The sequence below is a fragment of the Bariatricus sp. SGI.161 genome (assembly GCF_050313695.1).
Classification (GTDB): Bacteria; Bacillota; Clostridia; order Lachnospirales; family Lachnospiraceae; genus JAFBIX01.
Genome location: NZ_JBNPLX010000002.1, coordinates 57,672 through 172,547, shown reverse-complemented (window position 1 = coordinate 172,547; position 114,876 = coordinate 57,672). Strand labels below are relative to the sequence as shown.

Here is a 114,876-nt window from a genome sequence, read left to right as displayed (position 1 = left end):
CTGTTTGATTATTTTTCTACTGGATATACTTCTTTCACAACTTTGATAAATCTTTCTGCCGACCGGGATAACTGATAATTCTTGTTGTATACAAGATTAATATCCCTTCCCTTATCGGCCTTTGGAATCGGAAATGCAAGCACATATCCTGCTTCCGCCTCATCAGCTGTTGCCAGTTTGGATAATATAGAGATTCCCATTCCCTGACGGACAGATTTCTTAATCGTCTCCTGATTCTCGATACTTGCAATAATATCCAGATCCGACAAATCAACTCCTGCCTGTTTCAATTGCTTTTCCGCTTCTTTTCGGGTCCCGGAACCTTCTTCTCTTAAAATCACATGTTCTTCTAAAAGCCAGCTGATATCATCCGTCATGTGGTCCTTCAATTTCTGGTATTTCTCTGTATTCGGTGTAATAATAACCAGTTCATCTTTATAGAATGGCATGTATTTACAATGCTTCTTCTCCAACACAGTTCCTGTAAATCCCACATCAGCCATATGCTCTACAATCTGTGTTACAACCTTCGCGCTGTCCGTCTCCATAATCTTCAGCTGCTCTTCCGGATATTTTTCATTGAATCGCATCAGCACTTTCGGAAGAAGATACTGTGCCGGTATGGTAGAAGCTGCAATCGTTATACAATGCTTTCCGCCTTCTTCTCTGGTTCCAAATCGTTCATCAATCTTCTTTTCAAGATCTACCATTTGTCTTGCATATTTATACAGATCTTTTCCGTCTTCAGACAAACTGACTTCTTTTGTATTTCTAACGAACAGCCTTACATTGAGTTCCTTCTCTAAAGATGCAACGTGTGCACTGATCGTCGGCTGTGTCAGATATAACTTTTTTGCCGCTTTCGAAAAACTTCCTCCTTCTGCCACCTGGACAAAGGCTTCTAATTGCTTCAAATTCATTAGTACGCTACCCTTTCACTCTCTGCTCCTGTTTTCTTGGTTACCTTGATTCCATCCATATATTCAAGTATAGGTTTCGCACTTTTTCTACTAGTCTCAAAAATATCTCTTACCTGCGCAATCGTGATCACAGGATTCTCCTGAAGTTTCTCTTGAATCAGCTCCTTCGCATGCTGCATATATTCACTTAAAGTATACATATCGTCTGTAACCTTAACAATCTTCTGTTCTTCCAGGAGAATATTCAAAATATCATCTGCTATATCTCTGGATATTCCTTTGAGATCAATCTCAGAATAACGCACGAAATCATACTTTGCTTTTGCAAATGTATCTATCAAAATCTTAGATACTTTGCCATATATCTCATCTTTTCTTACTTCATATTCCGGTGTACACAAAAATTCTTCCACTCGTTTCAAATGTCCCTCATCAATGAGTTTTTCAATGATCTTGTCAAACACATTCGGTTTGATCTTTGGGAAATGTGTAACCTGAACTTCCGCTTTTTTCATGCCATAACGATACGGATACTTATCTTCATAATTCTTTAATGCCTGATTCAAGAGCTGGCCAGCCGCTCTTTTGCTGTCGGTATGCCATACATAGGTGTCCTTACGCATCGGAAATACGCAGACTAACCCTTGTTCCTCCAGTTCTTTGACATCTTCCTGTACTTCTTCAACAGAGAGCGCGGTTAATTTTGCCAGTTCTGTCATTGTGATCAATGTATCTTTGTGTTCTTTTACATGAAGTTCAATGACATCTGCTGTAGAACCAGATTCCTTGCGTTTCAATTCTTCGATGACCTCCTCACGGAATCGTCGCTTCACTCCTGGATTCGGTTCCAGAATCACGCCTCCGCCAATCGTTTCCATCGGTGAATAAAAACGGACAACGAACTTATCACCTCGTCTTACCGCAATCTCTTCCTCCAGCCGCAGCTGCACATAGCCACTCTCGCCCGGTCCAATCTCTTCCTTATCAAGCAAGACTGCACGACATAATATCTCACTGGTTCCAGTGAAGAAATGTAGCCTTGTATGGTTCGTCAGTATTCTCATAGATGACTCCAGGATCTGAAGTTTTACATCCAGAAGATCCGTATTCTTCATACTGTTTGGCGGCGCCAACACACAACCTCGTTTAATCTCCTTTTTCTTTACATTAGACAGATTGATTGCCACGCGCTGTCCGGCATAGCATTCATTCTTATCTTGTCCATGTACCTGAATACTGCGAATCTTACATTCCTTTCCAATCGGATACATCTCCAATGTATCTTCTTTCGTTATGGTCCCCGATACCAACGTACCGGTAATAATCGTTCCAAATCCTGACAATGTAAATGCACGGTCAATCGGAAGTCTTGGAATTGTCTGCACGTCTTTTGATACTACTTCGTCACTGGTCATATGCACAATCGTATCTATCAGCGAATCCAATCCTTCTCCTGTCGCTGCTGATACTTTTACCACCGGTGCATGTTCCAGAAACGTTCCGTGCAGCTCTTCTTTTACTTCTTCTTCTACTAATTCCAGCCATTCTTCATCTACCAGATCACATTTATTCAGTACGATAATGCTCTTTTCGATCCCCAGAAGATTCAGAATATCCATATGTTCTCTGGTCTGCGGCATAATCCCTTCGTCTGCGGCAATTACCAACAGAACAAGATCCATACCTACCACACCGGCAACCATGTTGTTAATAAATCTTTCATGTCCGGGAACATCAATAATTCCGGCACGATCTCCGCTTGGAAGATCAAAATACGTAAAACCAAGGTCAATCGTAATTCCTCTCCTTTGTTCTTCTTCCCAACGGTCTGTATTTCTTCCTGTCAATGCCTTGATCAATGTTGTCTTCCCATGGTCGATGTGACCTGCAGTACCAATAATTATATTCTTCATAACAGGCTGGTCTCCTCCAATATATCCAGTTCTTTTAACTGGCTGATGATTAATTTAAATGTCGTCTTATCCAAAGTACGGACATCCAAAAGAATGGTGTCATTGACCGTCCTTGGGATAATCGGAACCGGAAGATGTCTCATCCGTTCTTCCAACTCCGGTACACTGATCTTGTCTGGATGAATCGTCACTGCCATACTCGGAATCCGTTCCAGTGGAAGTGATCCTCCACCAATCTGTGATTCACATGGCTGCATATCTATTCTGGCCGGAAGTCCCGCACGTTTTAACATGCGGCTGAAACTTCTGGCATCATCCCTGATCTCTTCCAATGATCTGGTAATCATACGAAGTACCGGTATATTCTGAATTGCTTTCTCTTCAGACAGATACTCCTGCAGCACCAATTCCAATGTTGCCGCTGTAAATTTATCAATTCGAAGAGCACGGGTCAGCTGGTTCTTTTTCATCATATCGATATATTTTTTCTTTCCGATGATGATTCCGGCCTGTGGTCCACCCAACAACTTATCTCCGCTGAAACATACTACATCAGCACCTTTGGCGATTGACTCCTGTACCGTCGGTTCGTAAGTAATCCCATACTTGCTAAGGTCAATCAGCACACCACTTCCCAAGTCTTCAACAACCGGAAGATCATGCTCTTTGGCAAGCGGTATCAATTCATCAATACCTACGGTATCTGTAAATCCCACGATACGGTAATTACTCGTATGCACCTTCAAGAGTGCTTTTGTCTCTTCAGTGATTGCATTTTCATAATCATCATAATGTGTCTTATTCGTAGTACCAACTTCTACAAGTGTGGCACCACTCTGCTCCATTACATCCGGAATACGGAACTTACCACCAATCTCTACCAGCTCACCACGGGATACAACTACTTCTCCGCCTTTTGCCAGTGAACTTAGGATCAGCATCACCGCTGCCGCATTATTATTTACTGCCATGGCAGCTTCTGCTCCGGTAATTTTACATAATAATTTTTCAAAATGAGAATAGCGCTCTCCTCTGCGACCTTCTTCCAGATTATATTCCAGATTGGAATATCCGGTTGCAATTGCTGCAACTCGTTTCATATGCTCCTGGCTGATAGGAGCTCGTCCCAGATTCGTGTGGAGAATCGTCCCAGTCCCATTAATGACCATACGCATATTCGGAGTATGCATAGCTGCTACTGTTCTCTCAATATGCTCTTTCAAAAGATCAATCTGAGTCTTGGCTTTATCTTCCTCATCGCATTGACCGATATATTTTCGAAGCTTATCCATCTCTACATGGATCGCTTCCATGACCGTATCTCTGCTGTAATGAGCAATTAACTCCTGAATCGCTTCATCCTCCAGCAGAACATCTACCTTTGGAATACTGCGATATAATTCCTTCTTGTTCATCGTCTTTTCCTCTACATTCTATTCGTTTTAAAACAGACGGATTAATTTGTCACTTTTTTCTGCTACTTTTCCGATAATCGAAACCGTCGTATCCATAGCTGCATTGTCAAAATCACGCAGCATGTCCTGAAGATATTCAGGAGATACACTGATCAGCAGACCACCGGAAGTCTGCGGGTCATAAAGAAGATCAAGATAATGCTCTTCCACCGAGCCTGCTTCTACCTTACCGATAGAATATCCGCGGTTCTTATATGCACCTGCCGGAACAAGTCCCATCTTGGCATAATCGATCGCATCTGCAAAGTAAGCAATATCTTTTACATTTATTTCAAATGTTACATCACTGGCAGAAGCCATCTCCACACAATGTCCAAGAAGGCCAAAACCAGTAATATCTGTACACGCAGAAACATCGTATTTCTCCACAACCTGCTTTCCTTTCTTATTCAGAGACGCCATAACTGTCTGCGCTTCTTTGATGGCGGATGCCGAAGCCATCTCTGCCTTAATGGCAGTATTCACCACACCACTTCCAATCTGTTTGGTAAGCACGAGAATGTCTCCAGGTCTGCAGCCATAATTTTTAAATATCTTATCAGGATGTACAAAGCCGGACACACATAATCCATACTTAGGTTCATCATCTTGTACAGAGTGTCCTCCTACCAGTACCGCACCTGCTTCTTTCACTTTTTCCGCGCCACCCGCCAGGATGTCGCCCAAGATCGCCGGATCCAGACAATTCGGAAATCCGACTATATTAAGTGCCACTGCCGGTTCTCCTCCCATGGCCCATACATCACTCAGGGAGTTGGCAGCCGCAATCTGTCCAAACATATAAGGATCATCTACAATCGGAGTAAAGAAATCTACTGTCTGAATCATTGCAATCTCATCTGTCACTTTGTAAATAGCTGCGTCATCGGACGTTTCAATACCTACTATTAAATTATCATCATGGAACTGGGGCAGCTTACTCAGAACCTGAGCAAGGGTCTCCGGACCTATCTTGGCCGCTCACCCAGCCGTTTTTGATAATTGCGTTAATCTGACATCAGACTTCATACTTTTGTTCCTCCTAAAAATATTTTTGCCCTGCATAGCTTACTATGCAATGAAAAAAGCCAGCTCCTGCTGTCACAGGAGTCTGGCCGTCTTACTATACACCTTACATTATGGTTTAATAATCTTTCCTGCTTTTGCCATCGTTTCAACAATGCTGTACATATTGGTCACAGAACCAACAGCCAGTTTTTCTTTTAATCCATAATAATCCAGGCAAGTTCCGCAAGTCATAATCTCGACGCCTTGTGCCTCAAGAGATTTCAGATCTGCCAAAGAGTCAGATCCTTCTGTTGTCAAAGTAGCTCCTCCATTATAGAACAGCATGGTCTTTGGCAATGTATCAAGCTGAGTTACTGCAAAGATAAATCCTTTAATCAGGACTTTCCCCAGCTCATCATTACCACTTCCCATACGGTCAGAAGAAATGACTACAACAGTGTTGCTTCTTGCGTCTGGCATACAGGTCTCTTCTTCCTGTCCCTCTGCCTTTGGAGCACCTTCCATCTGAATCGTAACTTTAAATTCGGCATCCCCTACTTTTTCAGAAGAAACTTGTCCTCCGGCACTTGCTGCCATCTTTGTTACATTCTGCACAGCAATCTCATTGTCTACCAGGACTTCAATTGTCTCTGGACCTGTAAGTGCCTGCATTGCCTTTTTGGTCTTAATAACCGGGATCGGGCAATTATCTCCCATTGCGTTGACTGTAATCATGACGCTTCCACCTTTCTTTGCAGTCTTTTTACCCTCAACACTTATAGACATATTCTATCATCGTTCGCATAAAAGGTAAATGACTTTTTTGTAATAATATGTAAAAGTTTCCGAAAAAGGCTAGAATCCACAGGTACTATAGCCCCGCCCTCTTTCGTATTCTTTTATATCAATCACATGATATGCTCCATCGGCATAATACGCGGGCTTCATCTGCCCTTTCTTAAATACCGCAAGAAATTCTTGTAATGTATGAACTTCTTCTGGGAAATAGGTCGCACACACTCCAACCTTCTCAGGTACGTGGCAGTCACTGGATCCCAATGTAAAATACCCCAGTTCCATCGCGTATCTTGCCGCTTTCTGGCAGGCCTCTACCGAAGTACTCCCATTCAGAACCTCCAGTCCATCCAACCCCCTTACCGCGCGAAGGTTCTCTTCCAGGCCCCGGTTATTATTCCGAAACGGATGTGCCGCAAAACACACTCCACCTTGTGCTTTCACCAGATCAATGAAATCCTGCGCCGGGATTCTCTCTCTGGGATAATCCTCTATTCCAAACGCTACAATATCTCCTTGCAATGAAAAGAATTCAATTCCTACAAATATCGGGAATCCTGTTCTTGCCGAATATTCTGCCGCATAATCCTTCAGTCCCATATCATCATGGTCTGTAATACAGATGGCTCCCAGGCCTTTTTCTTTCGCAATCTGCACCATTTGATCTAATGTTAGAAAACTATCTTTTGAATATGTCATTTCATGCATATGTGTGTCTATAAACATACCCTATTCTCCTTCGCCACCTTAGTATCCCTTCTCACTATATATTATATAAATCCTTGGCCTCAGCTTCAAATAGAGTTTTTTTATATTTGATGGCTATATATAGATATTATCAATATTATTCCAAAAGAAATAGGTCTGAGATCAACTCAGACCCTGTAGCTCTTGCTGATTAGGCTTCCCTATTTCTTTCCTGTTCGTACTTGCTTTTAACTCTTCCTGCTTTTCTATATATTCCTGAATTGCTTCATTTAATGACAACATCTTTTCATCCAGTGTAGATACCATCTCGGCACACTCTCTCAGATCCCGACTGATATACTCTGGCGCATTCCCTTCAAATTTATAATAAATCTTATGTTCCAGGCTTGCCCAAAAATCCATGGCGATGGTCCGGATCTGTATCTCTACTTTGGTATCGACTACACTGTCCGACAAAAATATCGGCACAGATACCAGCATATGATAACTCTTATATCCACTTTCCTTGGGATTCTTAATGTAATCCTTAATGGAAAGTACTTTCAGGTCGCTCTGATTTCCAATCATCTCTGCAAGTCTGTAAATATCAGATGTGAAGGAACAGATCAGCCTGACCCCAGCGATATCGTTAACATACTTTACCATGTTTTCAATTGATATCTCGTATCCATTTCTTCTTAATTTTTTTACAATACTTTCCGGTGACTTTACCCTTGTCTTGATATGTTCGATCGGATTGTATTGATGTACATGCTGAAATTCGTCATTCAATATATCCAGCTTGGTTCCTACTTCTTTTATCGCGGCGCTATAAAGAAACATAATCGTCTTCCAGCTGTCTACATCTTCATAATTCTTGATTGCATTCTCCATGTAGCATCTCTCCTCTCATCGGGAAGAGCTAATTCTGTACTATGTTAAGTATAACATATGAACCATGGGATGTCATGGATTTCACAATTATTTAAGAAAGAGATTATATTTACACTTCTATGCAAAATTCTAATACTCAATTCCTTCTCTCGCCATCTTTCCCAGATCATAAGGATGCTTTACCTTGACCATCTTTGTGACATAATCTGCGATTTCTAAAAAGTCATTGGACACCTCATGTCCCGTCAATATAATCTCCAATCCGCGAGGCTTATGCTGAAGGAAACTGATAAGCTTTTCTTCACTGAGAACTTGCAGCTGCACTGCACACAGAGCTTCATCCAATAACAGCACATCAAACGGTGGACAGAACTTCACGATCTCGTCCAGTGCTTTATTATTATAATGACGCAGTTCTGCCTTCTCATCTCCATTCATTCTGCTTACGAACTTCACAGGTTCTCTTCCAGGAAGGCAGGTAATATTCGAGATAGACTCCAGAATCTTACGTTCATTCGAGGAATTATCTTTCAGAAATTGAAAAACAAGCACCTGAAGCCCACACCCGGCAGCCCTTACTGCCTGTCCCATAGCAGCGGTCGTCTTGCCTTTACCATCTCCATAGTATATGTGTATTCTTCCTGTGCCTGTCATAATCGTATCCCCGCTTTCATCCATTTTGAAATCATCAACGTTACTCTCATTATAGTATTCTATTGCAAAATTGTATAGCAGAGATTTTATTTTGTTGTCTTTCTACTACATATCCAGCTTCATATCTCCAAACTGAATCCAGCCTTTTTTCCGCATGAATTCAGAGATACCCAGAGTCACGATTGCCGGCAGAATAATCTGGATGACCAGAATCTTTATCAGAACTACTGATGCTGATTCTGTCGTGATCATCGTCTGCCACGTCATGATCTGTCCCACGAGACCCGCCGTTCCCATACCAGAACCTGTCGCATTGCTGGTCATATGCAATACCACCGTTCCTACTGGACCTAAAATCGCACTGGATAAGATGACCGGCAGCCAGATCACTGGTTTCTTCACAATATTCGGAACCTGAAGCATAGACGTTCCAATTCCCTGGGCTAATAGACCTCCGATCTTATTCTCCCGATAGCTTGCCACTGCAAACCCTACCATATTACAGCAACATCCTACCGTTGCAGCACCTGCCGCAAGACCGGACAAATTCAGAATAATCCCCAATGCTGCCGAACTGATCGGAAGTGTCAGAATCATTCCCATCAATACGGATACCACGATACCCATCAAAAATGGCTGTTGCTCTGTTCCCCAGTTAATCAGCGAACCAAGCCATGCCATAAATCCAGAGATCGGCGGCCCAAGAATCAATCCCACAGTCGCACCCGTTCCAATCGAAACGATTGGCGTTACCAAGATATCTACTTTCGTCTTTCCAGCCACCATATGTCCAAAGAAAATACCTACATATGCTGCAATAAATGCTCCCAGAGGTTCTCCTGGTCCGGCGTAAACCATTGCTCCATCAACCAGAACCGTTCCAGCCAACAGCTTGCTCGCGAATGCACCGATCATTCCAGCCGTTGCTGCCGAAACCACTACCAATGGGGATTCCTTGAATCTATAAGCCACTGCCACACCGATACCCGCACCGGTCAGTGAAGCTGCTACCTTACCAATTACAAAAATCATATCACCGACTGTACCACCCATCAGTGTGCCGACCTGTTGAATGATTGTACCGATAATCAACGTGGCGAACAAGCCTTGCGCCATCGCACTCAATCCATCAATAAAAATCTTATCTAATGCCTTTTTAAACCTTTCCATACCCTTCTCCTCATAGTCTATGTACTTTTACAACTGTCTTGTCACTTGACAAGTCTAGCATAGTATAAGGTGGAAATCAAGCCATCCCCTTTACAGTTTTTTCAAAAAAATATATACTTTTATGTATTCATAGGGAAAAGCGAGGTATACTTTTATGTTTCGATTATGGGGAAAAGAATTTAAGGACAATAGAATGATCCGGGATACCGTCATCTGTGATGATTCGGACGATACCCGGACCCATAAGATTTTTCACGCGCTTGATGCCATATGTTATGAATTTGATCTGAGCAAACCTATCTGGCTGGATTCTACGATTGCGGAATTCAAACGTCATGACAAAGCGCGGTTTACACAGGATAATTTTGTGGATTCCATTGATTTTGACTACCTGGAAATCCATGTGATAGAAGAATAATACAATCCTCTATTCATTTCGTATTGCAGCCAATGGGCTTAAGTTCATGGCACGAAGTGCCGGGAAGTATCCGGCAGCTACTCCGACCAGCATGGCAAATCCCATGGACAATAATACCAGCCACCATGGTATATAGGATATGTTTCCATCGATTCCCATGGCTGCTCCATGACCAGTCAGGAAGTTGATCACGCCCGACATCAAGAAGCTTAGGATATTGCCAGCAATACCGCCAATCAAGCCAATGAATGCTGCTTCCAGCAAAAACATCTGCTTTATATTTTTAAGACTGCATCCCAACACTTTGATGACACCAATTTCTTTGGTACGTTCATATATGGACATCATCATGGTGTTGGCAATTCCTATGGCGGCTACCAGAAGTGATACCGCTCCGATTCCTCCCAGAACCGCCTGTACAATGGCGAACTGACTCTTCATGCTATCCAGATATTCTGCATTGGTCTCCACATTATAGCCCATTTCACGGATAACGGAAGCCACCGCATCCACATTCTCAATATCATCTACCTTGATCTGTGCATAAGAATAACAAAAGTCTTTGTATGGTTTTCCTGACTTTGTAGTAGGCTGCCCAGGGATGACTCTTCCTGAGAATTCTTTTTTCAGTATCTGTTTTAACGTATCCAGATCACAGTATATATTGTAGTAATTGGCATTATATTCTTCCGGACTTCCTTCTACAATTCCACAAGCTTTTACGACATGCTTTTGTACCGATTGTACAACCACCTGCTGCCCGTCGATTCCATCCACTGTTTCAGCAGTTGCTCCATTGCTTCCAGATTCATTATTCTGACTGTTATAATAAGCATCCTGATCTAGAATCATGAATAAAGAGTCTTTTGCGAAATCAATATCCGGTAATTCACCAGTCTCATAATACCCCTGATCTGTCCCTTTTTCATAGAACATCGTCGGAATTCCATTTCCATATACCAGCTCCAAGTGTCCACTATTCACATTCGGGAGTGTACCTTCAGCCAGTGGTATGTTCTTTGCTTTCAGAGCTCCAGGAGTCATAGCGACCAACTGCCCCCAGCCTTCATATTTTCCCTTTAATAAGATAACTGAAAGTTCATATACTGGAGATGCCATAGCCACATGCTCCAGATCCGCCAACTGAGCAACCGATTTGTCATTGATATATTTTGTAGATTCTTCTTCATCAGACGAATGATACATCATAGATTCCCCGGCCTGCGCTCCTGTTACTTTTATAGTAGTAAGGCCGCCAGACTGTTCTACTTCCCGATAGAGAGACTGCTGCATGCCAAGCCCCAGCGAGATCATAACAACAATGGATGCCGTACCGATCAATACCCCTAGAACTGTCAGAAATGTTCTTAATTTACGCCGTTTTAAATTACTGCTGCTCATCCTCAGAAGGTCCATCCAGTTCATCCAGCAACGCCTCCTCTTCTACTAATGTCTGTTTTTTCTTCTTTTTTCGAATGATGATCACTGCTGCCGCGATGACTGCTAATGCAGCAACAAGAATCAAGATTGGAATGACCGGGATTCCTCCCTTATCTTCCGTCTCCATATCCATGGCTGCCAGATCCGACTCACTGGCTTCTGTAACTTCCAACTGAAAGTCCTTCGTCATCGTCTTGACCTCACCGGCTTCATCCTCATAGCTCAATGTCATCGTAATCTTGGCAGGTCCTTTTGTCGCTTTCTTTCCTTCTACCATTGCATCTATAGAAGCGCTTGCGCCAGATTCTACATTGCCTACAAATACCTCTTCTTTGTCAATACAGCTTCCTTCAAAAGTAGCCTTTACATTATACAATTTAATCTTTCCAAGATTGTATAGATTACACATCACGTTGGCTTCCTCGCCCACTGCAATGCTCTCCGGGCTAATCTCAAATTCACTGAATTCGAATCTCGCATCCTGCTTGACCGGAATCGATATACTGGACGTTGCTTCAATCTGAGTCGCACTGGAATCCTCATACTTCATGCTCATATCGATACTGTAAGGCTTCTGAAGAAGGTCAGCTTTTGCATTGAGCTGAATGGAAATATCTGCTGTTCCATTAGCTGCGATTCCTTCCAGATAGATAGAACTTGATCCTGACGCCGGAAGAAATGCAGGTGCTGCTGTCTGTTCATCACTTCCTTCTGTCGGTGCACTCAGGTCAAATAACATATTGCTGACTCTTGTAGACTTTGAAGTATTTTTCAAATGAATCGTTAATGTAAAGTTGCTGCCTGCCCGTACTTCTGCTGGATCCGTGGTAAATCCTGTAACGATCACTCTCGGAACCGAACCCGAGCCCGCAGATCCGCCGCCGCTGTATGACACACCACCATTACTGAATCCGCCTGCATCTGCTTCCATTCCATAGCTTCCGCTTTGCAGGGAGGCATCCGCAGGAGCTGCTGCCTGCTGTCCTTCCTTCTGACTTGGCTTCGTATCTTCCGGTTTTGCCGTTGTATACACCTTAAACTCGTGAGATGCTTTCACCTCATTCTCTGCCGTTAATACAAACTGAAGCGTATATTCTGTAGATGGCACATCTTCTCTTTGCACAAATTCAAAGGTAAAGTCACAGGATTTCCCTGCCGGAATGACATCCACAGACTGCTTATAATCCTGATATTCTGTTTTAAATGGCCAGGACTTGCCGCTATCTCCTAATTCTGGTGCCAGAGCGACCTGACTTAGTGACTGTGATGTACTGTTTGTCACGGTAATCGTCCATTTCTGCGACAGTCCAGCCTGAAATACTGGTTCCTTTCCATCTTTTGCTTCGATAGTGATGATTTCCGGCGAAGCTGCCTGTATCTCAGCTGGTTTCACCATCGTCACCACCAATGCTGCCATGCAGAATCCTGCCAATACTTTCTTTAATCGTTTCATGTTCAATCCTCCCTCTCTTGATTGCTGCGGTTATCCTCTATCTTTAATATCTTTCCATCTCGTATATGAAAAACCCGATCCGCATAAGTTGCCAGATGTGCATCATGGGTTACCATAACAAGCGTCTTCTTCTGTTCTTGCACCACCCGCTGCATCAATTCCATTACTTCCTCGGATGTGTGAGAGTCCAGATTACCAGTCGGCTCATCAGCAAATATGATCTTCGGATTCACCACCAACGCTCTTGCCACACCGACTCTTTGCTGCTGTCCGCCAGACATCTGATTCGGCAGATGGTTTTTATGTTTCTTCAGATTTACCAGTTCCAGCATCTTATCTGCTTCTTTCATACGAACTTCTCTTGGCACCCCGCGAAAGCTCAAAGGCAATGCGACATTCTCCAGCGCATTCATGGTACCAAGAAGATGAAACGACTGAAAGATGAACCCGACATTCTCCCGGCGGAACCGCACCAGTTGCTCTTCATTCAATTTCTCTATATGATGATGGCTGATGATCACTTCCCCTTTGGTAGGCTTTTCCAGTCCTGCTAACATGTTCAGAAGCGTAGATTTACCTGACCCGGAAGTACCCACGATCGCGCAAAATTCCCCTTCGTAGATCTCAAAGTCCACACCATCCAGAGCCCGAACAAATTCGTCACCTACCCGATACAATTTATAAAGGTTTTTTACTTCGATTACTTTATCCATAGGCTCCTCCTCTCTTGATTCTGCCTACAGTATACGGTATAAAAACAAATTCTTTCGATAGAAATTCTGAAAGATTTCTTAATATTGCAATTTATGGAGGAAAGTAATATAATAGACGTGTTGACAGAAATGTCACTCATAGATATTCATTGATACAAGCAGATATGGTTCATCGGTAGAACGCTAGCTTCCCAAGCTGGAAAGGCGGGTTCGACTCCCGTTATCTGCTTTAAATTATTTATCTGCTTTTATGTATATACCATTCGATTCTATTGATTTTATTTAAAATTCTATTTTCTTAAAAATCCCAATTTAAAATAATATATTTGCCCAGGGAGCCGTTGAGGCGCTATGTCAGCCGCCGAACACAAGAAAGGAGGTTGATGCTATGGTTACATACAATGATTTATTTACATTTGTAATTATGCTTTGTACCGTTATGACTCTTGTCATAACTATTTTCAGGCGAAAAAAATAGCGCCCCTGTCCTGGTAAGATAAGGCGCTATTCTAAATAACACTTATTTTCCGGCGGTCATTCTTCATCTGACCAACGGCTCTCTCGTTAAATATATTATACGCATTCTCCAAAAACGTGTCAACACTTTCTAAATCTATCTCTCCATTCTCTCCATTCTATAATATAAAGGCAAACAGGATTGCGCTTACAAGTGGAATAGTAACCACTGATGCAAGGGTACTGGTGAAGACACAGGCGGATGCCAATGCCTGATCGCCATGATATTTTGCGGCAAACATGGTCGTACTGGCCGCTGCCGGCATAGCAACAATAATTGCCACAATCCCAATCATAAGTTGATTGGAAATAAAAAGCCTCATAATCAGCGCGATGAATATCGGTGCTGCCATCATCCGCAAAACTACTGCCAGATACACCCGCCACATCCGGGTCATGTAGCGCCCAGATGTGAATGACAGCGCACAGCCAATGGAAACCATACTTAGAGGACTTGTTACCTGATCTACAAATCCCAGAAAATCTTTTAAAAAATCCGGAATCTGGATATTTACCATATAAAAGGCACAGGCGGCAACGGAACTGATTACCATTGGCGTCAGGAACACTTTTACATCCAGCGGATGATTTTCATCTTTTTTTACGAATAATGTGACACCATACGTATAGGAAAGTGTTGTAAATACCATATTGACCACAGCCGCATAAAAGATCGCATTTTCATCAAATATAATCCGAATGACCGGATAACCGATAAAAGCAGAATTACTGAACAATATCATGAATTCACAGATTCCTTTCTGGATATCAGGAATCTGGAACAGGCAGGTCAGAATTTTCGACAGAAAAATCATTATCAACGCAGCAAAACCTGCCTTGATAAGGAGAAGGATAACCTGCCCATTACTCAAGACCCTACTGCTCTTAAAAACGGAATACAAGATTGAACATGGCATCGTCAGATTCAATACGATTTTCGAAAGAAGTCCATTGGAATCTTCATTCATGCATCCTGTCTTTGCACCGATGAAACCAAGTCCTACCGTTAAAAACAGGATTGCCATTTGAGAGATGATCGGTATCATATTCATAACAATATACCTTATCCCTTCCGATATCCCACATCAATATCCACGATATTTTCATAATCTTTCCCCTGCATGTACTTCTCATAATTCTGAACAACAAAATCCAGGATTCTACAGATACTTGGGCTGTCTTGCTCATGTACATTGCCGGATACATGCGGCGTAATCATGACCCTCGGCTGCTTCCACAGCGAATGATATTGCGGCAACGGTTCCGGATCTGTGACATCCAACCCAACTCCCCACAGCATTCCTTCTTTCAGCACTTCCAGAAGATCTTCCGTAACAATCAGATTGCCGCGCCCTACATTGATCAAGATTGCATCCTTTTTCATCAGATGGAGGCGTCTTTTATCCAACAGATGTCGTGTCTCCAAAGTATCCGGAAGACTGCAGGAAACAACATCAGCCAACGGAAGATATTGGTCTAGATCATTCAGCGTAATCATCTCATCAAAATAATCGGGATACTCCCGCTCTCTTCTGCGGATGCCTATGATTTTCTTGACAAAAGGACGCAAACGTTTGGCAAGCTCGCATCCAATATCTCCCGCACCAAGGATCAAAACTGTGCTTTCTTCCAGTGTCTTATCAAAACCAGCCATTTTCCACACCCCCCTGGACTGGTGGTTCTGATATTGAGGCAACCTTTTACACAACGCCAGAATCATCGCCATCTCATGCTCTGCAATGGCAGGTCCATAAGCGCCCGTCATATTGCACAGTACGGCCCCTTGCCGGAACACTTCACACGTCACATACTGTCGAACCCCAGACCACGTGGTCTGCATCCATCTAAGGTTCTGACAAGCATTCAAGTCTTCCGGCTCAGGGTCACCGAGCAATACATCCGCACACTGCAGAGCAGAAATATATTCATCGCGCGTCCAGGAGGAATCATAAAAGACTACATCGCTTTTTCCCTGCGATGCTGCCATAATTCTCTTTCGATACTCTTCATCAAGTGGCAAAAGGACTAATGTATTCTGCATCTTTTTCCTCCTTTTCGTTTCATATTATGAGGCCAGATTATTTTGAAACAGCATCCATATTCTTGGTAACGATCACATCACTGTCGAGTCCACAGACATTGGAGATAACGACCTGATTGATCCGTACCGGTGCTGTCAAACGTACTTTTTGGATTTCCTTCATAACATTAAAAATCTCTTTTTTCGGTATTGCTTTCGTCAGGCGCACACTACACAGCGGCAGCTCAGCCCCTGAAATAGAAACAGTTGTGGCGATTGTTCTTCTCGGATCTTTCAATTCCTGATTAACGTACTCTTCTCCTCGCTTACATAGATTACCGGAGACAATAATCTCTTCTCCTTTTTTCTGAGTCTCAATCACACAGCCATTTGGACATATAATACATGTAAAGGTTCTTTTCTCATCTTTCATATACAGACACCTCTATTTTCTCGTCAGCCTTTATTTTTTCTGCCGGAACTACAAACTGAATCATTTCCGCAGGATTTGCCTTTGGAAGTTTTACTGTCTTTAATTCCACATCTCCCTGCTTCACTGTCACACAACATTTTTTCAATGGTTTGCGCACACGCATAGACAAGCCAAAGTCTTGCTGTCCACTGACTTTCTGTGGAATCACATGACCAATGGCAGCATCTGGTTCTACCGTAATATCGCATTTCGGCAATTCCCCATCTTTCAGATATGCAGCAACACCATCTGCCAGACGTTCTGCTTCCTGAGAAACGAAATCTACCAGATCATGAACATGAAGAACATTTCCTGCCGCAAAGATTCCCGGTACACCTGTCTGATAATTTTCATCGACAACTGCACCTTTGGTCCTGTTATCCAGAAGAACTCCGGCTTCTATAGACAATTCATTTTCCGGAATCAGTCCTACCGACAATACCAGCGTATCACAGGAGAAGTCTTTCTCCGTTCCTGGGATTGGGCGCATGTTCTCATCCACCTGTACAACGGTCACTCCCTCAATACGTGTATCGCCTTTAATATTGACTACGGAATGACTCAGATATAACGGAATATCATAATCATTCAGGCACTGCTCAATATTACGCGGAAGACCGCTTGGATATGGCAGTACTTCAAACACAGCTTTTACGTGCGCTCCTTCCAGAGTCATACGTCTTGCCATGATCATTCCGATATCACCGGAACCCATAATAATGACCTCTTTACCAACCATTGTGTTAAACAGATTAATGTAACTCTGGGCAACACCTGCATTATAGATCCCAGATGGACGTGAGCCTGGAATTGCCAGCGCACCTCTTGTACGTTCCCGGCATCCCATCGTTAAGATTACTGCTTTAGCCTGGACTTGAAGCAGACCATCCTGAGTAGCTGCCGTCACGATCTTATCTCCTGACAGATCTATAACTGTAGCATTAGTAATATAAGGGATCTCCAATTCCTCTACCATATCAATAAAACGCTGTGAATATTCCGGTCCGCTCAATGTCTCACCAAAACGTGTCAGACCAAAGCCATCATGAATACACTGACGCAGAATTCCACCTAATTGCTTTTCTCTTTCAATGATCAGGATATCATCAATTCCCTGCTGTTTTAATTTCACCGCTGCTGCAAGTCCTGCAGGACCACCTCCGATAATTACAACATCATGCTTCTTCATCTGGTCTCACCTCCCCTACGAACATATAGGCATTCTTCTTATTTAAAAGTATCTCTGTCTTGTCTTTATTCAATTCCTGCTGAATCTGTGCTGTGATTCTGGTTTCACAATATCCGCCCTGACAGCGTCCCATGGTTGCACGAGTACGATACTTAATTCCACTGACTGTGCTGACTCCAAGAATATTGTGAATTGCCTGCTTGATCTCGGCTTTTGTAACGCATTCACACCGACAGAAGATCTCACCATAATCCGGATTCTTTTTAATCAGTTGATCCTGAACCTCTTTACTCTGTTCTGCAAAACGAACAATTCCTTTTCGAACAGGATTAAAATCAGGATTTGATGTAAGTTTTTCTGAATTCTTAATCTTTTCCACGACACGTCTTGCAAGCGGAAGAGCACTTGTAAGACCAGGTGACGTAATACCAACAACATTGACTGTACAAGGAACTTCTTCCTTCGTCTGAATCTGGAAATCCAGTTCTTCATCAGAATCCGGATTCTCAAGTGTCGGGAATACACCTGCATAGTTTCGGATGTAATATTCTTTCCTTACATATGGGAACAATTCCGCGCCCATCTTGCCAAGATGCTGGATCATTCCCTGTGTTGCATCGTAGTTCACATTTTTTCCAATCATCTCAATGGTAGGTCCTACCAGAATATTTCCATCAATCGTTGGTGTTACATGAACATCAAATGCACCTGCTTCATTCGGTGTCGGATAGATTGGACGGGACAGTTTATCACCAACACGTTTGTCCAGAATAATATATTCTCCTTTTACTCTGTTCGGTTTATAAGAATCATATCCCAGCATCTCTGCAATCTTATAAGAATAAAGTCCTGCACAGTTTACGATCCAACGTGCCGAAACTGTTTCTTGTGTTGTTGCAATTTCGTAACCATCTGCACTCTTTGTGATACCTGTCACCTCATGATCAAAGAAATGTTTTACTCCGTTCATTGCTGCATTTTCTGCTAATGCAATCGTATAGGAGAACGGACAGAGAATTCCGGCAGAAGGTACAAAAATAGCAAATTCTCCCTGCGCATTTGGTTCCATCTCTTTCAATTCGGATTCATCCAACATACGAATTCCCGGAATTCCATTGTCTAATCCACGCTCATACAAAGCTGTCAGACGCTTCCGTTCCTCTTCTCCAGAACCAACAATGAATTTCCCGCATCGTTTGAACGGTACATCCAACTCTTTTGCTACCTGTTCAAATTCTGCATTTCCTTCCATACAGCATTCCGTACGTAAGGTTCCTCGTTTATGCAGAATTCCTGAATGCAGCAGACCAGTATTGTGTCCGCTGACACCGTTGCAAACATCTAATTCTTTCTCCAACACACAAATCTTAAGCTGATATCGTGAAAGTTCTCTGGCAACGGCATTTCCTACTACTCCACCGCCGATAATGGCGACATCAAATCTTCCATCCATAATCAAACCTCTTTTTCTTCATCCAGATAACCGATCTGTATCGCTCCCATTGGATAGATTGCGACAACCGGATCTTTACCTTTGTACTTTTCCATTAGCTGCTCTAAAATTGTGTCCCAGTCTGGATAGACTTCCGGCACTTTTCCTTTATAAAATTGGCGGATATCTATCTGAGAGACTCCGTCTGAATAGATCATTGTCTGAATTCCTCTTAACTCTTGCGGAGGAATATTATCATCATGCGGAGAGAACAATCTCATTCCCGGGCCAAACAAAGAGTGAAATCCCGGACCTTCGCTGGCTGCTGTCATTGCAACGATCGTTCCATCCTTGCGCACACACGCTTCTTTATGATGCCCCAATACTGCAAAACATGTTCCAATCTGTGAATACTCCGTATCTTTCGGGAACGCCGAAAGCACTGAAATATCTGCATCTGGAACCAATTCTGTTTTCAGTAATTTTGCTGCACTTGCACAGGCTTCTCTGTGTGCTTTGATAAAATGCCCTGCATATGCATCTGCAACTTCCATCTTATTATTCAGGACTACATTCAGTATGAAATCCAATCCTACTTCTCCAACAATATGTTCCATGTTCTTACGCATTGGATTATCAGGATTACAAGTGCTTGTCATAAATGACATACTCTTACTTTTATCTGAAAAGACAAGAGTATGATTGCTTTCTAAAGTTTCAATTCCACCGATTCCCGGAATGACTGCTTTTGCTCCGCCAGAATAACCAGCTAACGTATGAGGAACAATACACCCAACAGCGATTCGAAGTTCTGCATCCATGAAATTCTTATTAATTTTAATGACTTGATTTTCATCTGGTACTGTAACAAGATCATCCGCAAATGGAGAATGGTTCAGTACTGCGACATGATCCATCACCCATTTTCCCACTTTGATCGTCATCTCCTGTTTCGTCATCGGACGATGTCCACCTAACGCCATCAGCACCTTAATCTGCGAATATTCCATACCAGCTGCCACTAATCTTTCAATGACAATTGGTAATAAGAGTGCTCCCGGTGTCGGCCTGGATATGTCATCTATGATAATACAGGCGCTCTTTTTGCCGGCTGCCAGCTCCTGCAAAGTCGAAGTTCCTATTGGATGATCTAGCCTGTCTTCAATCTGCTGCCTGGACATCGACTCTTTTTCCTGCATCTCGCACAGATGAACTTTCCAATTATCCGGAAATAATAATGTTCTTGTCGATTGCTCATACCATTGTCCCCACGGTATCTGAATTTTCTGCATAGCTTACCTCCTATATATTCACATGATCTTTTATTAAAAATATATCGGTTTTCCTTGTTCTGCCGAGCGGTAGATTCCTTCCACGATTTGTGCTGTTACATATGCCTCTTCTACTGTCGGGTCATAGATCTTTCCATCCATCAACTGCTTCATAAATTCTTCATGCTCCCGCTCTGACGCTGACATAGTGCGGTCTTTTGGAGTCAGAGAACGGTAAGATTCCTGGATTTCATTCGTCGTAATGCACATCTTTCCACCCATTTCATGAATGAATGTCACACCATCTTTTTCTCTTAATTTCAATCCTGCATTTGCCCCAAACAGATCTAGGCTCGCTTCTTTTTCTTCCTCAACATTTAATGCATACGAAGCCTCTACGGATAAGGTCATTCCATTTTCCATCACAACAAAACCCAATGCCAGATCTTCTGTTTCAATTTTTTCTGAATCCCAGTTTCCCCACAGATTAGCCTCACTTCCGCGCTTCACAAGCTGATGATGTGCGGTACCTGCTGCATAGACCGGTCTGACATTGCCAGTCAGCCAAAGTGCCAGATCGATTGCATGAGAACCGATATCCATCAACGGTCCGCCACCTTGTACTGCCTTATCGCCGGCGGCTCCCCAAGTCGGAAAAGCTCGCCGCCGAATGGCATATGCTTTTGCATAATATATATCCGATATGACTCCTTCTTCAAACAATCGCTTTGCGTACTGTGCCTGATTCGTATAATGGTTTTGATACGATATATGTAACATTTTTCCATATTTTCTTGATGCATCTATCATTTTCTTCGCATCAGAGGATGTAATTGCCATCGGCTTTTCACAGATTACATGCTTCCCGCTCTTCAATGCATCGATGGAATATTCAGCATGTGTATCGTTCGGGGTCCCGATAAAGACGATGTCAATATTGTCATCGTCCCAAATCTCTTCCACACACTCTGCAACCACCGTGTCATCAGAGCCAAATTCTTCTTTACATGCATCTGCTGCATTCTTGCTTCTATTATAAAGCTTCTTTATATGAAGTCTTGAATCTTTTTTAGCAAGCGGCAAATGTTTTTTCTGCGCAATCGCACCGCAACCAATGAATGCGGCATTCAATACAGAGTCCATACTCGTCTCTCCTAACCTTTCACAGCTCCTGAGGTAACGCCCTTGATAATATACTTCTGGAATACCGTAAATATAAGTACCGGTGGAATAATACCGATAATAGAGGACGCTGCCATAATATGCCAACGAATCGTCGTATCTGACAACAAACTATAAATCGTCAATGTCAATGGATAATCATTTACATTGGACAACAAGAACAGTGGAACAACAAATTCATTATAGCAGTTTACAAATACAAAGATTGCTCCTACTGCGATTCCAGGACCACTGATTGGAACAATTACTTTGGTCAACAGTTTCAGATAATTACAGCCATCAATGGCCGCCGCTTCATCCAATTCCTTCGGAAGAGAGGCAAAATAGCCATAGTGAATGTTTACAACCAGGGCCTGATTCATTGCTGTATATACAATTACCAGTACAAAAGGAGAATTTAACAGTCCCAATGTATTAAACATTCTGTATAATGTTGGCAAAATTACGATACCTGCCATCATCTGCGTAAGCAGCAGAATGAATCGAATCGGCCGGCGCATCTTAAAGTCATATCTTGCGAGTGCAAATGCTGCCGGTACAGATATTAAAGTTGTCAAAACAGTGGCTGCTGCCGCATACAGGAAACTATTGAAAAGTTTTCCTTTGATCAGCATAAATGCATCTACAAAGTTTCTCCATTCGAAATGATGCGGGAACAACTGTGGCTCCAACAGATTCGAATACGGCGTCAACGCGATAATCAATGCGGTATAAATCGGGAGTATTGCAAATACACAGAAGATAACGCACAAGATTACCATTAAGATCTTTCCCATCGTTTTTTTCGTACGTTTCATTCTGTCTCCTCCTTATCTATAAATTTCCAGTAGAAGAGCGTAATAATAACCAGAATAATAATCGCAATCATTGACCATGCAGATGATGTTCCCTGATTCTTCAGACTGAACATCTCTCGATAGATTCTCATAGAAATTGTCATTGTAGCATCCACTGGTCCTCCACCTGTCATACCGTAAATAATATCGAACACGAGGAATGTCCATACAGTCAGTACCGTCAATGTACTTGATGTAATCTCCTTTAAGTTCGGAAGTGTCACATAGAAAAAGTTCTGTATTGCGTTGGCTCCATCCACGCGAGCTGCTTCATATTGGTCTGCCGGTATCGTGGTAAGTGCTGAATAATAATTCATAAACGCAAATGGTGTTGCACGCCAGATACGTGCCACAACAACCGCAACTAATGCATGGTCATAATCCAGAAACTGAATGGATTCATCAATAATACCCAATGATTTTAATGCCACGTTAATAATACCAAAATCCTGATTATATACAAATCGCCAGCAAGATGCGACGATAATCAAAGGAATGGCGTAAGGCAAAAGATTAATTGCCACAACAGCCTTTTTCCCTCTAAATGTCTGATTACAGATCAAAGCCAGTGCTAATCCCAGAACCATCGCTGGAATTACAGAGCCAAATGTCCATATCAATGTGGTAATAACTGTTGAAGGAATATCACCTTTAATAATTTCGAAGTTTTTCAATCCGACAAAGGTTCCTGCACTGGAACCGGTAAAGCCGCGGAATGCACTAATACAAACGTTAATTAACGGATATGCATAGACAAAACACAACAGTATTAACAGTGGTGCCAGTGAACCTATAATTCTCTTTCTTTGGGTCGATCTCAAAACAACACCCCCTTAATTCAAATGGGGGATGCCTCATGCTACCGATGAGGCATCCCCGCAAGTCCAATCGTTAGCTTCTCTATTCGTTGCGGCTCGTTACTTCTTCTACAGCAGCAACAGCTTCATCCATTGCTTCATCTGCGGAAATCTGTCCCAGAATCATCTTCTGCCAAACTTCCTCTAATGCTGTATAGTATGCAGACGGTGTCGCACTGTTCTTTCCGATCATTCCGTAAAGCTTCCAATCCTGTGCTTCATTATAGAATACCTTCCAGTAATCATACTGGAATGCTTCATTATCAAATTCTGAATCATAAAGTGGAGCAGAACCATATGCAAGATGATGCGCCTCTAATTGTTCTGGACTCATCAGGAACTCAATTAATTTTGCAGATGCTTCTGCAGTCTCATCGCGAGTAGCAATCCATCCATTTGTTCCTGCCCATGTAATCTGTTCTCCATTCTCATTAATCGGCATTTCTGCGATTCCGATGCAGCTGTTATCCAGATCATCTCCATAAGCTTCTGTAAATGTTGTTACAGCCCAAGGACCATCAATGATCATTCCAAGTTCTCCGTCTCTTACTAACGGACGTAATTCTCCACGGCCATATTCTGTAGGTGAAGTCTGGAAATATTGTGAAAGTTCTTCTACATACTCTAATGCTTCCATACCTTCATCCGTGTCAAATAATGGCATACTGTCTTCATCAAGGACTTCTGCATCTGTAGCCTGATTAATAAATACTCCTACAAATTCTTCCAAAGTCTCAGAACCGGTAATTGCCGGGCATCCGATTCCTGGCTTACCTGTCTTTTCATAGATTGTCTTAGCACAATTCAAAAGTTCATCCCATGTTGTCGGTGGTGAATTCGGATCCAGTCCTGCTTCTGTAAATAAATCTTTGTTGTAGAATAATACAAACGTATCAACTGAACTTGGAATATAGTAAAGTGCATCTTCTCCTGTATCTACCAGGTCCCATACACTCTCTGGAATTCGCTCGATGAGCTCATCACTGATATAGGATGACAGATCAACCAAATGCGGATTAGCAGAAGAATCATACAGCTTGTTGTCCCACCAGAAGATTACATCTGGCTGTGTATCAGCTTCAAAATATGTAGCATATGTCTGAATCCATCCAGCCCATGATTCATACATGATCTCTACTTCGATATCCGGGTTCTCTTCTTCAAACGCTTCAACAGCCGGTTCAATAAAAGATTTTACTTTTTCTTCATCGCCAGGTCTTAAGACTGTGATCTTTGTCTTTCCATCGCTTGCACCGGAATCCCCGTCGGATTCACCGGAGTCACTGGATTCACTGCTTCCACATGCAACCAGTAAAGAGCCAAGCAGCACGACACACAATAACATACTCACGAATTTCTTTAATTTCATAAATTAACCTCCCATCTAATACATCATTTTTTCTTTTTATAATAACTTTCTCAATTTCATATCTGAATCTAAGACCAGGCTAACTTCCGATCACCGTGCTGCCTTTCCCTGGTCTAGTTATTATACGTTGGAACTGCTACAGTCTGCTGCAGCAGTTCCTGTCCGTTCTAAAATAATTATGCAAGATATCCATACTCTTTTAATGTAGCTTTCAGACGATCCATTGTCTCATCCGGTAACTCAGACAATACAGGCTTGCGGCAATATCCAGCATCTACACCACGAAGTTTCAGACCTTCCTTGATGATCTGAAGCCACAGTACATCACCATTAGAATCAGCTTCTGAGAACAGATGCAGATATGGACGGATCAATTCTGTATGAGCCTTCATAGCTTCTTCCATCTTTCTCTCTTTTGCAAGATGGTAAACTGTGCTGTTCTCCTTCGGGAACAGGTTACCTGTACCACATACCCATCCATCGCTCCAGCAGCTTAATGTCTCAACTGGGCATACATCATATCCGTAGAAGATAGCGAATCCATCATCGGTCAGATGACGAAGGTTCTGCTGACGGAATACATCTGCCTGACGCTCTTTTACTGCATCGATGCATCCTTCGTTGTACAGCTTAGCCATGAATTTATCACTCAGTAAGCATGTAGAATAGTATGGGTTGTGATATAACATTACAGGAATATTGATTGAATCATGGATTGCTTTGTAGTGAGCAACTAATTCCTTCTCGTTTGGAGCCATATACCAAGGAGTAACAGCCATGATTCCGTCTGCTCCATCTGATTCTGCTGCCTGAGACATCTTGATAACATCTGTTGTACGGTAAGCACCTGTAGAGGCAATTACTTTAATGTTGTTATCATGAGCAGCTTCTATGTATGCTTTATTAATTGCGATCTGTTCATCTGTTGTCAAAGCAGTGATTTCTCCTGTACTTCCAGATGGAATGATACCAGTTACACCATTATCAGCCAAGAATTTGGTCAGTTCTTTGATGGCACTGAAATTAATTGATTCATCCTTGTTAAACGGTGTGATGACTGGGATGTAAATTCCATTAAGTTTTTCTTTCTGCATGATAATCTCTCCTTTTCTTTTTGATTCTTGTTTTTGGGTTGGATTTTTATTTTCGGAATACTTGTTCCAAGTTCAACTTACCACAACATATCAGAAAACACAATAAAAATATTTATTTTTCTAAAAAACTGGTATTTTACACAATAAGTTTTTCTTATTTTTGTCGCTATTGCACATTAATAATTATTATATAGATAAATATTTGACATATTTGCACAACATGTATTATATTATATATACCGAAATATATATTCCATACTCTTTCATATTGACCTAAACAACACAATACAGTACAGAAGGGAGGTTCTTTATGAACACACAGACCCCTAAAAATAACGAAACAATAAAAATGGTAGAACGTGCATTACAAGTTTTGGATTTGTTAAGGGCCCCTAACAGTCGTTTTGGTGTAAATGAAATCGCCAAAAAGTGTGATTTGAACCCTTCAACAACCTTCCGCATTTTAAAAACCCTAGAAAAATCGGGATGGGTATTTCAGTTGAGTGATGACCGATATATCAGTGGCGAAAAACTTAGCTTTATTACAGAGAAGAACAATCTCTATCTTGCTCTTCAGGATGTTGCACTTTTTATCATGCAAGACTATACCGACCAATATGGACAGGCAATGAATCTGATGGTACGAAACGGCAAACATTGCGTAATCATCCAACAATCCCGTACCAATCGATTTGTAGACTATGTGCCGCCAATGCATACTGATCTCCCAATCCACGCCTGCGCAGGAGGAAAGATTCTTTTGTCCTCTCTTCCAATCAACTACGCAGAACGGATCATCAACGCCTGCGAACTGACAAAGCTTACCGAAGATACCATCACAGACACGGAACGATTCTGGCAAGAATTAAGGCAGACAGCCACGCAAGGTTATGCTTTTGATCACAAAGAATCAACAGAAAACGGAAGCTGCATTGCCGTTCCTGTCTATGACCGTGAGGGAACCGTGATTGCTGCAATCTCCTTCAGCGGGTTTATAGGAGTGGAGGACACAGACGATCTCCTCAAATACCTGCCCATCTTGCATGAAGTATCTAACAAAATCTCCCACAGCTTATTTCGCGTGGGTACCGAATATTCTGCCTAAAATCGCGAAAGGAGACTTTTCCATTGAAAAATCTATGTTTGCTGGTATACTAATGTTGTGACAACAGATCCATAATATGAAAAGAGGGACTTGTATGATTTCAACGATTGGATTAAATATAAAAGCATTAAAAAAAGAACCTTTTTCAGGTTCCTATCATGGAATGCGTTTTTATCTGTCAGCTTCTGAAGATACTTTGAACACCTGGGTCTACCCGGAGCCCTGGAGCTTTGAGGTTACACCCGATGAGCAGAAAGAACGGAAAGAATTTGCATTTACCCAGGAAGGATTAGACGAAGCAATTGTCTGGATCAATCAACGTTTTGATGAACAACGGACACATTGGGAACAGATTGACAAGGACAAGATGAAGATCGTCCTTGAAGCATAAAAGTGGCGCAGGAGCTCTGAAAATGTCTCAGATTATCCTGCGCCACTATATTTATTATAAATACTATCCCTTACTATGCCTGCTGTTCCAGCACTTCTTCTGCGATATTTCGTGCATGGTCGGAAATACGTTCCAGACATACCAGAGCATCCAGGAACACAACACCTGCCTCTGTGTTGCACTGGTTATTCGCAAGACGCTTGATGTGCTTACTTCTAAGCGTAATCTCAAGATCATCTGCCTGCGTCTCTTTTTCAATAACTTTCAGAGCCTTCTCCCGGCTTCTTTCTGTAAATGCTTCATATGCATATTTATAACTATCCGCACATACATCCAGCATTTCTTTCAACTGTGCAGTCCCCACCTCAGAGAAGGACACTTTCTTCTCATACAAGGTCTCCGCAAATTCGGAAATATTTTCGCAGTAGTCACTGATACGCTCGATATCGGAAATCATCTGGAGCAGATGAGCGACATCCTGATGTTCCTTCTCGCTAATCTGCAAAGAACTCAGCTTGATCGCGTAATTTGTGATGCCTGCACTTAATTTATCTACGGTATCTTCTTCTTCCTTCAGAAATTGGATATCTTCTTCTTTTAGTGTAAAGAGTACCTCTTTTGCTACTTCTAAAGACTCTTCCACAATCTTGGCCATACGCGCAACTTCTTTTACCGTTGACTGCAAAGCGATTCCAGGAGTCTCTAAGATACGGTCATCCAGAAGAACAACACTCTGATCCTGTCCATCTTCATCCACACGGCCAATCTTCTTCGCCAGTGTAATGATCCAGCCAGATACTGGGAAGAGAAGCACTGTCGTTCCAATATTGAATGCTGTATGCACCATACTGATCTGTGTCTGACTGATCATTCCTGCTCCCATCGTCGGATTGATAATCTCGAAAAATACGATTGCAAAAACACTAAAAATAACAGATCCAATAATATTAAACAACAGATGCATCAAAGCAGCTGTCTTCGCATTTTTCTTAGCTCCAAGACTTGATAAGATTGCAGTCACACAAGTACCAATATTCTGACCCATGATGATGTAGACTGCTGCGCTGAACGGAACCAGTCCTGCCGCTGCAAGGCTCTGCAGGATACCGACCGAAGCTGAGGAGCTCTGAATCACCGCAGTTACCAACGCACCTGTCAGGATTCCCATAATCGGATTATTTCCTAATGTTACCAGTATTCCACAGAATGCTTCTGATTCCTGCAAAGGCTCTACCGCAGAAGACATGGTTGTAATTCCGATAAAGAGTAGACCAAATCCGATAATGATACTAGATATTTCCTTCGAGGAACGTCTCTTTCCTGTCAGCATGATAACAACACCAAGTATCACTGCGATTGGCGCCAGTTTTGCCGGACTTAAAAACTTTGCCCATTCTACTGCTGATACCAGCCATCCGGTTACCGTCGTACCGACATTGGCACCCATGATGACGCCCATTGCCTGTGTCAGGTTCATGATTCCGGCATTTACAAAACCGACAACCATGACGGTCGTTGCGGATGAGCTCTGAATCACAGCTGTAATTGCCGCTCCCAGAAGAACACCCATCAATTTATTCTTGGTCAGGACCTCCAGCAAAGTCTTCATCTTATTTCCTGCTGCATTTTCCAGGCCCTGAGCCATAATCTGCATACCATAGATGAACATTCCCAATCCACCGACAAATGGTATGATAATGTCTAAGTAATTCATTGGTTTCCTCCTACTAATATATGCACATGTGTTAAACCCACCTTTTTTACAATAACATCTATAAATAGAGAAAACAACAAATTTTTCGATTTTCTTAACAATTCTTTTACTTTTTTCGACCTTTTACTTCTTCATCTTCGGTTCGAAAATCAAGGATGCCAAATAGCCGAAAATCAATGCCGCCGATATCCCCACCGCACTGGCTTTGAAACCTCCCATAAAGATACCGATAAATCCCTCCTGATCCACTGCTTCCTTCACACCTTTCCATAACAGATTGCCAAATCCGGTAAGCGGTACGCTCGCTCCGGCTCCGGCAAACTCCTGAAAAGGCTGGTAGATCTGCAATGCTCCAAGTACCGCCCCGGTACAGACCAAAAGCACCATGACACGCCCCGGCATCAATTTCGTCCTGTCTAATAAAATCTGTACGACGGCACATATCAAGCCGCCGACCCAAAATGCATTTATATAATCCATGTTAACCTCCTAAAGTGGGGACGGGGGTTTTTTCATTTTCCTCCGTCCCAGATGAAAATCTCCGTGTCCCTTTTTCAATTTGCCGTGTCCCCATCAGCAATGTTCGAGTACAATCCCATGTGCAATCCCCGGGACGCTGGCTCCTTCGTTGTAGCTGACGGTGGACATTAGTGCCCCGGTCGGGACAAATAATACTCTTTTCCATTCGCCTTTTTCTATTTTGGGCAGAATATATGCGGACAATGTGGTCGCAGCGCATCCACATCCACTTCCTCCTGCATGAGTATCTTGTAACTGTTGATTGAAGATTGTCATGCCACAGTCCATATGATTGGCTTTAATATCATATCCTTTTCCCCGCATAAGATCGAAAAGAATGCTCTGGCCGACGTATCCGAGATCTCCGGTTATGATACGGCTGTAATCTTCTGGTGTACGCTCAAAATCTTCAAGATTTCTTATAATAGTATCGCAGGCGGCCGGTGCCATACACGCTCCCATATTCTGGGAATCTTTCAACCCATAATCAATGATTTTTCCTATGGTGACTCCGGTAATCCTGACATGACTTCTTCTTTTTCCTACGATAAATGCACCGCTTCCCGTCACAGTCCATTGCGCGGACAGTGGTCTTTGGCTTGCATATCCTAATGGGAAACGGAACTCCTTCTCTGCACTGGCGAAGTGGCTGGATGTCACTGCCATCATATATTCTCCATATCCCGCTGCCACACTCATAGATGCCAACGCCAGTGCTTCTCCCGAAGTCGAACATGCTCCAAAAAGTCCGAACACTGGAATCTCCAATTCTTCCACCCCCATCGAAGTCGCTACTCCCTGCCTCAAAAGATCTCCCCCAAAAAGATACCGGATATCCTCTGGCAGTAACTGTGCCTTTTCAAGTGCCAAAAGACAAGCCTCTTTCTGCATAGCACTTTCTGCCGATTCCCAATTATCTTCTCCAAATAAATCCTCTGTCTCTATCAGATCAAACATATTTCCCAGAGGTCCTTCGCCTTCTTTCTTCCCTACCACAGATGCACTGGTAATAAGGAACGGCGACTGCTCAAATGCAATACTTTGTAATCCCTTTTCCATACATTATTCTCACTTTCTTATTGACAACCTATTTATTTTCCCAAGTCAGGCTATACAATACCACTGATTTTCAATATCCAATATCCAAGTCCCAAAAGCCAGCTTGTAAAGATTCCATACAAGATGACCGGTCCTGCAATGGTAAATATTTTACAGCCGACTCCCATGACCTGTCCTTCTTTTTTATACTCAATAGCCGGGGCTGCCACTGAGTTGGCGAATCCAGTAATCGGAACCAAAGCACCGGCACCACCCCATTTTGCAATACTTGGGTAAATATTAAATCCCGTCAAAACCACACTGAGCAGCACCAGAATCATGGAAGTCCAGCCACCGCTGATATCCTTGCCAAGTCCCATCTTCTCACAATAATTTAAGATCGCCTGTCCAATTACACAGATAGCACCTCCTACCACAAATGCTTTTGCCATATTTGCAGGGAGATTGTGCACCGGCGTCTTTTGCTTTACATAATTTTCATATGCTTGTTGCTGCTTTTTCTTGTCCACAATTACTTACCTCCATATCATTTCACTATCATATTTTCATCTATTTAAATGGGGACAGGGCAAATCCAAAAAGGGACAGGGATATTTTCATCTGGGACGGAGGAAAATGAAAAAACCCCCGTCCCCACCTACCATCTTTCTGTGAAGAATACGAGCGCCCCGATTCCTTTGCCAATTGCCATCCCCAGTATGAGGTATTGTATTCCTCCGACCAGCCGAACTCGTCGTATAAAGATGGGGAATACGTTGAGGATTTCTGCCAATGCCATGGCCCAGCACCCTACGAAGATTCCGCCAAACAGGCCGAAGACTGGTACCATCCATTCTCCATGTGGAATGGCGATATGGTATATGAAGAAGATATTCCCCAGGATTCCGCCGAGAGCTACGCTGGTCTCGTAGAGAAGAATGTGTTCTCCGGTGTGTGTCCGGTCGGCAAAGTCTGAGATGACGCCGAGACCACTGATAAAGGAGAAGAGTCCTCCTGCCACCACTAACCCGGAGTTAAGGCCGATGACGGCCAGTATGATCTGTGCTGCCCACATCCAGTTCTTTCTCCTTTCTGGAGTAATTCTCAATCAGGGTTGTCTGAATATCGTTTTCGTATAGCCGCATCTCTACTTCCATAGGTGTTGGATCAACAGTAAACTTTTTCTTTCCGAAATGATTGAAGAACGTCAATATTCCTACAATCAGTCCGATACAATAAGTAAGCTCAAGTATCGTAAATCCATCCGAAGTCTTACCCGTCAGTAATTGGTAGATCTGCGCGAACATCTTGGTAGTGTCTACATCGTTGTTAAATGCCATAATAGAAAATGCTGCCCCTATAAAGCTGATGATCACCACCGCCGTAATCTTCGTATAATGCCAGATACCTCCAGAATCTTTTTGTACTTCATAGGTAACAATAAAATCAGTCTCTCCCATATTCTCCACATTGATATTGGGATATTCCTTGTGAATACACTCAATCACTTTTAATACTGAGACTGCAATCCGATTCTGATTCTTGTTATCCGTATGATGAAATTTCAGCAATCTTATAGTTTTTAGTTTGGGTACAATATGTGGATTCGAACATTCCATGGTCAGCACATCTCCCAACGTAACATCAGGGTTGCTCACCTCCACATCCCGGTCTGCCTTAATGTATACTGTCTCATTACTTCCTGCCATCTCTATCTTCCATCCTCCACAATCTCTTTCTCCAGACGGACCAGCGTTCCTTCACTGACATTATTCTGTTCTCTTACACTGCCAAAATAATAGATACACCCAACAATGACTGCCACTGCCACAACGCAGATCAGGCATACCCTGAGCTTTTTCCTTGCCTCATCCATACGATCCACCTCTTCATTCTTTTTGCAGATTAGTATGGATGATTTCAGAAAAAATATACATGGTATGCCTGTTATATTCGTTCCCGCAGATTTTTCAATATTTTCTTTTCCATTCGCGACACCTGAACCTGCGAGATTCCCAATGTCTTTCCTACCTGAGATTGCGTCTGATTAGCAAAATAGCGCAGATAGATCAGCTGTCGTTCTTCTTTGTCCAGATAGGCCAGCAGCTGTTGTAACAGCATATGATCCAGGATCCGGTCTTCGTTCCCTTCTTTTTCAGGCAGCTTGTCCATTAGACGGATCTCCTGCCCTTCTTTCTGGAAAATCGGTTTGTGCAGGGATTCAATATCACTGTTGGCATCCAGCGCCATGGTAAGTTCTTCTCTCTCCACACCAAGTTGCTCCGCAATCTCTGTGACCGTCGGGTCCCTCCCCCATTGTTCCTGCAATTTTTCCTGACAAATATATGCCTTGTAAGCCAGTTCCTTCAGAGAGCGGCTGACCTTGATCATACCGTCATCCCTTAGGAATCGTTTGATCTCCCCCGAGATCATTGGCACCGCATAGGTAGAGAACTTAACATCGTAAGTCAGATCAAACTTATCAATTGCTTTTAAAAGTCCAATATTCCCCACCTGGAAGAGATCCTCCGCCTCGACACCCCGGTTATAGAACCTCTTCACAATACACCAGACAAGACCGGCATTTTCCTCCACTAATCGTGTTCTTGCTTCTTCATCCCCTTCGTGAGATCTCTGAATCAAAGCGATTGTGTGGTCCATAATCTCCGTCCTTTTCCAATTGTTTTTTCCATCTTGACTGTCGTCCCCTTTCCAGGAGTGGATACGACTTCCAGACGGTCCATGAAGGCCTCCATAAAGGAGAACCCCATTCCAGAACGATCCAGCTCTGGTTTTGTTGTGAACATCGGCTCCATCGCCTGCTGCACATCCTCAATTCCTTTTCCTTCATCCGATATCTCCAGATAAAGCGTCTTATCCTCAGTACGGCAACGGATACAGATGTTATGTACCTCATTTTCATATCCATGAATGATTGCATTGGTCACTGCCTCAGAGACCGCCGTCTTCACATCGGATACTTCTTCCACCGTCGGATTCAACGCTGTCATAAATGCCGCCACCGTCACTCTGGCAAATGATTCGTTGGACGAGCGGCTGTCAAAGATTAACTGCATCTCATTGGTATGTTCCATCTACTTATCCTCCTCATATATCTGCATTATTTTGGTTACTCCTGACATCGTCAATATCTTCTTCATTCTTTCATTGGCATGCACTGCACACACCTCTCCTCCCAGCATATAGATTCGTTTATAACGCCCCATGATCACACCGATCCCGGAACTGTCCATAAAATTCGTCTCCGCAAAATCAAAGATGACATACCTGATATGATTGTGTTCAATTAAGTGATCTGATTCCTTCCTGATCTCTTCGGCATTGTGGTGATCCAATTCTCGGGGCAGGAACACCGTCAGACAATTCTCCTGTACCTGATACTTCATATTCGTCTCCTTCCTCAAAGCTGTTCTATACGTAAAAAAGAACAGAAAAAAGGACATGCACATATTTTTATGCATATCCTTTTCTTTTGTATATAAAAACTCCCTATTCTTCTGTACTTCCTGCATCACCGTCAGCATTATCGCCACCGGAATTCTGCGCATCCAGAGCTTCCTGAGCAGCATTTGCCGCATCTGTATCCGGATAATCTTCGATAATCTTCTGATACTTCATATTCGCCTGATCCTGGTCACCCTTCTTCTCATAGGACTGTGCCAACAAGAGCATTGCTGCCCCGTCATTATAACCTGCATCCATCTGCATGACCTGTTCCAGATTGGTAATTGCCGTATCATAGTTGGCAACTTCATAATTCTGCTGAGATGTTGCAAATAGATTCGAACACATTCTTGGATATAACTCCGATGTAATCTCTTCAAACTTATCCCTTCCAACTGTCCCCAGCGAATCTGCATTCACCTGCAGAAGCTCCTCCAGCATAGCGGCATCACTCATATCCCCTGCCCGGTAATGGGCTGCAATCGACATCACAATCTCATAACTGCTCTGCGTGGATTCTGCCGTGGCCTGTGCGTTCTGCGTCTCTTCACTGGTAGAGCGATATTCTTCCAGTTCTTTTTTCAGTGCGCTGATCTGCGCCTCCTGAGTGGCAATCTTATCACTGAATTCCACCGTCTGCTGATTCACCTTTTCCTGCCGGGAAGCGTTCATCGCCGGCATGATTAAAAACCACATCACAGCCACGCCTACCAATACACCCAGTGCAATATTCACAACACTGTGCAGCCCGGCATTATCCTTATAACTGGAAGATACCGGTTGAATAATAGTCTCATTACCAATATTGTAGGTAACAGTATGCTTTTCCTTCTTGTCTTTTTCCTTAATCTTCACCGTCCTTGCCTTACGGATCTGATTCAATTCATGCATATATCGCAGGGTAATCTCATTCGTCGTATCCAGCTTATGGGCGGCACGGATGGATTGCCTCGCTTCCCCATACTGTTCCGTCTTGATATAGAGCAACGCCAGCAGCTGATGCGCTTTTACGAACGTCGGATGGGCAGCCACAGCCTTTTTCAGCTGAATGATCGCCAGGTCCTCACCATTCTGCTGACAGTAGAGCAAAGCCTGATTATATCTCCGGATCGCCTGGTTGATCATCTCCAGTTCTTCCTGAGACTCCCGGACTTTCTGAATATAGTAATTGGCAATGTTCTCATGAGACTGAAAATTCTTACTCAAGACCCACTCTACCAACGCCTCTACAATATCTCCTCGCCCATAATACACAAGCCCCAGCAGATTCCTGGATGCAATATTCCCTCTATTATACTGTAAACTCTTCTTCAAAGATGCAATCGCACCGGACAGATCCCGAATCTTCGCTTTCTTCAATCCATCATTATACCAGTACATGGACTGGTAAGACAATTTTGTTGTATAATCCATATACTACCCTCGTACCCCTTCAACTACTTGGTTTGTTCAATCATCTCTCGTAAAATATCCGTCATGTCTGTCAGATCTTCCTGATAGACAGCGTCCTCTATATCCTCTACTTCCAGACTCGGCTGGAACTTCTTTAACTCTTCTTCAAAATTTAGCATGGTAACCGCCTCCTTCCAACAGCTTCTTTACCATTCCCGCAAGGTACAGGGAACCCAGGCAATAGACATCACCGTGTTCACCCCTCTGCTTTTCTGCCACCTTAAGTGCATCTACTATATCCACTTCACAGATAACCGGCTTCGTCGTATATCTCCTAAACACCCGTCCCAGTTCTTCTGCCGGGACCTTTCTCGCGTCTTCAATCTCCGTAATCACATAGGCTTTCGCATTGAGATTCTCACACAGATAAGCAATCATCTGCTCATACTTCTTGTCACTCACTGCAGAGAACAGAATCACCGGACCTTCTCCTTCATCCGCGCCAAGTGCTTTCATACTCTCTACAAATGCCTCGATTGCTCCGGGATTGTGGGCACCATCAATCACAAGATGCGGTGCCGCCTGCTCCATTCTGCCTTCCCAGTGAATCGAAGCAAGTGCCTTCTGCCACCGGTCTTCATGGATAACTTCTCCTTGCAGCAGATATTCCGCTGCTTCCAGTGCAATCTCTGCATTCATTGCCTGATAGCATCCACAGATCGGCACCTGATAGATAACATCTTTATCATACGCATTCACCCGTGAAAATGCAATATGTTTCCGGGTAACTTCTTGGATTTCGAACGCATTTTTCGATATTTCTCTACAAGGAGCCCCCTGCTTACGGGCTGTCTGACGGATGACCTCAGCAGCTTTTGGATTGCTCCCGTCATAGAAGATCGGGACTCCACGCTTGATAATTCCGGCCTTTTCAGCTGCAATTTCTTCAATCGTATCTCCCAGAATTGCCGTGTGATCAAGACTGATCGACGTAATAATAGAAAGTGCAGGCCGCGGGATGGAATTCGTCGCATCCAGCCTTCCACCCAGACCAGTCTCCAATATAATGTATTCCACATCCGTACCGGCAAATGCTTTCATGCCCATCCCCAGTAAAAATTCAAAATAAGAGGGATGTGCAATTCCCTCTTCTTCCATCTGTCTTACGACTTCCAGCACCTGCAAAAATACCCGGAGAAACATCTCATTATCTATCTGTGTATGGTCTACTTGTATCCGCTCGTTCACAGATACAAGATGAGGGGAAGTAAAGAATCCTGTTCTTTTCCCCTCTGCCATTAAGATTGCCTGCAAATACGCACACACAGAACCTTTCCCGTTGGTCCCTGCCACATGAATAATCTTCCGGTCCATACCCGGATCACCAAGTCTTCGCAAGAATTCTCTGGTATGTTCCTGCGTGTGCTTTTGCGTAAATTTTGGTATTTCTTCGATATAAGCAGTCGCTTCCTCATATGTGAATGACTCTTTTATCATCTTACTCTTCTTCCTCTTCTGCCTGCTCTACCCAGGATCTTGTCTTATCGGTCGCAGTTCCTTCCTGAACCTTTAATTCACCATCTTGATAAATATATTCATCCGACTTGCGGAACAGTGTATTACTTGATCCCATCTGCTGAACCACGATCACATCGCCGTCTTGCAATTCAATATCTGAGATATCAATTCGCGTATTGTTCAAAAATGAGCTCTTCTGCTTTTCTCCATTGACATATACCTTACTTGACTTGGTAAAGTTCTCGCCGTACAGACTGTAACCGCTCTTTAGATGTGACACAATATTCGTCAGTGTCACATCCCGGACACCCATGACCATATGTCCTTCCGTAATCGGTTCTTTTCCGTCATAGACGTATTGCTTACCGTATAAGATGTCATACTGCAGAAGTTCCAGATCTGCCAGATAATTCTTGGTCTGTCTTCTTTCCTGATGATAATTAAACACGGTACCGGAATGAATATCCAGGCGCTCAAATACATCCGCCATAATCTGGTAAGACGCAATGTTACGATCCACTTTCTCCAGACCAATATTATCCCAGATCACATAATTCGTGTTATACAGGTAACGTCCCTTTAGATCTTCTGCTTTTAATCCCATCGTCGGAAGATGATCTCCATAGAATACAATAACCGTCGGTTCTCCACGCTCTTCGATTGCTTTGACCAGATTGCCTGCAAACTGATCCATCTCATAGACCTGATTTACATAGTATTCCCATTTATTTTTCAGGCCTTCATCTTCAATTCCTTCTATGGTAATCGTCGGATTCTCCAGTACCTTCTCTTCTGGATAATCCCCATGTCCCTGTACACTGACACCAAACACAAAATCCTGCTGCTCAGTGGTATCCATCGCTTCCAGAATATGTTGAATCAGAATATCATCCTTAGCCCATCCATTTTCCGTAGTCTGTAAAATATTCATAAATTCCTTACTGGTAAATGTATCAAACCCGATATTATTATACACCTTCGCACGGCTATAAAAGTTTCCTCCATTATTATGAAGTCCGTGAGTTCCGTAGCCTAATGCCGCCAATGCTGTCGCGGCACTCTCACATGTCTGATTCTTTAATACCGTCTTATATGGGTATTCACCTGGTCCAAAATATCTCATATTCATACCCGTCAGCACTTCAAACTCCGTATTCGCCGTACCGGCACCTACAGAAGGTACTTTGAAATAACCAGATGAATAATTATGATACATCTCATGCAGATTCGGGCATGGATCCTGAGATGTTGTAAAGAATTCTGCCTCATCCACATCAAAATACGACTCTAACTGAATAAAGATAATATTCGGCTTTTCTTCATCCGACAATCCTGTCTCACTCTTCGTAATCTCGCCGTTATTGCTGATCTCTGCAATGGTCTCTTCGTTATAATCATTTGGCTCATTAATTCCTGTATTGAACAGACTGGCCATAAAGCAGTATGGAAGACCGTAATCTTCATACGCAAAGGCAATGTTTCCAAAATAAGTTGATACTACCCTCTTTTCCACAGCCAGATCTGAGATGACTCCATAAGATACTGCGCAGATAATGATCCCAATCAGCGCCCATACACGGTGAAGCTTGCCTTCATATTGTCCGCCGCGTTTCCACATGGATATGATCCAGATAATGACTGCCACAATTCCGACAGCCAGAATAATCAATTCAAACCCATTGAAATAATTATTGATCAGCGCAGTCGCATCCTTTGCCATTTTAAGATCCTGTGCATTAAAAGGCGTAACTCGCTTCATAAGCATATATCCGTTGGCAATCCCCAGCACCATCCACAGGACACTGATGATAATACGTACAAACACCCGGCGTTTGAACAGATATACCACAGAAAATGTTATAAATATCATAAATGCATTGTACAGGAACACCACCGGTGTCCCTGTCATATATCCCCACGCTTCCACAGCAGAATGTCTGGAAATCGCTTCGATTGCAAAATTAATGATGCACGCAAGTAATGCGTGAAACACCAGTGAAAATCGATTCATAAAACGATAGACTGGCTTCATTTTTTTAGCGAAAGCACTGTTGCGCCGCTCCTCTATAATACGTGCACGCCGCTCCTTTTTTGCTTTCCAATATTCCCTCACATCTTCCTTTTTCAGATTCTGCAGTTTATGAATTGCCCCTTTCACATCAGGCTTCTTAAAATGAATTTTCTTCATAATATCCCCTTATGACTGTTTTGCTTTTAATCCTTCCAGTCGCTCTTTTACCTGTTCCATCATCTGTTTATATGTCTCAAGTTTGTCTCTTTCTTCCTGTACCTTTGCCTCTGGTGCTTTGCTTACGAATTTTTCATTATTCAACATTCCAGACGCACGAGCAATCTCTTTCGTCAGACGTGCCTCTTCTTTCGTCAGACGCTCGATTTCCTGCTCGAAATCAATCAACTCTTCTAACGGTACATATGCGGTTGCATCTGGTACTACGATGGATACTGCATCCTCTGCAATTCCAGTCTTATCGTGCTGAATAACAAAATCATTTGCTGCTGCCATCATAACCGCAGACTGTTTCAGGGACTCAAGTCCCTTACAGAGCATCTCGTCCTCACATACAATATATACTTTTGTTTTTCTGGAATTCGGTACATTCATCTCTGCACGAACATTACGGACACCTTTGACGATTGCTTTGAGATGTTCCGCAATATTCTCTGCATCTGCAAAATTAAGCTTTTCATCATATACCGGCCAGTCGGATAACATCAGTGACTCTTCTTCCGGACAAACCTTTCCATATATTTCCTCTGTCACGAAAGGCATGAACGGATGCAGCAGTTTCAATGACTTCTTCAGTACTTCCCGTAATGTCCACATTGCATCATTTGCACTCTGTGCATCTTCATCTGCATGGTAAATACGGTATTTTGCCAGCTCAATGTACCAGTCACAGAACTCATCCCAGATGAAATCATATACTTTCTGAAGTGCGATTCCAAGCTCGAACTTATCCATATTCTCCGTTACATCTTTTACCAGATTATTACATCTGGACAGAATCCAGCAGTCAGCTGGACGAAGTGTGATATCTACCGGCTCAGTGATCTCTTTGCCTTCAATATTCATCAGGATGAAACGAGACGCATTCCATACCTTATTCGCAAAATTACGGCTGGCTTCCACCCTTTCATTATAAAAACGCATATCATTACCAGGTGCATTTCCCGTGATCAATGTCATACGCAATGCATCAGCACCGTACTGATCAATGATCTCCAGTGGGTCAATACCATTTCCAAGAGATTTACTCATCTTACGTCCCTGAGAGTCTCTTACCAGACCGTGGATGAATACGGTATGGAATGGTGATTTTCCAGTGTGTGCATATCCAGAGAACACCATACGGATTACCCAGAAGAAGATAATATCGTATCCAGTTACCAGAACATCTGTCGGATAGAAATAATCCAGGTCTTCCGTCTGATCCGGCCATCCCAGAGTAGAGAACGGCCATAATGCAGAACTGAACCAGGTATCCAGTGTATCTTCATCCTGTGTGAAATGTGTACATCCGCACTTCGGACATTTTTCCGGCATGCCCCTGGAAACTACGATCTCACCACACTCGTCACAGTAATATGCAGGAATTCTGTGTCCCCACCAGATCTGTCTGGATATACACCAATCGCGGATATTCTCCAGCCAGTGCAGATATATTTTATCAAAACGCTCCGGTACAAACTTCAGGTCACCGTTCTTTACAGCTTCGATAGCTGGTTTTGCCAACTCTTCCATTCTTACGAACCACTGCTGTTTTACCATTGGCTCAACGGTTGTGTGACATCTGTCGTGAGTTCCTACATTATGAGAATGTGGAACAACCTTTACCAGATATCCCTGCTCTTCCAGATCTTTTACCATAGCTTTTCTTGCCTCATAACGATCCATTCCGGCATACTTGCCGCCTTTTTCGTTAATTGTAGCATCATCATTCAGAACATTGATCTCTTCCAGATTGTGGCGTTTTCCAACTTCAAAGTCGTTCGGGTCGTGTGCCGGTGTAATCTTAACTGCACCTGTTCCGAATTCTTTATCAACATAATAATCCGCAACGATTGGAATCTCACGATTCACCAGCGGAAGTATGGCTTTCTTGCCAACGATATCTTTATATCTCTCATCATCCGGATGTACTGCGATCGCAGTATCACCAAGCATGGTCTCAGGACGTGTAGTAGCAATCTCCAGGAAATCATCGGTACCAACGATTGGGTACTTAATATGCCAGAAGAATCCATCCTGTTCTTCATGTTCCACTTCCGCATCAGAAAGGGAGGTCTTACATACCGGACACCAGTTGATGATTCTGGATCCTCTGTAGATATATCCTTCTTCATATAACTTAATAAATACTTCTTCTACCGCCTTGGAACATCCTTCGTCCATCGTGAAACGCTCTCTATCCCAATCACAGGAGACACCCAGCTTCTTCAGCTGTCCTTCGATGGTTCCTGCGTATTCTTCCTTCCACTGCCAGGTTCTCTCCAAGAACTTCTCACGTCCCAGTTCTTTCTTATCAATACCTTCTTCTTTCAACTGGTTCGTTACCTTAACCTCTGTAGAGATTGCGGCATGGTCGGTTCCCGGCACCCACAATGTGTTGTAGCCCTGCATTCTCTTGTAACGAATCAGGATGTCCTGTAAAGTATTGTCAAGCGCATGGCCCATGTGCAGCTTACCGGTGATATTCGGCGGCGGCATAACAGTCGTAAATGGTTTACGGCTTCTGTCTACTTCGGCGTGAAAATACTTGTTCTCACACCATTTTTCATACAATTTTGGCTCAATCTCTTTCGGATTGTAAGTCGTCTCAAGCTTCTGGCTCATAATTTCCTCCTCACCTCATAAATAAGTTCACATTGTTTTCACATTTAAGGGCGAAAAAAACGCCCTCTACAAAACGTAAAGGGCGACTATCATCGCGGTACCACCTTTATTTATATAGTAGAAATACCTTCTATATATCTCATCATATTCTATAACGGGAACGACTCCGGGATGGCCTAATATCCTACCTGATCCTCACTTGATCCTGTGATCACTCTCACGAATATCCGCGGTCATTGTCGCAATAGTTCAGCCATCCGGCTCCAAAGCTACCTTCTGCATCCTACTTCCTTAAGCGCCTCTCAACCAGTGGGCTGCTCTCTCTGTCAGGGCAATCATGCATACTCCTCTTCTTCAATGCCTTTATATCTTAAATTGAACTAATGACTATCATAGCCATCAAAGTAGCGTTTGTCAAGAAGTTTAAAAAATTTTCAGAAATCCTTAAGAGTGTCGGAATCACTCTTAATTGTTACTTAAGCTTCGCTCCATCCGCAAAAGCATTGCCAACTTTTGCTCCCAAAACATGGTACGCATTATTAAATGGATCAAAGGTAATCGGTGCAACTTTGTCTACATCTACTTTCCCATCTGTCATCACAGACTCATCCACACTCACATTGATGATCTCCCCAACCATACGGCAAGTTTCCGGATCATAGCTTTTAAGCTTACACTCCAGACAAACAGCCAGTTCATTAATAATCGGCGCATCCACACGTTCGCTTTTTACAACAGTAAATCCTGCTTTTTCCATCTTATTCGCCACTTGATTGCCAGATTCCATTCCAACATAATCACATTCCACAACATGGGCAGCATCTGCCATACTTACGGTAAATGCCTTTCGAGACAAGATATTCTTAACCGTCTTATGTCCCTCTGACAAACACATCGATATCTCATTCGATTCACTGATACCTCCCCACGCCGCATTCATCGCATCCGGAACACCATTTTCATCGTAACTTGCGATAATCAGCACCGGCTGCGGATAAGTTAATGGTTTCGCTCCAAAATCTTTTCTTGCCATTTGATTTCAACTCCTCTTCATAATACTTATATTTCATTATATTTCTTATTGAATTTTTGTCAAATAGGGACGTAGTAAAGTGAAAGAATACCCCGGGGTATTCTTTCACTTTACTACGTCCCTAAATTAACGACATGCTCCTCAATACGTACAGCCATCCTGTCAATGTAAATGCGCTGAATAATGTAGTCAGCATTACTACACTGGAGGACAGTACCCCTTCGTGCCCCATATTCTTGGCCATAACAAAGCTGCTTACCGTTGTTGCGGATCCCAGCATCACGAGAATCGCCACCAGTTCTTCCTGCCGGAAACCGAATTGTACTGCAAGCGGCAGGAAGATTGCACAAAATCCTGCCAATTTAATCAATGTGGCTATGACCGTAGGTTTTACCTTTGCAAAGGCTTTTTTAATATCGAAAGTCGCACCCATTGCCATCAGACCCATCGGCGTTGCTACTCCGGCAATACTGGTCACCGTCTTTTCCATAATATGCGGCATTGGTATCTGAAGAGCAGACCACAAAAGGCCTGCCACAATTCCAATAATAATCGGGTTGGTTACGATACCTTTCAGCGTCTTTTTTATCGCTTTTCTGTCCATACCATTCTGTCCCGGGCGGAATACGGATAACACTACCACCGCCATGATATTATACAGCGGCACACTGCCAATGATCATCAGCGGAGCCATCCCGGAAGTCCCATAGATATTTTGTATAAAAGCAATTCCAAGAAGCGCTGCACTGCTGCGATAGGATGCCTGAATGAACTCGCCCCGGATGGAACGATCCTTCCACAGGAATGAAATCAGCGCCGAAACCGCAATACTAAGAAGCGTCACAACAAAGCAGAACAGCACAAACTTCACATCCCACACCTGACTAAAATCCACCGTTGCCAGATCACTGAACACCAGCACAGGCAATGGCACAGTAAAGACAAACTTATTCATCTTCGCAGCAAACACATCACCAATCCAACCAATTTTCCTAAAAATCAATCCCAGTACCATCATCAAGAATACCGGAACCGTTGCATTTAAACTAAAGATCAAATTCTCCATCTTGAGTCCTTTCTGAACAGGTTGGGACGGGGCAAATTGAAAAAACCCCCGTCCCCCCTTAACGAAATAGTTTCTTATATATATTAAAATCTTCCTCTTTAAATACGTTGAATATTACGCGTTCTATCCTGGACTTGGTAAGGTATCTGTCTACGGTCTCGACGGCAATCTGGGCCGCAAGTTTGTTGGGGAAATGGAATTCTCCTGTCGAGATGCAGCAGAATGCAATGGATGTTAGTCCTTCCTTTTCTGCCAGTTTCAGGCAGCTTAAGTAGCAGGATTTTAATTCTTCTTTTTGCTTTTCCGTCACTTCCATACCTACGATTGGTCCGACAGTATGAATGACGTATCTGGCAGGCAGATTGTATCCGCCTGTAATCTTGGCTTTGCCGGTCGCTTCTTCGTGCCCTTGTGCTTCCATCAGTTCTGCGCATTCGTTACGAAGTTGAATTCCTGCTGCTGAGTGTATCGCATTATCGATGCACCCGTGGCATGGCACGAAGCAGCCAAGCATCTGGCTGTTGGCTGCATTTACAATGGCATCTGCGGCAAGTCTTGTGATATCGCCCTTCCAGAGTGAGATCTTCTCTGCATTTTTCATGTCAGTACAAGGATAAACACTTTGAATTGCAGGGATCTCTTCTATTGTTACAATCCCTTTTTCCTGATTCTCTTCTTGCAGCAATTCGTCCTGCAGCACAAGGAAATCGTCACCGGCTTCTCCTGGAAAACGCACATTCATAAGGCTTCTCAACAGCCGCCTCTTTCCTTCATAATTAACAGGCTCCTGCAAAGATGCATATCCTTGATTTTCACCTTTCAAATATTCAATCAGATGGCTGACTCTTTCTTCTCTTGTCATCATAGCCTGCATTACCTCCCATTCGTCTGCATGATCTTCAATCATACATCTTTTACAAAATATATTTTCGGATCACCGCATACGCCTCGTATAGTTCTTCGTAAGACATCCGGCAATTTGCCGGGCTTGTAGACGGAAGTGCGATTGCCTCCATTTTGGTTCTCGGATAGCAATACCGCCGATACAACTGCGCTGCCTTTGTTCCGGTCGTGAAGATGGCATGGATCTTTGCCTGTTTTATTACTTTATTCATATCATTCGGGACCGGATTGCGGATACTACTGTCTTCCGCGCCACGGATCTCACATCCCGCCAGCACGTCCCACACTGCAATCTTATTTCTCAGTGCAAATGCAATCTTTTCTTCTTTCGTCTCCGGCAGCGGTTCTTCGCACACATCAGATACGACCTTCCAGAAACGATTCCTGGGATGTCCATAGTAGAAGCCTATCTCCCGAGATTTGGGAGACGGCATGGTCCCCAGCATGAGAATTCTGGAATGTTCATCAAAAATCGGATCAAAATCATGCGTCACCTGTTCTATTTCCATTTTAATTTCATTCTCCTCAATACATCGATTCATTTTCGCATAGTTCCAGTATAACACACTTTCCGTTCGTGAAAACATTATCTTTTATTGTCTGACATTTGCCAGTGTGTTATAATTTCATTAACACGTACTAATCACAAAGAATTACTCTGCGTGAGAAGGCGCACAGATTCAAGAAAAACATATGGACAGTACACTATGCTGTCCTTTAGAACCTGACGCCTGAGGTGTCAGGTTTTTTCTTTGAAAATAAAGAGGTTAAGAGTGAAATATTTATGAAAAAAAACAAAGAATTGCAACAATTGATTGACAAATTACATCGCGAACGCAACCTGTCCCATGCAGAATGGACTACTCTGATTGCCGGACGAACACCAGAACTTGCGGAATACTTATTTTCACTTGCCCGCGAAGAACGGCATCAATACTATGGGCATGATGTCTATGTCCGCGGGCTGATTGAATTTACCAACTATTGCCGCAATGACTGCCTGTACTGCGGCATCCGTAAGAGCAATCTCAACGCAAACCGTTATCGTCTGACAGAAGAAGAGATTCTATCCTGTTGTCAGTCTGGATATTCTCTGGGATTTCGAACATTTGTCCTGCAGGGTGGTGAAGATGGATTTTATACCGATGATAAGATGGTTCATCTCATTCGCAAGATAAAGACCCTTTATCCAGATTGCGCGATTACACTCTCGATTGGTGAAAAATCTCGCGAAAACTATCAGCGTTTCTTCGATGCGGGCGCAGACCGATATCTCCTAAGACATGAAACCTATAACGAAGAGCACTATTCCCGGCTTCATCCCGCATGTTTAAGCGCTAAGGCAAGGCAACAATGCCTGTGGGATCTGAAGGAAATCGGCTACCAGGTAGGAACCGGCTTCATGGTGGGGTCACCATATCAGACCCCCGAACACCTTGCAGAAGATATGCTGTTTATCCATGATCTGAACCCACATATGGTCGGAATCGGTCCATTTATTCCACACCATGACACAACATTTGCCAATGAACCAGCCGGCACGCTGGAACTGACCTTATTCATGCTGGGCCTGATCCGGCTGATGATTCCCAAAGTACTGCTGCCAGCTACCACCGCATTGGGAACTATCCATCCTAGAGGCCGCGAGATGGGAATCCAGGCAGGTGCAAATGTCGTCATGCCTAATCTCTCACCAACCAGCGTCCGCAAAGATTATCTCCTGTACGACAACAAGATCTGCACGGGAGACGAAGCCGCCGAATGCCGCCACTGCATGGAACGACGCATGGAATCCATTGGTTATCACGTCGTCACCTCCAGAGGCGACTCGTTGAACAATTAGGGACACGGTAAAATGAATTTGGGACAGGGATATTTTAATCTGGGACGGAGGAAATTGAAAAAACCCCCGTCCCCACCTAAGGAGGTTTATATATGAGTTTGAATAATACACCATCTGCGGAGCGTGTTCATATCGGTATTTTTGGCCGAAGGAATGCGGGTAAATCTAGTGTGATCAATGCACTGACGGGGCAAAGTCTTGCGATTGTATCGGATGTGAAGGGTACTACTACGGACCCTGTATTAAAGGCGATGGAGCTTCTTCCTCTGGGTCCGGTGGTTATGATTGATACACCGGGGCTTGATGATGAGGGTGAGCTTGGTGCACTACGTATTCAGAAGGCTTATCAGGTATTGAATAAGACGGATATTGCTGTATTGGTCGTGGATGGTACGATTGGTATGACCGGTGAGGATTGTGCTATTCTTGATCGAATCAAGGACAAGCAGATTCCTTATGTAGTGGTTATGAATAAGGCGGATCTTATAGAGGACAGAACTTTCTCTGCTCAAAATATTCCTGCTTCGTTATCGTCAGATCATGTAATCTGGGTGAGTGCAGCTGATAAAACGAATATCCATGAATTAAAAGAACTGATTGCTGCTCTTGCACCGACAGAAGACAATAAGTTACGGATTGTGGGAGACTTGATTCATCCTTCAGACTTTGTTGTCCTGGTGGTTCCGATTGATAAAGCGGCTCCAAAGGGTCGTCTTATCCTGCCTCAGCAGCAGACAATCCGTGATATTCTGGAAGCTGACGCTACCGCTATTGTAGTAAAAGAACATGAATTGCGGGAAACTCTTGACTCTCTGGGCAAAAAGCCCTCACTTGTCATTACGGACAGCCAGGTGTTCGCCAAGGTATCCGCCGATACTCCCCGCGATATTCCGTTAACTTCCTTTTCCATCTTATTTGCCAGATACAAGGGCAATCTGAAGACTGTCGTAAATGGAGCCAGAACTTTGGATACCCTGGAAGATGGCGACACGATTCTGATATCGGAGGGATGCACCCATCATCGCCAGTGCGACGACATCGGCACCGTCAAATTACCGCGGTGGATTCAGAATCACACAGGGAAGCATCTGAACTTTGAATTTACCAGCGGTACCGAATTTCCATTGGAACTTGGCAAATATAAACTCATCGTGCATTGCGGCGGCTGTACACTGAATGAGCGAGAGATGAAATATCGTATCAAATGTGCGGAAGATGCCGGAATTCCTATGACCAACTATGGAACCGCCATCGCATACATGCAAGGCATCCTGGAACGAAGCATCGAGATTTTTCCCTTTTTATAGATCTCATAACATCTGAATCCTTTCTATAAAATCAAAACAGACAGCGGATACATCTTTTTTCATATATCCCTGTCTGTTTTTATTTTACTGCTTATTCTATGGAACCTTTTCCATTCCTGTACTTATCTCTCTGCATTCTCATGAAATTCCTGGGCCTTTGCAATCTCCGCCGCCTGATCGTATCCGATTTTCACAGACATATGTGTCACATCTGCCAGCGACCCTTCCAGATGCTTTCTGCACCCTTCTTTATTGACCCGCAGCGTATCAATACATTTCTTGCGGAAGATCTCCGATGCTCGAATCAAAAGTTCCAGACTTTCCAACAGGCTATCTGCGATCAATGGCAGAAATGCATTCAGCTCAAAGTTGCCATTTGCAGCGGCATATGCAATCGCCTGATCATTTGCCATGACCTTCATGGCTACCTGGGTCACCATCTCTGGGATGACTGGATTCGCTTTGCCCGGCATGATAGTACTCCCTGCCTGCACTTCTTCCAGAATCAACTCTCCCAGACCTCCCTTAGGACCAGAATTCATCCAGCGCAGATCTCCGGCAATCTTCATAAGGTTCACAGCAAGTGCCTTCAGTAAGCCCGAGACTTCCACAAAGACATCGTTATTCTGGGTCAGATCTACAGGATATTCTGCTTTCGCAAGCCCGATTCCCGTCATTTCACGTAGATGTTCAATCACCAGATACATATATTTCCGATCCGCGTTATCCCCAAGTCCGATGGCTGTTCCACCGAGATTGACCTGTCGAAGTCTCTCTTCGACTTTATAGATGCGCCAGCGATCTCTTCCAATGGCCTGGGCATATGCGCCGAATTCTTCTCCCAGGGTAAGCGGCAGGGCATCCATAAGCTCCGTCCGTCCCAGTTTCAGAATATCTTTGTATTCCAGTTCCTTCTTCTGCAGGCTCTCCTGCAGTCGGCTGACCTCATCGCTTAACTTACGAACCAGCCGGATTGCTGCAATACGAAGAGCGGTAGGGTAGACATCATTGGTAGATTGTCCTTTATTCACATCATCCAATGGATGAATCACATTATAATCTGTGGCATCCTTTCCCAGAGATACCAGTGCACAGCCTGCCACCGTCTCACATACATTCATATTCGTAGAAGTTCCTGCACCACCCTGAAGTGGATGAATGCAGAAATTTTCCTGATACTTTTCCTGCTTCAGATCATCGCATGCCGCCATGATGGCATCTGCCTTCCATCCTTCCATCAGTCCCAGTTCCTTGTGAGACATGGCGGCAGCTTTTTTAACATCCAGCATTGCATAGATTAACGGAAGGCGGGTTCGCTCTGTCCCCAATGCAAAATTCTCACACGCCTTCTTCGTTTCCTTCCCGTATAACACCATGCTCATCCTCCTAGCAGACAATCTGATCCATAATCTGACCGATCGGAGCAGCAATCGTAAGCTCTGCTCCAACCTCTCTGGCTGTAGCGCTCTTATTGATCACGACCAGATGTTTTCCACGAAAATAATCGATGAATCCGGCAGCCGGATATACCACCAGTGAAGTTCCGCCAATGATCAGTGTATCCGCCATACTGATCGCATGAATGCTCTTTTCAATAATGGAAGAATCCAATCCTTCTTCGTACAATACCACATCTGGCTTGATCACACCGCCACAAGAACACTTCGGAATCCCTTCTGTATTCTTTACATAAGCCGCATCATAAAACTGATGACACCGCTGACAGTAATTGCGATGGACACTTCCATGAAGTTCCAGTACATTCTTGCTTCCCGCCGCCTGATGAAGCCCGTCAATATTCTGCGTGATCACCGCCGATAACTTTCCTGCCGCTTCCAATTCCGCCAGCTTCTTATGTGCCGGATTCGGTTTCGCATCCAGGAACATCATCTTACTTTTGTAGAATTCATAGAATGCTTCCGTATTTCGCACAAAAAAGCTATGGCTGACAATCTGTTCCGGCGAATATTTATATTGTTGTTGATACAATCCATCCGCACTTCGAAAATCCGGAATATTACTTTCTGTAGATACTCCCGCTCCGCCAAAAAATACAATATTCTGGCTGTCATCAATAATGTCCTGCAGTTTCCTTACTTCCTCTTCATACATTGCGCTTCCTCCTATACTGACTGGTTTGCATGTTCTATCCAAGAGATCACTTCCTCCAGACTCTCCATCTCAGCAGTAATTCCTACCTTCACTTCTTCGGGTACTACAATAATATCCGGAATGTGGATGATATATCCACCCGCTCTCTCTCCAGCCTCCACCCCGGCAATACTATCCTCCAGAACCAGGCATTCTTCCATAGGAAGATGCAGTTCTTCTGCCGCTTTCAAGAAAATATCTGGATTCGGTTTGCTCCTTTCGACTCTGTTTCCGTAAACAAATGTATCAAAATAAGCAGATACCTGTGCCATCTCCAGCATCCAATCTGCCAGTTCCTGGTTGGTAGATGTCGCTACCGCCATCTTAATCTGCTTCTCTTTCAAATATTCCAAAAGCACCAAAAGTCCCGGTTTTATCGGGACTCCATTTTCTTCCATATATTGAATTTGCGCCTGTGTCTTATATTTTCCAAAAAGATCAAAGTCAAATTCCGGACCATAGATATCCAGAATCTCCTTCCCGATCGATGCACGATTTCTTCCGCGAAATCCTTCCACCATCTCTTCGGGAATCTCATACCCAATCTTCTCTCCTGCCTGTTTCCAGAATCGAAAGGACAGTCGCTCTGTGTCAAACATCAGACCATCCATATCAAAGATTACACCTTTTATCATAAATTATGGCTCCTTCTTCTCACTGTATCCGGCAAAGAAATCCGACAATGCATCCAGAGTCTTCATCAGTACCGGCAATTCCTTCTCATCTAATTTGTCCAGAATTGCCTGCGTCATCTGTCGGTGATAATCCTCATGATGATGGTATGCTTTTATTCCCTTGGACGTCAGCTTCACAAATACGACTCTGCGGTCTTCTTCGCTTCTGTGACGTTCAACATACTTTTTATTTACAAGACTATTCATCGCTGTCGTAAGAGAACCCACGGTAATATTCAACTGCCTGGCAATGGAAGACATATTTCTTCCTTCTCCCAGTCCAATTGCCTCAATCACATGCATATCATTATTCGTAAGATCTTTGAACTCATCGGTTATAATGGCCTTTTCTTCCAATTCCCAGATCTCATTGATCAGCTTGACCAGAACATGATTAATTGTCATATATGCATCTTCCATTACCCGCTACCCCTTCGCTCGGCTATTCTTTCCAACTCGGGACTTATATCCCTTATCATGTATTATACTATTTCCGGCAGCAGGGAATCAATAACTTCTTGCACCGTTTCCAGACAATCCGCCCGATATGCATAAGCACCACAGAATAACAGCGCATCATCTACTTCTCCCTTGGCAGCATGAATCAATGCATCCGTGATACAGTATGGAATCTCATTCGGTCTACACCTGTGGAGACAATGATGACAAGGACTGTGAGGAATCTGCTCACCTGCCATAACCTTTTCCATAAATGGATTTTGGATTGCACGTCCTGGCATTCCTACCGGACTTTTTACGATCACAATATCCTCTTCTTTTGCCTTTAGATATGCTTCTTTATAACGGATATCTGCATCACATTCTTCCGTTGTCACGAACCTGGTCGCCACCTGGATTGCATCTACTCCAAGTGAAAATGCATGTTCTGCCTGCCTGCGGTCTGCAATTCCTCCTGCTAACGCGACTGGTATCTTGTGGGAATACTTCGCTTCATATGACCGAACTGTGTCAAGAATTGTCCGTATCTCCTGATCATATGCCTCTGACTGATATTCCTCCAGCTGATCTTTCGTAAACCCAAGATGACCACCGGCTTTCGGTCCTTCAATTACCAGAAGATCCGGCATACGATGATATTTCTTATCCCAGTACTTCAATATCACTTTCGCAGACTTATCTGTGGATACGATAGGTGCCAGTTTCACATCCGTGCCATCTGCAATCTTCGGAAGATCCGTTGGAAGACCTGCCCCGGAGACAATCAAGTCTGCCCCCGCATCGATAGCTTCTCTGACATAATCTTCATAGTCCTGCATTGCCACCATTATATTGAATCCTATGATTCCTTCCGACGCAATCTCTCTTGCTTTCTGATATTCTTTTCTAATGGCTCTTAGATTCGCTGCCTTTGTATTGGTATCAAAATCTGGTTCCTGAAAGCCAATCTGGGCGGCAGAGATGATTCCTATGCCGCCCGCCTTTGCAACCGCTCCTGCAAGGCCGCCCAGACTGATACCTACACCCATGCCGCCTTGTATAATCGGAACTTTTACTTCTTTTTGTCCCAATCTCAATGAATTGATATTCATATGCATTCTCCTACATCTTACGAAATCTGTTATACCGATGTGCAGATAACTCTTCCTGAGTCAAATCCCCGTAATCTCGCAAGAATCGTTCCATTTCTCTTGCTAACATCTGTGTCATCTGCTTCAAATTCTGCACGGTAAAATGTGACGGTTCTGGGAATACCTTTTCTACAATTCCCATGTGATACAGATCTTCTGCCGTCAGGCGCATGACCTCAGCCGCTTCTTTTGCTTTCGTACTGTCTTTCCACAGAATACTTGCAAATCCTTCCGGCGACAGAATAGAATAAATAGAATTCTCTAACATCCATACTTCATCTGCCACAGCCATAGCTAACGCGCCACCGCTTCCACCTTCTCCAATAATCACAGACAAGACTGGAACCTTTAAGCTGGACATTTCATAGAGATTTCTTGCAATAGCCTCTCCCTGTCCCCGCTCTTCTGCCTCCAGTCCACAGAAAGCTCCCGGGGTATCCACAAAGCAGATAACTGGACGTTGGAACTTTTCAGCCTGTTTCATCAGTCTCAATGCTTTGCGATATCCTTCTGGTGAAGGCATCCCGAAGTTTCGCTCGATATTTTCCTTCGTATTGGTTCCTTTCGCCTGCGCAATCACGGTAACCGGGATACCATGGAATCTTGCCACACCACCGATGATTGCCTTATCATCCCCATAATAACGGTCCCCGTGAAATTCAACAAAGTCTGTAAATAATGCCTGAATATAGTCGCTTCCTACCGGGCGATCATTCATTCGGGAGAGTAAGACACGATCCCATGCTCCCGCCAGATGATTATGAAGCGGAAGATCCTCATCTGTCTTCATTTTGCCAATTTCATTCATATCCTGCGATTTGTTCTCTGCCAGATTCGACTTCATCTTCTCAGGATTCGATGCATCCTCTTTTTCATGCAGCTTCAGAATCTGAGACAAAGTTTCCTTCAACTGTGGACGTTCCACAATGGCATCAATAAATCCATGCTCCAGAAGAAATTCTGAACGCTGAAATCCTTTCGGAAGCTTCTGTCCAATTGTCTGTTCAATCACTCTTGGACCCGCAAATCCGATCAATGCTTTCGGCTCTGCCAGAATCACATCTCCGAGCATCGCAAAACTTGCGGTCACGCCACCAGTCGTCGGATCCGTCAGCACACTGATATACAGAAGGCCGGCATCACTGTGACGCTTTAACGCTGCAGAAGTCTTCGCCATCTGCATCAGGGATACGATTCCTTCCTGCATTCTGGCACCACCAGAACATGCGAATAAGATTACCGGTAGCTTCTCCTGGGTAGCACGCTCTACCATTCTTGCAATCTTCTCGCCCACAACTTCACCCATACTGGCCATCAGAAACCGTCCATCACAGACACCAACAGCCGTCTCTGTTCCGTTGATGCTTATTTTCCCTGTAACCACAGCTTCTTCCAGCCCTGTCTTTTCCTTCAGACCTTCCAACTTCTCTTCATAGCCTTTATAATTCAACGGATTGCGAGTGGTAAGTCCCAGATCCCATTCTTCAAAGGTTCCCTCATCCGCAATCATTTCAACCCTATGATATGCATGTACACGGAAATATCCTCCACATTTTGGACAGATATAATAACCATTTTTCACATCTTCCGTAATGATTGCTCCGCCACATTTATTACATTTACGCAAAAGTCCTTCTGGAACTTCTGGTCTTGATGCGCCCAGATCAATATAATTTTTCCTTCCTGAATGTAATCTGGTCTTCTTAAACATGTTATCTAACTTCATAGAACGTCACCTTTACATCTTTTCGATAAACTCAATATCTATATTGCCGGCAAGATAATCCGGATGATTCAATATCTCATACTGATAATCCACGTTGGTATCGATTCCTTCAATAATCACTTCTCCTAATGCACACTGCATCTTGCGGATTGCTTCATTACGATTCTTCGCCCATACGATCAGCTTCGCTACCATGGAATCATAATACGGCGGAATGGTGTATCCGCTATATATAGCAGAATCAATACGAATTCCCTTTCCTCCCGGCAGATACATATCCGTGATAGTCCCTGGGGAAGGGCGAAATCCTTTCTCGGGATTCTCTGCATTAATTCGGCATTCAATCGCATGACCGCTCAGGTGGACTTCATCCTGTGTATAAGATAATTTTTTGCCGGACGCGATACGGATCTGCTCTTTGATCAGATCAATTCCCGTCACCCATTCCGTCACCGGATGCTCTACCTGAATTCGTGTATTCATTTCCATAAAGTAAAAATTTCCATTCTTCTCCAGCAAGAATTCTATGGTTCCCGCATTGACATAATTAGCTGCTTTTGCCGCCTTTACTGCCGCCTCTCCCATCCTGGTCCGTAATTCTTCGGTCAGGGCTATGGATGGTGATTCTTCAATCATCTTCTGATGATTACGCTGAATCGAACAGTCACGCTCACCCAGATGAATCACATTTCCATAACTGTCTGCCAGGATCTGGAACTCAATATGCCTCGGATGCTGTACAAAATGTTCGATATACATGGTGTTATCGCCAAAGGCCATCTGCGTTTCCTTCTGTGCTGTCTGGAAACTCTGCTCGAATTCTTCCGGTGTATTCGCAACTCGCATTCCTTTTCCACCGCCGCCAAGAGCCGCTTTGACGATGACTGGATAGCCGATCTTAGCTGCGATTCGAGCTCCTGTCTGGGCATCATAGATTGGTTCTGTACTGCCCGGAATCACTGGGACACCTGCTGCTACCATGGTATTTCTTGCTTCCTGCTTGTTGCCAAGTTTTGCGATGACCTGTGAACCCGGTCCGATAAACGTTATATTGCACTGTTCACACAATTCTGCGAACTTGCTGTTCTCTGATAAGAAACCAAAGCCCGGGTGGATGGCATCTGCCCCCGTCACGATCGTAGCACTTAAGATTCGATCCATGCTCAGATAACTCTCGCTGGATGGAGCAGGCCCGATACAGACCGCCTCATCCGCCAGTTTCGTATGCAAGGCTTCTCTGTCCGCCTCCGAATACACCGCCACCGTCTCGATTCCCATCTCTCTGCAGGCACGGATAATGCGCACTGCAATCTCACCTCGGTTAGCAATTAATACTTTCTTGATCATGCTGTCCACCTCGACTATCCAATCATAAATGTCAGTTCCGCACTGACAACCGTCTTGCCGTCCACACTGGCAATCGCCTCACCAACACCGACGGGCCCCTTCTGCTTAATAATTCTCGTCTCCAGACGCACCTTGTCCCCAGGGACAATCTTCCCTTTGAACTTACACTTATTAATTCCGCCAAAATACGCGATCTTGCCCTTGTTCTCTTCCATACTCAAGATTGCAACCGCACCAGCCTGTGCCAATGCTTCCACCGTCAGAACCCCCGGCATCACCGGCTCCTGCGGAAAATGCCCCGCAAAAAACTCCTCACGGTAAGATACACATTTATAACCAACCGCATACTGCCCCGGCTCATAATCCTCAATATAATCCAATAACAAAAACGGATGACGATGCGGGATAATTTCCTTGATCTGATTAATATCCAAATGCTTCATACTACCTCCTGGGGACGTAGTAAAATTGAAGTATACTACGTCCCTAATTAAAAAATGTGGTGTACCTATTTGACTTTTGCCCTGTACCCAAATTAACGAATTCTGAAAATTGGCTGGCCATATTCGACTGGCTGGCCGTTTTTGACGAGGATTTCTTCTATGATTCCGTCGTATTCGCTTTCGATTTCGTTCATTAATTTCATTGCTTCTATGATTGCCAATGTCTGGCCTTTTTTGACGCTGTCTCCTACAGCTACGAATGGTGCTGCGTCTTCTGCCGGTGCTGCATAGAAGGTTCCTACCAGTGGGGATTCTACAATTTTTCCTTGTGGTGTTGTCTCTGTCGCAACTGTTGTGTTTCCAGTGTTTTCTTCGGAAACACCAGATGGATTACCGACTGCTGTCATAGTGGCTGCCAGGGTTGCAGGATCGGTTGCCATCATGGTAGTTGTTACGTTTGCAGCTTCTCCCGTACTGATGGTTGCTGCCGGAATCGTCATTGGCGCGGATATGACCTGTACCTGATCTTTTTTCTTAGTCATATGCAGTTTCATTCCGTTTTCTTCGTATTTTAATCCGGTTAATTCGGACGCAGATACAGCTTCTATGAGTTGAATAAGGTTTTCCAATTCCATAAATCTCAGGCCCTTTCTATCTCTTTCTATGCTTTTCTTCTTCAATTATGCTTCCCTCCACCTATGGCTTTTCGCCAATTTGGATTCTATCGACCTACTATGTTATGCTTCACAAGCTATGATTCTTTTCGTCAGCTTTGTTACCCCTCATATTTTTTCAGCAGAAGGGTTGCATTATGCCCGCCAAATCCCAGGGAGTTGGTCAACACGTAATTCACGTCTTTTTCGACTGGAGCGCCGATTGCGTAATTCAGGTCGCATTCTTCGTCAGCAACTTCTGTGCCTACAGTCTGGTGAATGAATCCATCCTGGATGGATTTGACACAGGTGATAAATTCGACACCGCCGGCTGCACCGAGCAGATGCCCAATCATAGATTTGGTAGAGTTGATGACTACGTCCTTTGCCGCATCTCCCAACGCCACTTTGATGGCTCTGGTCTCGAACAGGTCGTTGTGGTGCGTACTGGTTCCGTGTGCATTGATATAATCCACCTGAGACGGTTCGATTCCGCCTTCTTCCATTGCCAGCATCATTGCTTTTGCCGCACCGCTGCCGTCTTCTGCAGGGGATGTGATATGGTAAGCATCTCCTGTTGCACCGTAGCCGGCAACCTCTGCATAGATCCTGGCACCTCTTGCTTTCGCATGTTCCAGTTCTTCCAGCATGACTACGCCAGCACCTTCACCAAGGACAAATCCATCTCTGTCTTTGTCAAATGGAATGGATGCGCGCATCGGATTCTGAGAGGTTGATAATGCAGTCAGGCTAGTGAATCCAGCAACTCCTGTCGGGCAGATACAACTCTCTGTTCCTCCTGCCAACATCACATCCGCATCCCCATACTGAATGGCACGGAATGCATCCCCGATACAGTTTGTTCCAGACGCACATGCAGTCACGACATTCGTGCATTTTCCTCGGAACCCTAACTGAATGGAAATATTTCCGGCTGCCATATTGGATATCATCAACGGCACCATCAGAGGATTCACTCTTCCCGGTCCCTTAGTCAATATCTTCTCATACTCGCGCTCTACCGTCTGCAGGCTTCCGATACCAGAACCAACGATCACACCCGCGCAAAACGGGTCTTCCTTCTCAATCTCCAGGCCGGAATCTTCATATGCCTCCTTTGCGGCTGCGACTGCATACTGGGAGAATAATTCCATACGCTTTGCAGCTTTGAAATCCATACGCTCTTTTGCCACAAATCCTTTGACTTCTGCTGCCAGTTTCACTTTATAATCGGTCGTGTCGAATTTGGTAATCTCCCCAATTCCTACTTTTCCTTCTTTGATACCTGTCCAGAACTCTTCCACCGTATTTCCGATTGGTGTCACAGCTCCAAGCCCCGTCACTACAACTCTTCTCTTCATACTCACTGTCTCCTTCTATCCTGAAACACAACATTCTAGCTAACTGTTGGCTGCTACATCACCATGCCACCGTCTACGTGTAGCACCTGTCCGGTGATATATGCCGCATCTTCTGATGCCAGAAATGCAGCTGCTGCCGCTACCTGTTCTGGTTTTCCAAACTTTCCTAACGGAATCTGCGCAACAGACGCTTCTTTCACTTTTTCCGGCAATACTTGTGTCATATCTGTCTCAATAAATCCCGGAGCAATCGCATTGACCGTAACTCCACGAGATGCCAGCTCTTTTGCTGCTGCCTTTGTAAGGCCGATCACACCGGCCTTAGATGCCGCATAATTTGCCTGACCGGCATTTCCTGCCACACCGACAACCGAAGATAGATTGATAATTCGTCCGCTTCTCTGCTTCAACATCTGGCGACTGGCAAAACGAATGGTGTTAAATGCGCCTTTCAGATTCGTATTTATCACTTGATCAAAATCTTCTTCTGACATCTTCATCAAGAGACCATCACGAGTAATTCCTGCGTTATTAACCAGAATATCCAGATGACCATATTCTTTGATCACATTTTGGATAAATGTCTCACATGCCTCATAATCAGACACGTCACACTGGCAGATTTCTGCCTTTCCCTGTGCTGCCTCAATTTCGGCTTTCACTTCTTCGGCCCTTTCTCTGGAACCGTTATAATTTACGATGACCATAGCTCCCAGAGATGCCAGCTTCTCTGCGATTGCCTTGCCAATTCCACGAGAAGCGCCCGTTACAACAGCAACCTTCTTTTCCAATCCATTTTCTAACATAATTCACCTACTACTTTTTCAACGTCATCCCAGGACGCGATATTGTAAACTTTCACATTACGGTTAATCTTTTTCATAAAACCTGCCAGTGTTCTTCCCGGTCCAATCTCTACAAATGTATCGACGCCATCTTCTATCATAGCCTCCATACTCTGCATCCAGCGTACCGGAGAACTTACCTGCTCTGCCAAAAGTGCTTTGGTCAGTGTAATATCTTCTACTCTGGAAGCAGTCACATTGGTCACATATGGCACTTTCAGCGGATACACTTCTGTGTGCTCCAGTTCTTTTGCAAGTTCTTCTCCTGCAGGAACCAGAAGCGGTGAATGAAACGGACCGCTGACATTCAACATAACGGTACGTTTTGCCCCTGCTTCTTTCAATCGTTCTGCCGCTTCTTCAACGGCTTCTTTCTTACCTGTAATTACAATCTGTCCCGGGCAGTTATAATTGGCAATAGTCACTCCGTCTATGTCTTCAATGACACGTTCAATCTCTTCTGCATCCATTGCCATGACCGCACACATTGCTCCCACCCCGGCAGGGACAGTATTCTGCATCAGGATTCCACGCTTACGCACCAGGCGGATGGCATCCAGATCCTTCATCCCGCCTGCCACAGCGATTGCACAATACTCTCCCAGGCTTAAGCCTGCGGTGCAATCCGGTGTAAGTCCTCTCTTTTCCACAACTCTGGTCATCGCAAGGCAAGTGGTAACCAGCGCTGCCTGTGTATATTCTGTAATGTCAAGCTTCTCATTTTCTTCAAAGCAAAGTGCCTTCATATCCAGATTCAACGCATCACTTGCCTGATCAAAGATCTCTCTTGCGATCTCGCTCTTCTCATAAAAATCTGCACCCATTCCAGCTTTCTGGGCACCCTGCCCTGGATAGATAAATGCAATCTTACTCATAAAAACCTGCTCCTTTTATCATTGCATCTGTCTCGCTTACCAACTTAGTAATCAATTCCTCACAAGACATTCTTTCTTTTACCATACCGGCAATCTGTCCTGCCATGACACTTCCGTTCTTCACATCTCCATCTACTACAGCTCTTCGAAGTCCGCCCAGTGTCAGCTGCTCCAGTTCTTCAAAGCTTGCTCCTTTATTTTCCAATTCCAGATACTTCTTCGTCATGTCGTTGCGAAGGGCACGGACCGGATGTCCTGTGGTTCTTCCAGTTACCCTGGAATCGATATCCTTCGCCTTGATAATCCTCTCTTTATAATTCTCGTGAACCTGTGATTCATCTGTCACGACAAAGTGAGTTCCCATCTGGACTCCCTTCGCACCCAGCATAAATGCTGCTGCGATTCCTCTTCCATCAGCGATACCACCAGCTACAATGACCGGAATATTTACCGCATCCACGATCTGCGGAACCAGGACCATAGTCGTATTCTCTCCGATATGTCCTCCTGCCTCACATCCTTCTGCCACTACCGCATCGGCACCACAACGCTCCATACGCTTTGCCAACGCAACAGAAGCAACCACAGGAATCACCTTTACTCCTGCCTCTTTCCACATCTTCATATATTTCTCAGGATTACCAGCTCCGGTAGTCACAACTTTAACGCCCTCTTCTACGATTACCTGTGCCACTTCGTCTGCATAAGGACTCATAAGCATAATGTTAACGCCAAAAGGCTTATCCGTTAACTTCTTCGCTTCCTGTACCTGCTCTCTTACCCATTCTGCCGGAGCACTGGCAGCTCCAATTAAGCCAAGTCCTCCTGCTTCCGATACGGCTGCCGCCAGATGATATTCTGCGACCCATGCCATACCTCCCTGAATAATTGGATATTCGATTCCTAATAATCTGGTTACTTCTGTCTGCATATTAAAACCCCACTTCTATTATTCTTTGTGTTCGTTGATATATTCCATAACATCCCCTACAGTTGCAATCTGTTCCAGATCTTCTGTTGGGATCTCAATTCCATACTCATCCTCCAGAGCCATTACCAATTCAAACAGATCCAGAGAATCTGCTCCAAGATCTTCTTTAAATGAAGACGCTTCTGTAATATCAGCTTCGTCTACTCCAAGATTTTCTGCCACTAATTTTTTGATTGTTTCCAACATACAATTAATCTCCTTTTCTTGATTTGTTCTTTGCAGAAAAGTAGCCACTGGCATTTTCTGCATCTTATAATATGATATCTATATAAACTGGAACTTGCCAGTTTATCTCCGCTTTATCATCGCTATGATGCCATTCCTCTTCTAAGAATGCCACTCAATGATCGTCGCTCCCCAGGTAAGTCCTGCACCGAATCCTGCCATCATGATCTTCTGTCCAGCCTTCAGCTTACCGGTACGGTTCATTTCATCCAACAGAATCGGAATACTTGCCGATGAAGTATTGCCATACTCCTGCAGATTCATCGGAAACTTTTCGATTGGTTCCTCCAGGCGCTTTGCCACGGCTTCTACAATCCTTCGGTTCGCCTGATGTAAGATATACCAGTCAATCTCTTCCTGAGTCATCTTATTTCTTTTCAATGCTTCGCGAATGACTTCCGGTACTTTTTTTACCGCAAACTTAAAGACCGCCTGCCCATCCATTTGCATAAAATGTGCTTCATCCACCAGGGACTCTGCAGCTATCTCTGAAGTCAGACCATTACAGTCATGTCTGCTCTTACAAGTAAGTGCCACTCCCTTTAATCCATCGGAATGAGTGACTGGCAGATAAAACTTCTGATCTTCTGCCTTCAACACTGCAGCTCCAGCACCGTCTCCAAATAAGATACAGGTTCCTCTGTCCTTCCAATTGGTCAGATTTGAAAGGCTCTCACTTCCGATAATCAATGCCGTCTTATATATTCCCCCGGCAAGATATGCTGCTGCGGTATTATAAGCCAACACAAACCCCGTACACGCCGCACTCAAGTCAAAGCAGGTGGCATTCATTGCCCCGAGTTCCTTCTGCACTTCACATGCAGCACAGGGAAGAATCACATTCGAAGAGATGGTCGATACCAGAATCAGATCTATCTCTTCTGGCGTTACTTCTGCATTATCCAACGCACGTTTCGCCGCTTCACAGGCCATAGAAACCGTTGTCTCTCCCTGAATGATGTGTCTTCTTACCACACCCGTTCTTTCCTGAATCCATTCATCACTGGTCTCCACCAGCTTCGCAATATCGTTGTTATCCATTGTATACGACGGTGCGTATGACCCCGTCCCACATATTATTCCTGTCATATGCATTCCTCTGATTTATTTTGACTTTAAATTATTTTGACTTTCAAAGTATATATCCGGTAAGCGTGTTTGTCAAGTACTTTGATATTCAAAGTATTATTTTTCTATAAAAAGATATGTCAGAAATCAACATTTGCTATCGATTTCTGACATATCTTTTCATATTATACACGTCATATCTTATCTTCTATTCTTATATGCCAACTTCACTTCTCTATCCTCTGTGATTAGCATTTCTCCGCGATATCGTAGATCAATCGTTCCGTATCTTCCCATCCAAGGCACGGATCTGTGATAGACTGCCCATAAGTCAGATTGTCACAGATATCCTGTCTGCCTTCCACCAGATAGCTCTCAATCATAATCCCCTTGACCAGTTTCTTAAGTTCCGGATTATAATTTCTGCTGTGAAGGACTTCACTGGTAATCCGGATCTGCTCCTTGAACTTCTTCCCTGAGTTTGAATGGTTCACATCTACGATGACCGCCGGATTTTTCAAATCCTTCTTTGCATACATATCTGCCAGACGTGCAAGGTCTTCATAGTGATAGTTCGGGATGGTTGTGCCGTATTTGTCAACGCCGCCTCTTAAAATCGTGTGCGCCAGTTCATTTCCGCTGGTGGTCACATCATTTCCGCGATAAATAAAACGATGTGGATGCTGTGCTGCAGTTACGGAATTCAACATCACTGCCAGGTCTCCACTGGTCGGATTCTTCATTCCCACCGGAATATCCATACCGCTGGCCGTCAGACGATGCTGCTGATTCTCAACGGAACGGGCACCGACTGCCTCATAAGACAATACATCATCCAAGTAACTTCTGTTCTCTGGATACAGCATCTCATCTGCAGAAGAAAGCCCCGTCTCTTCCATAACACGGATATGCATCTTGCGGATTGCTACGATACCTGCCAACAGATCCGGCTCCTTCTCCGGGTCAGGCTGGTGCAGCATTCCTTTGTACCCATCTCCTGTGGTACGCGGTTTATTCGTATATACTCTCGGAATAATCATTAATTTATCGGATACTTTATCTGCAACCTTTTTCAGACGATTGACATATTCACACACCGACTCTTCATTGTCTGCAGAACAAGGTCCTACCAGTACAACAAACTTATCAGATTCTCCGGTAAATATCTTACGGATCTCATCATCTCGTATCTTCTTAATCTTCTTTACCTCTTCCGGTACCGGGTACTGAGCCTTCAACACATCCGGCAGCGGTAATTCATGGTTCAATCTCATTGACATCTCTCTATCTCCTCCTGTTTTCACCTTATCTGCTCTGACACAAGTCCTTTTCCAATCAGATCATTCAGGAAACCTTCGCATCCTTCTACAATGTCATCGTATGTCCGGTCAAAATTCCCGGTATACCAGGGGTCTGCGATATCTCTTGGATTCTCTGAGAAGTCCAGAAGCTTGCATACCTTGTGCTCCGGGTCGGAACCAATGATCCTGTCTATGTTACGAATATTACGGTATTCCATCCCAATCAGATAGTCATACTTCTGATAATCCTTCTTCTGAAGCTTCACGGAATATTTCCCTGAGGTACTGATTCCATATTGTTTTAATTTATTCACCGTTCCATAGTGAACCGGATTGCCAAGCTCTTCTGAACTTGTAGCAGCAGAGGCGATATGAAACTGGTCACCCAGGCCACGTTTCTCTACCATGTCACGAAAGACGAACTCCGCCATCGGGGAACGGCATATGTTGCCGTGGCAGATGAATAATACATGAATCATATAGTCAAACTCCTTTGATGATCATCTCCTCTGGAGACTGTATCTAGTATAACACCACCGCCCCAAAACTTCAACACTTTAAAGCGTTGATATTTTCTTGTCAATTTTCTGATATACATACTTCATTGTCATTCCCTGTATGACTGTCGTAAAGAATACAATCGCATAAGTACTACCCGGCGGTTCGTTTTTTAGCCCGGAATCGGGCATAACAACCATATTTCGTAGTATATGCATTCCGGCTGTGATGCTTTGACTTGAACTTCGGAAATCCGGTCTTTGAACGTTCAAAAAACTTCTTTGCCAGTAATATCGATTTTCATACACATCTCTGCATCAGCTGACCGCCATTCTCCTTCAACCACCTATTCCATTTCCAATAATCTGGGAATACCCGAAGCACCTCTGCATAGAATCTGTCTGAATGATTCATCTCTTTTCGATGGCAAAGCTCATGAACCACAACACTATCAATGACTTCCGACGGTGTCAGCATCAGAAGACAGTTGAAATTCAGATTCCCATTCGCGCTGCAGCTTCCCCACCTGGTCTTTTGATTACGGATTGTGATTCTCCCATAATCGACACCTATCTTTGGCGCATAATATGCCACCCTCTGTGGAATCACTTTCACTGCCTGATCCGCAAGTTCCTGAATCTCTTGCATGGTAAGCTTCTCAACCGGCGGTCGTTCTTCCAATCTTTGTCTGGCAATCTCCTGGTGCTTCTGAATCCATTCTTCATGCTTATGCACAAACTTACAAATTTCTGAATCAGGAAGTCTTATGGGTACACGGACAATCACCTGCCCATCTGGTTTTACTTCCAATCCTATCGTTCTTCTATTGCTCCTGATCACGGTATACTCTAACTTCATATTGCCTGCCCCATTAGTTCAATCAATAGGATAGATTCCCAAATTAAAATGACACGATTAATTGCATTTTAAATCGTTCTTCTCCATAAACCGCATGTGGGATTCCCTTTGGCATGATTAGTGTATCGCCCTCCTCAAGGTAGAACACATCCTCCGCCACCGTAAAGCGGCCTTTTCCTTCAAGCACCGTCACCATTGCATCTCCACCGGAAGAATGAGTGGAAATCTCTTCCCCTTTGTCAAAGGAAAATAAAGTCATGCTGACAGAATTGTTCTGAACAAGCGTCTTGCTGACAACCTGGCCCTCCAAATACTCTACCTGATCCTTTAATGCTAACTTCACTTGCTTCTCAATGTTCTTATACATCTTTCTCTTCCTCCTAATTATTAAAACGGCAGTGTCATCTGTTCATACTTTTCTTCCATCTCTATTTCAGAGACTTCGTCCCCCTCCATCTGACGACCGACCCATTCCATCAGCACATCTACCACATAATCCTGCTGCTCTTCGGTAAGTTCCTTTCCTCTGGGAAAATGATGCCATTTCTCCAGACAGCCTCTGCAGCAGCAAGCCGTAGCATGCTGCGCAATAAAAATCGGATGGCCCTTCATCGGTGTTTGTTTACCGTCATTGGGAATCACCGCTGGCGCCAGGCGCTGACTGACAAAGTCCCTGGCATGCTCCCGAATCTTGTCACCGCCTTTATCAAGCACATATTTCTTATCCTTTTCTTTTAGATGAAACCCACTGCGAAACTTCGACTGGGATAAACGTTCAAACAAATCTTCCAGATTCCTTTTCTCACCATCACACAATCTTCTCACTCTTCTTATCCATCGTTAATCTTCCACCTTCTCAAACCGATACTTCTGCTTCACATCTGGATACTTCTGTCTGTCCACTTCACTCATGAACATCGCATACGGTCTGGCGCACACTTTAAACGGCGCGTATAACGCCTGATAAATCACCAGTCTCTCGCCTGTCTCTGTATGTGACGCAAACGCAAGCACCTTATACAGATACTCCGAAGTATCCGCAGATACCCACTCACGCTTAAAATGCTGCACGATATCACCCACACGGATATCCCTGTTCATTACCTCTGCCGGCTGTTCCTCTTCAGGTTCTGAGGCAATCGGTTCTGACTCTAATTCCTCATATTCGTCCTTGTCAAGAGAGACCGGAACACCGGTTTTGCCTGTGATATGAACACCGCCATACCAGGTACCCTCGATAGTAAAAATGTCACCAATGTCGTATTCCGAAGAATAATCATTATTTTTCTTTATAATCTTAATTTTATTCATTGGAGTCACCTCAATTTCCCTATTGCTTTTTCCATTTGCCTATAATCATTTATTTTCTCTCGTAGCAAGAGCTTCATCAAGACTTCCCGCCAACATGCTCAGATAAGATGTTCTCACCGTATCCTTCATGAAAAGTTCCAGTTCCACCATTTTCTTTTATTTCTTCTAGATTATTAACCGGCAGTTTAACTTCGATTTCATAATTATTCAATAAATATCCCCTCCCCGGTCATTACAATCTCTCTACCTTCAAATATAATTCAACTATCGCGATATCTATTCCTCTGCTTCATCCAACGCCACTCCTTCGCCCCATTCCTTCAGATACCTGAGATATTCTGCTTCTGTATTCAGGAAATTCTCTGCATTCTCGGGCAGTACGATGGGTTCCAATGTACCTGCGATATAATTGCACACATATATCACTTTGCTGCAATTCAGGAATACCCAGTCGAATTGTACTTTTTCATTTTTCTGGCGTTGTTCCATGTATTCGAATAGAGATTGTGCATCAATCGTTGTCTCGTCTGTCGGATGTAAGAACAGATACAATCCATTATAGCGTTTGTTCTTGTAGTTGGCATTTAGTTTTTCCAACTTCCTGTCGAATCGATACTCTGCTTTTTTCAGATAATCCTGCTCTAGTTCCGGATCGGGTAACACAGCCCAGAATCTTCCGTTGTAAAAGTACAGCCGATCTCCGTACCGTTCGATTGCCGATTCCGGGAGTTCTTCTTTCCGACATCCCAGATATTGTTCAATGAAGGATTCTGTCTTTCCATCGTCTGGCATGAGTGCCTGACTGACTTCCAGTCCAAAGTCCATGGTCTCATTGATCCAGTCCGGAGATTCACTTTTGATGAAGACAGGCTTATATTCTGCCCACAGATACTTTAATGAAACTGCTGCGTATATCTCATTTAACAGCTTTTCATATGCCATCTTTCTACCTCCCGTCTCTGACCTTTTGGTAACTTAGTACAGAGTATGGCAGTTTTATTCAGACTCGCCCCACTCTAATATTTCCTTCAGACTCCTTGGTTCATAATCCATATAAGGCTGCATACATCCCACATTGTATGCACGATATTCTGCTTCTCCTTTGCGATGAATCTTTTCGTCTTGATTCATGCGTGTTATACAAGATTGAAAGAATACATCCTCTTCCGACTTATGGGTATGACCGTATAAGAGAATGGTCCCTTTGTGCTGTCCGTTCCACATCAGAATTGGATAATGGGACAACACCAGTTTATAAGCTCTTCCGCCGTAGGAATCTGTCACTTCTTTATAGTCGCATATCTCATAGAACAACTGCTTCAGACGATAATCAGACAGATCATCGTGATTACCCTTGATCAGGATTTTCTTTCCCTTCAGTCTCGCAATCAAGGACAGCAGTTCTTCATTTTTCCCTCGCATACTGACATCACCGAGAATGTACACCGTATCACCATTTGTAATCTTCCGGTTCCATCTGGTAAGAATATCCATATGCATCTCCTCTAATGATTGATATGGCCTTCCATCGTAATTTCTCCCGCCATTGTCAATCTGACTACAGCAGAATAGATGCAGGTCACTAATATAATAATTCATTGATTGCCCTCTCTACTCAAATGGATACCGTACTCCCCAGTCTTCTCGAAGTGCATCCATCTGTTCCATAATCTTCACGGTCTCGCTGTGTGGCATTTCTTCACATTCCAATTGTCCATCTTCCAACGCTCTCTTGCAGGCCTCGACTTCATACTCGTATCCGGTGATCTGCTTTGGTACTTTTATGGTGCGGACTAATGTTCTGTCCTTTGTAAACACTTCGATCTTGTCAATATTATTGATATTATATGCGATCAGATAACCCTTGGTTCCGTAGATGATGCCGTACTGCTCTGTTGCGGCCATCATTCCTGCGTGCAATGTTGCAATACGTCCATCTTTGTAACTGAAGATCATCGCATCTTCTGCATCCATGCCGGAATCTATTTTTACACAAGTTGAAGTGATTTTCTCGATATCATTTCCAAAGAACATACTGGCGAAATTGATTGGATATACACCCACATCCAGCAGTGCTCCGCCGGCAAGTTCCGGCTTGATCAGACGTTCTACTCCAGACAGTTCATACCCCAGATTCGCACTCAGCATTTGTAGTTCTCCAAGCTCTCCACTTTCCAGAATATCTGTGATAATCCTTCGAGACGGCATATAGCGGGTCCAGATTGCCTCTGTGATAAATACGTGCTTTTCTTTTGCATAATCAAGAAGTTCTCTTGCCTGTTTCGCATTTGCAGTAAACGCTTTTTCACACAATACCGGCTTTCCATAGGTAATACATAATTTTGCATGTTCCAGATGATGAGAATGTGGGGTCGCGATATAAACCAGATCTACGTTCTCATCAGCCAGCATCTCCTCATAAGAGCCATAGGCTTTCTCAACATGCTCATCCTCTGCAAATCTTTGCGCCTTCTGCAGATTCCGGGAAGCAACTGCATATGCATCAGCCCCTTCCATTCCGTTCAATGTAAGTGCCATCTTGCGAGCAATACCGCCTGCGCCTAATATTCCAACCTTCATTTCTCATTCTCCTTTTCTATCATCCAGATTTTCTGTGCAGGCTCCCATTGCCTCCATTACTGCATTGCGGAAGCCGCATTCTTCCAACTTCTTGACCATCTCAATCGTAATTCCTCCAGGGGTACATACTTGATTCTGCAACTCTGCCGGATGCTTTCCTGACTTCAGGACCATCTCTGCACTTCCTTTTACAGCCTGTGCACTCAGACGGATTGCCTGATCCCATGGAAATCCTTCTCTTGCGGCTCCATTTGCCATTGCGTCTATCAACATGAAGATCATCGCCGGAGACGAACCAGTAACCGGAATAATTCCATTCAGCAGTCTCTCTGGCATCCGTTCTGCTGCCCCGAATCCTCCGATCAATCTTGTAAGTTCTTCCACCTCTTCTTCTGTAACGTTATCGTTCGGCGCTACTGCGGTTACCGCTGCTCCAACCGTAGCACAAGTATTCGGCATGGTACGGACGATCTTCTGATCAGCGCCGATGTGTGACTGAATCTCATCCAGTGTAACACCTGCTGCCACAGACCATACGATGGTTCCATTTTTCTGGACAGTCTCGGCAATTTCATCGAACACATCCGGACAGAACCTTGGATGAATTGCAATCAATACAATATCTGCTTTTGCTGCTTCTTTATTATCCTGTGTAATATTAACTCCCAAAGTATCCTTGATCTTTTCAAGGCTTGGCAGATAGATATCCGACACCAGAATCTCAGCCGGATTAATCAATTTGTTATTCACAATTCCTCCAAGAATCGCATTTGCGATAAGTCCACATCCAATGGTTCCTAACTTCATCTTCTTTTCCTCCTCGTAAGTTTTGAACATATTTATACCAGTCTCGTGGTCCATTTCGTACAATCCCATACGTCTGTCGCAATTCCATCATAAAATTCTGGTTCGTGGCACACCATAAGAATACTTCCTTTATAATCAATCAGTGCTCTTTTCAGCTCATCTTTTGCCATTACGTCCAGATGATTCGTCGGCTCATCCAACACCAGAATATTGGACGGGCGGTTGATCAGCTTACACAGCCGAACCTTCGCCTGTTCGCCTCCTGAAAGCACCTTTACTTTACTTTCGATATGATTCGTGGTCAGACCACATTTTGCAAGGGCAGAACGTGCTTCGTATTGGGTGAATCCTGGGAATTCGTTCCAGATCTCTTCCAGGCAAGTAGTCTCGATATCCGGCGGCATCTCCTGCTCGAAGTATCCGATTTCCAGATAATCTCCCTGCTCTACCGAACCTTCAAGCGGATCGATCAGTCCCAGAATACTCTTAAGAAGCGTGGTCTTTCCGATCCCATTTGCACCGGTCAATACAATTTTACTTCCTCTTTCCATCTCCAGATTCAGAGGTGAAGACAGGGGATCATCATATCCAATCACCAAATCTTTGGTTGTGAAGATATATCTGCCCGGCGTCCTTGCGACCTTAAAGTTGAATTCTGGTTTCGGCTTCTCGGCTGCAAGTTCAATGATGTCCATCTTATCCAGCTTTTTCTGACGGGACATTGCCATATTTCTGGTCGCGACACGTGCCTTATTTCTTGCCACAAAGTCTTTAAGCTCCGCAATCTCTTTCTGCTGACGGTTATAGGCTGCCTCAAGCTGTGCTTTCTTCATTGCGTAGACTTCCTGAAATTTATCATAATCTCCTACATAACGTGTAAGCTGCAGATTATCCATATGGTAGATGAGATTAATGACGCTGTTCAAAAAAGGAATATCATGAGATATCAGAATAAATGCGTTCTCATAGTCCTGCAGATATCGCTTCAACCAGGTGATATGTTCCACATCCAGATAATTGGTGGGCTCATCCAACAATAAGATATCTGGCTTTTCAAGAAGTAATTTGCCCAGAAGAACTTTGGTCCGCTGCCCGCCTGAAAGATCAGTTACATCCCGCTCCAGTCCGAGTTCCAGAAGTCCCAGCGCTCTTGCAACTTCTTCTACTTTCGAATCTATCAGATAGAAGTCCCGATTAGTGAGCAGATCCTGAATGACTCCCAGTTCCTCCATATAGGCTTCCATCTGCTGTTCATCTGCATCTCCCATCTTATCACAGATCTCATTCATCCGCGCTTCCATATCAAACAAAGAATCAAAGGCACTTCTGAGAACGGATCCTATGGTCATGCCTTCTGTAAGGACTGCGTGCTGATCCAGATACCCGACCTTCACGTTCTTCGCCCATTCAATCTTGCCTTCATCCGGCATAAGCTTCCCGGTGATAATGTTCATAAAGGTAGATTTCCCCTCGCCATTTGCTCCAACCAGACCGATGTGCTCTCCCTTTAACAAGCGGAAAGAGACATCTTCAAAAATCGCACGATTACCAAAACCGTGCGATAAATGTTCCACATTCAGAATACTCATATAACCTCCTCAATCATTTACCATATATGTATGTATATCATCCAATGTATCGATCAATGGATCCAACAAGTCTATACGCTCACATGCATTACTCAATACGACCATTACATATGGATGTTCATCTGCCATCACAATTCCCGCATCATTCTGTACCATATAATAATCACTGGAATTGATCCAGCCTGCCTTGGAATATACCGTATACGTATCTCCTAATGTGTCATAGATACATGAATTCAAAGTATCTGTAAAAACAGATGCAAGCCACCGGGAATCTTCCGTATCACTCATAAAGTAATCATACATTTGCACCCACAAAAGTCCCAATTCTCTCGCTGTGATATCTGCCCACTTATCGATGAACTCTATATCACTACACCCGGCTTTTTCCATCCATTTTTGAAACACTTCTTTTCCATAAGTATTCCACAGCACTTTATATCCATCATTACTGGATATATGAATGGTCTCCTCTATCACAGAGCGCTGCTCATCCAGGCAAGACGGCACTTCCTGTGCCAGACAGACTACATAAGGCCCTTTGATGGTGCTGGCAGAATAATAGGTCTTTGTCTCGCGATAACTAAAACCCTGACCACTGTTCAGATCATACATCCAGAAGCTGACATTATAACCTTCTGCTTCAATTGCCTCCGTTTTATCTTCTAATTCCTTCTTTAATCTTGGTTCCGGTTCATGAACAACCATATCTATTGCCGATGAGACCACACTGGCTCCAACTGCATGCGAATATGTACTTGATTCAGCCGCCTTTCCTGTCATGGTGCAAAAGCTGATCAGAGTCATAAGGAAAGCACACACAATAAGAACCGATTTTCCCTTTTTCACAGCCCACCTCTTTCGTACTTTAGATTGCCTTTCCGGCCATAACCTCCTGATAATCTTTGTAATTCTTCTTCAGAAGTTCCGGTGTATTCAGTCCATACGGGCATTTGGACTTGCACTGTCCACACTCCAGACACCCTTCAATCTTCTTCATCTTCTCCTGTGTCTCCTCTCCCAGATATGCAGCCGATGGCGCGCGCCGAAGAAGAAGTGACATTCTTGCACAGTTATTGATCTCGATTCCTGCCGGACATGGCATACAATATCCGCAGCCCCGGCAGAATTCCCCCTGCAGCTCCTGCTTATCTCTTGCAATCCTCTCTGCAATCTCTCCTTCCATCTTCGGTGGATTGTCCTGGTAGGATAAGAACTCATCCAATTCACGTTCTCTCTGGATTCCCCAGATTGGAAGGACGTTATCATATTGATTCATATATGCATAAGCCATCTCTGAATGATTGATCAGCCCTCCAGCCAGAGCTTTCATCGCCAGAAATCCCATATCCTTCTCTTTACACTGCTCTACAAGATTCAGTTCCTGTTCTGAACTCAGATAGCTGAACGGAAACTGCAATGTGTCATAGAGACCACTGTCTATTGCTTCCTGGGCCACCGCAAGACGATGGTTCGTAATTCCGATGAATCGGATCTTTCCCTGCTTTTTCGCTTCCAGCATTGCATCATATAACCCATCTTCTCCACCCGGTTTCGGACAGAATGCCGGATTATGAAACTGATATACATCTATATAATCAGTCTGCAGCTGTTTCAAAGATTCCTCAAGATCCTTCCAGAAGCCTTCCGCATCCTTAGCCATTGTCTTGGTCGTAATAAAGATATCTTTCCGCACATCCGACAGTGCATACCCAATCTTCTCTTCACTGTCGGTATACATCCGAGCGGTGTCAAACAGCCGCACTCCGTTCTCATACGCTTTTTGCAAAATCTTCGCTGCATCTTCCTTACTGATCCGCTGAATCGGCAGCGCCCCAAATCCATTCTTATTTACCACAATATTCGTTCTTCCTAATCTGACAGTATCCATAATTCTCCTCCTTCGTCTTATATATTATCTTAGCACATCCTTTCACCTCTGACCAGAGGACAACACTGGATGAAATGTTGATAAAAATATAAATTTGGTTTTTCTTTCTGATAGCGTTGTTAATTGTTCCTTATCATGTTATAATTTTATCAAATGATTAGACAGGAGGCGTGCATTATGTATGCAGAATTTAGTGACAACCTAATAACCGGTAATGAGATGATTGATTCTCAGCACAAAGAACTGATCTCTAAGATTAATGACGTTCTGAAAAGTTGCGAACAGAGCAATGATAAATTAGTCGCAGTAAAGACTCTGGACTTCTTGGAAGAATATACAGAATATCATTTCTCCGCAGAGGAAGCACTTCAGAGAGAGATTGAATATCCAGGCTACGATAAGCATAAAGCTCAGCATGATGCTTTCAAGCAGACGATCGCTGATCTTCAGGATATGCTTCAGGAAGAGGAAGGTCCATCTCCAGCTTTTGTAGCAAAGGTTCAGGAAAAGGTCGTTGAATGGCTTTATGTACATATCGAAGGCTTTGATCGTTCTGTTGCAGAATACAAATTTATGCGCGAGAACAATGCAAGACTTTAACAGCGATATCAGATTTTGATTCATAATCATAGCGCCCAGCTATAAGCTGGGCACTATTTCTTATACATTTTATTATATTATTAACAAAGGAGACCTATTATGGCAATGACCATCTTCCATTTCATCTATCAACTTTTATGGGGCGATCTCATTACCATTCCATTACCCGGCGGCAGTTCCGTGGGGATTTCCCTGTTAGTACTGATATTGATTCCATCCGGCATCTACTTTACTATCCGGACCCGGTTTCTTCCTGTCCGCCTTTTCCCGGATATGATGAAAGTTACAATTGAAAAAAAGGCATCTTCTCAGAAGGATTCCATCTCTGGACTGCAGGCATTGATTATCTCCACTGCGACCCGTGTCGGTATGGGGAATCTGGTCGGTGTGGTAGCTGCAATATCCGCAGGTGGCGCCGGTGCCGTCTTCTGGATGTGGGTGACAGCTCTTCTTGGTTCCTCTACAGCATTCGTTGAGGCAACCCTGGCACAGCTTTACAAAGAAAAGGATCCCTTATATGGCGGATATCGCGGTGGTCCTGCCTACTATATCCACCATTTATTTATCAAAAAAGACAGCACCCGCAGGCATTCTGTTATCGCCATTTTATTCGCAATCTCTGGTCTGATCTGCTGGTGTGGCATCAGCCAGGTCATTGGGAATTCCGTTTCTTCGGCGTTTGAAAATGCCTTTCATATTCCACCACTCTATACGACGATTCTACTCGTCCTTATTGCCGCAATTATTGTACTTCGCAAAAACGCGACCGTAAAAGTGCTGGATATTATCGTACCGATTATGGCAGGGCTCTATTTCTTCGTTACGATATTTATTATCGCAAAAAATATAACCTTGCTTCCTTCCGTTTTCCAGCAGATATTCTCAGAAGCATTCGGATTGCGTCAAGTCGCAGCCGGAGGTTTCGGTGCTGTGTTGATGAACGGTGTAAAGCGCGGACTGTTCTCCAATGAAGCAGGTTCTGGATCAGCGCCATGCGCGGCCGCCGCTGCTGATATCAACCATCCTGTCAAGGAAGGACTCTTGCAGGCATTCGGTGTCTTTATCGACACCATCGTTATCTGCAGCTGTTCCGCAATGATCATGCTTCTGACTCCATCCGCACTCACCGAAGGGCTTGTGGGCATGGATCTTCTTCAGGAGGCAATGCGCTATCATCTTGGAGAATTCGGAGTGATATTCATTGCTGCCACTCTGTGGCTCTTCAGTTTCTCGACTTTTATCGGTGTACTGTTCTATGCCAGATCAAATGTTGCCTACCTGTTTGGCGATAACTGGCTGTCACAGACATTGTATAAAGTCCTTGCACTGATCATGCTGTTCATCGGCGGACTGGCTGCATACACCTTCGTCTGGGATCTGGGAGATGTTGGAATCGGGATGATGACCATCTTTAATATGATTGCATTGATTCCATTATCACGCCAGGCAATCGACGCTTTAAAAGAATACGAACGCACAAAAAAACCTAGATAGCTACTTCCCTTTATTCACTTTTTCTGACACACCAGCGATACTGGTAAGGTGCCATCCATACTGACTGCATGCTCACTCTTTCTTTACGAAAGAGGTCTTCATACTGTGCATCAAGAGTCGGAAGACATGCCATCTTACCTTCCCCTGAAAAATTGGCAATACAGATCAGTTCTTTTTCTTTGAAAGTTCTCCGTATGGCAAATACCGACATCTGACAGGTATCCCATGTTGTCACATTAGCTTCATTGCGAAAGCATGGATTCTGTCTTCGTATCTGTTCCATCTTCTTAAGCCCTCTCCAGATTTCATTCTGGACAGTTCCCTTTTTCCTGCGAAGTTCTGCATTCTCCCAGTTAAAAGGGCTTCTATGCAGATAACGACTGTCTGCGGCAACATCCGGATTGTTCTTATATCCATAATCGTTGACTTGGCCAATCTCATCTCCGGATGAGAGCATCATAAATCCCTTCAGGCTCATACATGCTGCATGCATCATCAAGACCCTCTGAATGCCTTGCTCTTTCTGCCAGTCATCCCCTTCGAATCCGCCCTTTTCGATTCCGCACAGACTTGCAGTTGTCCCACAACTTCTGGCATCCAGGCTAATCGGATCATAATTATACAGTTCACCTCTTGCAAAACTATCTGGGAACGTCCCTTCGAAGAACCGGTACAGATACTCCTTATGTCTTAATGGATCAATCTGGAGATTTCTTTCCTGTTCTTCATCCAGTCCCCATCCGATATCATCATGACAGCGCAGATAATTGACGAAATAACAATTATCAGGGAGACTGTGAATGACATCCATCTGATGTTTCAAAAGTCTGGTGTCCTGTGTAGCCAGGGCCGCCCACAGATTGACCATACTGGATACTCCATACAGCATATGGCATTCCGGTTCTTCCTTCGTACCGAAGTATACCGGCAACTCTTTCGGCGCCATAACGACCTCACCTTTTAGGATAACTCCCGGACATACAATCTCCAGAATCATTCGAATCATCCGCACAATGGTATGCACCTGTGGCAGATTCCTGCAGTTTGTTCCAAGTTCTTTCCAGATATACGGGACTGCATCGATTCGAAAGATCTCCACACCCATATTCGCCAGATACAGGATATTTCCCACCATCTCATTAAACACTTTTGGATTGTGGTAATTCAGATCCCACTGATATGGGTAAAATGTAGTCAGTACAAATCTTCGCATCTCTTCACACCAGGTAAAATTCCCCGGTGCCGTAGTCGGAAATACCTGAGGCATCGTCTGCTCGAATCTTGATGGAATATCATAGTTGTCATAACACTGATAACGTTGCATATATTCCCATTCTCCTGCCTTGGCGCGCATTGCCCACTCATGTGTATCCGCCGTATGATTCATGACAAAGTCAAGACAAAGACTGATTCCCCTCTCCCGCAATGCTTTTGTAAGTTCTTCCAGGTCCTCATTCGTACCAATCTCCGGGTCAACCGTTCGAAAGTCTTCTATTGCATATCCTCCGTCGTTATATGGATGTGGCATCTTCAAAAGCGGCATCAGATGCAGATATGTAATCTTCTGCTCTGACAGATAATCCAGGTTCTGGATCAGTCCCTTCAGATTACCTGCAAATAGATTCGGATACATGGTCATTCCCAGCATATTTTTATCTCTGAACCAAAACGGATTCTTTTCTCTTTTGCTATCCAGTTCCTTCAATTCTGGGGATCTGTTTTTAAAAAATGACTCCATCGATAGAAACAACTCTTCATAGCTACGGTCATCCTGGTACAACGACATGTATTTTTCATATAGCTCCTGTCCATGGAGCTGCATTCTTCGTTTATAATCTTTATCTTCCATTTTATTTCCTGCTTACATCTCGTTCCATCATATCTAACACCATAGTGACTCCTTATCTGTCAGAATTATGGCGCAGATATGTAATATTATTCTTATCGGTTTCTACTTCTATAATGTCTGTCAGGCCATATACTACCTGGCTGATAACATATTCCCCATCGTTGATATATATTTCAACCAGATTTCTATCCACGAAGATCTCCAGCCTACATTCACCAGAAACTTTTGGACTCTTTGCTGTCAATGCATACTCTTTCAGATCTGCAAAGACTTTACTCCGATCCGTCAGAATACGCCTGTCACACCTTTGAATCTGATAACCACCAATGTTGAGCTTCTCTCCTTCTTCCAGACATACTTTTATGCAAAATGGCTCCAACGGATTCCACTCTTGTGAAGATGCTGCCACTTCGTTAAAATACTTCCTTACTTCAGGGTGCACCCTGTAACAGACATGCCCGTTCTCCACTTCAACCACACGTGGCAGACACATCATACCATTCCATTTAATTCCTTCAGCCTCTGTAACCGGCTGCGGCATACGCATCCAGGCAATCATGACTCTTCGGCCTTCGTGATCCAGATTCGTCTGTGGTGCATAGAGATCCATTCCATAGTCTACATACTGTACTTCTCCAGTCAATCGAAGATTGCACTGTTCCCGGTCGAATTCTGCCGTAGCACAGATTGCATGGTTCTCATAACCACAGGACCCATCTGCTATATACATGGCAGATCCTTCAAACACATGCACTCCATCTACCTCGAATATATCCGGGCATTCCAGAATCCTGCCAAAGCGTTTATCCTGAACCTGATTTTTAAACTTCCAGTTGATGCCGTCATGGCTCGTATAAAAGACTGCTCTTCCAACCTCTTCCCGATAAGTGCTTCCAAGTACCATGTAATAGGTATCGCCATCTTTCCACACCTTTGGGTCTCTGGTATGCGTCGGATGTGCCTGATCTTCATTCTGGTTCACCGGAATAATCTGCTTTTTATCTTTCCAGTTGTCAAAATGTATCCCATCCTTCGAGATTACCATCGCCTGGCTGGTTTCAAAGCGGTTATCCTTCGCCATATGAATATTCTCACGGTCTGATTCCAGATATTTTACTGCCGAATAATACAGGTACATCTCTCCGTCTTTCTCAAGCGCGCTTCCCGAAAAGACACCATTCTGGTCATAATCCTTCGTCGGAAATAATGCTACACCCAGATGCTCCCAATGAATCAGGTCATCGCTCACCGCATGCCCCCAGTGCATGGTCCCCCATACCGGAGCATACGGAAAAAATTGATAGAACAGATGATATCTGCCTTTAGAATAGATGAATCCATTCGGATCATTGATCCAGTTACCCGGAGCTCTTAAATGCAATTCTTGTTTTGTCATATTTATTCAGTCCTTTATTCTGTCAATTCTATTTTACTGCACCCGCAACTACACCACCGATAATCTGCTTCTGAAGCGCTACATACAGAATCAGAATCGGAATTACGCACAGTAACAATCCAGCCATAATTGTACCATAGTCTGCAGAATAGGTTCCATAGAAACTATAAGTAGACAACGGCAATGTCAATAATTTCTTATCTGTCAATACCAGTGACGGAAGCAGGAAGTCGTTCCAGAACGCCAGTGAATTCAAGATTACCATTGTTGAGATGATCGGCTTCAACAGCGGCAGCACAATCTTAAAAAATGTCTGAGAGTGTGTACAGCCATCGATATAGGCTGCTTCTTCCAGTGCAATCGGAACATTTCCTTTGATAAATCCATGGAACATGAACACGGACATTGCCATAGAAAATCCTGTATGCAGGAAGATCAAAGTAATTCTGTGATTCAGAACGTTCAGTGTACCTCCGTAGATACTTACCAATGGAATCATCAATGCCTGGAACGGGATAATCATGGATGCTACCATCAGTGCAAATGTAATCTTAGAGATTCCATTATTGTGTCGAACGATATAATATGCAAGCATTGCTGCCAGTAGAGTTACCAGCACCGTTGCGGAAGCCGTTACGATCAGCGAATTCTTGAATGCATTCAGGAAATCCATCTGTGTAAACGCTTTGACAAAGTTATCAAAAGACAATCCCTTGATTGTAAAAAGCCATGAAAATGGGCTCTTAATGATATCTCGCTTCTGTTTCAGCGAATTGATCACCACCATAAGAAAGGGGAACATATAAGCAATAAAGATAATGATCAGGCCTGTCATTGCGAGAATGTTGGTTACTCTTTTCTTATTTCCACCAATTGTTGTACGGCTCATTATGCTTCTACCTCCTGTTTCTTTGTCAGATATACCTGAATACCACTAATACATGCTACAATGATAAATAAGATCAATGCCTCTGCCTGGCCGACACCAAACTGTCTGGATGTAAATGCCTTTTCATATACATGCATCGCTGCCATCTCTGTCGTTCCGTATGGTGCACCGGCAGTTAATGATAAGTTCAGATCATATACCATAAATGCGCGGGACAATGTCAGGAACAGGCAGATCGTCACAGACGACATCATCAGCGGCATAACAATATTCTTCATCTTGACCCATCCGGATGCTCCATCAATGCTTGCTGCTTCCATAACATCTTCATTCAGTCCCATAAAGCCAGCCACATAGATCAGGATCATATAGCCGGACAGCTGCCATACCGATACCAATACCAGTGCCGCAAATGCTTTCGCCGGGTCTGACAGCCAGGATACCTCGAACAACTTCCAGCCTGTGGTCTCTCCGATACTTACGAATACTCTGGAAAATACGAACTGCCATATGTAACCTAATACGATACCACCGATCAAGTTCGGTGTGAAGAATCCTGCACGGAAGAAGTTCTGTCCTTTGATTCCTCTTGTCAATAAATATGCAATTGCAAATGCAATCACATTGACCAGCACAACTACCAGAATCACATACTTGAATGTCAGAAGCAGTGATGTCCAGAACTGTGTATCCTTCATAACACCTGCAAAGTTCTTAAGTCCGATAAAATGCTTCTCGCTTGACACGCCATTCCAGTCCGTCAAAGTCAGATAGATACCATAGATAAACGGAACCATTACGACTGCAAAGAAGCAGAACATTCCCGGCAATGCAAACATACAGAAATCTTTTCCATTATTTTTTGATCTCATCTCTTATCCCTCTCTTCTATTCCTGTTCATCCCAATAGTCTTCAACAGACTCGATAAATTCTTCCCTGTCACTTCTGCCAGCCAGATATTTCTGCATTGCAGCTCCCAGCACAGACCAATGGTCATTCGGTACGATTGCCGCTGCATTGAATGCTCTGTCATTGTGAACCTTCTCATAGATATCACGTGCCAGCGGGTCACTTGGCTCATACGGATTATTCTGGAATGCCGGAATAATACTACAGGTCTTCACCAGCATCTGCTGCCCGATCTCACTGTATACGATCCAGTTCAGGAATTCCTTAGCTGCAGCCTGCTCCGTCTCAGACGCCTGCTGTCCATCCACCATCACCTGCTTTGAAGGAGAAGCCTGAATCTTCTGATTTACAAAGTCATCTTCATCATTGTTCATAAAATACGGAAGAAATCCATACTCGTCGTCTTCTTCTGCTCCTGCTTCTTCCATATTCGGCCATGCCCAGTTTCCATTGAACCAGATAGCCGTCTTGCCATCCACCAGATCGATTGCCATCTCATCGTAATCTGCTCCCAGCGGATCACCTTTTGCTACATTGTATTTCTTCAGTACATCGAACATATCCAGGAATTCTGCCATGCGGTCATATTTGGTCAGATTGATTTCTCCATCCTTAATCTGTTCAATACATTCCTGCGCCCCCTCAGAGGTTCCATCATAAGTCTCATAGACATATTGCAGGTGGTGAGCACCCAGCGACCAGTCTTCCTTTGCAAGAGATACTGGCTTTTCAATTCCACCCTTGACCAGTCTATCCAACAACTCCTCAAATTCGTCCAGCGTTGTAATAGAATCTGGATCGAATTCCTCACCCAGTGCATCTTCTATGACTGCTTTGTTGTAGATCAATCCACGTCCCTCAATACACAACGGAAAACTATAGATCTTATCATTGACTCTTGTCACATAATCTTCAGCTTCAGCGACCCACGGCTCGTTCGTCAGATCTGCCGCCTTCTCTTCCGCCAGTGCAATTACATCTGTGGTGTCCAGAATTGCCAGTGTCGGAGCACTTCCTGCATTATACATGCTTACCACCTTCGTGTACGGAGAATCTCCATCCGTAACCGGCATTACTTCTACATGCACACCAGACTTTTCTTCGAAGACCTCTCCCATCTTCTCTAATGCTTCCTGAATCTCGGCTTTCGTATTCAACAGCGTAATCTCCGTTCCTTCCAAAGAAGCATCATACGTAAACGTATCCACCGACATATCAATCGGTTCTTCTTCCTCCACCTCATTCGGGTCATCCGGATCACTGGCGAATCCGAATCTGCATCCGGTCAGTGTTGTTGTCATCAACGCTGTCACTAGCCCGAATGCAATGACTCTTGTAATAAGATTCTTTCTCATGACTATTCCTCCTAGAATTCTTATATTTCTTAATTTCTTTATATGTGTAACCGGTAAAGTAACCGGTTACTTTGTAGTTTCATAATAACACCACACCATAGACTCGTCAATGGTGAAAATTATCTTTCTAAAATTTTTGTTAAATATCTACGATTCCTGTCTTCTTTCATTGTACACTCTTCACATAACCGGTTACTTTACCGCTTACTCATTGCTCTTTTTTTTCGATTTTGCTATACTGATATTATTAGATTTTCAAAGGACAGGAAGCGGTTTTATGGCACCAAAAAAGAATGTAACATTTGATGACATTGCAAAATACACACATTTTTCCAAGACGACCATCTCCAGATATTTCAACAATCCAGATTCTCTGACTCTGGAAAATCAACAGATTATCTCAGATGCGCTTGTTAAATTAAATTACAAGGAAAATAAAGTAGCCAAGATTCTTGCAAACGGGAATACTGAGTTCATTGGTATCATTATTCCCAACCTATATCTCAACTACTATTCAGAGATGCTCAATCAGATTCTGTCTACTTATGAAACATTTGGTTATAAGTTTCTGGTTTTTGTTGGAAACGAATCGGAAGAAGCCGAGCGAAAATATATCCAAGAGCTTCTCGCCTACAAAATTGAGGGCCTAATTGTCCTAAGCCACACCATTCCTTCTAAGGAACTGGCCGACTTACAGATTCCACTCGTATCCATTGAGCGTGAGAATCAATATATCAGCAGTATTAACACGGACAACTACATGGGGGCTATTCAGGCTACCAGTCTGCTGGCTAAGCATGATTGTGATGTCCTGATCCATGTCAATTCTCCAACTCCAGAGTCGATCCCTGCTTACCGGCGAATTCAGGGATTTCTTGACATCTGTGAACAGAAAGGACTGGAACACCGCATCTATATCAGAGATCTTGGCAACCAATATGAACAAGACCAACAATATCTCATGGAAATCATCGATGAACTGGAGCGCGACTACGCCGGGAAGAAAAAAGGAGTATTTATCTCCAATGATACGCACGCCAATGGTTTTCTGAATCTTCTTTTTCGCAGATACGGAACTCTGCCGGAAGATTATCTCCTTGTCGGCTTCGATAATTCTCCGATCTCCCGGGAGGCGATTATTCCAATCAGTACAGTCGGTCAGCAGATCGATAAGATCGCCTTTGAAGCAGTGAAACTATTAGACGGGCAGATCAAAGAAAGAAAGAAAAGAAAACCGGCACCGATTGGCGAACCAGTCCATAAAGTAATCACTCCGATCCTGTGCCGAAGAGAAACTACGGAAGGCTTCTCTTCATTCAAATAATACGACGAGAAATGCTCATGTTCCCAAAAGGTCCATGAGCATTTCTCTAATTTCTGTCAAATATTCTCTTCCCAGTATATTTCCTCAGGCTTTACATATTCAGTCGTTCCACAACTTCTGCTGCCTTCGGACTTCCTGCGACTCCGCCGACTCCAGTTTCGCGGAGACTTACATCCATCTTATCTCCTACTTCTTTCATAGCGTCAATGACCTGATCCACCGGAATCTGGCTCTCGATACCTGCCAGAGCCATGTCTGCTGCTGCCATGGCATTGACCGCACCGCCGACATTTCTCTTCACACATGGAACCTCTACCAGGCCGCCTACCGGATCACATACCAGACCCATCAGGTTCTTCAGCGCCATTGCACAGGCATGTCCCTGTTGCTCTGTGTTGCCGCCTTTTACATAACAGATAGCCGCTGCGGCCATTCCCGAGCCAGAGCCAATCTCAGCCTGACATCCTCCGGAAGCGCCTGCCAGATATGCTCGATTTGCAATAATCTGTCCCACACCCGCTGCCACATACATAGCTTCGATCATCTTCTCTTCCGGAACATCATATTCCCGATAATAAGTAACAAGAACAGCCGGAAGTACACCACAGGCTCCTGCAGTCGGTGCTGCAACGATTCGCTTCATACATGCATTATTGCAACCCATCTTCAAAGCATTGGACATTACCTTTGCCATGTAATCGCCACACAGGGTATCCCCTTTTTCACGGTAGGCATCCATAAGCCCACCTTCTCTTCCAACCATGCGGCTTCTGGACAATTCATCCGGTTCATAGGCATCCAGCCCATCCAGCATTGCCTGCCACATGTGTTTCATTTGTTTCCAGGAATCTTCTTCCGTAACGCCTCTTTCTTCTGCATCTTCTAACTGAACCGCTTTCCAGAATTCAATTCCTTCCTTTTCGCATCTAACGCGCGCCTCTTCCATAGATTGATATGACATACGCTTTCTAATCCTTTCTTTCCCTATTCCGTCTCTCCATTTGCATTCAGGAACTTCACACGGATAATTCCCTGCTTGCTCTCCAGATCATCGATTGCCTCTTTTGGTACAACCTGATCCGTCTCAACTACCATAACAGCAAAACCACCACGCTTATCACGGAACACCTGCATCGTTGCGATATTAATCTCTGCATTGCTTAATGCCGATGCAACTTCCTTAATTCGTCCCGGCTCGTCCACATTGCGAATGATCAGCGTATTACTCTCTCCACTGAAGTTCACATCGATTCCATCCAGCTTACATACACGAATTCTTCCGCCACCGATAGAATATGCCTGAATCTTCATGGTATTCACACCTTCTGCTTCCATAATAATCTGAGCAGTATTCGGATGTGCTTCTTTAATATCCTTGTTCTCGATGGTAAATTCCATGCCTTCTTCTCTTGCGATCTCAAAGCTATTCGGAATTCTCATATCGTCAGGCTTCATTCCCAACAAGCCTGCAATCAGTGCCCGATCCGTTCCATGCCCTTTCCCCGTAGCGGCAAACGAACCATGCAGATATACGGTAGCCTTCTTGGGCTGTCTTCCAAAAAGCTGTCTGGCAATCAGGCCAATCCTCGCTGCTCCTGCTGTGTGAGAACTGGACGGACCTACCATTACCGGTCCCAAAATGTCAAATATACTTCCCATTTCTTTTCCCTCTCTTTTTCTTATTTTGACATATATCTACTTTTATTATACTTGGGATTTCTATGGTTTACAACGACCAATTTCTCTTCTTGGGCATACAATAAAAAAATGATTATTTTTGCATGAAAGGGGCTCATAATATGAGTGCTTATCATCGATTAGACCGTGCATTTCTGCACGCTCTCTCCTTACCCCTGACCACATGCTCCCGTTATGTCCTGTTCAGTGACTGCCACCGGGGATGTGGAACTAATAACGATAATTTTCTTAAGAATCAGAATCTCTGCCTTGCTGCACTTCAATATTATTATGACCATGGTTTTACTTATATTGAACTGGGCGATGGCGATGAGCTCTGGGAAAATCGCTCCTTTGACGTCATAAAGTCGATCCACAATCATGTCTTCTGGATGTTGTCTCGCTTCTACTGCGCAGGCCGCCTTTTCCTACTGTATGGAAACCATGATATCGTAAAAAACTCATCACATTTTACTTCCTGCCATTGTTCCTCTTACCCATGCAGCACCTGTCAGGAAGAAGAATTATTTCCAGGCATTACGTTCTATTCCGGCCTTATCCTAAAGCATACTCAGGGCGGAAAAGATCTTTATCTGACTCACGGTCATCAGGCAGACTTCTTCAATAGTGTGCTCTGGCCCATCTCCCGTTTCCTTGTCCGGTATGTCTGGCAGCCACTGGAACAAGTCGGTTTCCTGGATCCTACCAGTGTTGCCCAGAACAACACAAAAAAAGAACGTATCGAGCATACATTATCTGACTGGGCGCTCCGAAGAAACTGTATCCTTATCACCGGACATACTCACCGTCCAATGCTTCAGAAAGACAGTTCCTACTACAATACCGGAAGCTGTGTCCACCCACGCTGTATCACCTGTATTGAAATAGAAGGCATGCAGATATCCCTTATAAAATGGACACTTGCCACAAGACCAGACTTCTCCCTCTATGTAGCTCGCGAAGTCCTGGCAGGACCTTTTTCCCTTCTCTCATAATCTTGTAAATTTTCCTCGAATATGCTAAGATTGGGTACAGTCTGAATATAAGGGAGAGTGTAACTTATGAATAAGAAAGAAGTACTGGAAATCCGCAAGCAATTCACCCCGGAAAACTGCGCAATCACGCGAATCTGCGGCTGTTATGTGGACCATGAGAAAGAGAAAAAAGTCGAACTAAAAAAAGCATTCTTATCCCTTCCAGAAGAAGAAGCTTTCAAATACTTTGATATTTTTAAACACACCTTGTCCGGAACCCTTGGGAAAAATCTCATTAATATGGAATTCCCACTGGAGCAGGAGCTGGGCGGAGGTACACAGGAATTCCTTCTTAAGCTGCGCGACAGTAAGCTGGAAGACGACCTTCTGGTAGAAGAATTCTATGATAAGATTATTGAAAATTATATCTACGCTGAGAATTATTACATCATTCTGATTCATGCAGTCTACGATGTTCCCGGCAAATCCACCGATGGTTCCGAGATGTTCGATGCCTCTGATACAGTCTACGAACATATTCTGTGCAGCATCTGTCCGGTCAATCTCACAAAAGCAGGTCTTACCTACAACGCATTGACCAATAATATCGAAGACCGCATCCGTGACTGGATCGTAGAAGCCCCAGTCAAGGGCTTCCTGTTCCCGGCCTTCCAGGACCGCGCCAGTGATGTACATAATATCCTGTATTATACCAAGAAACCAGAAGATCTCCAGCCAGAACTGATCAGCAATGTACTGGGGAGCACCATTCCTCTGACCGCCGGCGATCAGAAGACCACCTTCCAGACTATCATCAGTGATACACTGGGTGATGAATGCGATTATGAAGTCGTCCGCAACATCCACGACAATCTCAACGAGATGCTGGAAGAAAGCAAAGAAAACCCAGATCCTCTGGAACTGTCCAAACCAGATGTTAAGAATCTGCTCACCAGAAGCGGTGTTCCAGAAGAAAAGCTGGAATCCTTCGACGAAGAATTCCAGGAGATGGTCGGTGACAAGAACACCTTACTCGCATCCAACATCGCCAGTGTCAAGACCTTCCAGATTGAGACACCCGACGTGATCGTAAAAGTCAATCCAGAGCGCTCCGACCTGGTAGAGACCCGCGAGATTGATGGCCGGATGTGCCTGGTCATTGCAATCGATGACCACCTGGAAGTCAACGGAATTGAAGTCCGAAAATAGTTCTGCCAATTTTTTTCAAAAAAACACAAAAAGTATTTGCCAAATGATGTTTTATGTGATAGAATATTTTTTGTTAGCGGAGATGGCGGAATGGCAGACGCGCTAGATTCAGGTTCTAGTGGGAGCAATCCTGTGAGGGTTCAAGTCCCTTTCTCCGCATCTATTATTTTTATAAAAAAAACCGAAAACTTCACTGTTTTCGGTTTTTTTCTTTTCTACAATTCTAAAGAAAACCTTATGTCTTCGTGAACTTTTTGTGATATCCCTTGAGACTTTTGACTAAACATACTACAATAAGAAATCGTTTAAGGAGGGTTTGAGTATATGAGTATAAATGGCAACACAGTAAGGAAAGATACCGAGGATTTTTTTGATGATGATTTCGAAGTCATATATCAGGAAGATTTCCCCGACCTAAACTTTTTTGAAGATGAAGATGACGATTACAGGGATGTTCTGTCGAATCTCTCAGAATTAGATGACGATGATGACATTGACTATCTGGAAGAAAATTATGATTATGATGAATATGAAGATGAGGAGGAAAACTCTTCTGAAGAAGATAAGAAGAAGCGCAAAATGCGCCGCAGAGTACCGAATCTGCTCTCCCCTGCAGGAAAAGCTGTTAAAATCGGTGGAAAAATAATCTATAAAGCCGTTAATCTTTTGCTTCGCGGAGCAACTTTAATTTTAATCGCGATAATCACATATACACTGACTGTAAATTTCTGGAATAATTACAGTGCCTACGGAGATATTTTCCATGCTATTACAGACAAAAATTATATCTTAGGCGCTTATGCGGGGATTGCGTTATTCTTACTGCTTTTTGAGGTTATCACTTTTCTGATGGTGTTATTTGGCAGTAAAAAAAGCGGCCGCAAGGGCCGCTGTCAGGATACAGGACGAGGCCTGTTCTCTTTTGTATTGATCTTCGCAGGTTCTTACCTGGCTTACTTATTTCACGGATTCGTTCCGACATCTCCGGATCCACTCCAGGGAGTGCAAGGCGCACTTGCGGTATATGGTACTTTACACACAACATTACTTCCGCTTTGCGCCGCTGGCATTATCAGCTGTCTGATTCGGAAATTCCTGATCCGATAAGCGATTTTTTTCATACTCTTCGTCTTCCGTCTCTACCTGCTTCAGGAAATCAGCATCCTGAGACTTGAGCCGGGGGATGAAGCGTTTCGCGAATCTGCCCTTTCCACGATTCTTCACATAAAAATAACCAATCGTGGAAAATACAACTGCGCCAATAAAGTTAACGAACAGATCTTTCATAGTATCCAGAAGTCCGATATCCAGATAACCGCCAAGACCCAGACTCTGTCCATTGACTACCACATCCGTGATATTGTCAATTTCAACTGGGGTGTTTGCTCCCGCCGGATCCAACATCACAGAGTGAATACTATGTACAATCGTATCTTTCTGCATGTCCAATCCAAAGAAAAGATCCATACTACATTCAAAGAATTCCCACAACACGCCGATCGTCATGGAAAAGCAGAATGCTACAATTGCCACGAACACTGGCGATAATTGTATTGAGAATTTTTTACTTCGGTTCAGGATATCTACCAGTGCGAACCCAATTGCCGCTGCCAGGAATCCGTTGATCGTATGCAGCGCGGTATCCCAGAACGGAAACCTGATATAATAAGCCTGGATCTCTCCAAGGATTTCTGCTGCAAATATAAAGATTAATATCGTAATTTCCAATGCAGTAGGCAGTTCTATTTTCAGATTAATCTGTATAAAGCTTGGGACAAAAAGCAGTAATAATGTCAGAATACACAAGAATACATTTTCATAATTCTTATTAAATATCTGAAGCACCATCATCAATATTACCAGCATACGAAGAACCACATACACAACAAATGAGCTTCTGTGCTCTCTTAGTTCCATATGCATTGCTTTTTTCCATACTTTCAGTCTTTTTTTAATCTTCATCTGATGTCCTTTCTCTGCACATCTCCTAATTCAGGAAATTTTCAATAATAATGGATTCTGCTTCCTCCTCCGTCATACCCAATGTACGCAGTTTCACAAGTTGTTCATCATTAATTCTTCCGATTGCCGCTTCATGGATAATTGCCGCATCCAGATGTCTTGCATTGATCTCCGGAATGGAGCTTACTTCTGCATGATCCATGATGATGGAATCACACTGTACATGAGCATGGCACTTGGCATTCCCTACCGCCTTCGGGTGAAATACCTGCTTCGACTCGCCTTTTGCAACAGATCTGGAGATAATCTGCGCGGAGCTTCCCTCACCATTCATCTGCACTTCCATATTGGATTCTGCAGTCTGACTGTCATGCGTCATTAATTTTTCAATCACATATAACTTGGAATTTGCTCCCATCTCAACATCCGTCTCACGAACTGTAGAATCTACACCTTTAATCTGTGCTGTATCCAGTGTAAATACAGCATCCTCTTCCAGATAAATCTTTGTGACTGGATTCAGCACTCTGGCACCTGTGCCTTCCCCTTCCCCATAATGCTTCTCCTCATAACGGACATTCGCACCCTTTCCCACATGGAAAGAGTGGATTCCATCATGACGGCTTTCGTTACAGCCACTGTTGTGAATTCCGCAGCCGGCTACAATCGTTACATCCGCACCTTCTGCAACATAGAAATCATTATATACTACATCTGTCATACCGGAAGCATCTACCACGACTGGGATATGTACCTGCTCTCCTCTAGTCTCTCCGTCAATATAGATGTCAATTCCTGACTTTTCTTCCTTTTTCTTAATCTTAATATGCTCGCTGTCTCCGTGACAAAGAGCAACTCCATTATGGCGCAGATTAAAAGCTCCTTTTTGCTGGAAACCAGATCCATCGATCTGCTCTAATATCTTTTTTGTAATCTCATCTAATGTGGCCATCTCTAACACTCCTCTCTCTTAGCAGTTCATGCAGGCGCAGCTGTCACCCTTATCCAACAATGTCGGAAGAATCTCATCTTTTGGTCCGATTGCGCCAATATTGCCATCCTCAATTACCATAATCCGGTCTGCCATCTGGATAATACGCTCCTGATGAGAGATAAGGATCAGGCTTTCTTCCTTTTTACTGTGTATCTTTTCAAACTGCTGGATCAACATGGAGAAACTCCAGAGATCAATCCCTGCCTCCGGCTCATCAAAAATACATAACTTATGCTGCTTTGCAAGCACAGTCGCAATCTCCAGGCGCTTCATCTCTCCGCCGGAAAGAGTTGCATCTACTTCTCTTTTCAGATATTCCTGCGCACACAGCCCGACACTACTTAGCAATGCACAGCATTCCGGCTCTGCCAGTTTATGTCCTGCCGCCAGAGACAATAACTTATCCACCGTCATACCCTTGAATCTTGGCGGCTGCTGGAATGCGAAACCGATTCCCGCATTGGCGCGATGATTAATATCATAAGAAGTGATATCCTCTCCGTCCAGTATGATCTGGCCTTCATCTGCCTGTTCAATTCCCATCAACACCTTGGCAAGTGTTGATTTTCCACCACCATTCGGTCCAGTAATGACAAGCATCTCACCATCTTTAACATCAAAACTGATCCCCTTGACGATGCTTCTCTCTATTCCATTTTCATTCACCTTGAATGTCAGATTTTTTACTTCAAGCATATCTGCTTACGCTCCTTTTCCAACTGTATTTTCCAATATATTCTCCTATTATTAATATACACATACTTCACATTATAATCGGTTTTTTCTTTTGTTGCAACATATGGTTTTCCGGACACACATAAAATAGCCTTAATAAAAAGAGCCCGCACGCGAGCTCTTTTATCCAGATTCTCTGATTATCTTAAGATCGTTGTTCCTCTTGACTTGCCCTGCATTGTAAATGCTGCACCGGCGATATTCATCATCTTCGTTGCACTTACGATTGCATAATACCGGCTTCCTCCGCTCTTCGGAGCATCTCCGATTACATGGAACCAGCTAAGTCCAATATATATCGTAAATATAAATGACATCACCGCTGCCGGTATCCACAGGTCACTTAGAATTCCTGCCAACACAGTCAGGATGATTGCATACACAAAGGCCATACCCAGAACATATCTTGCTTTTGAGAAAAATTCTTGCTTTTTCCCTGATAACAGAAAGATCAGAAGTACATATAGCATCATCGCCAGCCAGAAAATCGCAAGATGCATTCCACTTATGGTCTGATTCTTCACTTTTTCTGTACTAAACACGCTACGAACAGCCAATGATATTCCCGCAATAAACGGCGTCAGAACCAAAGCCTCCAAGTGGAAGAATACCGTCAGGGCTTTGACATTTGCGGTAAAATACATACCAATATAGCATATCAAACAGACAATTACCGCCAGAATCAGCCATTTCCACTGGTCAAAGAACAAGGTCTGGCGATTCAGGATCTCTCCCGGATTACTTTTTACCACTGCAATTCTCTTACTCCATGACATTCCTTCATATCTCAAAAAGAAATCCCCCAATAACAGTGCACTAACTGCATTCATGAAATATCCCCACACAAGCATCCATGTCAGATTCTTGTTCAACTGTCCCAGCGTCAGTATCTCCTTGGTAATATCTTCTTTCCAGATCTTCTCAAACTGCTCTTCCCAGATATCCTTTTCCTCCCCCAATATCTGTTCATCCACTTCTTCAAAGGAAATATCCAGCTGTCGGATTGTTCTGCACACCTTTTCAATCTCACGCAGATTCTTCTCTTCCTCACTGATCCGCTCCAGGCGCTTCTCCATAACCTCATCCAGCGAAAGAGCCCCTGCATTCAACATCTTAACATCCGATATCGGAATTCCCAGCGCCCTCAAGACTTTGATTCGTTCCAGATTCTTTACATCCTCTTCTGAATATTCACGGTAATTGTTCTCCCGATTTCTGACTGGATTCAAAAGGCCTTCCTCTTCATAATAACGGATGTTCGCTCTGGTAATCCCCACCCTTTGTTCTACTTCCTTAATCTTCATACGAATCCCTTCCTTTCGTTCTTATATGATGCGATTGTAGGGTATCAAGTTCCCTGAAGGTCAATATATTTCCTGAAACAATTTATTTCCACACAATATCTGCCAAATGTATTTTCTCTATATGAGAATTCCAATCTTCTTTACTATATATCTTCTTATAGAAATTATCTACTTTCATCGTTTCTTTTCCAAATAATCCCCTCTTCTTCTTACAATAATAAACCGTTACTTTCCCATAATATTCCTGGCTTACTCCTGTTGACCGGAAAGTTCCTGACATTGGAGGTATGCCCAGGGTTCTTTTGTCAAAACTAACCAGTAATAAATGATCTTCCGGAACAGGATTGCCAGAAATTATCGAAACGCAGAATTGATTGACACTATCTTTTCTATCATAAAATTCTAAGTCTATTTCTTCCACTATAGCCTTTCTAATCTCATCTATTTCTTTATCATATTTCATATCGATCCCTCCTCTTTCTTTATTTCTTATAGCAATTGTAAAGTATCAAGTTCCTTGAAGGTCAATACTTTCCCTGTAAAAAGATGTCTATATGGACAAAAAAAGCCCCAACCCCCTGAAATCGAAAGGCTGAGACTTTCACTGCGGATGACAGGAATCGAACCTGCACGGTCTCCCACTAGATCCTAAGTCTAGCGCGTCTGCCAGTTCCGCCACATCCGCATAATCCATATAAATGATATCAAAAGGGACCAGCATTCTGATCCCTTTTTTAGTGAGCGTGCGGGGATTCGAACCCCGGACAACTTGATTAAAAGTCAAGTGCTCTACCACCTGAGCTACACGCCCATAATAACTGGGCTAGTTGGATTCGAACCAACGAATGCAGGAGTCAAAGTCCTGTGCCTTACCGCTTGGCGATAGCCCAATAAAAAGAAAAAAGGTGGGTAAAGGGACTCGAACCCTTGATATCCAGAACCACAATCTGGCGCGCTAACCAACTGCACCATACCCACCATATATATTACTTATCGAACTATTGATGTCCAACTAAGTACCACCTTATTCAATTTTTGTGGTTCTAACGAGCCTGGGGGGATTCGAACCCTCGACCTACGGCTTAGAAGGCCGTTGCTCTATCCAGCTGAGCTACAGACTCATAAGACTAGCTCCTTAGAACTATACTTCTTAAATCCCTTATGGCTTTAAGAAAGCGGGTGATGGGAATCGAACCCACGTATCCAGCTTGGAAGGCTGGTGTTCTACCATTGAACTACACCCGCAAAGTCTATCGGGGTGACAGGATTCGAACCTGCGACCTCCTGGTCCCAAACCAGGCGCTCTAGCCAAGCTGAGCCACACCCCGATATTTTATTTTCGTGTCATTTATGTCTTCATCTCCGTGACACAATAGTTATTATATAGCAAGGCTCTCGGCTTGTCAACAACTTTTTTCACTTTTTTACAGTACTTTTTACAACGCACTTTTTACAGATATCGTAATGAGAATTCTATCCTGTCTCCGCCCCCAATTTCCATCACCATATAACTGGGCCTGCGACCTTCTTGCCTTGGATACGCAATGCTTCCCGGATTCAATGTAATAAGATCTTCTTCTCGAGTCAATGTCGGTTTGTGTGTATGACCATACATCACAATATCCGCTCCTCGTGCTCTTGCTTCTTCTTTTAATCGTTCTTCTCCCATAGAGACATAGTAATAATGTCCATGGGAAATAAATATATGGTAATCACCTATCATAAACTCTTCTTCACCCGGAAGATCGGAAAAGAAGTCATTATTTCCTCTGACAATATGTGTAGGACAGTCTTCCAACGCTGTGATATAATCTTCTCCACCCTCGACATCTCCGAGATGAATCAACATATCCATTGGCTTTTCTTCCTCCAGTACCTTTTCCAGATTCCTGTGTGAACCGTGTGTATCGCTTACAATCACTACCTTCATAAGTATCCTCGCAATCTTATCTTTCTCTGGATTCCAGTTTTTTCTCCAGAATCTTTCTCATCTTTCTTAAGCCTTCCCCTCTGTGGCTGAGTTCATTCTTCTTCTCCGGTGCAAGCTGTGCACTGGTGCATCCATACTCCGGAAGATAGAATATCGGATCATATCCGAACCCATTTTCCCCTGCAATCTCATACCCGATGATTCCTTCCATCGTTCCTCTGACCACTTCACTGCTTCCATCTGGGAACGCAGCCGCAATGGCACAGACGAATCTGGCAGTTCTTTTTTCATCCGGCACGCCATCTAATCGGTCAATCAGGTTCTGATTCTTGATATCGTAAGAAGTGTCTTCTCCCATATATCTTGCTGAATAGATTCCCGGCTCTTTGTTCAGATAATCAATTTCCAGGCCTGAATCATCTGCCAGAACCACCGCATTTTTGTATTTCGGCATATTCGCCGCTGCTTCTGCTATTTTGGTCGCTTTTATCAAGGCGTTTTCCTCAAATGTCTTTCCATCCTCTACCACATCTGCCGTAATTCCCGCTTCCTTCTGGGACAGAATCTCCATTCCCAGATCTTCGAGAATCATACGAATCTCTATCATCTTATGTGCATTGCCTGTTGCAAATATAATCTTTTCCATCTGTTTCCTCCCCTTTATTATTTCTCTGTTGTTCTCTGGGCCGTCTGGGCGGTTTTGGCCCCAGGAACTGGTAAAAGTATGTTTTTAACATGCCATTATAAATCTTACGGTTCTTATCCGCCTTTCTTCCAAAATACCTCTCTGCTTCTTCATAAGAAGTAATCATGTACGCAGACCAGGAATCCAGTCGTTTGAAACTGTCGCCAAATGCTCTGTATAATTGCGGCAAGTCTTTCTTGTCTTCCAGACGCTCTCCATAAGGTGGATTCGTAATGATAAATCCATACTTCTTCGGATGGCTTAAGTCTTTGACGTCTCTTTCCTGAAAATGAATCAGATGTCCAACGCCTGCTTCTTCTGCATTTCTTCTGGCTATCTTAATGACTGAGCCATCCAGATCATATCCCTGAATATCCACATCAACCTCGTCATCAATCAGGTCACTGGCCTCATTGACTGCATCATACCATAACTTCTTCGGAATCAGATTCGTCCATTCTTCTGCCGTGAAAGACCGGTTCATGCCTGGCGCAATATTTGCCGCCATCATAGCCGCTTCAATCGGAAATGTTCCGCTTCCGCAGAATGGATCCACCAGAATCCGGTCTTTCCTCCATGGTGTCAGCATGATCAATGCCGCTGCTAACGTCTCCGTAATCGGTGCTTTTCCTGAAACTTCACGATATCCACGCTTATGGAGGGATATTCCTGATGTGTCAATTCCAATTGTAACCACATCTTTCATCAAAAATACCCTCACCGGATAGGATGCCCCATCTTCCGGGAACCATTCCATATGATAATGCTCCTGCAGCCGCCTTACCATAGCCTTTTTCATAATCGACTGTATATCAGAAGGGCTGAAAAGCTTACTCTTCACAGAAGCAGCCTTCGCAACCCAGAACTTTCCATCTTTCGGAATATAATCTTCCCAGGGAAGACTCTTCGTCTTTTCGAACAGCTCATCAAACGTCACCGCCGTGAAGCTCCCGACTTTCCACAATATTCTCTCCGCTGTACGCAAGAATATATTAGCACGGCAGACTGCGTCCGCATCCCCATAGAAAGTGACCCTTCCGTCTTCGACTTCTGAGATCTCATATCCCAAATCAAGAATTTCTCTTTTTAATACCGCTTCCAATCCAAAATGACAGGGCGCAATCAATTCAACTTTCTTCATATAATAATCTCTCTGTTCTCCAATTCTATCTATTTACTTTTCCATCTTACTTTCTTTCTATAGCACTTGTCAACTCACACCGAAAACTTTCTGTTATCCTGTTAAAATCAAAAATATTTTTATACAAAAAACACCGCCTGCGGTAATCATTTTCCACAGACGGTGCTTTCGTACTTCAGTTTCTATTCTGTCAGATCAGATTAGTATTTATCACCGAAGTTTGTGCTGTTCGCATTCTTGTTCTTTGAAGTTGTACTCTGTGTAGATGCATTTCTGTTAGATGCATTCTTATCAGATACGTTTCTGTTAGATGTGTTCTTGTCAGATGCATTTCTGTCAGATGTATTCTGACTGTTGTTAGATGAACTATAATTCTTAGCCATGTTAATTCCTCCTAATCTTTTTGGTTACGAGGTTATTATGTCCGTGCTCTCAGATTTTATGTATCTTTTTCACAAAAATGCTCTTGCAAATATATTAAGTTTTTTTTAATTTTTAACTTGCTTTTTGAACCACCCTATATTATACTTAACAATGTAGAAAGAATACTTTCTACAACCCCTTATTAATTATTTATACTCCCCTCAAAAGACCGATGGCTCCCCCATCGGTCTTTTATTTATCCTATATATCTATTGTCGCCTATTCCCCAGCACTCTTATCACGAACATAATGATCAATAACGGAAGCAAAATCGGGGCAAGAAGGCTTATAAGACCGCCGATCACGGCAACAACTACCATAATGATTCCTACAATTCCCAATATCAGAAGCAATTTTTTCCACCAGGTATCAAAGCCAAATACATGTACATGGCCGCCAGCCTTCTGTTGTTCCTGTTCATATCTTTGATTATATGGTTCATATCCATATTCATCCTGTGTATTACCCTGTATCTCAACAGATTCAATAATTGTCTTGGCAATCGCCCACGGGTCTCCCAACTCCGCGATCACGTCTTCTTCCCTTCGTCCTTTTCTTACTTCATCACTGATATAACTATCGTAATATCTGACATTATCCTGCACAATCGGACCGCTCAGATCATTTGCCAACGCATGTCTTAATTTTTCCAAAAATTCACTTTTTGTCATGAAAGCCTCCTGCATCTATTCTTACATATATCTGTGCCTTACAGTATATTTTCAATAATAAAACCTTGAACTTAGAATATCACATACCCGTTTCCATTCCAAGTCCAAGGTTCTAAAATTTTTCTTATGACTTTATTAAAATCCTATACTTCAAACATAAGATCGCCGTAAGATGGCATTGGCCATGCTTCTTTATCTACGATCATCTCCAGTTTATCAACTGGTGCACGAAGTGCTTCCATAGCAGGAACAACATCGAAATGATAGTATCTTGCCTGCTCTTCGCCTTCTTCCATTGCTGCTGCTTTATCAGTGATTACAATAAGCTCTTCTAATGCTTTCTTTGTCTCTGTAAGTAATGCAGAGATTTCTCCCAGCAATTCAGCCTGAACAGATGCATCTGCGCCAGCTTCCTTCACTACAACAACTGTATCTGCCAGAGATTTTGTATACTTAATAACTGCAGGAACAATCTGCTTACTTGCCATATCGATCATCGTACGTGCTTCAATATTGATTGCCTTTGAGTAGTTCTCATATTTGATTTCTGCACGAGACTCAAGCTCAGCTTTGGTAAATACTTTGAACTTTTCAAACATAGCTACCGTCTTTTCTGTTGTCAGAGCAGGAATCGCTTCTACCATAGATTTAATATTCGGAAGTCCGCGTCTCTGGGCTTCTGCAACCCACTCATCAGAGTAACCATTGCCATTAAAGACAATACGCTGATGCTCAGTTGCATATTGTTTGATCAGATCATGAACTGCTGTCTGGAAGTCATCTGCATTCTCCAGCACATCGCATGCTTCTGAAAATGCTTCTGCAACGATTGTATTCAGTACAACGTTTGGTCCTGCGATAGAATCACGGGAACCTACCATACGGAATTCGAATTTATTTCCAGTAAACGCAAATGGTGACGTTCTGTTACGGTCTGTAGCGTCTTTTGCAAGATCTGGCAGTGTGCTTACACCGGTCTCCAGTTTGCCGCCCTTCAGGCTGTGCGTAGCTGCACCTGTACTGATCAGCTGTTCCAATACATCCTCTAATTGCTCTCCAAGGAAGATTGAGATAATTGCCGGAGGAGCCTCATTTGCTCCAAGTCTGTGATCATTTCCTGGATCGGCCGCTGACTCACGAAGCAGATCTGCATGTTCATCAACTGCTTTCAGGATACAGGTGAGTACAAGTAAGAACTGGATATTTTCGTGAGGAGTTTTTCCTGGATCCAACAGGTTTTTACCGTCATCTGTAGTAAGAGACCAGTTATTATGCTTACCAGAACCATTGACACCTGCGAATGGTTTCTCATGAAGCAGACATTTCATACCGTGCTGGCATGCAACTCTCTTAAGAGTCTGCATTACCAAATGGTTATGGTCAACCGCTACATTAGCTTCTGCATAGATTGGAGCTAACTCATGCTGTGCAGGAGCAACTTCGTTATGCTGTGTCTTGGCAGATACACCGACTTTCCACAGTTCTTCATTGACATCTTTCATGAAACCTGCGATTCTCTGACGAATGGTTCCAAAATAGTGATCATCCAATTCCTGGCCTTTTGGAGGCATAGCACCGAACAATGTACGTCCTGTGTAGATCAAATCCTTTCTTTGAAGGAATTTCTCAGCATCCACAAGGAAATATTCCTGCTCAGGTCCAACGGAAGGTGTTACCTTCTTGGATGTTGTATTTCCAAAGAGACGGACCAGTCTGATAGACTGTTCACTGATTGCCTGCATAGAACGAAGCAATGGTGTCTTCTGATCCAGCGCTTCTCCTTTATATGAGCAGAATGCAGTAGGAATGCAAAGTGTAGCTCCGGCTGCATCATGTCTTACAAATGCTGGAGATGTACAATCCCATGCTGTATATCCTCTTGCTTCGAATGTTGCACGAAGACCTCCTGATGGGAATGAAGATGCATCTGGTTCTCCTTTGATCAATTCTTTTCCAGAGAAACTCATCAATACCTTTCCACTCGGAAGAGGTGCAGAGATAAATGAATCATGCTTCTCAGCAGTTACTCCTGTAAGAGGCTGGAACCAGTGGGTATAATGAGTAGCACCCTTTTCAATTGCCCATTCCTTCATCTCATGTGCAATGACATCTGCTGTTGCAAGGTCTAACTCTTTACCTTCCTCAATTGTTTTCTTCAGATCTTTGTAAACTTTTTTTGGCAGACGTTCCTGCATGACTGTGTCATTGAATACGTCTTCGCCAAAAATATCAGCCACATTAATTGCTTCACTCATATCTTTGCGTTTCCTTTCTTAATCTTTAATTTTAAGCTAATGCTGCGGGGTTTTATGTACCAGAGAAACTCTCTTGTATAAAAGTCAGAAAAAAAGGCACTCCAGATAACTCTGGAACGCCTTTGTTCTTTCTATGCCTGTTAGTATAACTCAATCGGTCGAAAAAGGCAAGTGAAAATTTTATCAAATTATTCAGCCTTACCAACGGAGCCAAATAATTCCATCTTCTCTTTTACTGTCTGCATGATTGCGTCTACACCTGGTTTTAATAATTTACGAGGGTCATATCCCTTTCCTTCCAGATCTTTTCCTGCTTCGATATATTTACGTGTAGCATCTGCGAAAGATAACTGGCATTCTGTATTAACATTGATCTTAGCAACTCCAAGGTCGATAGCTTTCTTAATCATATCTTCTGGAATTCCTGTACCACCGTGAAGTACTAATGGCATATCTCCTGTAAGCTTCTGGATTGCGTCCAGAGTTTCAAAGCTTAATCCTGCCCAGTTCTCTGGATATTTTCCATGGATGTTACCGATTCCTGCTGCAAGCATGTCTACGCCAAGATCAGCGATCATCTTACATTCATTAGGATCAGCACATTCGCCCTGACCGATTACTCCATCTTCTTCTCCACCGATCGCACCTACTTCAGCTTCCAGAGACAGACCTTTTTCTTTACATACTGCGATTAACTCTTTTGTCTTTGCAACGTTCTCTTCGATTGGGTATTTGGAACCATCAAACATGATAGAAGAGAATCCTGCTTCAATACATTTATAACATCCGTCATAAGTACCATGGTCAAGGTGTAATGCAACTGGAACTGTAATTCCAAGTTCTTCGATCATTGCAGATACCATAGCTGATACAGTCTTGAAGCCTGTCATATATTTTCCTGCACCTTCAGATACACCTAAGATAACTGGTGACTTGCATTCTTCTGCTGTAAGAAGGATTGCTTTTGTCCACTCAAGATTGTTAATGTTGAACTGTCCCACTGCATAGTGGCCTGCTACTGCTTTGTCAAGCATCTCTTTTGCTGATACTAACATATATTATTCCTCCAATTCCTTGGCCATGTAACATTACATCTGCATGGCAATTATATTCGCTTGTTTCATTATATCTCATAAAAGGAAAAAAAACAAGGAGAAAGGTAATGCACTCTCAGAATATGGCAATTACAGAATTCTCTTTCCTGCTTTTGCATACAGCGTATACCATTCTTCTCTTGTCAGCGTAATATCTGCTCCCTGGCATGCATCTGCTATCCTTTTCTGGTTCGTTGTTCCCAGAATTACCTGCATATGTGCCGGATGTCTCAGAATCCACGCCACAGCAATCGCTGTATTCGTCACATTATATTTTTCAGCAAGCTGATCAATATAAGCATTTAATTCACCATAAGTCTCCCAGTCTGTGAGGAATGGTCCTTCAAACAGACCTTTCTGGAACGGCGACCAGGCCTGAATCGTCATTGCTTTCAACCGGGAATATTCCAGGATACCACCTTCATAATCGACAGCCTGTGGAATCCGGTTATTCACACTAAGTCCGGTATCTATCATCGGACAGTGAGCAATACTCAGCTGGAGCTGATTAAACACCAGTGGAGCATCCACCGCACGGTCAAGGAGTTCCACCTGTCCCGGATTCATATTCGAGACTCCAAAGTATCGAACCTTGCCTGCCTTATGTAGAGTTTCAAAAGCATCCGCAACTTCTTCTGGTTCCATCAAAGTATCCGGGCGATGGAGAAGCAGAGCATCCAGATATTCCGTCTGCAATCTTGTCAATATTCCATCCACAGCCTCCAGAATATGTTCCTTTGAAAAGTCGTAATAATCCTGTTCGCTCTTGCAGATGCCGCATTTACTCTGAATATATACTTTATCACGTAGTCCCGGATTCTCCTTAAGCACTTGTCCAAACAATTGCTCACATTCACCGCGCATTCCAGCAGTGCCATACACATCGGCATGATCAAAACTGTTGATTCCGTTCTCCAGACAAAGATTCACTATTTGCTCAACTTCCGTACTGCTCATTCCTTTAAAGCGCATGCAGCCTTGTATGACTGCTGATTGTCGCATATTCGTGTGCGGAATCTCATAATATTTCATCGTCATCTCTCCTTCCAATTACCATTCTGATTATGTTTTCTATATGATGGTAGAACAAAGTGGACAAGTCCACTTCAACTCCCTATATCCCTCACTCATGAGGGGCTTGTACACTTTGGCGCGAAACGCATGTCACGAAGTGACAATTTTCCATATGCGTTTCTGCGCATCCCCACGGAGTGTTTTTGTTTCATAGGAAATCCGAAGGAATTTCCTATGAAACAAAAAAATTCGCTGAGCACCTGTATTTCAAAGCATTCAGCGAATTGGTTAAGTGACTCCGAGGGGAATCGAACCCCTGATTCCAGCGTGAGAGGCTAGCGTCTTGACCGCTTGACCACGGAGCCATATTCATACGTCTTTCTGTTTCGTACTTGCCTATTATAGCAAACAATTGCCAAATAGGCAAGCACTTTTTTCAAAATATGTTATTTTTCTTCCGGATCTTCCATCAATTCTTCGACATGGGTCTCCGGCACCATTATCATAAGCTGTTTATTCAGATTGTCTATCACAACTTCATCATGCTCACCGCCGAATTCTCCGTCTAGTGTCCATGGGATTTCCTCAATAGACTCAAACGTAATATGACCCGTTTTAAATGTATACATATGTTTGGTATCTATCTGTTCAATCAGAAGCGCAGCTATAATCTCCTGCAATTCAATCGGATTCTTCGGGCGTTTGATCAGGGTCACTTCAAACAGGCCGTCATCAAACGCTACCTGTCTGCCGATCATATTACGGAACCCTCCTACCGAACGGGAATTTGTCACCATACCCAGGATAAACTCATCTTCAATAACCTCATCTTCATGTATCACTTTGATCCGATAGGAAGGCACATTGAACAACTGTTTCGTTCCTTCCAGAACATAAGCCAGATGCCCCAGGATATTTTTCATCTCCTGCTTGGTCTCGTAGGAAACACTGGTAAAAATTCCAAATGCCGCAACATATACAAACGTATCATCATTAAACCGACCCACATCACAAGGAAATACAACACCGTTTACCGCATTGTCTGCCGCCTTCAAAAGTCCCTTCGGGATATGCAGACTATTTGCGAAGTCATTGGTTGTCCCTGTCGGAATATATCCGATTGGAGTTTTCTCTTTCCTTTTCATCATTCCGGTCACAACTTCGTCAATCGTTCCATCACCGCCGCTACACACAACCAGATCATAATCTTTCGCATTGTACTTCAGTACTTTTTTATAAGCATCCCGGTATGACTGGGTTGGATATGCAGTTACTTCATAACCCGCTTTTACAAATATGTCAATGATATCCGACAACTGTGGTTTTAAAAGTTCCTTTCCTGCATGAGGATTATAAATAAATAATAACCGTTTCATACATATCTCCTCCTTCTATCATAAGATAAACAAAAGGACATGTTGATTCCATGCCCTCTGCCTTTTGCTGATTATGTATTATTTAGTTGTTCGCAACCAAAAAGTTTTCTACACCTGCCGCGGCTTCTGCTTCGTCTTTTCCCTCTGCTACCACCGTAATATTCTCACCCTTCTGCAGTCTTAAGCTCATCATTCCCATGATACTCTTGGCATTGATCTTTTTATTATCAATTTCAATGTATACCTGACTTGCATATTGACTTGCTTCCTGAACCAAGTGTGCAATCGGACGATCTTCCATATCCATATTGTTTTGAATAGTAACAGGTTTCTTGATCATAAAAAAGCTCCTCCCTATTGTTCCCTTAACTTTTCTGCTATTTCACTTAATTTCCTGAGCCGGTGATTTACCCCGGATTTCCCTAACGGTGTTTCCAGGAGTTCCCCCAGTTCCTTCAAAGTTGCATCCCGATATGCAAGACGTGTAAGGGCAACGTCTTTCAACCCTTCGGGCAACTTTTCAAAACCAACGGTATCTTGTATATATTTGATATCCTCTATCTGCCTGACAGCGGCAGATACGGTTTTGTTAATATTAGCTGTCTCGCAGTTCACTTTACGATTTACAGAGTTACGCATCTCCTTCATGATCCTGACATTCTCAAGTTCCATCAACGCAACATGCGCTTCCATAACATTCAGAATATCAACAATCTGCGAGCCTTCTTTTAAATACACAACGTAGGTCTTCTTTCTGCTGACGATCTTCGCCTCCATATCGAAACTATTTATCATATTCTTCAGATGTTCTGCCTGATCCTGTGTATTGCAGACAATTTCGAAATGATAGGATTTACTCGGATCGCTCATCGAACCTGAAGCGATAAACGCACCACGGATATATGCCCTCTTGCAGCATACCGCCTGCACGATCGTATTCTTCACAGCCAACAATTCTTCACCTTTGGCGTAAATATAATAATTGCAGCTTCCTTTGCTCATATTCCTACGAATTGCGATATCAGTTCTTATATTAAATGTTTTTTCCAATAATGTAAAGCATTTTCTTGCAACTCCAAGATTTTCCGTATGAAGTTTCATGACACATACGCCTTTCTTGTCTTGTGAAAATGCTCCTGTCATATGCACAATTGCCGATAATTCCGCGAGATTACAGTGTCTGGCCTTCGCATAATGCTGCATCAGCTCTTCTCTTATCTTTCCTGAAAATGACATCTCTTACTCCTATCTTGCCTTGGTAATTGCATCCTTTCCTATGTCCCGATGTTCAATACGAACTCCATAATTCTCATTCTTACTCAACACCCGAAACAGTTCATTGGCAAGTGTAACCGAGCGATGCTTTCCTCCGGTACATCCAATTCCGATTACCAACTGCGTTTTCCCTTCCAAAATATAATTCGGGATCAGGAATTCCACCATATCTGACAACTTCTCCAGAAATACATTTGCCTTCTCATTCTGCATTACATAATCTCTTACTTCTTTGTCATTTCCGCTCTTAGGACGTAATTCTTCTATATAATATGGGTTCGGCAAGAAACGCACATCAAACACCAGATCTGCATCTGCCGGGATTCCATATTTGAAGCCAAAAGAAAGCACCGAGATATAAAGATTCTTATATTCTTTATTTTGCACAAATATCTTATTTAATTCTGCCTTTAACTCTCTCGTCAGCATATGGCTTGTATCTATCAGATAATCCGCTCTCTTACGTAAGAATTGAATGCGCTGTCTCTCCATACGGATTCCCTGATCAACGCGCCCTTCATTTCCCGCCAACGGATGGAACCGCCTGGTCTCTTTGTATCGTTTGATCAGGACATCGTCACTGGATTCCAAGAACAGAATCTCATACTGCATTCCAGTACTATCCAATTCTTCCAGTACTTTTTCCAGTTCTTCAAAGCTCTGTCCACTTCGGATATCCACACCCAGAGCCGCCTTATTGATCTCTGTTCCAGGCACCCGTAACAGATCTGCCATCTTCGGGATCAAAGGTACCGGCAGATTATCTACGCAAAAATATCCTACATCTTCCAACATTTTAAGAGCTGTACTTTTTCCCGCTCCTGACATTCCTGTTACAATTACACATCTCATCTTAGAATTCTCCTAGTCTCTTCACTTCCGGCTCTAATTTTACTCCAAATTCTTCTTCCACTCTGGCAGATACCTGTCGCATTAATTCTGCTACATCAGCTGCTGTTGCATTCTCTCTGTTAATCACAAATCCACAATGCTTCTCCGACACTTGTGCACCGCCCACAGAGAAACCTCTAAGGCCTGCATCCTGTATCAGCTTTCCTGCAAAATATCCTTCCGGACGCTTAAATGTACTTCCGGCACTTGGATATTCTAACGGCTGCTTGCTGACTCTCTTGTCCTTCAGCTCTTCCATCAAGGACTTAATTGCTTCTTTTTCGCCTTCCCGAAGCTGTATTCTTGCCTCCAGCACAATATAGCCCTTTCTGGCAATAATACTGGTACGATAACCCAATTCCAGATTCTCCTTTGGAATAATAAGCACTTCTCCTTCTTCCGTCAAAACAGTGACTTCCTCCAGGACATCCTTCATCTCGCCACCATATGCTCCCGCATTCATTACACAGGCGCCTCCCAAAGTTCCGGGAATCCCTGCTGCAAATTCGAATCCTGTAAGTCCATTTTCCAAGGCCTTATTCGCAATTGCAGACAACAAAGCTCCCGCCTGAGCCACAATCACATTTTCCTCAATCTCAATGCAGCTCATCTCCTTATAAATCTGAAGAACAACACCTCGATATCCCTGGTCAGATACCAGGAGATTGCTGCCATTCCCAATAATATAATAAGGAAATGATTCTCTCCGACACAAATCGATTACTTTTTTCACTTCTTCGGCTGTCCTTGGCATCACAAAAAATTCAGCCGGTCCTCCTACACGGAATGTCGTATGATTCTTCATAGGTTCTTCTGTTTTAACCTGTTCTTCACTCATTATTTTCAACAATTCATTATATAAAATCTGATTCATATTCTTCTCCATACACACTACTTGATTTCTCCGTACATCATACACTAAATAACCCATAAATTCAACGTACACTTGCAAAATCCTTATAAATGCGTTATATTATTGCCATATTAATTTTAATCAAAAAGGAGTGAACTTTTCAATTGGACTCGAGTGACGTCACACAACTCATTATTCTAATTATTTTATTGATATTATCTGCTTTCTTTTCATCGGCAGAAACAGCCTTGACAACGGTGAATAAGATCCGGATCCGCAGTCTGGCTGACGAAGGAAATAAACGTGCAAAATCGGTCTTAAAAGTTACCGATGATTCCGGCAAGATGCTCAGTGCCATATTAATTGGCAACAACATCGTCAATCTGTCAGCAGCGTCCTTGACCACCAGTCTTGCTTACAGCTTTGGCGGTTCCATGGTAGCAATTGCCAGCGGAATATTAACCGTATTGATTCTTTTATTCGGTGAGATAACCCCGAAGACCACGGCTACCATTCATTCCGAGAAAATGTCATTGCTCTATGCACCGGTCATCCATTTTTTCATGAAGGTCATGACACCTTTTATTTTTGTGATCAACGGATTGTCTACCGTCGTTTTATTACTTCTCCGTGTGGATGCGAAGGCAAAAAACACTGCAATGACAGAAACCGAACTGCGTACCATTGTAGAGGTAAGCCACGAAGACGGAGTGATTGAATCCGATGAAAGGGAGATGATCAATAACGTATTCGACCTAGGTGATGCCAAGGCAAAAGACGTTATGGTTCCCCGCGTCCATGTGACATTTGCTGATATTAACAGTACTTATGCGGAGTTGATTGAAATCTTTCGTGAAGATAAATTTACACGTCTTCCTATTTTCGAAGACACCACAGATAATGTTGTTGGTACTATTAATATGAAGGACTTGTTGTTATATGACAACACAAAGGAATTCAACATCCGCGATATACTTAGAGAAGCGTATTTTACTTACGAATACAAAAGCATCTCAGAGCTTCTTGTAGAGATGCGTCAGGCTTCATTCAACATTGCAATTGTATTGGATGAATATGGCGAAACAGCCGGACTTATTACCCTGGAAGACATATTAGAAGAGATTGTCGGTGAGATTCATGATGAATACGATGAAAACGAAGAAGATTTTATTCAGGAAATCAGCGACCGCGAATATATCGTAGAAGGTTCTATCAATCTGGATGACCTGAATGATCGTCTGGATCTTAACTTAAGTTCTGAAGAATATGATTCTCTTGGAGGATTCATCATTGAATATCTGGACCGCCTTCCCGAGAAGGGAGACAGCATTACAACAGAAGAAGGAATTCGTATGGTTGTAGAGACACTGGATAAAAATCGAATCGAGAGCGTCCACTTGTATCTACCAGAACCGGCATCCAATGACGATAGCCACAAAGGAAACGATTAAATAATAATTCGCAGAATCGAAAGATCTGAAAAAAGAAGACAGGCAATGGTTTTTCCACTGCCTGTCATTTTATTTCTTATATATTTTAATATAACATCTTCTGGATGCTTTCATCTTCTAAGTTATCTGCGGTCACCCATGTATATCCAGTATTAACAAAGGCTTCATTTCCCATATCCAGTGCTGCTCTTGCCGCAGCCACTACAGTCGCATATCCCATTCCAAATGGATTCTGGACAATCAATCCATCAATCCTTCCATCAGACAAGGCTTTCATCTCTTCTTCGTCAGCATCAAACCCAACGACCATGACATCATCTGCTTCTGCTCGTTCAAGTCCGGCAATTGCCTTTTTCACTGTCGGCGCATTCGATGCAAAACAGCCCTTGATGTCTGGATGCTTTGCCAGAACATAATCTATCACATCTTCTTCTGTGATATCCGCCGGCGCAATCTGTACATCTGACTTTGCTTCCGCACTCTCTTCGTCTATCTGATATGTTCCCGCATTGATTTCATCTGCAACTATTTTCTGCATGTCTTCTAACTGATCCAGATGATACGATTCTACAATTGTAATATTAGGATGATTGTTCTGAATCTCTTCTTTAAATGCATTTTCACGATCCAGCGAAGTCTTGGATTTGGAATCATTTACAAACAGGATAACTTCCCCTGAATCGCCGATCAATTCCGCAAGTCTTGTTGCTGCTTCACGAGCAGCCACCGCATTATCCGTAGATACGGTTGCCATCAATCCCTGATAATCGCTTCCAGAATCATATGCCACGACCGGAATATCATTCTCAGCAGCCAGATCAAACTGCACCTCACACGCATTTGCATCTGTGATGGAGATTCCCACCGCGATCGGATATCTTGCAAGCTCTTCATCAAGGATATTCACCTGTTCATCCACATTATCTTCCGTCTCCGGACCGCTATAAGTAACCTTCACTTTATCCTTGCCTTCATAACCCAGATATTCATTGATATCAGCCGCTGCCTGATCAACACCTTTTTTTACTTCGTTCCAGTACTGACCTTCCTCAGCCTTCCCGATAATTGAAATATAAGAACCTGCTTCCAGATGAAGTCCCTCCACATTATCATATGCAGATGGCTCTATCTGATCCAGCTTCCCCTGGTATTCCTTCTCTTCCACCTGTTGCTTATTATCAGAAGATTCTGGTTCCTTATTCTCACTACTCTCGGGAGCAGCACATGCACATGCCAGCATCGCCACACATAGCATAACCGCCAAGACACTACTACCTTTTTTCATGACCTATTCCCTCCTGTTAATCATTATTCAAAACTCACTCAAAAAGCATCTGTTCAGTCTAGCACAAACCACTATACACCAAAACCGTGAAAAATTGTTGAAAATTTTCTTAATTTTTTACATAAATTTGATAAAAGACAGGGTGATTTGAATTGGGGACAGGGAAAATCGAATCTGGGACGGAGGAAAACGAAAAAACCCCCGTCCCCTCTTGTATATTTTCCCCTTTTGTATTATGATATGGGTAGACTAAATTTGGATTTATGTCTATTTATATCAAAAAAGGAGGTACATATTATGGCACACGTAATTAGTGATGAATGTGTAAGCTGTGGATCTTGCGAAGCTCAGTGTCCAGTTGGAGCTATCGCTCAGGGAGCAGATCATTATGAAATCGATGCTGACGCTTGTGTTGATTGTGGCGCATGTGCAGCTCAATGTCCAGTTGGAGCTATTTCTGAAGGCTAATCAACGGATTCATATGAGAACAAGAATTCAAAAAGGCATTGCATGTTTTGATATATGCAATGTCTTTTTTTCATAGATGACAGCTTTTTACTTGTTTCGCAGATAATCCATGCTATGATATAGTCGCCCAGAAGGAGAATATGATAAGGGGGTATAAGCTTATGGGTAGTAACGCGTTAGAACAATTAAAAAGGGAGACAAAAGATGATGCCAAACTCTACGGCTGTATCAAAGAACTTTATGAGCAGGGTGTTCCATTTTCCGAACTGAAAGCACTGATCCCAGACATCCGCCGCACAAGAGAGCAATTACAGATCAAGCGGATGCTTGAGAATAACAATGAAGTCCTTCTGTCTATGATCAGCAAGGAAATGTCTTTTCTTCTGGATGCAAAGGAACGTCAGGAAGAAGAAGAATTCAAAAAACTGGACCAGCTGATCCGCCAGCAGCAATCCTTTCGGAAATCTGCAGCGGAAGCTGGTCCCGTAAAAAAACTCAGAAAATTATTCCTTCCTGCTTAAGTTCGCGAACTTCGTGTATTCGCCGAGCCAAGCCAGATTAACGGTCCCTATCGGGCCGTTTCTTTGTTTTGCAATAATAATCTCAGCCTGCTTCTTAAATTCGGAGTCTTTATTATAGTACTCATCACGATAAATGAACATTACCACGTCGGCATCCTGCTCGATCGCACCAGACTCTCGCAAATCAGAAAGCATCGGTCGCTTATCCGGACGGCTCTCTACTGCACGGCTAAGCTGCGACAATGCAATTACCGGAACATTCAGCTCTCTCGCCAGTCCTTTTAATGAACGTGAAATCTCAGAAATCTCCTGTTGTCTGGACTCAGAACTCTTTCCTACACTTCCGGTCATCAACTGCAAATAGTCGATAATGACTACATCCAGCCCTTGTTCTAATTTGTATTTTCTACACTTAGAACGCAATTCAGATATAGAGATTCCAGGGGTATCATCAATGATCAGATGAGACTGTCCGATAATCCCGGCTCCTTCAATTAATTTCTCCCAATCAGAATCTTTCATATTACCGCTTCGGATTGCCTGCGCATCCACTTGCGATTCCAGCGAAAACAGTCGGTTCACCAACTGTTCTTTTGACATCTCCAAACTGAAGATTGCCACACTCTTATCTTTCTTAAATGCAATATACTGTGCAATATTCAAGACAAATGCAGTCTTACCCATAGATGGACGAGCCGCAACCAGAATCAGATCGGAAGGCTGCAATCCTGACAGCTTATAATCCAGATCGATAAACCCTGTCGGAATTCCAGTTACTGTTCCTTTCGTCTTCGAAGCTTTCTCAATTCGTTCCAGCGCATTCAGTACAACTTGCTTAATTGGCACAAAATCACTGGTATTTCGCTTTTGTAATAACTCAAATACGGATTTCTCCGTTTTTTCCAGCACTTCCTCCAGAGATTCCTTCCCCGCATAACAGATATTCGCAATCTCTTCATTCAGCTTAATCAGCTTTCTCATCACAGACTTATCAGCCACAATCTGTGCATAGTATTTTACATTCGCAGAAGTAGGGACCGCTGTCACCAGATCTCTTACGAACTCCAGACTTGCAATCTCGGCCGGAACATCCTTTTCCTTCAACCTTTCCTGGAGCGTAATCAGATCTACGGGTTTTCCTTCATTAAACAATTCTACCATCGCATCAAAGATCACTCCGTATGCACTTTGGTAGAAATCATTTCCACTGATAATCTCTGACGCAGTCGTAATGGCATCCCGATCCATCAGCATCGCACCTACGACCGATTGTTCCGCTTCAACACTGTGGGGCATCACTCTTTTAATGAGAGCCTCTTCCATGCCTGCTTCCTCCTAAGCCTCTTCCGTTACGATTACTTTCAGATCCACGGTAACCTTCGGATGTAGTTTCACCGGCACTGTATGGGTACCCAGAGTCTTAATTGCATCTTTTAACTGTACTTTTTTCTTATCAACATCCAGTCCCATCTGAGCCTTCACCTCTGTTGCAATCTCTTTTGATGCAATAGAACCAAATGCCTTGCCGCCTTCGCCAGTCTTGATAGACACTTCAATCTGACCAGCTTCAATCTTCTTGCCTAATTCTACGGCAGCTTCATACTGTTCCTGAGCAATCTTATCTTCATTTGCTTTCTTTAACTTCAGATCATTCAGATTCTTGCTGTTCGCCTCTACACCTTTCTTTTTCTTCAAGATAAAGTTTCTTGCGTATCCATCGCTCACTTCAACGATCTCACCTTTTTTTCCAAGAGATTTTACGTCTTCTGTCAATATTACTTTCATTCTAGATATCTCCTCCTTCTATCATCTCATCAATCACCTGCGTCAGACAAGCAACCGCTTCATCCATATCTGTGTGATTGAACTGTGCGCCTGACGCATTCATATGACCGCCTCCGCCGAGACGTTCCATGATTATCTGCACATTGACCTCATCAATGGAACGTGCACTGATATAAATTCTTCCATTGTATTCTGTCAGCACAAACGAAGCCTTAATCTCATTAATATCCAACAGTTCATTGGCCGCCTGTGCCCCAATGATCGTCGGACTCTCAATATGAAGATTCTCCCCTCTTGCGATTGCGAATTTTTCACGGTAAACCTTCGCACTGCTGATAATCTCAGCTTTCGCACGATAAGATTCCATATCATCCCGGAACATCTTACGAACCAATGTGATATCCGCACCACATCTTCTCAAGAATGCTGCCGCTTCAAATGTCCGGACACCTGTACGATTCACAAAATTATTGGTATCAATCATAATTCCAGCATAAAGGCTGCTGGCCTCAAGCTTTGGAATCTTAATATCATCCACAATATACTGCAATACTTCTGATACCATCTCACAGGCAGAAGAAGCATAAGGCTCAATATATGACAACAATGCATTATCAATATTATCGCTGCTCTGTCTGTGATGGTCAAGTACCACAATGGTCTTTGTCTTTTTCAGCAGTTCCTCACACTCTGTCATCTGAGGACGGTTCGTATCCACAACTACGACCATGGAATTCTCATCTGCCATATCAATCGCCTGTGAAGACTTCAAGAATAAATCATCCGGATAATTCGGATCTTTCTCATAGCTTTCATACAATGGCCGTAATGATGCAGACACTTCGTTAATGACGATATACGCCTTCTTCTCCAAGGCTGCTGCCGCACGACAGATTCCCATAGCTGCCCCAAATGCATCCACATCCGTCAGCTTATGTCCCATTACAAAGATCTTATCCTTAACCGTCATAAATTCACGAAGCGCCTCTGCCTTCACTCTGGCTTTCACCCGTGTATTCTTGGATGTCTGCTCCCGCTTTCCTCCATAATAAGTAATACCATGGCAATCCTTGATGACCGCCTGATCACCGCCACGTGCAAGTGCCAGATCGATCGCTACACGCGCATAGTTATAACTCTGTGAATAGGAATCCTTGCTAAGCCCCAGACCAATACTCAGCGTAGCCGGTATTCCATTTCCGATATTGACAGATTTGACATCTTCCAACAGCGAAAACTTATCTGCCTCAAGCTGCTTAAAATATTGCTTCTGAATCACGATAAAATACTTATCATTCTCCATCTTGCGAACGATTCCATTAACCTTCGCAATATACTGATTAATCTTCCTGTCTACCAATGCAATCAACAGAGACTGTCTGACTTCCTCCACGCTGTTAATGACCTCATCATAATTATCAATGTAGATCAGCCCGGCAATCAGACGCTGCTCTTCATTCGCCTTGATTGATGCATTAAGTTCCGTAACATCCTGCAGATATACTGCAATAAAATATTCTTTCTCCTCTGGCATCTGCAGCAATTGTTCGGTATCGCTGAATCCCTCCACAGACACCTTACGAAGTTCTGCTTTATACTCACGATCTCCGTAATAGACATCCATCTCCACTTTGTCGTTGACCTTTTTCGGGAAAATACTCTTATTCAGCTCCGGCATATAGCGGCTGATATACGCTTCACCTTTCAGCTTCTCTCCCAGCACTTTCTCAAACTGATCATTCATCCAGATTGCCTTTCCATCATCCAAAAGAATGGCATACGGCACAGCAAGCTCCTTCAAAAGTGTGTTCTGCACGATTCCATATTGAGCAGCAAATTCAACCAGATCCTTCATGATAATCGATTTGCTGTAAATATACAGGATTCCTACCATGATAATATAGATCAGGACAAAGGCGCACATCAATAACCCGACACGTCGATCGATCACTGCGACCCAGATATTCATGATCACCAAAAGAATCGCCATGATTGCAGGCCATTGAATATATAATTTCAACTGCCCCTTTAACTGAATTTTTTCTTTTTCTTTCTTTTCCAACATAACCATTTCCTCAATAATTACCAAGAACTCAACGTATGGAGACATTATACCACTTTCTTTTATAAAAAGGAAGACATTAGTTAGGGACAGGCTCTTTCCAGAACCTGTCCCCTATACACTTTTATCTTCTGTTTTCCTCAGTCTCCCTAACTGTTGTAACCATTTGGATTCTGTGACTGCCATCTCCAGGTGTCCTCGCACATCTCTTCCAGTCCGCGTTCTGCCTTCCATCCCAGAACTTTTGCCGCTTTATCTGGTGCCGCATAACACATGGCAATATCGCCTTCTCTTCTTGGTTTGATCTCATACGGTATCTCTTTTCCACAGGCCTTACCAAATGCCTTCACCATATCCAATACAGAGTATCCCGTTCCGGTTCCCAGGTTGATGATATCAAGCCCTGGATTCGTAAAGATATACTTGATTGCTTTGACATGGCCGATTGCAAGATCTACCACATGAATATAATCACGCACTCCGGTTCCGTCCGGTGTATCGTAATCATCTCCAAATACTCCTAATTTTTCCAGTTTTCCAACTGCGACCTGTGAGATATATGGCATCAGGTTATTCGGTATTCCCTTCGGATCTTCTCCGATTCGTCCACTCTTGTGTGCACCTACCGGGTTAAAATAGCGTAACAGGATGACATTCCACTCAGGATGTGCTTTCTGAAGATCCGTCATGATCTGTTCCATCATAGACTTTGTCCATCCATAAGGATTGGTACACTGTCCCTTTGGACATTCTTCTGTAATCGGAATCTGCTCTGGACTTCCATAGACCGTCGCAGATGAACTAAACACAATATTTTTAACGCCGACTTTGTCCATTACCTCCATCAGGGTCAAAGTTCCCGTAATATTATTATTGTAGTATTCCAACGGCTTTCTGACGGATTCCCCAACCGCCTTCAATGCCGCACAATGGATGACTGCATCCACCTTTTCTGTTTCGAACATCTCTTCCAGAGCTTTTGCATCCAGCACATCACCTTCATAAAAGCGGATTTCTTTTCCAGTCAGTTCTTCCACTCTTCTCAAAGATTCTCTGGAAGAATTGCAGAGATTATCGTAAACCACGACCTCATAGCCTTCGTTCAGAAGTTCCAGTGCCGTATGACTTCCAATGTATCCTGCTCCGCCTGTAATCAATATCTTTGCCATCGCTTTTGCCTCCTAGCAGTTACTATATTTTTTTACAATTTCCTGCATGGTATCCCATTTCTGTTCCATATCTTCGACCAGTTTGAACTGTGTCCTGCATCGGTCAAGATTCTGTCCCTCGCGGTGAATCTTAAAATAATTATCCCCCTGAAGATAATCCGTAAGGAAACGCATTCCACACTCAAAGGTCATAGACTTTGCGCCCATCGGCATCAGTTCAATCTCTCTGGCAGTCAGTTTTCCCGCACAGCCTTCGATAAATCCCTTCGCATACAGATCAAACAACTCCATGCTGCAGGATACTTTATCCAGATCCCGCTCATCTTCTGCTGCAGTACTTGCTCCAAAACGGATAGAGTCCCCAAAATCATTCATTGCCAGCCCCGGCATAACTGTATCCAGGTCAATGACACAGATTCCTCTTCCCGTCTTATTGTCAATCATAATGTTATTCAATTTTGTATCGTTATGCGTAACTCGAAGCGGAAGCTCTCCTTTTTCCAGAAGATCTGTGAAATAATCCGCAACATTCTCCCGATCCAATACGAACTGAATCTCTTTTTGAACCTGCGATGCTCTTCCCATTACATCCTCTTCTACCGCTTTTTTGAACACTGCAAACCTGGCCTTGGTATTATGAAAACCTTTGATCGTCTCATGAAGTGTCTCAGCCGGATAGTCTGCCAAAAGTCTTTGAAAATTACCAAATGCTACAGCACTCTGATAAAAATGCTCTGGTTTTTCTACCTGGTCATAACTGGTAGCATCTGTAATAAATTTATAAGAGCGCCAGTAATCCCCTTGCGAATCCAGATAATATGGTTTTCCATCTACCGCCGGAATCACATTCAGTGTCTCACGCTCAGGATCCCCTCCATTTTCAATAATCTTCTTACGAAGATACGATGTGACTCCCATGATGTTTTCCATCAGTTCTACTGGATTCGAAAATACATCTTTATTCATTCTCTGAAGAATGACATTGATGCATCCCATCTCCGCTATCTCAAATTTCAGCAGAAATGTATCATTGATATGTCCACTTCCATAGGGGCCTTCTTCTATCAAAATTCCCTCAAATTGGAAATTCGCGATTGCTTCATCTTTTTGCTTTTGTGTCAACAAAGCCATTATGCTTCCTCCCACAGATGCTCTGGATAGAGACC

General features: G+C 43.4%; 117 protein-coding genes, 10 tRNA genes and 1 other annotated feature (1 of these 128 cut by a window edge). Of the genes, 16 read left to right on the top strand and 111 right to left on the bottom strand.

Annotation, left to right across the window (positions count from 1 at the left end; genetic code table 11):
• Positions 1 to 8: 8 nt before the first annotated feature.
• The 9 genes from ACQRBH_RS02250 to ACQRBH_RS02210 form a co-directional block, all read right to left on the bottom strand.
• Positions 9 to 920 carry a selenium metabolism-associated LysR family transcriptional regulator gene (locus ACQRBH_RS02250; RefSeq protein ID WP_427744724.1) on the bottom strand — a complete coding sequence of 304 codons (912 nt, stop codon included), beginning with the start codon at positions 918 to 920 and terminating at the stop codon, positions 9 to 11.
• Positions 920 to 2,833: a selenocysteine-specific translation elongation factor gene (gene selB / locus ACQRBH_RS02245; protein ID WP_427744726.1), complete on the bottom strand. Its 1,914-nt coding sequence runs from the start codon at positions 2,831 to 2,833 to the stop codon at positions 920 to 922. The genes ACQRBH_RS02250 and selB overlap by 1 nt, the downstream gene beginning before the upstream one ends.
• On the bottom strand, positions 2,830 to 4,248 hold the full coding sequence (selA, locus tag ACQRBH_RS02240; protein ID WP_427744727.1) for an L-seryl-tRNA(Sec) selenium transferase: 1,419 nt from the start codon (positions 4,246 to 4,248) through the stop codon (positions 2,830 to 2,832). The genes selB and selA overlap by 4 nt, the downstream gene beginning before the upstream one ends.
• Before the next feature lie 27 nt (positions 4,249 to 4,275).
• Positions 4,276 to 5,316: a selenide, water dikinase SelD gene (gene selD, locus ACQRBH_RS02235; RefSeq protein ID WP_427744728.1), complete on the bottom strand. Its 1,041-nt coding sequence runs from the start codon at positions 5,314 to 5,316 to the stop codon at positions 4,276 to 4,278.
• 108 nt (positions 5,317 to 5,424) lie between these two features.
• Positions 5,425 to 6,030 carry a sulfurtransferase-like selenium metabolism protein YedF gene (yedF, locus tag ACQRBH_RS02230; protein ID WP_427744730.1) on the bottom strand — a complete coding sequence of 202 codons (606 nt, stop codon included), beginning with the start codon at positions 6,028 to 6,030 and terminating at the stop codon, positions 5,425 to 5,427.
• Between the two features lie 120 nt (positions 6,031 to 6,150).
• Positions 6,151 to 6,816 carry a PHP domain-containing protein gene (locus ACQRBH_RS02225; protein WP_427744731.1) on the bottom strand — a complete coding sequence of 222 codons (666 nt, stop codon included), beginning with the start codon at positions 6,814 to 6,816 and terminating at the stop codon, positions 6,151 to 6,153.
• A gap of 144 nt (positions 6,817 to 6,960) precedes the next feature.
• Entirely contained in the window at positions 6,961 to 7,671 is a 711-nt protein-coding gene (locus ACQRBH_RS02220) for a GTP pyrophosphokinase (protein WP_235232247.1), read from the bottom strand.
• Between the two features lie 129 nt (positions 7,672 to 7,800).
• Positions 7,801 to 8,349, bottom strand: a complete 549-nt coding sequence (locus tag ACQRBH_RS02215) for a cob(I)yrinic acid a,c-diamide adenosyltransferase (protein ID WP_235232248.1) — start codon at positions 8,347 to 8,349, stop codon at positions 7,801 to 7,803.
• A gap of 81 nt (positions 8,350 to 8,430) precedes the next feature.
• Positions 8,431 to 9,495, bottom strand: a complete 1,065-nt coding sequence (locus ACQRBH_RS02210; protein ID WP_427744733.1) for a PTS transporter subunit IIC — start codon at positions 9,493 to 9,495, stop codon at positions 8,431 to 8,433.
• A 154-nt stretch (positions 9,496 to 9,649) separates the two neighbouring features.
• Between ACQRBH_RS02210 and ACQRBH_RS02205 the strand changes: the two genes are divergently transcribed.
• The gene (locus ACQRBH_RS02205) at positions 9,650 to 9,913 is read left to right on the top strand and encodes a hypothetical protein (RefSeq protein ID WP_235232250.1); all 264 of its coding nucleotides are present in this window, start codon (positions 9,650 to 9,652) and stop codon (positions 9,911 to 9,913) included.
• Between the two features lie 9 nt (positions 9,914 to 9,922).
• Here ACQRBH_RS02205 and ACQRBH_RS02200 read toward each other — a convergent pair whose 3' ends face one another.
• From ACQRBH_RS02200 to ACQRBH_RS02190, 3 genes are read right to left on the bottom strand one after another with little or no spacing between them, the layout of a single operon-like run.
• Entirely contained in the window at positions 9,923 to 11,338 is a 1,416-nt protein-coding gene (locus tag ACQRBH_RS02200) for an ABC transporter permease (protein WP_427760806.1), read from the bottom strand.
• Positions 11,301 to 12,806: a COG1361 S-layer family protein gene (locus ACQRBH_RS02195; protein WP_427760805.1), complete on the bottom strand. Its 1,506-nt coding sequence runs from the start codon at positions 12,804 to 12,806 to the stop codon at positions 11,301 to 11,303. Before ACQRBH_RS02195 ends, ACQRBH_RS02200 begins: the two co-directional genes overlap by 38 nt.
• Before the next feature lie 2 nt (positions 12,807 to 12,808).
• A complete protein-coding gene (locus ACQRBH_RS02190; protein ID WP_347375734.1) occupies positions 12,809 to 13,519 on the bottom strand; it encodes an ABC transporter ATP-binding protein in 711 nt (236 codons plus the stop codon).
• Between the two features lie 158 nt (positions 13,520 to 13,677).
• Here ACQRBH_RS02190 and ACQRBH_RS02185 point away from each other — a divergent pair.
• A tRNA-Gly gene (locus ACQRBH_RS02185) sits at positions 13,678 to 13,748 on the top strand.
• 406 nt (positions 13,749 to 14,154) lie between these two features.
• Here the strand turns inward: ACQRBH_RS02185 and ACQRBH_RS02180 are convergent.
• The 11 genes from ACQRBH_RS02180 to ACQRBH_RS02130 all read right to left on the bottom strand — a co-directional run bounded on the left by ACQRBH_RS02180 (position 14,155) and on the right by ACQRBH_RS02130 (position 25,757).
• Positions 14,155 to 15,087 carry an AEC family transporter gene (locus ACQRBH_RS02180; RefSeq protein ID WP_427760804.1) on the bottom strand — a complete coding sequence of 311 codons (933 nt, stop codon included), beginning with the start codon at positions 15,085 to 15,087 and terminating at the stop codon, positions 14,155 to 14,157.
• Positions 15,088 to 15,098: 11 nt separating this feature from the next.
• Positions 15,099 to 16,076, bottom strand: a complete 978-nt coding sequence (locus ACQRBH_RS02175) for a D-2-hydroxyacid dehydrogenase (RefSeq protein ID WP_427760803.1) — start codon at positions 16,074 to 16,076, stop codon at positions 15,099 to 15,101.
• Positions 16,077 to 16,113: 37 nt separating this feature from the next.
• Positions 16,114 to 16,488: a DUF1667 domain-containing protein gene (locus tag ACQRBH_RS02170; RefSeq protein ID WP_427760802.1), complete on the bottom strand. Its 375-nt coding sequence runs from the start codon at positions 16,486 to 16,488 to the stop codon at positions 16,114 to 16,116.
• On the bottom strand, positions 16,478 to 17,716 hold the full coding sequence (locus ACQRBH_RS02165; RefSeq protein ID WP_427760801.1) for an NAD(P)/FAD-dependent oxidoreductase: 1,239 nt from the start codon (positions 17,714 to 17,716) through the stop codon (positions 16,478 to 16,480). The genes ACQRBH_RS02170 and ACQRBH_RS02165 overlap by 11 nt, the downstream gene beginning before the upstream one ends.
• Positions 17,703 to 19,169, bottom strand: a complete 1,467-nt coding sequence (locus ACQRBH_RS02160) for an NAD(P)/FAD-dependent oxidoreductase (RefSeq protein ID WP_427760800.1) — start codon at positions 19,167 to 19,169, stop codon at positions 17,703 to 17,705. Before ACQRBH_RS02160 ends, ACQRBH_RS02165 begins: the two co-directional genes overlap by 14 nt.
• Positions 19,170 to 19,171: 2 nt before the next feature.
• The gene (locus ACQRBH_RS02155; RefSeq protein WP_427760799.1) at positions 19,172 to 20,440 is read right to left on the bottom strand and encodes a lactate racemase domain-containing protein; all 1,269 of its coding nucleotides are present in this window, start codon (positions 20,438 to 20,440) and stop codon (positions 19,172 to 19,174) included.
• 33 nt (positions 20,441 to 20,473) lie between these two features.
• Positions 20,474 to 21,562 carry a Gfo/Idh/MocA family protein gene (locus ACQRBH_RS02150; protein WP_427760798.1) on the bottom strand — a complete coding sequence of 363 codons (1,089 nt, stop codon included), beginning with the start codon at positions 21,560 to 21,562 and terminating at the stop codon, positions 20,474 to 20,476.
• A gap of 11 nt (positions 21,563 to 21,573) precedes the next feature.
• Positions 21,574 to 22,398, bottom strand: coding sequence for a carbohydrate ABC transporter permease (locus ACQRBH_RS02145; protein ID WP_427760797.1), 825 nt, complete (start codon positions 22,396 to 22,398; stop codon positions 21,574 to 21,576).
• Positions 22,395 to 23,258 (bottom strand): carbohydrate ABC transporter permease, encoded by an 864-nt coding sequence (locus tag ACQRBH_RS02140; RefSeq protein ID WP_427760796.1) that lies wholly within the window; start codon positions 23,256 to 23,258, stop codon positions 22,395 to 22,397. Before ACQRBH_RS02140 ends, ACQRBH_RS02145 begins: the two co-directional genes overlap by 4 nt.
• Before the next feature lie 79 nt (positions 23,259 to 23,337).
• Positions 23,338 to 24,663 carry an extracellular solute-binding protein gene (locus tag ACQRBH_RS02135; protein WP_427760795.1) on the bottom strand — a complete coding sequence of 442 codons (1,326 nt, stop codon included), beginning with the start codon at positions 24,661 to 24,663 and terminating at the stop codon, positions 23,338 to 23,340.
• Positions 24,664 to 24,839: 176 nt separating this feature from the next.
• The gene (locus ACQRBH_RS02130) at positions 24,840 to 25,757 is read right to left on the bottom strand and encodes a dihydrodipicolinate synthase family protein (protein ID WP_427744648.1); all 918 of its coding nucleotides are present in this window, start codon (positions 25,755 to 25,757) and stop codon (positions 24,840 to 24,842) included.
• 310 nt (positions 25,758 to 26,067) lie between these two features.
• Here ACQRBH_RS02130 and ACQRBH_RS02125 point away from each other — a divergent pair, with 310 nt between their 5' ends.
• Together ACQRBH_RS02125 and ACQRBH_RS02120 are read left to right on the top strand one after the other, a co-directional pair.
• Complete coding sequence (locus ACQRBH_RS02125) at positions 26,068 to 26,862, top strand: IclR family transcriptional regulator (protein ID WP_427760794.1); 795 nt, start codon at positions 26,068 to 26,070, stop codon at positions 26,860 to 26,862.
• A gap of 94 nt (positions 26,863 to 26,956) precedes the next feature.
• Positions 26,957 to 27,253 carry a GNAT family acetyltransferase gene (locus ACQRBH_RS02120; protein ID WP_347375729.1) on the top strand — a complete coding sequence of 99 codons (297 nt, stop codon included), beginning with the start codon at positions 26,957 to 26,959 and terminating at the stop codon, positions 27,251 to 27,253.
• A 73-nt stretch (positions 27,254 to 27,326) separates the two neighbouring features.
• Here ACQRBH_RS02120 and ACQRBH_RS02115 read toward each other — a convergent pair whose 3' ends face one another.
• From ACQRBH_RS02115 to ACQRBH_RS02025, 19 genes are all read right to left on the bottom strand, one after another.
• Positions 27,327 to 28,967 (bottom strand): Na/Pi cotransporter family protein, encoded by a 1,641-nt coding sequence (locus tag ACQRBH_RS02115; RefSeq protein WP_235232264.1) that lies wholly within the window; start codon positions 28,965 to 28,967, stop codon positions 27,327 to 27,329.
• Positions 28,968 to 29,090: 123 nt separating this feature from the next.
• Positions 29,091 to 29,447: a stage V sporulation protein AE gene (gene spoVAE / locus ACQRBH_RS02110; RefSeq protein ID WP_235232265.1), complete on the bottom strand. Its 357-nt coding sequence runs from the start codon at positions 29,445 to 29,447 to the stop codon at positions 29,091 to 29,093.
• A 93-nt stretch (positions 29,448 to 29,540) separates the two neighbouring features.
• Positions 29,541 to 30,545 carry a stage V sporulation protein AD gene (locus ACQRBH_RS02105; protein WP_427744653.1) on the bottom strand — a complete coding sequence of 335 codons (1,005 nt, stop codon included), beginning with the start codon at positions 30,543 to 30,545 and terminating at the stop codon, positions 29,541 to 29,543.
• A gap of 50 nt (positions 30,546 to 30,595) precedes the next feature.
• Positions 30,596 to 31,054 (bottom strand): SpoVA/SpoVAEb family sporulation membrane protein, encoded by a 459-nt coding sequence (locus ACQRBH_RS02100; protein ID WP_427744654.1) that lies wholly within the window; start codon positions 31,052 to 31,054, stop codon positions 30,596 to 30,598.
• Positions 31,055 to 31,182: 128 nt separating this feature from the next.
• Positions 31,183 to 31,599: a stage V sporulation protein AB gene (locus ACQRBH_RS02095; RefSeq protein WP_427744656.1), complete on the bottom strand. Its 417-nt coding sequence runs from the start codon at positions 31,597 to 31,599 to the stop codon at positions 31,183 to 31,185.
• A complete protein-coding gene (locus ACQRBH_RS02090) occupies positions 31,559 to 32,233 on the bottom strand; it encodes a stage V sporulation protein AA (RefSeq protein WP_427744657.1) in 675 nt (224 codons plus the stop codon). Before ACQRBH_RS02090 ends, ACQRBH_RS02095 begins: the two co-directional genes overlap by 41 nt.
• Positions 32,234 to 32,235: 2 nt before the next feature.
• Complete coding sequence (locus ACQRBH_RS02085) at positions 32,236 to 32,400, bottom strand: hypothetical protein (RefSeq protein WP_427744659.1); 165 nt, start codon at positions 32,398 to 32,400, stop codon at positions 32,236 to 32,238.
• Positions 32,401 to 32,471: 71 nt separating this feature from the next.
• Positions 32,472 to 33,185, bottom strand: coding sequence for a SigF/SigG family RNA polymerase sporulation sigma factor (locus tag ACQRBH_RS02080; RefSeq protein ID WP_427744660.1), 714 nt, complete (start codon positions 33,183 to 33,185; stop codon positions 32,472 to 32,474).
• Positions 33,164 to 33,619, bottom strand: coding sequence for an anti-sigma F factor (spoIIAB, locus tag ACQRBH_RS02075; RefSeq protein ID WP_427744661.1), 456 nt, complete (start codon positions 33,617 to 33,619; stop codon positions 33,164 to 33,166). The genes ACQRBH_RS02080 and spoIIAB overlap by 22 nt, the downstream gene beginning before the upstream one ends.
• Positions 33,620 to 33,931: an STAS domain-containing protein gene (locus tag ACQRBH_RS02070; protein ID WP_235232273.1), complete on the bottom strand. Its 312-nt coding sequence runs from the start codon at positions 33,929 to 33,931 to the stop codon at positions 33,620 to 33,622.
• 103 nt (positions 33,932 to 34,034) lie between these two features.
• Positions 34,035 to 35,402 (bottom strand): tetratricopeptide repeat protein, encoded by a 1,368-nt coding sequence (locus ACQRBH_RS02065; protein ID WP_427744663.1) that lies wholly within the window; start codon positions 35,400 to 35,402, stop codon positions 34,035 to 34,037.
• Positions 35,403 to 35,425: 23 nt separating this feature from the next.
• Positions 35,426 to 35,560, bottom strand: a complete 135-nt coding sequence (locus tag ACQRBH_RS02060) for a hypothetical protein (protein WP_004607343.1) — start codon at positions 35,558 to 35,560, stop codon at positions 35,426 to 35,428.
• Positions 35,547 to 36,878 carry a bifunctional folylpolyglutamate synthase/dihydrofolate synthase gene (locus ACQRBH_RS02055; protein ID WP_427744665.1) on the bottom strand — a complete coding sequence of 444 codons (1,332 nt, stop codon included), beginning with the start codon at positions 36,876 to 36,878 and terminating at the stop codon, positions 35,547 to 35,549. The genes ACQRBH_RS02060 and ACQRBH_RS02055 overlap by 14 nt, the downstream gene beginning before the upstream one ends.
• A 1-nt stretch (position 36,879) precedes the next feature.
• Positions 36,880 to 39,087: an LTA synthase family protein gene (locus ACQRBH_RS02050; RefSeq protein WP_427760793.1), complete on the bottom strand. Its 2,208-nt coding sequence runs from the start codon at positions 39,085 to 39,087 to the stop codon at positions 36,880 to 36,882.
• 9 nt (positions 39,088 to 39,096) lie between these two features.
• A complete protein-coding gene (locus ACQRBH_RS02045) occupies positions 39,097 to 41,754 on the bottom strand; it encodes a valine--tRNA ligase (RefSeq protein ID WP_427760792.1) in 2,658 nt (885 codons plus the stop codon).
• 75 nt (positions 41,755 to 41,829) lie between these two features.
• Positions 41,830 to 42,121: a binding site (T-box leader), on the bottom strand.
• 105 nt (positions 42,122 to 42,226) lie between these two features.
• Positions 42,227 to 42,787: a flavin reductase family protein gene (locus ACQRBH_RS02040; RefSeq protein ID WP_427760791.1), complete on the bottom strand. Its 561-nt coding sequence runs from the start codon at positions 42,785 to 42,787 to the stop codon at positions 42,227 to 42,229.
• A 121-nt stretch (positions 42,788 to 42,908) separates the two neighbouring features.
• The gene (locus ACQRBH_RS02035) at positions 42,909 to 43,853 is read right to left on the bottom strand and encodes an AEC family transporter (protein ID WP_427760790.1); all 945 of its coding nucleotides are present in this window, start codon (positions 43,851 to 43,853) and stop codon (positions 42,909 to 42,911) included.
• Between the two features lie 58 nt (positions 43,854 to 43,911).
• Positions 43,912 to 44,715: a protein-ADP-ribose hydrolase gene (locus ACQRBH_RS02030; RefSeq protein ID WP_427760817.1), complete on the bottom strand. Its 804-nt coding sequence runs from the start codon at positions 44,713 to 44,715 to the stop codon at positions 43,912 to 43,914.
• A 52-nt stretch (positions 44,716 to 44,767) separates the two neighbouring features.
• On the bottom strand, positions 44,768 to 45,265 hold the full coding sequence (locus tag ACQRBH_RS02025; protein ID WP_427760789.1) for a DNA-deoxyinosine glycosylase: 498 nt from the start codon (positions 45,263 to 45,265) through the stop codon (positions 44,768 to 44,770).
• Between the two features lie 275 nt (positions 45,266 to 45,540).
• On the opposite strand from ACQRBH_RS02025, the gene hydE reads away from it, so the two are divergent.
• Both hydE and hydF read left to right on the top strand, forming a co-directional pair.
• Complete coding sequence (gene hydE / locus ACQRBH_RS02020; protein WP_427760788.1) at positions 45,541 to 46,599, top strand: [FeFe] hydrogenase H-cluster radical SAM maturase HydE; 1,059 nt, start codon at positions 45,541 to 45,543, stop codon at positions 46,597 to 46,599.
• Positions 46,600 to 46,691: 92 nt separating this feature from the next.
• The gene (gene hydF / locus ACQRBH_RS02015; RefSeq protein WP_235232281.1) at positions 46,692 to 47,906 is read left to right on the top strand and encodes a [FeFe] hydrogenase H-cluster maturation GTPase HydF; all 1,215 of its coding nucleotides are present in this window, start codon (positions 46,692 to 46,694) and stop codon (positions 47,904 to 47,906) included.
• A gap of 122 nt (positions 47,907 to 48,028) precedes the next feature.
• Here the strand turns inward: hydF and ACQRBH_RS02010 are convergent, their stop codons facing one another.
• The 29 genes from ACQRBH_RS02010 to ACQRBH_RS01870 all read right to left on the bottom strand — a co-directional run bounded on the left by ACQRBH_RS02010 (position 48,029) and on the right by ACQRBH_RS01870 (position 72,689).
• Positions 48,029 to 49,282: an aspartate ammonia-lyase gene (locus tag ACQRBH_RS02010; RefSeq protein ID WP_427760787.1), complete on the bottom strand. Its 1,254-nt coding sequence runs from the start codon at positions 49,280 to 49,282 to the stop codon at positions 48,029 to 48,031.
• A 10-nt stretch (positions 49,283 to 49,292) separates the two neighbouring features.
• Positions 49,293 to 50,018 (bottom strand): NAD-dependent protein deacylase, encoded by a 726-nt coding sequence (locus ACQRBH_RS02005; protein WP_427760786.1) that lies wholly within the window; start codon positions 50,016 to 50,018, stop codon positions 49,293 to 49,295.
• An 11-nt stretch (positions 50,019 to 50,029) separates the two neighbouring features.
• On the bottom strand, positions 50,030 to 50,692 hold the full coding sequence (locus ACQRBH_RS02000; protein WP_427760785.1) for an HAD family hydrolase: 663 nt from the start codon (positions 50,690 to 50,692) through the stop codon (positions 50,030 to 50,032).
• Positions 50,693 to 50,695: 3 nt separating this feature from the next.
• The gene (locus ACQRBH_RS01995; protein ID WP_427760784.1) at positions 50,696 to 51,151 is read right to left on the bottom strand and encodes a MarR family winged helix-turn-helix transcriptional regulator; all 456 of its coding nucleotides are present in this window, start codon (positions 51,149 to 51,151) and stop codon (positions 50,696 to 50,698) included.
• 62 nt (positions 51,152 to 51,213) lie between these two features.
• Positions 51,214 to 52,287 carry an NAD(P)H-dependent flavin oxidoreductase gene (locus ACQRBH_RS01990; RefSeq protein WP_427760783.1) on the bottom strand — a complete coding sequence of 358 codons (1,074 nt, stop codon included), beginning with the start codon at positions 52,285 to 52,287 and terminating at the stop codon, positions 51,214 to 51,216.
• 4 nt (positions 52,288 to 52,291) lie between these two features.
• The gene (locus ACQRBH_RS01985; protein ID WP_427743739.1) at positions 52,292 to 54,046 is read right to left on the bottom strand and encodes an acetyl-CoA carboxylase carboxyltransferase subunit alpha; all 1,755 of its coding nucleotides are present in this window, start codon (positions 54,044 to 54,046) and stop codon (positions 52,292 to 52,294) included.
• Positions 54,047 to 54,058: 12 nt separating this feature from the next.
• Positions 54,059 to 55,393 (bottom strand): acetyl-CoA carboxylase biotin carboxylase subunit, encoded by a 1,335-nt coding sequence (locus ACQRBH_RS01980; protein ID WP_235232288.1) that lies wholly within the window; start codon positions 55,391 to 55,393, stop codon positions 54,059 to 54,061.
• Positions 55,394 to 55,407: 14 nt separating this feature from the next.
• On the bottom strand, positions 55,408 to 55,836 hold the full coding sequence (gene fabZ, locus ACQRBH_RS01975; RefSeq protein WP_427743740.1) for a 3-hydroxyacyl-ACP dehydratase FabZ: 429 nt from the start codon (positions 55,834 to 55,836) through the stop codon (positions 55,408 to 55,410).
• Positions 55,837 to 55,928: 92 nt separating this feature from the next.
• Positions 55,929 to 56,471 carry an acetyl-CoA carboxylase biotin carboxyl carrier protein gene (accB, locus tag ACQRBH_RS01970; protein ID WP_427743775.1) on the bottom strand — a complete coding sequence of 181 codons (543 nt, stop codon included), beginning with the start codon at positions 56,469 to 56,471 and terminating at the stop codon, positions 55,929 to 55,931.
• A gap of 140 nt (positions 56,472 to 56,611) precedes the next feature.
• Positions 56,612 to 57,850 carry a beta-ketoacyl-ACP synthase II gene (fabF, locus tag ACQRBH_RS01965; RefSeq protein WP_427743741.1) on the bottom strand — a complete coding sequence of 413 codons (1,239 nt, stop codon included), beginning with the start codon at positions 57,848 to 57,850 and terminating at the stop codon, positions 56,612 to 56,614.
• A gap of 53 nt (positions 57,851 to 57,903) precedes the next feature.
• Positions 57,904 to 58,656 (bottom strand): 3-oxoacyl-[acyl-carrier-protein] reductase, encoded by a 753-nt coding sequence (gene fabG / locus ACQRBH_RS01960; protein ID WP_235232291.1) that lies wholly within the window; start codon positions 58,654 to 58,656, stop codon positions 57,904 to 57,906.
• The gene (fabD, locus tag ACQRBH_RS01955; protein WP_427743742.1) at positions 58,650 to 59,570 is read right to left on the bottom strand and encodes an ACP S-malonyltransferase; all 921 of its coding nucleotides are present in this window, start codon (positions 59,568 to 59,570) and stop codon (positions 58,650 to 58,652) included. Before fabD ends, fabG begins: the two co-directional genes overlap by 7 nt.
• Complete coding sequence (gene fabK, locus ACQRBH_RS01950) at positions 59,563 to 60,501, bottom strand: enoyl-[acyl-carrier-protein] reductase FabK (protein WP_427760782.1); 939 nt, start codon at positions 60,499 to 60,501, stop codon at positions 59,563 to 59,565. Before fabK ends, fabD begins: the two co-directional genes overlap by 8 nt.
• Positions 60,502 to 60,519: 18 nt before the next feature.
• Positions 60,520 to 60,747, bottom strand: coding sequence for an acyl carrier protein (gene acpP, locus ACQRBH_RS01945; protein ID WP_427743745.1), 228 nt, complete (start codon positions 60,745 to 60,747; stop codon positions 60,520 to 60,522).
• Positions 60,748 to 60,888: 141 nt separating this feature from the next.
• Complete coding sequence (locus ACQRBH_RS01940) at positions 60,889 to 61,875, bottom strand: beta-ketoacyl-ACP synthase III (protein ID WP_427760781.1); 987 nt, start codon at positions 61,873 to 61,875, stop codon at positions 60,889 to 60,891.
• A gap of 227 nt (positions 61,876 to 62,102) precedes the next feature.
• Positions 62,103 to 63,134, bottom strand: coding sequence for a 3-deoxy-7-phosphoheptulonate synthase (locus ACQRBH_RS01935; protein WP_427743747.1), 1,032 nt, complete (start codon positions 63,132 to 63,134; stop codon positions 62,103 to 62,105).
• Between the two features lie 20 nt (positions 63,135 to 63,154).
• Positions 63,155 to 63,634 (bottom strand): low molecular weight protein-tyrosine-phosphatase, encoded by a 480-nt coding sequence (locus tag ACQRBH_RS01930; protein ID WP_235232296.1) that lies wholly within the window; start codon positions 63,632 to 63,634, stop codon positions 63,155 to 63,157.
• A 319-nt stretch (positions 63,635 to 63,953) separates the two neighbouring features.
• Entirely contained in the window at positions 63,954 to 64,511 is a 558-nt protein-coding gene (locus ACQRBH_RS01925; protein WP_235232297.1) for a M48 family metallopeptidase, read from the bottom strand.
• A gap of 43 nt (positions 64,512 to 64,554) precedes the next feature.
• Positions 64,555 to 64,878 (bottom strand): cupin domain-containing protein, encoded by a 324-nt coding sequence (locus tag ACQRBH_RS01920; RefSeq protein ID WP_427742953.1) that lies wholly within the window; start codon positions 64,876 to 64,878, stop codon positions 64,555 to 64,557.
• Positions 64,879 to 64,898: 20 nt separating this feature from the next.
• On the bottom strand, positions 64,899 to 65,336 hold the full coding sequence (locus tag ACQRBH_RS01915; RefSeq protein ID WP_427760780.1) for a DUF4186 domain-containing protein: 438 nt from the start codon (positions 65,334 to 65,336) through the stop codon (positions 64,899 to 64,901).
• A 15-nt stretch (positions 65,337 to 65,351) separates the two neighbouring features.
• A complete protein-coding gene (locus tag ACQRBH_RS01910) occupies positions 65,352 to 65,822 on the bottom strand; it encodes a DUF1653 domain-containing protein (RefSeq protein WP_427742955.1) in 471 nt (156 codons plus the stop codon).
• A gap of 76 nt (positions 65,823 to 65,898) precedes the next feature.
• The gene (locus ACQRBH_RS01905) at positions 65,899 to 66,033 is read right to left on the bottom strand and encodes a hypothetical protein (RefSeq protein WP_427742956.1); all 135 of its coding nucleotides are present in this window, start codon (positions 66,031 to 66,033) and stop codon (positions 65,899 to 65,901) included.
• Positions 66,034 to 66,098: 65 nt separating this feature from the next.
• On the bottom strand, positions 66,099 to 66,764 hold the full coding sequence (locus ACQRBH_RS01900) for a hypothetical protein (protein WP_235232301.1): 666 nt from the start codon (positions 66,762 to 66,764) through the stop codon (positions 66,099 to 66,101).
• A 54-nt stretch (positions 66,765 to 66,818) separates the two neighbouring features.
• Complete coding sequence (locus ACQRBH_RS01895) at positions 66,819 to 67,421, bottom strand: metallophosphoesterase (RefSeq protein WP_427742958.1); 603 nt, start codon at positions 67,419 to 67,421, stop codon at positions 66,819 to 66,821.
• A 12-nt stretch (positions 67,422 to 67,433) separates the two neighbouring features.
• Positions 67,434 to 68,402: a Gfo/Idh/MocA family protein gene (locus tag ACQRBH_RS01890; protein ID WP_427742959.1), complete on the bottom strand. Its 969-nt coding sequence runs from the start codon at positions 68,400 to 68,402 to the stop codon at positions 67,434 to 67,436.
• A 3-nt stretch (positions 68,403 to 68,405) separates the two neighbouring features.
• A complete protein-coding gene (gene proC / locus ACQRBH_RS01885; protein ID WP_427742960.1) occupies positions 68,406 to 69,209 on the bottom strand; it encodes a pyrroline-5-carboxylate reductase in 804 nt (267 codons plus the stop codon).
• Between the two features lie 32 nt (positions 69,210 to 69,241).
• Positions 69,242 to 70,798: an ABC-F family ATP-binding cassette domain-containing protein gene (locus ACQRBH_RS01880; RefSeq protein ID WP_427742961.1), complete on the bottom strand. Its 1,557-nt coding sequence runs from the start codon at positions 70,796 to 70,798 to the stop codon at positions 69,242 to 69,244.
• 9 nt (positions 70,799 to 70,807) lie between these two features.
• Entirely contained in the window at positions 70,808 to 71,647 is an 840-nt protein-coding gene (locus ACQRBH_RS01875) for a serine hydrolase (RefSeq protein ID WP_427760779.1), read from the bottom strand.
• Between the two features lie 19 nt (positions 71,648 to 71,666).
• Entirely contained in the window at positions 71,667 to 72,689 is a 1,023-nt protein-coding gene (locus tag ACQRBH_RS01870; RefSeq protein WP_427760778.1) for an aldo/keto reductase, read from the bottom strand.
• A 177-nt stretch (positions 72,690 to 72,866) separates the two neighbouring features.
• Here ACQRBH_RS01870 and ACQRBH_RS01865 point away from each other — a divergent pair, with 177 nt between their 5' ends.
• Both ACQRBH_RS01865 and ACQRBH_RS01860 read left to right on the top strand, forming a co-directional pair.
• Positions 72,867 to 73,289 (top strand): bacteriohemerythrin, encoded by a 423-nt coding sequence (locus ACQRBH_RS01865; protein ID WP_235232308.1) that lies wholly within the window; start codon positions 72,867 to 72,869, stop codon positions 73,287 to 73,289.
• 99 nt (positions 73,290 to 73,388) lie between these two features.
• Entirely contained in the window at positions 73,389 to 74,783 is a 1,395-nt protein-coding gene (locus tag ACQRBH_RS01860) for an alanine/glycine:cation symporter family protein (protein WP_427760777.1), read from the top strand.
• 10 nt (positions 74,784 to 74,793) lie between these two features.
• Here the strand turns inward: ACQRBH_RS01860 and ACQRBH_RS01855 are convergent, their stop codons facing one another.
• Genes ACQRBH_RS01855 through ACQRBH_RS01835 form a run of 5 tightly spaced genes read right to left on the bottom strand, consistent with a single transcriptional unit; the run spans position 74,794 to position 81,182 of the window.
• A complete protein-coding gene (locus tag ACQRBH_RS01855; protein WP_235232310.1) occupies positions 74,794 to 76,632 on the bottom strand; it encodes an alpha-amylase family protein in 1,839 nt (612 codons plus the stop codon).
• Positions 76,633 to 76,684: 52 nt separating this feature from the next.
• Positions 76,685 to 78,028, bottom strand: coding sequence for a glycoside hydrolase family 32 protein (locus tag ACQRBH_RS01850; RefSeq protein WP_427742965.1), 1,344 nt, complete (start codon positions 78,026 to 78,028; stop codon positions 76,685 to 76,687).
• Positions 78,029 to 78,056: 28 nt separating this feature from the next.
• Entirely contained in the window at positions 78,057 to 78,917 is an 861-nt protein-coding gene (locus ACQRBH_RS01845; protein ID WP_235232312.1) for a carbohydrate ABC transporter permease, read from the bottom strand.
• Positions 78,917 to 79,789 (bottom strand): sugar ABC transporter permease, encoded by an 873-nt coding sequence (locus tag ACQRBH_RS01840; protein WP_347375706.1) that lies wholly within the window; start codon positions 79,787 to 79,789, stop codon positions 78,917 to 78,919. Before ACQRBH_RS01840 ends, ACQRBH_RS01845 begins: the two co-directional genes overlap by 1 nt.
• A gap of 16 nt (positions 79,790 to 79,805) precedes the next feature.
• The gene (locus ACQRBH_RS01835; RefSeq protein WP_347375705.1) at positions 79,806 to 81,182 is read right to left on the bottom strand and encodes an ABC transporter substrate-binding protein; all 1,377 of its coding nucleotides are present in this window, start codon (positions 81,180 to 81,182) and stop codon (positions 79,806 to 79,808) included.
• 277 nt (positions 81,183 to 81,459) lie between these two features.
• On the opposite strand from ACQRBH_RS01835, the gene ACQRBH_RS01830 reads away from it, so the two are divergent.
• Positions 81,460 to 82,506 carry a LacI family DNA-binding transcriptional regulator gene (locus ACQRBH_RS01830; protein WP_235232315.1) on the top strand — a complete coding sequence of 349 codons (1,047 nt, stop codon included), beginning with the start codon at positions 81,460 to 81,462 and terminating at the stop codon, positions 82,504 to 82,506.
• 91 nt (positions 82,507 to 82,597) lie between these two features.
• Here the strand turns inward: ACQRBH_RS01830 and sdaAA are convergent, their stop codons facing one another.
• Positions 82,598 to 83,467: an L-serine ammonia-lyase, iron-sulfur-dependent, subunit alpha gene (gene sdaAA / locus ACQRBH_RS01825; RefSeq protein WP_427742967.1), complete on the bottom strand. Its 870-nt coding sequence runs from the start codon at positions 83,465 to 83,467 to the stop codon at positions 82,598 to 82,600.
• Between the two features lie 23 nt (positions 83,468 to 83,490).
• A complete protein-coding gene (sdaAB, locus tag ACQRBH_RS01820; protein ID WP_235232317.1) occupies positions 83,491 to 84,165 on the bottom strand; it encodes an L-serine ammonia-lyase, iron-sulfur-dependent subunit beta in 675 nt (224 codons plus the stop codon).
• 140 nt (positions 84,166 to 84,305) lie between these two features.
• On the opposite strand from sdaAB, the gene ACQRBH_RS01815 reads away from it, so the two are divergent.
• The 4 genes from ACQRBH_RS01815 (at position 84,306) to ACQRBH_RS01800 (ending at position 87,473) form a co-directional block, all read left to right on the top strand.
• The gene (locus ACQRBH_RS01815; protein WP_427760776.1) at positions 84,306 to 85,178 is read left to right on the top strand and encodes a serine/threonine protein phosphatase; all 873 of its coding nucleotides are present in this window, start codon (positions 84,306 to 84,308) and stop codon (positions 85,176 to 85,178) included.
• A gap of 66 nt (positions 85,179 to 85,244) precedes the next feature.
• Positions 85,245 to 86,366, top strand: coding sequence for a DUF4317 domain-containing protein (locus ACQRBH_RS01810; protein WP_427760775.1), 1,122 nt, complete (start codon positions 85,245 to 85,247; stop codon positions 86,364 to 86,366).
• A 76-nt stretch (positions 86,367 to 86,442) separates the two neighbouring features.
• Positions 86,443 to 86,525: transfer RNA gene (locus tag ACQRBH_RS01805), tRNA-Leu, on the top strand.
• Positions 86,526 to 86,690: 165 nt separating this feature from the next.
• Entirely contained in the window at positions 86,691 to 87,473 is a 783-nt protein-coding gene (locus tag ACQRBH_RS01800) for a hypothetical protein (protein WP_427760774.1), read from the top strand.
• On the opposite strand, the gene ACQRBH_RS01795 is transcribed toward ACQRBH_RS01800, so the two are convergent.
• The 26 genes from ACQRBH_RS01795 to murB all read right to left on the bottom strand — a co-directional run bounded on the left by ACQRBH_RS01795 (position 87,411) and on the right by murB (position 104,990).
• Positions 87,411 to 88,328, bottom strand: a complete 918-nt coding sequence (locus ACQRBH_RS01795; protein WP_235232320.1) for a hypothetical protein — start codon at positions 88,326 to 88,328, stop codon at positions 87,411 to 87,413. The genes ACQRBH_RS01800 and ACQRBH_RS01795 overlap by 63 nt on opposite strands.
• Positions 88,329 to 88,353: 25 nt before the next feature.
• A complete protein-coding gene (locus ACQRBH_RS01790; protein WP_235232321.1) occupies positions 88,354 to 89,280 on the bottom strand; it encodes a SufB/SufD family protein in 927 nt (308 codons plus the stop codon).
• An 18-nt stretch (positions 89,281 to 89,298) separates the two neighbouring features.
• Complete coding sequence (locus ACQRBH_RS01785) at positions 89,299 to 90,018, bottom strand: ABC transporter ATP-binding protein (protein ID WP_427743001.1); 720 nt, start codon at positions 90,016 to 90,018, stop codon at positions 89,299 to 89,301.
• Positions 90,019 to 90,197: 179 nt separating this feature from the next.
• Positions 90,198 to 91,361, bottom strand: a complete 1,164-nt coding sequence (locus ACQRBH_RS01780; RefSeq protein WP_427760773.1) for a MerR family transcriptional regulator — start codon at positions 91,359 to 91,361, stop codon at positions 90,198 to 90,200.
• A gap of 82 nt (positions 91,362 to 91,443) precedes the next feature.
• Positions 91,444 to 91,824 carry a hypothetical protein gene (locus ACQRBH_RS01775; RefSeq protein ID WP_427743003.1) on the bottom strand — a complete coding sequence of 127 codons (381 nt, stop codon included), beginning with the start codon at positions 91,822 to 91,824 and terminating at the stop codon, positions 91,444 to 91,446.
• 142 nt (positions 91,825 to 91,966) lie between these two features.
• A tRNA-Leu gene (locus ACQRBH_RS01770) sits at positions 91,967 to 92,046 on the bottom strand.
• Positions 92,047 to 92,099: 53 nt separating this feature from the next.
• Positions 92,100 to 92,172: transfer RNA gene (locus ACQRBH_RS01765), tRNA-Lys, on the bottom strand.
• 7 nt (positions 92,173 to 92,179) lie between these two features.
• A tRNA-Gln gene (locus ACQRBH_RS01760) sits at positions 92,180 to 92,251 on the bottom strand.
• Between the two features lie 14 nt (positions 92,252 to 92,265).
• Positions 92,266 to 92,339: transfer RNA gene (locus ACQRBH_RS01755), tRNA-His, on the bottom strand.
• Between the two features lie 69 nt (positions 92,340 to 92,408).
• Positions 92,409 to 92,482 (bottom strand) — tRNA-Arg (locus ACQRBH_RS01750).
• A 53-nt stretch (positions 92,483 to 92,535) separates the two neighbouring features.
• Positions 92,536 to 92,606 (bottom strand) — tRNA-Gly (locus ACQRBH_RS01745).
• An 8-nt stretch (positions 92,607 to 92,614) separates the two neighbouring features.
• Positions 92,615 to 92,689, bottom strand: a tRNA-Pro gene (locus tag ACQRBH_RS01740).
• A gap of 122 nt (positions 92,690 to 92,811) precedes the next feature.
• Entirely contained in the window at positions 92,812 to 93,291 is a 480-nt protein-coding gene (locus ACQRBH_RS01735; RefSeq protein WP_427743004.1) for a metallophosphoesterase family protein, read from the bottom strand.
• 16 nt (positions 93,292 to 93,307) lie between these two features.
• The gene (gene rdgB, locus ACQRBH_RS01730; protein ID WP_347375692.1) at positions 93,308 to 93,937 is read right to left on the bottom strand and encodes an RdgB/HAM1 family non-canonical purine NTP pyrophosphatase; all 630 of its coding nucleotides are present in this window, start codon (positions 93,935 to 93,937) and stop codon (positions 93,308 to 93,310) included.
• Entirely contained in the window at positions 93,900 to 95,117 is a 1,218-nt protein-coding gene (locus tag ACQRBH_RS01725) for a THUMP domain-containing class I SAM-dependent RNA methyltransferase (protein WP_427760772.1), read from the bottom strand. Before ACQRBH_RS01725 ends, rdgB begins: the two co-directional genes overlap by 38 nt.
• Positions 95,118 to 95,317: 200 nt before the next feature.
• A complete protein-coding gene (locus tag ACQRBH_RS01720) occupies positions 95,318 to 95,500 on the bottom strand; it encodes a hypothetical protein (protein WP_427760771.1) in 183 nt (60 codons plus the stop codon).
• A 249-nt stretch (positions 95,501 to 95,749) separates the two neighbouring features.
• Positions 95,750 to 96,211: a DUF1700 domain-containing protein gene (locus ACQRBH_RS01715; RefSeq protein WP_427760770.1), complete on the bottom strand. Its 462-nt coding sequence runs from the start codon at positions 96,209 to 96,211 to the stop codon at positions 95,750 to 95,752.
• Between the two features lie 143 nt (positions 96,212 to 96,354).
• Positions 96,355 to 98,466 (bottom strand): glutamine synthetase III, encoded by a 2,112-nt coding sequence (locus tag ACQRBH_RS01710; RefSeq protein WP_427743007.1) that lies wholly within the window; start codon positions 98,464 to 98,466, stop codon positions 96,355 to 96,357.
• Positions 98,467 to 98,654: 188 nt separating this feature from the next.
• Entirely contained in the window at positions 98,655 to 99,521 is an 867-nt protein-coding gene (gene fba / locus ACQRBH_RS01705) for a class II fructose-1,6-bisphosphate aldolase (protein WP_235232926.1), read from the bottom strand.
• Positions 99,522 to 99,650: 129 nt separating this feature from the next.
• Entirely contained in the window at positions 99,651 to 100,592 is a 942-nt protein-coding gene (locus ACQRBH_RS01700; RefSeq protein WP_427743008.1) for an aldo/keto reductase, read from the bottom strand.
• Between the two features lie 275 nt (positions 100,593 to 100,867).
• A tRNA-Glu gene (locus ACQRBH_RS01695) sits at positions 100,868 to 100,939 on the bottom strand.
• 81 nt (positions 100,940 to 101,020) lie between these two features.
• The gene (locus ACQRBH_RS01690) at positions 101,021 to 101,950 is read right to left on the bottom strand and encodes a diacylglycerol/lipid kinase family protein (protein ID WP_427743009.1); all 930 of its coding nucleotides are present in this window, start codon (positions 101,948 to 101,950) and stop codon (positions 101,021 to 101,023) included.
• Positions 101,951 to 102,032: 82 nt separating this feature from the next.
• Positions 102,033 to 102,290, bottom strand: coding sequence for an HPr family phosphocarrier protein (locus tag ACQRBH_RS01685; RefSeq protein ID WP_235232929.1), 258 nt, complete (start codon positions 102,288 to 102,290; stop codon positions 102,033 to 102,035).
• Positions 102,291 to 102,304: 14 nt separating this feature from the next.
• A complete protein-coding gene (gene whiA / locus ACQRBH_RS01680) occupies positions 102,305 to 103,186 on the bottom strand; it encodes a DNA-binding protein WhiA (protein WP_427743010.1) in 882 nt (293 codons plus the stop codon).
• Between the two features lie 9 nt (positions 103,187 to 103,195).
• Complete coding sequence (gene rapZ / locus ACQRBH_RS01675; protein ID WP_235232931.1) at positions 103,196 to 104,077, bottom strand: RNase adapter RapZ; 882 nt, start codon at positions 104,075 to 104,077, stop codon at positions 103,196 to 103,198.
• Between the two features lies 1 nt (position 104,078).
• Complete coding sequence (gene murB, locus ACQRBH_RS01670; RefSeq protein ID WP_427743012.1) at positions 104,079 to 104,990, bottom strand: UDP-N-acetylmuramate dehydrogenase; 912 nt, start codon at positions 104,988 to 104,990, stop codon at positions 104,079 to 104,081.
• A gap of 143 nt (positions 104,991 to 105,133) precedes the next feature.
• Here murB and ACQRBH_RS01665 point away from each other — a divergent pair, with 143 nt between their 5' ends.
• Positions 105,134 to 106,420, top strand: coding sequence for an HlyC/CorC family transporter (locus ACQRBH_RS01665; protein ID WP_427760769.1), 1,287 nt, complete (start codon positions 105,134 to 105,136; stop codon positions 106,418 to 106,420).
• An 85-nt stretch (positions 106,421 to 106,505) separates the two neighbouring features.
• Here the strand turns inward: ACQRBH_RS01665 and ACQRBH_RS01660 are convergent, their stop codons facing one another.
• Positions 106,506 to 107,705, bottom strand: a complete 1,200-nt coding sequence (locus tag ACQRBH_RS01660; protein ID WP_427760768.1) for a substrate-binding domain-containing protein — start codon at positions 107,703 to 107,705, stop codon at positions 106,506 to 106,508.
• Positions 107,706 to 108,002: 297 nt separating this feature from the next.
• Between ACQRBH_RS01660 and ACQRBH_RS01655 the strand changes: the two genes are divergently transcribed.
• Complete coding sequence (locus tag ACQRBH_RS01655) at positions 108,003 to 108,173, top strand: DUF362 domain-containing protein (RefSeq protein ID WP_235232935.1); 171 nt, start codon at positions 108,003 to 108,005, stop codon at positions 108,171 to 108,173.
• A 161-nt stretch (positions 108,174 to 108,334) separates the two neighbouring features.
• Positions 108,335 to 108,694, top strand: a complete 360-nt coding sequence (locus ACQRBH_RS01650; protein ID WP_235232936.1) for a hypothetical protein — start codon at positions 108,335 to 108,337, stop codon at positions 108,692 to 108,694.
• On the opposite strand, the gene dnaB is transcribed toward ACQRBH_RS01650, so the two are convergent.
• From dnaB to ACQRBH_RS01620, 6 genes are all read right to left on the bottom strand, one after another.
• Positions 108,677 to 110,017, bottom strand: coding sequence for a replicative DNA helicase (gene dnaB, locus ACQRBH_RS01645; protein ID WP_235232937.1), 1,341 nt, complete (start codon positions 110,015 to 110,017; stop codon positions 108,677 to 108,679). The genes ACQRBH_RS01650 and dnaB overlap by 18 nt on opposite strands.
• A 12-nt stretch (positions 110,018 to 110,029) precedes the next feature.
• On the bottom strand, positions 110,030 to 110,479 hold the full coding sequence (rplI, locus tag ACQRBH_RS01640) for a 50S ribosomal protein L9 (protein WP_347375681.1): 450 nt from the start codon (positions 110,477 to 110,479) through the stop codon (positions 110,030 to 110,032).
• Between the two features lies 1 nt (position 110,480).
• Positions 110,481 to 112,544 (bottom strand): DHH family phosphoesterase, encoded by a 2,064-nt coding sequence (locus ACQRBH_RS01635; protein WP_347375680.1) that lies wholly within the window; start codon positions 112,542 to 112,544, stop codon positions 110,481 to 110,483.
• Between the two features lie 146 nt (positions 112,545 to 112,690).
• Positions 112,691 to 113,710: a UDP-glucose 4-epimerase GalE gene (galE, locus tag ACQRBH_RS01630; RefSeq protein ID WP_235232940.1), complete on the bottom strand. Its 1,020-nt coding sequence runs from the start codon at positions 113,708 to 113,710 to the stop codon at positions 112,691 to 112,693.
• 12 nt (positions 113,711 to 113,722) lie between these two features.
• Positions 113,723 to 114,841, bottom strand: a complete 1,119-nt coding sequence (locus ACQRBH_RS01625; RefSeq protein ID WP_427743017.1) for a phosphotransferase enzyme family protein — start codon at positions 114,839 to 114,841, stop codon at positions 113,723 to 113,725.
• Positions 114,841 to 114,876 carry the 3' portion of a nucleotidyltransferase family protein gene (locus tag ACQRBH_RS01620; RefSeq protein WP_235232942.1) on the bottom strand. The gene runs 891 nt beyond the window's last position, so only the last 36 of its 927 coding nucleotides appear in the window; its start codon lies beyond the right edge, outside the window; it ends in the stop codon at positions 114,841 to 114,843. The genes ACQRBH_RS01625 and ACQRBH_RS01620 overlap by 1 nt, the downstream gene beginning before the upstream one ends.

What these genes read in the sequence shown, in the direction of transcription:
- ACQRBH_RS02250 (WP_427744724.1), bottom strand. Translation starts at nt 920, where the DNA reads ATGAATTTGAAGCAATTAGAAGCCTTTGTCCAGGTGGCAGAAGGAGGA.
- selB (WP_427744726.1), bottom strand. Translation starts at nt 2,833, where the DNA reads ATGAAGAATATAATTATTGGTACTGCAGGTCACATCGACCATGGGAAG.
- selA (WP_427744727.1), bottom strand. Translation starts at nt 4,248, where the DNA reads ATGAACAAGAAGGAATTATATCGCAGTATTCCAAAGGTAGATGTTCTG.
- yedF (WP_427744730.1), bottom strand. Translation starts at nt 6,030, where the DNA reads ATGATTACAGTCAACGCAATGGGAGATAATTGCCCGATCCCGGTTATT.
- ACQRBH_RS02225 (WP_427744731.1), bottom strand. Translation starts at nt 6,816, where the DNA reads ATGTTTATAGACACACATATGCATGAAATGACATATTCAAAAGATAGT.
- ACQRBH_RS02220 (WP_235232247.1), bottom strand. Translation starts at nt 7,671, where the DNA reads ATGGAGAATGCAATCAAGAATTATGAAGATGTAGACAGCTGGAAGACG.
- ACQRBH_RS02215 (WP_235232248.1), bottom strand. Translation starts at nt 8,349, where the DNA reads ATGGATGAAAGCGGGGATACGATTATGACAGGCACAGGAAGAATACAC.
- ACQRBH_RS02210 (WP_427744733.1), bottom strand. Translation starts at nt 9,495, where the DNA reads ATGGAAAGGTTTAAAAAGGCATTAGATAAGATTTTTATTGATGGATTG.
- ACQRBH_RS02205 (WP_235232250.1), top strand. Translation starts at nt 9,650, where the DNA reads ATGTTTCGATTATGGGGAAAAGAATTTAAGGACAATAGAATGATCCGG.
- ACQRBH_RS02200 (WP_427760806.1), bottom strand. Translation starts at nt 11,338, where the DNA reads ATGAACTGGATGGACCTTCTGAGGATGAGCAGCAGTAATTTAAAACGG.
- ACQRBH_RS02195 (WP_427760805.1), bottom strand. Translation starts at nt 12,806, where the DNA reads ATGAAACGATTAAAGAAAGTATTGGCAGGATTCTGCATGGCAGCATTG.
- ACQRBH_RS02190 (WP_347375734.1), bottom strand. Translation starts at nt 13,519, where the DNA reads ATGGATAAAGTAATCGAAGTAAAAAACCTTTATAAATTGTATCGGGTA.
- ACQRBH_RS02180 (WP_427760804.1), bottom strand. Translation starts at nt 15,087, where the DNA reads ATGAATATGATACCGATCATCTCTCAAATGGCAATCCTGTTTTTAACG.
- ACQRBH_RS02175 (WP_427760803.1), bottom strand. Translation starts at nt 16,076, where the DNA reads ATGCAGAATACATTAGTCCTTTTGCCACTTGATGAAGAGTATCGAAAG.
- ACQRBH_RS02170 (WP_427760802.1), bottom strand. Translation starts at nt 16,488, where the DNA reads ATGAAAGATGAGAAAAGAACCTTTACATGTATTATATGTCCAAATGGC.
- ACQRBH_RS02165 (WP_427760801.1), bottom strand. Translation starts at nt 17,716, where the DNA reads ATGAAGAAGCATGATGTTGTAATTATCGGAGGTGGTCCTGCAGGACTT.
- ACQRBH_RS02160 (WP_427760800.1), bottom strand. Translation starts at nt 19,169, where the DNA reads ATGGATGGAAGATTTGATGTCGCCATTATCGGCGGTGGAGTAGTAGGA.
- ACQRBH_RS02155 (WP_427760799.1), bottom strand. Translation starts at nt 20,440, where the DNA reads ATGCAGAAAATTCAGATACCGTGGGGACAATGGTATGAGCAATCGACA.
- ACQRBH_RS02150 (WP_427760798.1), bottom strand. Translation starts at nt 21,562, where the DNA reads ATGGACTCTGTATTGAATGCCGCATTCATTGGTTGCGGTGCGATTGCG.
- ACQRBH_RS02145 (WP_427760797.1), bottom strand. Translation starts at nt 22,398, where the DNA reads ATGAAACGTACGAAAAAAACGATGGGAAAGATCTTAATGGTAATCTTG.
- ACQRBH_RS02135 (WP_427760795.1), bottom strand. Translation starts at nt 24,663, where the DNA reads ATGAAATTAAAGAAATTCGTGAGTATGTTATTGTGTGTCGTGCTGCTT.
- ACQRBH_RS02130 (WP_427744648.1), bottom strand. Translation starts at nt 25,757, where the DNA reads ATGCAGAAAGAAAAACTTAATGGAATTTACATCCCAGTCATCACACCG.
- ACQRBH_RS02125 (WP_427760794.1), top strand. Translation starts at nt 26,068, where the DNA reads ATGAACACACAGACCCCTAAAAATAACGAAACAATAAAAATGGTAGAA.
- ACQRBH_RS02120 (WP_347375729.1), top strand. Translation starts at nt 26,957, where the DNA reads ATGATTTCAACGATTGGATTAAATATAAAAGCATTAAAAAAAGAACCT.
- ACQRBH_RS02115 (WP_235232264.1), bottom strand. Translation starts at nt 28,967, where the DNA reads ATGAATTACTTAGACATTATCATACCATTTGTCGGTGGATTGGGAATG.
- spoVAE (WP_235232265.1), bottom strand. Translation starts at nt 29,447, where the DNA reads ATGGATTATATAAATGCATTTTGGGTCGGCGGCTTGATATGTGCCGTC.
- ACQRBH_RS02105 (WP_427744653.1), bottom strand. Translation starts at nt 30,545, where the DNA reads ATGGAAAAGGGATTACAAAGTATTGCATTTGAGCAGTCGCCGTTCCTT.
- ACQRBH_RS02095 (WP_427744656.1), bottom strand. Translation starts at nt 31,599, where the DNA reads ATGTGGGCAGCACAGATCATACTGGCCGTCATCGGCCTTAACTCCGGG.
- ACQRBH_RS02090 (WP_427744657.1), bottom strand. Translation starts at nt 32,233, where the DNA reads ATGGCAGGAAGTAATGAGACAGTATACATTAAGGCAGACCGGGATGTG.
- ACQRBH_RS02085 (WP_427744659.1), bottom strand. Translation starts at nt 32,400, where the DNA reads ATGGATGAGGCAAGGAAAAAGCTCAGGGTATGCCTGATCTGCGTTGTG.
- ACQRBH_RS02080 (WP_427744660.1), bottom strand. Translation starts at nt 33,185, where the DNA reads ATGGACCACACAATCGCTTTGATTCAGAGATCTCACGAAGGGGATGAA.
- spoIIAB (WP_427744661.1), bottom strand. Translation starts at nt 33,619, where the DNA reads ATGGAACATACCAATGAGATGCAGTTAATCTTTGACAGCCGCTCGTCC.
- ACQRBH_RS02070 (WP_235232273.1), bottom strand. Translation starts at nt 33,931, where the DNA reads ATGAAGTATCAGGTACAGGAGAATTGTCTGACGGTGTTCCTGCCCCGA.
- ACQRBH_RS02065 (WP_427744663.1), bottom strand. Translation starts at nt 35,402, where the DNA reads ATGGATTATACAACAAAATTGTCTTACCAGTCCATGTACTGGTATAAT.
- ACQRBH_RS02060 (WP_004607343.1), bottom strand. Translation starts at nt 35,560, where the DNA reads ATGCTAAATTTTGAAGAAGAGTTAAAGAAGTTCCAGCCGAGTCTGGAA.
- ACQRBH_RS02055 (WP_427744665.1), bottom strand. Translation starts at nt 36,878, where the DNA reads ATGATAAAAGAGTCATTCACATATGAGGAAGCGACTGCTTATATCGAA.
- ACQRBH_RS02050 (WP_427760793.1), bottom strand. Translation starts at nt 39,087, where the DNA reads ATGAAGAAAATTCATTTTAAGAAGCCTGATGTGAAAGGGGCAATTCAT.
- ACQRBH_RS02045 (WP_427760792.1), bottom strand. Translation starts at nt 41,754, where the DNA reads ATGAGCCAGAAGCTTGAGACGACTTACAATCCGAAAGAGATTGAGCCA.
- ACQRBH_RS02040 (WP_427760791.1), bottom strand. Translation starts at nt 42,787, where the DNA reads ATGGCAAGAAAAGATTTTGGAGCGAAACCATTAACTTATCCGCAGCCG.
- ACQRBH_RS02035 (WP_427760790.1), bottom strand. Translation starts at nt 43,853, where the DNA reads ATGGAGAATTTGATCTTTAGTTTAAATGCAACGGTTCCGGTATTCTTG.
- ACQRBH_RS02030 (WP_427760817.1), bottom strand. Translation starts at nt 44,715, where the DNA reads ATGACAAGAGAAGAAAGAGTCAGCCATCTGATTGAATATTTGAAAGGT.
- ACQRBH_RS02025 (WP_427760789.1), bottom strand. Translation starts at nt 45,265, where the DNA reads ATGGAAATAGAACAGGTGACGCATGATTTTGATCCGATTTTTGATGAA.
- hydE (WP_427760788.1), top strand. Translation starts at nt 45,541, where the DNA reads ATGAAAAAAAACAAAGAATTGCAACAATTGATTGACAAATTACATCGC.
- hydF (WP_235232281.1), top strand. Translation starts at nt 46,692, where the DNA reads ATGAGTTTGAATAATACACCATCTGCGGAGCGTGTTCATATCGGTATT.
- ACQRBH_RS02010 (WP_427760787.1), bottom strand. Translation starts at nt 49,282, where the DNA reads ATGGTGTTATACGGGAAGGAAACGAAGAAGGCGTGTGAGAATTTTGCA.
- ACQRBH_RS02005 (WP_427760786.1), bottom strand. Translation starts at nt 50,018, where the DNA reads ATGTATGAAGAGGAAGTAAGGAAACTGCAGGACATTATTGATGACAGC.
- ACQRBH_RS02000 (WP_427760785.1), bottom strand. Translation starts at nt 50,692, where the DNA reads ATGATAAAAGGTGTAATCTTTGATATGGATGGTCTGATGTTTGACACA.
- ACQRBH_RS01995 (WP_427760784.1), bottom strand. Translation starts at nt 51,151, where the DNA reads ATGGAAGATGCATATATGACAATTAATCATGTTCTGGTCAAGCTGATC.
- ACQRBH_RS01990 (WP_427760783.1), bottom strand. Translation starts at nt 52,287, where the DNA reads ATGCATATGAATATCAATTCATTGAGATTGGGACAAAAAGAAGTAAAA.
- ACQRBH_RS01985 (WP_427743739.1), bottom strand. Translation starts at nt 54,046, where the DNA reads ATGAAGTTAGATAACATGTTTAAGAAGACCAGATTACATTCAGGAAGG.
- ACQRBH_RS01980 (WP_235232288.1), bottom strand. Translation starts at nt 55,393, where the DNA reads ATGATCAAGAAAGTATTAATTGCTAACCGAGGTGAGATTGCAGTGCGC.
- fabZ (WP_427743740.1), bottom strand. Translation starts at nt 55,836, where the DNA reads ATGAAGCATTTGGATATTAATCAGATCAAGGAAATTATCCCGCATCGT.
- accB (WP_427743775.1), bottom strand. Translation starts at nt 56,471, where the DNA reads ATGGAATTGGAAAACCTTATTCAACTCATAGAAGCTGTATCTGCGTCC.
- fabF (WP_427743741.1), bottom strand. Translation starts at nt 57,850, where the DNA reads ATGAAGAGAAGAGTTGTAGTGACGGGGCTTGGAGCTGTGACACCAATC.
- fabG (WP_235232291.1), bottom strand. Translation starts at nt 58,656, where the DNA reads ATGTTAGAAAATGGATTGGAAAAGAAGGTTGCTGTTGTAACGGGCGCT.
- fabD (WP_427743742.1), bottom strand. Translation starts at nt 59,570, where the DNA reads ATGAGTAAGATTGCATTTATCTATCCAGGGCAGGGTGCCCAGAAAGCT.
- fabK (WP_427760782.1), bottom strand. Translation starts at nt 60,501, where the DNA reads ATGCAGACAGAAGTAACCAGATTATTAGGAATCGAATATCCAATTATT.
- acpP (WP_427743745.1), bottom strand. Translation starts at nt 60,747, where the DNA reads ATGTTGGAAACAATCAAAAAATTAGTGGCAGAAAATCTTGGAGTAGAC.
- ACQRBH_RS01940 (WP_427760781.1), bottom strand. Translation starts at nt 61,875, where the DNA reads ATGACAGGAATAATATGTGGGACGGGGTCATACGCACCGTCGTATACA.
- ACQRBH_RS01935 (WP_427743747.1), bottom strand. Translation starts at nt 63,134, where the DNA reads ATGTCAATGAGATTGAACCATGAATTACCGCTGCCGGATGTGTTGAAG.
- ACQRBH_RS01930 (WP_235232296.1), bottom strand. Translation starts at nt 63,634, where the DNA reads ATGATTCATGTATTATTCATCTGCCACGGCAACATATGCCGTTCCCCG.
- ACQRBH_RS01925 (WP_235232297.1), bottom strand. Translation starts at nt 64,511, where the DNA reads ATGAAGTTAGAGTATACCGTGATCAGGAGCAATAGAAGAACGATAGGA.
- ACQRBH_RS01920 (WP_427742953.1), bottom strand. Translation starts at nt 64,878, where the DNA reads ATGTATAAGAACATTGAGAAGCAAGTGAAGTTAGCATTAAAGGATCAG.
- ACQRBH_RS01910 (WP_427742955.1), bottom strand. Translation starts at nt 65,822, where the DNA reads ATGAATAAAATTAAGATTATAAAGAAAAATAATGATTATTCTTCGGAA.
- ACQRBH_RS01900 (WP_235232301.1), bottom strand. Translation starts at nt 66,764, where the DNA reads ATGGCATATGAAAAGCTGTTAAATGAGATATACGCAGCAGTTTCATTA.
- ACQRBH_RS01895 (WP_427742958.1), bottom strand. Translation starts at nt 67,421, where the DNA reads ATGAATTATTATATTAGTGACCTGCATCTATTCTGCTGTAGTCAGATT.
- ACQRBH_RS01890 (WP_427742959.1), bottom strand. Translation starts at nt 68,402, where the DNA reads ATGAAGGTTGGAATATTAGGCGCAGGCGGTATTGCTCGCAAGATGGCA.
- proC (WP_427742960.1), bottom strand. Translation starts at nt 69,209, where the DNA reads ATGAAGTTAGGAACCATTGGATGTGGACTTATCGCAAATGCGATTCTT.
- ACQRBH_RS01880 (WP_427742961.1), bottom strand. Translation starts at nt 70,798, where the DNA reads ATGAGTATTCTGAATGTGGAACATTTATCGCACGGTTTTGGTAATCGT.
- ACQRBH_RS01870 (WP_427760778.1), bottom strand. Translation starts at nt 72,689, where the DNA reads ATGGATACTGTCAGATTAGGAAGAACGAATATTGTGGTAAATAAGAAT.
- ACQRBH_RS01865 (WP_235232308.1), top strand. Translation starts at nt 72,867, where the DNA reads ATGTATGCAGAATTTAGTGACAACCTAATAACCGGTAATGAGATGATT.
- ACQRBH_RS01860 (WP_427760777.1), top strand. Translation starts at nt 73,389, where the DNA reads ATGGCAATGACCATCTTCCATTTCATCTATCAACTTTTATGGGGCGAT.
- ACQRBH_RS01855 (WP_235232310.1), bottom strand. Translation starts at nt 76,632, where the DNA reads ATGGAAGATAAAGATTATAAACGAAGAATGCAGCTCCATGGACAGGAG.
- ACQRBH_RS01850 (WP_427742965.1), bottom strand. Translation starts at nt 78,028, where the DNA reads ATGACAAAACAAGAATTGCATTTAAGAGCTCCGGGTAACTGGATCAAT.
- ACQRBH_RS01845 (WP_235232312.1), bottom strand. Translation starts at nt 78,917, where the DNA reads ATGAGCCGTACAACAATTGGTGGAAATAAGAAAAGAGTAACCAACATT.
- ACQRBH_RS01840 (WP_347375706.1), bottom strand. Translation starts at nt 79,789, where the DNA reads ATGAGATCAAAAAATAATGGAAAAGATTTCTGTATGTTTGCATTGCCG.
- ACQRBH_RS01835 (WP_347375705.1), bottom strand. Translation starts at nt 81,182, where the DNA reads ATGAGAAAGAATCTTATTACAAGAGTCATTGCATTCGGGCTAGTGACA.
- ACQRBH_RS01830 (WP_235232315.1), top strand. Translation starts at nt 81,460, where the DNA reads ATGGCACCAAAAAAGAATGTAACATTTGATGACATTGCAAAATACACA.
- sdaAA (WP_427742967.1), bottom strand. Translation starts at nt 83,467, where the DNA reads ATGTCATATCAATCTATGGAAGAGGCGCGCGTTAGATGCGAAAAGGAA.
- sdaAB (WP_235232317.1), bottom strand. Translation starts at nt 84,165, where the DNA reads ATGGGAAGTATATTTGACATTTTGGGACCGGTAATGGTAGGTCCGTCC.
- ACQRBH_RS01815 (WP_427760776.1), top strand. Translation starts at nt 84,306, where the DNA reads ATGAGTGCTTATCATCGATTAGACCGTGCATTTCTGCACGCTCTCTCC.
- ACQRBH_RS01810 (WP_427760775.1), top strand. Translation starts at nt 85,245, where the DNA reads ATGAATAAGAAAGAAGTACTGGAAATCCGCAAGCAATTCACCCCGGAA.
- ACQRBH_RS01800 (WP_427760774.1), top strand. Translation starts at nt 86,691, where the DNA reads ATGAGTATAAATGGCAACACAGTAAGGAAAGATACCGAGGATTTTTTT.
- ACQRBH_RS01795 (WP_235232320.1), bottom strand. Translation starts at nt 88,328, where the DNA reads ATGAAGATTAAAAAAAGACTGAAAGTATGGAAAAAAGCAATGCATATG.
- ACQRBH_RS01790 (WP_235232321.1), bottom strand. Translation starts at nt 89,280, where the DNA reads ATGGCCACATTAGATGAGATTACAAAAAAGATATTAGAGCAGATCGAT.
- ACQRBH_RS01785 (WP_427743001.1), bottom strand. Translation starts at nt 90,018, where the DNA reads ATGCTTGAAGTAAAAAATCTGACATTCAAGGTGAATGAAAATGGAATA.
- ACQRBH_RS01780 (WP_427760773.1), bottom strand. Translation starts at nt 91,361, where the DNA reads ATGAAGATTAAGGAAGTAGAACAAAGGGTGGGGATTACCAGAGCGAAC.
- ACQRBH_RS01775 (WP_427743003.1), bottom strand. Translation starts at nt 91,824, where the DNA reads ATGAAATATGATAAAGAAATAGATGAGATTAGAAAGGCTATAGTGGAA.
- ACQRBH_RS01735 (WP_427743004.1), bottom strand. Translation starts at nt 93,291, where the DNA reads ATGAAGGTAGTGATTGTAAGCGATACACACGGTTCACACAGGAATCTG.
- rdgB (WP_347375692.1), bottom strand. Translation starts at nt 93,937, where the DNA reads ATGGAAAAGATTATATTTGCAACAGGCAATGCACATAAGATGATAGAG.
- ACQRBH_RS01725 (WP_427760772.1), bottom strand. Translation starts at nt 95,117, where the DNA reads ATGAAGAAAGTTGAATTGATTGCGCCCTGTCATTTTGGATTGGAAGCG.
- ACQRBH_RS01720 (WP_427760771.1), bottom strand. Translation starts at nt 95,500, where the DNA reads ATGGCTAAGAATTATAGTTCATCTAACAACAGTCAGAATACATCTGAC.
- ACQRBH_RS01715 (WP_427760770.1), bottom strand. Translation starts at nt 96,211, where the DNA reads ATGACAAAAAGTGAATTTTTGGAAAAATTAAGACATGCGTTGGCAAAT.
- ACQRBH_RS01710 (WP_427743007.1), bottom strand. Translation starts at nt 98,466, where the DNA reads ATGAGTGAAGCAATTAATGTGGCTGATATTTTTGGCGAAGACGTATTC.
- fba (WP_235232926.1), bottom strand. Translation starts at nt 99,521, where the DNA reads ATGTTAGTATCAGCAAAAGAGATGCTTGACAAAGCAGTAGCAGGCCAC.
- ACQRBH_RS01700 (WP_427743008.1), bottom strand. Translation starts at nt 100,592, where the DNA reads ATGAAATATTATGAGATTCCGCACACGAATATGCGACAATCAGCAGTC.
- ACQRBH_RS01690 (WP_427743009.1), bottom strand. Translation starts at nt 101,950, where the DNA reads ATGAAACGGTTATTATTTATTTATAATCCTCATGCAGGAAAGGAACTT.
- ACQRBH_RS01685 (WP_235232929.1), bottom strand. Translation starts at nt 102,290, where the DNA reads ATGATCAAGAAACCTGTTACTATTCAAAACAATATGGATATGGAAGAT.
- whiA (WP_427743010.1), bottom strand. Translation starts at nt 103,186, where the DNA reads ATGTCATTTTCAGGAAAGATAAGAGAAGAGCTGATGCAGCATTATGCG.
- rapZ (WP_235232931.1), bottom strand. Translation starts at nt 104,077, where the DNA reads ATGAGATGTGTAATTGTAACAGGAATGTCAGGAGCGGGAAAAAGTACA.
- murB (WP_427743012.1), bottom strand. Translation starts at nt 104,990, where the DNA reads ATGAATCAGATTTTATATAATGAATTGTTGAAAATAATGAGTGAAGAA.
- ACQRBH_RS01660 (WP_427760768.1), bottom strand. Translation starts at nt 107,705, where the DNA reads ATGAAAAAAGGTAGTAGTGTCTTGGCGGTTATGCTATGTGTGGCGATG.
- ACQRBH_RS01655 (WP_235232935.1), top strand. Translation starts at nt 108,003, where the DNA reads ATGGCACACGTAATTAGTGATGAATGTGTAAGCTGTGGATCTTGCGAA.
- ACQRBH_RS01650 (WP_235232936.1), top strand. Translation starts at nt 108,335, where the DNA reads ATGGGTAGTAACGCGTTAGAACAATTAAAAAGGGAGACAAAAGATGAT.
- dnaB (WP_235232937.1), bottom strand. Translation starts at nt 110,017, where the DNA reads ATGGAAGAGGCTCTCATTAAAAGAGTGATGCCCCACAGTGTTGAAGCG.
- rplI (WP_347375681.1), bottom strand. Translation starts at nt 110,479, where the DNA reads ATGAAAGTAATATTGACAGAAGACGTAAAATCTCTTGGAAAAAAAGGT.
- ACQRBH_RS01635 (WP_347375680.1), bottom strand. Translation starts at nt 112,544, where the DNA reads ATGTTGGAAAAGAAAGAAAAAGAAAAAATTCAGTTAAAGGGGCAGTTG.
- galE (WP_235232940.1), bottom strand. Translation starts at nt 113,710, where the DNA reads ATGGCAAAGATATTGATTACAGGCGGAGCAGGATACATTGGAAGTCAT.
- ACQRBH_RS01625 (WP_427743017.1), bottom strand. Translation starts at nt 114,841, where the DNA reads ATGGCTTTGTTGACACAAAAGCAAAAAGATGAAGCAATCGCGAATTTC.